This window comes from Hirschia sp. (genome assembly GCF_058892565.1).
Genome location: NZ_JBZXVU010000001.1, coordinates 1 through 87225, shown reverse-complemented (window position 1 = coordinate 87225; position 87225 = coordinate 1). Strand labels below are relative to the sequence as shown.

Here is an 87225-nt window from a genome sequence, read left to right as displayed (position 1 = left end):
CGACCCTCGGTTTTGGAGACCGATGCTCTACCAACTGAGCTATACCCCTATATTGGAAAGGTGCTGATACGCTATCAGAAATAAAAACACAAGCAAAAGCTAGAGTGGTTCAACGCTAATTTTCATTTTTTCTGCGATTGCTTCTACCTACGCATCATGTCGCATAAAAAAACACACCTCAGCACAGAATGGCCCGTTTCTTGATACATTGTTATTCAGAAACGCTAAAACACGCTTTAAAAAGCCTTCATACCGCTTTGCTTGTACCGTTTGGTGACGGTTGATGGTATTTTTAAGAGTGTTTTTTAAAGATTATTCGCTTATATGGCGAATAGATTGGGAACTTTAAAAGTTTTAAAAGTCGGGAAGCAAAAAAATGAATGTTATAACTAGCCTTAAACTCGCGTTTGCAGCAGGAGCCCTTTTGGCTGTAACTGCATGCTCGACAGCAGCAACCACAAGGGATGTCGATGCTGGCAGCGCTAGCATCCAACCACCGGTCACGATGTCAACTCCGACACCTACGCCAACACCGACAGCCACACCCGCTTCTGAATCACAAACATCGTCATTCAGCAGAGCGAAACCGACAGATTCATTGGGGTACAAACTTGGCAATGGTGATACAGTTCGTATTACTGTTTTTGGTGAGCCCGACCTATCTGGTGAATTCCAAGTAGACGGAACAGGCATGATTTCAATGCCTTTGATTGGCGAAATAGAAGCAACTGGCCAGTCTGTACGTCAGGTGCAACGTGCACTTGAAGAGCAATTTCGCAACGGATACTTAAACAACCCGCGCATCTCTGCCGAAGTCATCAATTTCCGCCCATATTATATCCTTGGCGAAGTTAGCCGCCCTGGTGAATATCCATATTCTGACGGTCTAACCATCCTAAACGCGATTGCGACTGCCGAAGGCTATACATACCGAGCAAACAAAAAAGTGATTTTTGTACGCGGCGCAGGTCAAAAGGAAGAGCGTGAAGTCAAACTGACATCCACAACACCTGTTCACCCAGGTGACACACTCCGCGTTGGTGAACGTCTCTTCTAACATTCCCTAAGGTAATCTAATCCATATCAACGGCACATGTATCAACGATCATGTGCCGTTTTTTATGTTTCATTCGCCACAATGACATTCCAGCGTATAAACTTCCAAATTTTACAAAAAAACGACTAGACGAACGCTAGTTAAATGCGCTAACAGTTCGTTTCTCTGATGAGCGGGTATAGCATAATGGTAATGCACTAGCCTTCCAAGCTATGTACCTCGGTTCGATTCCGTGTACCCGCTCCATTCTCTTTCAACACCCTCCCCAAATACAACACCGCAATCAAGTGCATAAAACGACTTCTAGTTTGCGCAATTGGTGCAATTTTTGCTTATAGGTACATTAGATAAAGGCGAGAGTTCTTTATTGGGAAATGTCATTTTCTAACTGAAATAGTCTCGCATTGCCTAACGTCAACTAGCTATAGTATAAAGTTATTTGAGCAAACAATTGAAACGACAACAGTAAAAAAGGGTTCGGGGAATGAATGATACTGTTTTTCATACTTTAGACGATGCAAAAACAATTCTTAAATTCCCTGTTGCGCAGGTGTAATTCATGTCGCTTCACCAAGATACAATTGCTGTTATCATCGCGGCATACAACGCTGAAAATACAATTGCTCAAGCTGTTTCCTCTGCCTTAAAGCAAACAATTGTTTCTCAAGTCATTGTCGTCGACGATGCCTCCAATGACGCAACATCTTCCAACGCGCAGTTAGCTGATGACGGAACAGATCGCTTAATCGTTGTAACGCAAGCTATCAATCAAGGCCCCGCTGCTGCACGTAATGTCGCTTTAGAACACGTCACTGCAAATTGGTTTACCGTTCTTGACGCAGATGATTATATGCTGGAGGCACGCCTCGAAAAACTGCTTACACTGAACAATAACGAATATGATATTCTCGCAGACGACTTATGGCTCGTGCGAGAGGGTGAATCCATTGATACCAAGACGTCCATGTTGGGTATTGATACACAAAGCGGCATCTCTCCGCTTACACTTGAAAGTTTCATCTCTGGCAACATTCCCCAAAAAGACAAAACCAGACGCGAACTTGGCTTCTTAAAGCCTATCATTCGTATGCAAGCCCTCAGAGATATCAAAACTTTCTATGATGAGAGAATGCGTTTGGGCGAAGACTATGATCTATATGTACGCCTACTCGCAAACGGTGCCAAAGCTGGCCTCACACCAGCTTTGGGATATGTTGCCATACGTCGCACGGATTCATTGAGCGGAAAACATGGGCACACTGATTTACAATTTCTCTATGAAAGTACACGCGCACATCAGAAACTGCCCAATCTATCTTCAGAAGCAAAACACCTCATGCGCCAAGCCCGCTCAAGCGTCTCACTAAGATATCGCTGGGCCAAAATGATACATGACAAAAAAGCAAAAAACCTTCTAGGTTTCTTATCTTGTTTCTTGACGTCTCCTAAAAACATCGCGCTCTTGCTATCCAATCTAGTAACGTCAATTCTAGATAGAACCATGAAACCTGATAGCTCTAAATCACCGACGGTCTATACTGCCCAAACGAACAAAGTCGCAAAGTAAAACGACGCCCTCATCAAAGGCAGATTAGCAAAATACGCGTTTTTCTTGAAAAAAACCGCCCAAACCACCCATAATACATAAATTTTCTGGCTAGCTATTAAGATTATCTTGTCGATGATGGAATTAGAGTTTCATCAACAAAGTATTTTTGTCAGGTGGTCTCTTATGGATAGCTACATTTCAGCGACAAGTCAGGACGCACGTGTCATAGAGCTAGATGCATATAGACACGGCTCAAACTTTTCGTCTTACTCTGACGCAGAACCTAACGAAACAAAATGGGCTGCTTGGCAGACTCTATTATTTATCTTGGTCACATGTGGAAGCTTTTGGCTTTCCGTTGGATGGTCTCTAAAAGCAATATTTGGATAAGTAGTAATTCAAATTTTACAGCTCAAATATTTACCCAATAATCCAAAATCAAAAAAGCCTCCTGAAACTTAATTCAGGAGGCTTTTTTATTTATCGGGATATATCGGATGAAGATATATGAAGATGCTTTCTAGTAAGCACCCTTACCTAACAATACTGCTGGGATTGATATAAAGAGAATTTTGATATCGTTCCAAAGCGACCATTCACGGACATATTTAACATCAAGCTCGACGCGTTTTTCAAAACCAGTATCGCTACGTCCACTCAACTGCCACAAGCCAAGAACACCTGGACGCACACTACAATAGACAGCAAAGTCTGACATGCCACCATAATCAGGCGTTTCTGCACGAGTAATCGTACGAGGCCCAATAACCGACATCTCACCTTTGATGATGTTCAGAAGTTGCGGCAATTCATCCAAGCTGGATTTACGCAAGAAGTGTCCAATATTGGTAATACGTGGGTCTTTTTTCAGCTTCTTAAACTGACGCCATTCAGCAGCTGCTTTAGGGTCGTTTTCCAAGACTGATTTCAATTGTTCTTCTGCATTTAAAACCATTGTTCTAAATTTATAACAGTAGAATTCTTTGCCATCGACACCAATACGGCGCTGTTTAAACAGTGCAGGACCGCCATCATTCATCTTTATTAGCACTGCAATCAGTACATAAAGTGGGAATAGAAAAACAACTACTCCCAATGCGAGTGCAACATCTAAGAAGCGCTTTGCGCCACTAAGGCGCGCCTTCGACCAGTTACTTTGATTTTGATCAACTCCGCTTAATCCACTAACGAAGCCACCTTCAATAATTGTATTGTGTTTCACAGCCATTCATCCCATTCGCGTGCTCTACACAGGGGTCCTCGCAAGAACCGCGCCAGTTCCACAACAGACTCAAATTTGAATTGTCAAAAACTGAAAAAACACCCACCGACTCTACTCTAAAAGTTAATTCAATCGTCTAAATTTGGGAGGAAAATTTAACTCTTTTAAGTCTCCCATCCCATTTGTCAGACTTATTTTTACAAATAGAGCAACAGAAAAGAATTGCAATGCGTTAATGTAGTTTTTCTCCAAAGAAGAGAATTTATTTAGCAGTGCATTCTTATTAGGCATTATTGACTTAATTTGGACATGTGTTGCGTGATAAAGCAACCATTTAAATACTGCTTATTAAATACAGATACAATACTCTCAAGCACCCGCTCTAATAAATATTTTCATCAACCAAATAATAGAAACACACATACGTAATGAATACATGAGCACGAACAGCGAATACTATTCATTCTCACTACCAGGTGCCGCTGCAGATCCCGCTAACAATCCACCATCAACGTTAAGTTCTGAGCCTGTCATATACTTAACATCATCACTTGCAAGTAAAAGTGTTAACGCTGCAACTTCTTCAACAGTTCCAAACCTTTTTAAAGGTGTTGACGCCACCATAGCGGCTTCATTTGCATCTCTATCTGCACCATCGCCCAGCATAGCGTCCCATATTGGTGTCATTATCGCTGCGGGGTGCACAGAATTACACCGAATGTTCCAGCCTTTTTGGGCGCAATATAGCGCAACACTCTTAGTATGGTTGCGAATCGCTGCCTTAGACGAAGCATAAGCTGCGGCTCCGGGGATGCCCACAATCCCAGATCGGGAAGACATATTGATGATAGAGCCTTCGCCACGCTCTTTCATCGCGCGTATTGCGTAACGACATCCCAAGAATGTGCCATCAAGATTTACCTGATGGACCCAACGCCAGTCTTCAAATGAAACATTTTCCGGATCATGAGGTGAGACTTGCTCTTCAAAACCGGTAATTCCAGCATTATTAACCACCACATCTATCTGAGGAAACTTTTCCTCGACAGCATCCCAAGTTTTTTCTGATGAAACATCCAGATAAAAGAACTCGCCGCCAATTTCATTCGCGAGCTGCTTGCCTTTATCTTCATTGATGTCGGTCACAATAACATGTGCGCCCTGCTCCGAGAATAAACGGCAAATTCCTTCGCCAATTCCCATTGCTGCCCCAGTTACCAAACATTTTTTTCCGCTTAATTTTGTCATAGATCATCTCAAACAACCTCTTGGCCAAGCCAAGAGCACTTGAACGCATACGACTCAATTTAACACACAGTAATGACAGTATTGAATCAGATCGTATGGATACATTAGAAATAGGCTTAATAATTATGTGCAAATAAGGAGCACTCAACAAAAACCTAAATCATCAATCACGATCCTAAAAAATTGCTTTGGTTAAAAGCAGTAAATGGTGGAGGGGACTGGATTCGAACCAGTGTACGCTATGCGGGCGGATTTACAATCCGCTGGATTTAACCACTCTCCCACCCCTCCAAGGGTGTAACACTCTATAAGTGTTAGTAAGATCTATGCTTGACGACAGCTCAAAAACACTTCTAAGCCTGCAATCAATAACCTCACGAAGGGCGCTTTATAGACATGAAGAACAAACCGCGCAAGCAGTCGTTTGCGGACAACACCAAAAAAAATTACAAAAATCAAAAAAAACCAACTTATCAACAACTTCCAGAGGGTGAAGTGTGGATTTGGGGCGTTCACGCGGTCGCTTCAGCTCTTAAAAACAACTCCAGAAAGAAAATTCGGGCGTTTTTTACCCGCAATGGCGCACAGAAACTAGGACTCGATGCGGAGCACCTTCCCCACTACGCTCAACTAGCGGACCCAAAAGACATAGATAAATTAGTTCCACCCGATTCGGTTCACCAAGGTGTCGTTCTTCATGCGCGTGAATTGGACGGTGTGGACTTTGAAGATGTGCTTGCAAATGGCGAAGGCCCAATTGTCATTCTAGATCAGGTCACCGATCCTCAGAATGTCGGTGCCGTATTTAGATCCTGCGCTGCTTTTGGCGCAAAAGCCGTGATCATGCAGACACGAAACTCTCCACACCTAAGCGGCGCACTTGCCAAAGCGGCCGTTGGCGCAATCGACATCATTCCAGAAGTCGCCGTCGTAAACATCTCCCGTGCCGTCACAGCACTAAGTGATGCTGGATGGTGGGTTGTTGGAATGGATGGCAATACTGAAATTGATATTGCGCAGGCATTTGACACCCCCGCACCGCTAGCCATTGTAATGGGAGCTGAAGGTTCGGGAATTCGTCCCCTTATTGCCAAGGGTTGTAGTCAACTTGCTAAAATTTCGATCTCTCCACAAATGGAAAGCTTAAATGTGTCCAGCGCGGCCTCCATTGCCCTTTATGAAGCCAATCGACAAAACAAGAATATTTCGAACTGAAAAGTCAACAAAACATCAGCCACACCAGCCCGAACTTTTCGTTAAATAGAATTGCATAATATTTGCAGCAGAAAAGCAGAAAATCAGCAATAACTCGACATTAGCTTAGCAGCACTATGGGATTCTATGACGATAAACTCGCAAGTTGAAGCACAAAACAACGCAACCCTTATCGGAGTTGCCACGTTCAAACGCCCCAAACAGCTTCAAGAACTTTTAGAAAGCTTAGAAAAATTAAGCTGGAACAAGCTTGAAATGCCACGTGTTGAGATTGCTATAGTCGACAATGATGCAGACGAAAGTGCACGCGAACTTGTTGAAATGTTTGCGAAAAATAGTCACTACCCTATCACTTACCTTACAGAAAACAGACGCGGTGTTAGTCATGTCAGAAACACGGCGCTCGAGTTTGCTTTATCTCATGAATTTGATTTTCTTGCCTTTATTGATGATGACGAAACAGCCCACACCAATTGGCTTGAAGCGTTACTCATCAGGCAGAACGAAACAAAAGCCGGTGCCGTTTTCGGACAAGTAAATTCTCAATATAATGAGGATGCACCAGACTGGATCGCCGCATGGCGTCCACACGCCCATATCATCGAAACAGACGGCATACCAGACAAGCCAGGCGGTACTTGCAATGTCTTGATTGACCTTCAAGCCGTGCAAAATAGCGATATTAGGTTCGATCCTAAAATGTCCCTAACAGGCGGAGAAGACACGCTTTTTTTCTATGAAATGCAGGATGCAGGCTACACATTTGCAAGTGCAGCCGCCGCTATTGTGGACGAAGACATTCCCAGCAATCGCGCTCAACCAAACTGGATATTAAAGCGTTGGTATCGCACCGGTATGACGGATTTAATCATTATAAACCGTCATTCAATCGGCCCCGTAGTGAAGCTAAAAGCTGTATTAGGCGGCCTTGTTAGGCTTGCCGTTGGCAGTACCGCAGCGCTACTTTTTTGGATTGCAAATTTCGGCAAACTGAACAAAACAACAATGGAAAAACTCTACACCGCATATCGCGGTGCAGGCATGTTGTCTTTTGCTTTTGGCCGCACCTACGAAGAATACGGCTCAAAAAAATCCGATTAATTTTAATAACTTAGTAGCTGAATTACTTTCCGCCGCCAAATTTTTCTGTCCACTCCTCGACATGCGCATCCTCAATTTTTGAGAACAACACTTCAGGCGCTTTCACTGGCATTCCAATTGGCAATGCTGTTAAGACTGCGGCGACATCGTCAAATTTAAAACTACGATGTTCTTCAGGGATCCCAATAGCATCAAGAATTTTCTTTCCCGTTTCGGGAATAATTGGAAGTGCCAAAATTCCAAAAAGAGCAACCAAATTAAGACCATAGCGAACACCAACAGCAGCAGCATCTTTATCGGTTTTAAACTTGACCCAAGGCTCAGCCTTCGTCAGATATTCATTCCCCACCGCCCAAATAGCACGGGTTTCTGCAGCGGCTTTTCTAAACTCCATATTCTCATAATGAGACATCAATATTGGCAAACGTGTTTTGAGCTCGCCTTCAAGCCATGCTTCATCTTCGCCAGCTACGCCGCCATCTGGTAAAACACCGTCAAATTTAGACACGGTATATTTGGTAATCCGATTAACGAAATTACCCAAAACATTAGCAAGGTCAGAGTTGATCGCTGATTGAAACCCTTCCCATGTGAACGGCGCATCAGACCCTTCTGGCGCATTCGCGATTAAATACCATCTCCAATAATCAGACGGCAATATATCCAGTGCTTGGTCCATGAAAACACCGCGTTTCTGACTGGTTGAGAATTTACCACCATACCAAGTCACCCAATTGAATGCTTTCAATTTATCTACGGTTTTCCAAGGCTCTTGAGACCCAAAAATAGTGACTGGAAACGAGACAGTGTGAAATGCCACATTATCTTTTCCCATAAATTGCACATAGGAGACATCGTCTGCACCTTTATCTGTACGCCACCAACTTTCCCAATCGCGATTGTCTCCAACTTCCGCCCATTCTTGCGTTGCCGCTATGTATTCAACAGGCGCATCAAACCAAACATAAAAGACTTTATCTTCAAACCCAGGACGTGGCTTGCCATCTTTCAATACAGGCACACCCCACTTTAGGTCACGCGTGATCGCACGATCCTGCAAGCCTTCATCTAGCCATTTATAAGCGATGGACCGCGCAAGTTGAGGCCAAGTTTCGGCTTCATCAACCCATGCCCGAATCGTGTCCTGCATTTTTTCCTGCAACAAAAACAAATGGACAGTGTCGCGGATCTCAATGTTCTTAGAACCAGACACAGCAGAATATGGCTCAATAAGGTCCACAGGGTCTAATAGGCGCCCACAATTGTCGCATTGATCGCCTCGTGCTTTTTCAAACTCACAATGAGGACATGTACCTTCAACATAGCGATCAGGTAGAAAACGACCATCATCGACGGAATAAACCTGTTTAGAAGTGCGTTCCTCAATAAGTCCATTCGCTTCGAGTTTCTCAGCGAAGTGTTGAGTGAGCTTTGCGTTCTGCTCACGAGATGACCGACCAAACCAATCAAAGGAAAGCCCAAACCCTTCGCCTGCTGCACGCTGGATCTCGTGTTGTTCATCACAATATTCTTGAACACTGATGCCAGCCGCCGATGCTGCTAATTCAGCGGGCGTTCCATGCTCATCCGTCGCACATACATACAAAACATCATCGCCCTTCAATCTCTTGAAACGCGCATAGACATCCGCAGGCAACATGGAGCCAGCCAGATTTCCCAGATGTTTAACACCATTAATGTACGGAAGCGCGGATGTGATCAGGATACGTGACATATTACTTTTCTGTCATAATAGAGTAGAGTAACAAATCGGTTCCGCGTTTAAGCAGAAAAGCAAACCGATTTGAGCGACGTTGGAGGGATGTTTAACGCGCTCTTTAGGCAAATGAAAAGAGCAGGTTTCAAAGGAGGGGCAAAAGATGCTGAGAATTGGTGGAATAAACGTAATTGGTGTCGTATTGGCGACCATAGCTTTCTATATGATTGGATTTTTGTTTTACGGGCTTTTCTTTAAAGATGTTTGGACAGCACACACACTTGCTTCAACTGGCGTCGCAGAACTCGATTCGATTCGTCAAATGACACCCGAACGTCTCGAAGCCGCATGGTATAAAGCTTTTCCTGATGCCAACCCAACTTTATCAATGGGTCTAGGTTTTCTAAATACTCTCGTCACCACTATCGTTCTAGCAGTTGTGTTGAGGTTTCTTACAGCTGGTGCTGCGACCATCGCCTCTTATGCTGGCTTTGCGTTACTGCTCGCTATTGGGTTCTCTATCACATCCATTTCCTATGATCATATATATGCTGGAAAATCTCTCATACTGTTCTGGATTGACACAGCACATATATGCATTGGTTTCATTGTAAGCGCTGTCATTCTGTCCTTGTTTGAATAGCTGAAATACTTAGAGTTTTTGCGCGGTGATTTTTTTTGAAAAAACTTCAAAAAAAGGCTTGCATACTGCTTCGCAAAAGATTAGTTACATCACCTCTTCAGGGTGTGCCGGCTTAGCTCAGTTGGTAGAGCAGTTGATTTGTAATCATCAGGTCGCGAGTTCGACTCTTGCAGCCGGCACCATTCTGAAGATTGAAACCACAATGGTACACAAAGCAGCGAACTTGTTCGCTACCATTGTTTCCACAATAGTTTTTATAAAAAATATCAGCTCTTTCGAAGCATGACTTCGCGCGCGCTCAATTCGACAAAATCCTGCGCGCACTGATAATACAAAAAAACGCCCCTCCATGCTTATCACATAGAGGGGCGTTTCTATCTAAATAACAATTCTAGTTGTTAATGTAGTACTTAGAGTAAGCTTTATAATTGCTCAATGCAGCACCTGAGTGTTTTGATAGACGTTTCAAGTCCACAAATGTAAGTGCAACACCGGCCACATTCGCTTTAAACTCACGAAGTACACCCAATGTTTGGGCAAGAGCAGCACGACTTGTACGACGCCATCTAGCGGCCACCAACACTTGGTCGGATTTAGCTGCAATCACACGTGTTTCAGCCATCAACAAGATCGGCGCAGTATCAACGATGATCAAATCGTAATCCACTTTCAAACGCTCAATCATTGTATCAAATGTCTTAGATCCAAACACATCACGAGATGTCTTACGAGTCGAAGTCAATGGTAGAATATCTAGATCTGTTTCAGTGTCTTTCTGAATAACATCTTTTAATTCAACTTCACCCAGAAGATATTCGACTAACCCAAATTTCGGTTTCAAACCTGATGTTTCAGTCAATTGGTGACGTCTAAAGTCTCCATCAATCACAAGCGTACGAGACCCAGTCATCGCTGACATACGCGATAGAGATAGCGTCAAACTTGTTTTACCTTCAGCTGGGAATGACGATGTAACAGTCACAAGCTTGGCTGGGTTATCAATGTTTGCAAATTTAACGGAAGCCCTGAGGTTTCGCATAGATTCCGCAAAAGCGGACATTGGATGCTCAATCAGATACTTTGCAGGTTGAACCTTTGAACCAATACCAGACGGAAGCAACGGAACATTCCCAAGGAATGGGACACCATTGCGTTCTTCAATTTCTTCACCTGAAGACACGCGATTGTCCAATAACTCCATCACAAGGACGATACCACCAGCAGCAGCTAGCCCAAGGAATAGACCCAGAGCAAAATTCACTGACTTACGTGGCAAAGCCGCAGCTTGAGGTACATCGGCATATGCAAGCACACGCGCATCAACATCTTGAATAGATTCTTGTTGATTTGTTGTTTTGAACTGAGTCAGAATTTCTTCATACAATGTACGAGACGCTTCAGCATTACGTTCTAGCTCTCGAAGTTTAATCGTTGCACGGTTGTTCTGAGACAATTCACCGCGAAGGTTTCCTAAACTATCACGGAGACTATCGAGGCGGCGCCTTGAAATTGAAACTTCACTCTCAAGACTTGACACAATACGGCGCACCTCTGCATCGATTTGCGCTCTTAAATCGCGTTCTTCTCCCACAATCGAAATAACATCAGGGTGACGTGGTCCATATTTTGTTTCCAAATCAGCACGTTCCCGTGTGATCTGAGCCTGCTGCGTCCGCAAATTACGGATCACATCAGATTGCAATGCTTCCGCCATAGCTTCAGCACCCGCACCAGTGTTCAATGAATTACGAACAGCAGCCAAACGCGCACGACGCTCTGAATATTCCGCTTCCTGAGCGATCATTTGAGCCTGAATATCTGAAATTTGCTGCTCTGTTAGTGTCTTACCACTCGCGCTCAACAATCCCATTTGAGACCGATATGCTTCCACAGCGCTTTCGGCTGAGCTCAACTCCGCTCTAAGGTCAGTCAATTGTTGATCCAACCAATCATTGGTACGACGCGTCTCTTCAAAGCGAGTATCAAGTTGGTCAACCAAATATTGATCAGCTACCGCATTCGCAATTGCAGCCGAACGACCCGCATCAATACTACTGGCAGTGACGTAGAATACGAACTTACGGCCATCCCGCTCTGCCTTAACTTTTCCTGCAAGAATTTTAGCAGCCGTAACAATAACGCGTTCAGCTTTTTCTTCTTCTGTCAGGATGCGCTCTTCCACAGGCGTTTCTTCTTCTCCACTTGGGATCAATGAAGAAATGACATTCTTCACCTGAGCTTGAAAGACTTCCATCTGTGTCGGCACATATAGGCTTGGATTAAATTCAGCGAATTTCTGAAGCTCTAGTTTACGAACAACACGTTGTAGCAAAACTGGACTGGTTATAATTTCTAGTTCTGTTTCAAATACGCCTGGGTCTGCCGGCAAGCCAGATAAGACACCCACATCAAGAACAGCGTTTTCCCGCTGATCTACAATCACCTTTGCAGAAGATTGATAAATGGGCGTCATCTGGAGCGTTAGCAAAGCAACAATGCTAAAGATCGTAACAACCACAAACATCAGAAGTGTAAAATTACGTCTTATCGTGCGAACGATTTGGGAAAGACTAATCACCTGACTAGGGCCATTCTGGTTGCCCGGAAACGAACTCATTACATTCGATTCAATTGGATAAGGATATGCCTTGGTCAAAACTACGGTCCTTCAGCGCTATATAAGCTTATAATATACTAAAAAGTGTCGGCCGGAGCCCTTCCCTTATGGGAAGAGCTTCAAACCAACGCCCACTATTGTTTGGTCGTATGTACGTCCACGATTCTCTACACTTGATTCACGGCTATCAAATTGAAGATTGAAATCTAGGTGTACGTTCGGGTTCATTTTATAAACCGCACCAGCACCAATATTGTAGAAATCTTGATCATATCCAAGCGTGGTGGCTGAACCATCTAGCTCTTCTACACCATAACGAGCGTTTGCATTCAGCAAAAGATTTCTTTTCAACTCGTGAACAACACCTAGTTCACCCTGAGAAACCAAAGCGGACGGAAGATCAATCTGGCCCGTGTCAGCTGTATATCTGTTCACGCCCAAAGAAACTGTTGTTAAAGGTGTTGGAAGCCATTGAACATCTGTGTCGATCGCCAATCCTTCAATATCATTAAATTCTGCAGCATCTCGCTCTTCACGAAGGAATCCAACCGCAACTTCACCACGCAACAAACTAGATTGGAAGCTTGTACCAATTTGAGCATTAAAGCCTGATGCATCACGCTTAACACCGACAGTTGGAACTGTATCATACTCACGGTCTGAAACAGCTGTGCTTAAAAAGAACGAAATGTCGGGACTTAGTGCATATTCTGCACGAGCATTATAAGCTGTCAGCGTATAATCACGATATGAGCGATCATTCTGTATACCGTCATTTAATGCATCGTCTGAAAAACGAATATCATCATATGAGAGATCACGTACATTAGCACCTAAGCTGAAACGAAGCGAGTCACGTTGCCAGTTTCCTGCTATTCCACCAGTAACGACGCTGTACTCAGCTGGGTCACTCTGAAGCTCTTGGCTTATCGCAAAAATACCACGTCGCTCTGTAAGCTCTTGTGCGCCCACATTTGCAGTGAAGTTGAACTCTCTAGAAACGTCAATTCGGCCACGCAAAAAACCGTTTAGGTTAGTGTGGCTTTCATCACCATTGTCCGTATATTCTTTGTGCGCAGCGCTGGTTGTTAAACCAATTTCGTGACGTCCCCAGTCTGAAGTTAAATTAAGGGCTGGCGTAATAGATACTATAATATCTGAAGTTTCAGAAATCTGCTCTTCTACTCCATTTACCAATGTAGTGTCATTGCTTCCAACAGCATAAACGTTGGAATTAGACTGAAGCCCAAGCCCAAGTTCTGGAGTAAGCTTAAAGCTTCCTAAACGAACTTCACGCGGCTCAAATTCAGGTAGATAACGCTCACCCGCTCCTTGGATCCGGTCACGACGAAACATGTCGTCCTGAGCAACCGCTACTTGAGTACCGATTAGTGTCGTTAGCGCACCAACGCCAATTACTTTGATCATCTTGGACACGAGCATCCCCTTTAAATTTCCGCGCAAACACACGCACAACCTAGATTTCACCCTAAATTGAGCAATATCGAGGCCAATATTCACCACAGGTGACAATTATTCGAATTTAGCGACAGTTTATGCTATAAATCCCTACCGCAATGATGAGATTGACGTCACCTACCCGCCAAAAACACCCTCTGAAACCGTGATACACCACAGACATGTTAAATTCAGTTCAATTGCAATGTGCAATTGCTCTAATTGGATTCAGGTCCGATTGATGTTTCAAAATAAACCTTTAACGTATTTGGTAAATTCAAGCAAAGATGAAACTTTCCTAATGCATTTTTAAGTTTGAATTCAATCTATGCTAGGCTAGCTTCCTCAAAATCTAATTTTAGTGATATGTATTAACCATTCTGCACTTGTACAAATAAAATTATTTCGTGATCAGAACTTTTTCTTTTAAGATTTGCGAAAACTGCCCCAAAACAAACGGAAAAGCATCTATACGTGGAAGAAGTACACGCAGCACCCCAATAAAGTGTTTCATTTTCAAACATTCAACTATCTGTTGAAAAACGTGGGTGTGCTCCAACCTCAAACGATAGCGTTTTACTGCTTTTTCTTCTGCTTTGGAGAGTTTTCCAGCGTGCCTGACATCAAACCGCTGTGCAGCATCCACTAACTTCGCTGTTAATTCACTTGTTAAGCGATGAGAAATCGAACCTTCCTCAACTTGATAGGCATAGCCAACAAACGGATCGTAAACCATTTTTGCTCCCCCTACCAAAAGATCGGTAACGAGGTAATAGTCTTCAGAATTACGAAGCGTTTCATCATAAGATACATCTAGTTTTTCTAAGCTTGTTGCTCGAAACAAAGGTTTCAAATATCCAAGAGCCGCCGCACCTGACATCATGATGTTCGAACTAACATATTGCTCAAGCCCTATGATGTGACGTTGTTGATATTCCGCATTCTCCAAAAAATTCCCTGTATCGATCTTCTGCCCTGCCGCATTAACACGCATCATGTTATCAACAATTATGTCTGCATTTTCTTGGTCGCCAACCTGTACAAGTTTATCCAATCTATCTGGCAAGAAAGCATCATCAGAATCGAGAACAGCAATGAAACGCCCTTTGGCCATTTCAATTGCTTTATTTCGCGCTTTAGACGGACCACCATTCATATCTAATTTAAACACACGAATACGCTTATCGCTTAATGCAAGCTGTTGAACTGTTGCATATGTTTCATCAGGAGACGCATCATCTACAACAATAACCTCTAACGAAACATTCTGTTGAGACAACGCTGATTCAATTGCATCCTGAATATAATCTTGTGCATTCCAGGCAGCTATTATTACGCTCACATCAATTGGATGGGTCATGCCTTAAAGTCTCACCGAGTAAAAATGAATTCAATTTTTTGCGTACGGGCTAGACGTAGAAATTGGCACTAAAACAGTTTTTGAGGCCATCATACTCAAGCCTGCTATAAAAATAGTCGCCTTACTTATATCGAAAACATTATACAGCTCAGATTCTGTCAAAGAGCGCGCAATAGCGAGAACAACAACAATTGCAAAGAAAGCCGAGGAAATATCCTGATAGCGGAAAAAATTACTAAAAGCCCGCCAAACACAGAAAGTCAGTGGCATTAAAAATAAGACCAGCCCAACATATCCAAGGTGAACTATAATCTCGATGTATGAATTGTGGAAAGAGAAACGCGTTCCCTCTTCTTTATAAAAATACTCCAACCAATTCTCGGCATCTCCACGACCAATTTGCCAGAAACCTTCAGCACCCAATCCCATAACGGGATTTTTAGGGATAAGGTCTTTAGACGCGAACTCCCACAATTCGGTTCGACCGGTCAAAGTCGTGTCTTTACCCATCATGTCTAAGAATGCATTGATAGGACCATCAATAAAAACGGATAAGGCAATAATCAAAGCTGTTGTGAACAACAAAACGACAGCCAACATCAACAAGGTTGTTCCCGCCTGAACGCGCGTCAACGTCTTCCATATTGTTCCCACAAACGTCATAACCATGAACGCTAAAACTGCCAATACGATAGATGTCACAGATTCAACGAGGAAAATACTTACCAAACATAATGGGAGAAACATAGCGGCTGACACTTTTTCCCACACGTATGTTCTTGCTTCATATATCATAAATAAAGACGCAAGAAACATGAACAACATACGCGTCGCAAGGAAGTTTTTTTCAGCAAAACCAACCGGCATACTATGCGACCCTAAATTTGGGAGAAATGCGATCACAATCAAAGCGACGGGTATATACGCGTAGTAAATTGCTCTAATTATTTGTAGCGGCGATAGACGCATAGCAATGTATATAAGGAGTGTCACATCCAACACATGCATAATGCCGAACTTCATTGCCGTTCCACTATTAGGTGACCACAAAACGGAAAACAGCACCCAAGCAGGAAACAAAAAGAAGAACCACAAATGCCTGAGATAGGGAGTTAGAAACTCTCGATTAAGTCCAATGCTCACTATCATGCCAAGAAGACAGAGATATCGAAGCGCTCCCATACCCGGCAAATCAATAGATGTTGCAAAAAACCAGACAGCAGCAAGCGCGATCTCCCATCCAGCGCCCTCAAAAGGCACGCGTACAGGCATCATTTTGTAGTCTAGAGGTCCCTGTTCGGAATTTTTTTCGTTTGCCAATGGGCTCAATATCACGACTTAAATCCTCTATCGACTTTTTGGATTTCCATCCAGAACGCGGCAAACTGGTAGATATAACGTCTAAAGCCCATACCACAACAGACCTTAAGAAACGAATACTCTCAAATGACAACATTCATTTAAACACTCTACTTTTATCATGATTTCTCAAAGCAAAAACCAGACCAACGGTATTTGACCACTAATCTCAGTCGGAAACTTGGAAAACTTTGAATTCAACTGTACATTAGGTCTGAGAATTGCATCTAATTGTGTCTACGTTTAACTCTGCTCACATATTTCTCAGGGGACTAAGAATGGGATATTTTTCTCGACTCGCACTATCAGGATATCCTTCTTTAATCCGAACAGCCATTTTGGCAGCTGCAGGGGTCTCCATTGCTATGGGCTCCCACATCATAAAAGCCAATGCGGATTCATATTCGGAGCAAGAGCATTATTCCAATCCAAATAATCGGAAACTGTTAGACTCATTTGTGTCCACATTTGAGAATGGTCACAATTATAGACATTGGTATATTTCGGATTTTATCGTTCAGGATGAATTTTTTCAAAATGCTTGGTCCGCAGATAATGTATTATTTATGGACTCGGGTGATGTCGCATTAAGTTTGACTCACCAATCGAGAGGCAAGAAAAAATACACTGGTGCTGAATATCAGAAAACTGGTTGGTCACAATACGGTCGTTATGAAGCTGTGATGATGTCAGCCAAAGGGTCAGGGGTAATAACCGGATTTTTCACGCATACTGGTTCTTATTTCAAAGACCCTCATGATGAGATTGATTTTGAATTTTTGGGAAAAAACTCTGATGAAGTTCAATTCAATATTTACCGCGATGGAAAGCCTATGGGCGGCGAAACAATAAAACTAGGATATGATGCTAGCGAAGAATTTCATCTCTATGCTTTTGAATGGACACCTTCTCGCATCACATGGTTCATCGACAATGAAAAAGTGTTTGAAGCAACAGATAAAGATTTTGATATCCCTGATGCACCTCAACGCTTGATCGCCCAGATTTGGACAGGCAATATCTATGAATGGCACGGAAAACCCAAATTTGATGATGGTGTAAGTGCTGTCGTTCGCTGTATTTCGTACACCACCTTAGACGATAATGAATCGTCTAAATGCTCAGATTCTCCTGAATTGCTAGACATGTCAGCCAGTGATCTTGCCGCCAGAAAAGAAAACATAAAGCAGGCTTCTATATCAAACTGACAACAATTCTTTCAAATTAAAAAACAAAAGCCAGTAAATTCCCATTTACTGGCTTTTGTGCGTCTAGAGGTAGGCAAAACCAATATGTTTCCAAAAAAGTCTGCCATGCCTTTCTATTTGGAGGTTGGCACGAAAAAATAGCCCTTAATAAAACCTAACGCCCAGCTATTGTGCATTGCTCCCAGAGCAAAAGCGGCATTAAAGCCCGAAACTTTCTTCAAACTCTTGATCCCCATACACCCAACGATAAAAAGCGCACCAAGATACGCAAGCGGAGCAAGTGTAAATACAGCCAGAAACGGCATGGCTTTTAATAAGCCTGTAAGCGCAAGCAGAACGAACAAGGCCGCGCTACCAAACATCAAAGCTAAATTAATTATCGGGATAGCCTGGCGAAGTTTAGGTGCTGATCCATGCTTTTTCATGTTCATCGCGCGCCCACGACCATATTTGAAATACTGCTTCCATACACCTCTAAAAGTGGGTCGAGGCATATATTTTATACGAGATTCCGCATCCATATAAATTTTGTATCCCGCTTGCGTGACACGATAATCATATTCAGCATCCTCATTGTGAGAGAAGTTTTCATCATACCCCCCAATTTCTTTGAATATGGCCAAATCAAATGCTGCATGATGTCCGTGATCCACATAACCCGAACCGGTGCCGCCACGATGCGCCGAACCTCCACTACCAAAAGGCTTATCAACCACCCACGCATTCGCTTCTTGAAATCCTGTTGTTCCAACAGCATCCATAGGTACAACGACAGATGCCGCACCAATTTCCTTTAATTTAGCAGCTGTTTTCAACACGAAATTTTCTGGATAAATAGAATGCGCATCACAACGCACCATAATGGTGCATGAAACCGCCGCATTTTCTGCTGCTAAGTTCAATGCAGCTGATTGTAGTTTTTTCTCATTGTGTAGATATGAGAGATTTGGAAACTCTTGCATAAGCGTTTCTACAATCTGAACCGTGTTGTCAGTACTCCCCCCATCTACCACAATGAATTGCACTTCGCGCAACAAAGTATCACCAATCATTAGAGACTTTAGACACTCTTCAATATAATTTTCTTCATTCAAAGTCGGAATAACTGCAACAATTTGTTGAGCTAGATCTTGTGAATAGGTCAAAATATATCAATCTCCGTTGAACGACTGCATATACAGTGTCAGGCCGTACTCTGTCATGGAAAGCAATTTAAACACCAATTGCTTATAGAAAAATCAAACTAGCAAATGTCTACGTGTCTCTTATCTATTTGAAGTAAATAAAAACACATGAAATTTGAGCTTTGGACTGGAAACAAAGCAGTATATTGGTCATAATCACCTTGTCCGGCTAATAAGTTTTCCAATTCTGATAGCCCACCTAAAAGTGATAAACTGAGGAAGTTTTTACGACATGACAGCGACCATCGCAGCTATTGCAAATCTTAAAGGCGGCGTTGGTAAATCTACAACCACAGTGATGTTAGCTGATGGTCTATCCTATTTCTATGGACTCAATGTTTGTGTCGTTGATCTTGATGCACAGGCAAACTCAAGCCAAATGCTACTCACCGAACGCGGTGTTCAGATGGCCTATGAGCAAGGCAAAGGTGCCACACACCTATTAAGCAGCTTCATAAAAGGCGAACCTGCCAATGTCGCAGAATTTATCGCTCCCAACGCTGTTACCTTGGAAGAATTGCGAATTGCAGAAGAAAACGACGAACGACTAGGCTGGATTTCAGCACTTCCGTCTCATCCCCACCTTCGCCTTCAAGAAATGGGGTTAGAAGAAACTTGGTATTCCCAAGCTGGAACACCGACCTCGCTTGCAGTAAAGCTCGCTGAACATTTCAAAAGCGGCTTTGATGCCCTGCGCGAATATTATGATGTTATTCTGCTGGACTGCCCCCCTCATTTGTCTCCACTATCACGTGCCGGTTTATCTCTAGCTGATGTTTTCGTCATGCCAACAATTGCAGACGCTGTCTCCACATGGGGCACAAAACAGTTTTCAGACTGGGTTGGAGCCAATATAGCCCCAGATCTACCAAAGCGAAACTTTGTGCTGATCACACGCTTTAGAAACACAGCTTATGCAAAACAAGTTGCAAGCGAATTACAAGATATTTACCTTAAGGATAGATGGTTTGGGCCAAAAATCCCTGAATCAGTGCACGTCCTAAATGCAATGGAACGTGCAGCTCCAGATAGTTATGACACATTTCGTGGTAAATATGGTGGCGTAAAAGGTGACGTTAAGAGACTTTCAGAACGTTTCACCGACTTTCTAAGCCAACGAACAGGACACAAATGGCAGAAGATGAGAGACTAGACGCAGTTGCATATCTTGATCGGTTTTTTGACGAACTGAGAGATGAAGTGCGGACCAACCCCAAATTCGCTGACCGACTTGTCAAAGCTATGGGTGGCAAAGTCGTGTTTGAAGATGCGACAAAAACAGACATCGCTAATCCATACATTCTTGTGGCCGACAGCAGCAAATCTGAATTTTATTCAGTATTTTCATCACTCAAGCAGTCGCAACTCAAGAAGATATTAAAAGACAACAATCTGGCGACTTCAGTTGATGTACGTGGAAAATCTGCAAGCCAATTGGTCGACATGCTATATGACCGCGCTTCACTGAAAGTTACGGAACGCAAATCAAGTTATTTTTAGAGGTAACTAAAGTTCAATCTATATGAACAATTAGGCTCCAACCTTTAATCTCACTCCCCTCAGGAGGCGTGGGAAGATTGGAGATTTCTAAATCATTTGATTCAATATCAATCAATTCACCAGTTGATACTTTCAGGAAATGGTGATGCTCAGATGTATTCGTATCGAACACAACACTTGCTCCACCAGCATCTATCTGACGAAGCAACCCGATTTCAACAAAACTATTTAGCGTGTTGTAAACACTCGCTAATGAAACAGAATTATTTGAACTTACCAATTCCTTGGCAACCCATTCAGCAGACACATGCCGCTGGACCCCATCCATCAGCAACAACTCTGCAACGGCAAGCCTTGGCCGTGTCAGCCGCATGCCGTTTTCTTCAAATAATCGAGAGAGCTTTTCCTGAGTCATATTCAATACTTAGTCAAACAGACATAGAACTGCAAGATGCTTGTGAAATATACCTTTTAAAGGGCAAATATCTGCCGAAACAAATATCCGGCAGATACACGCATATTTATGAGCTGGAATTAATCCAAAATCTAACGTCTTGCATCCTGCGTTTTCTTGATTAAGCGCATAGTCGTTGGGTCACGCTCTTTTGACGTTTCACCGGAAATTGCATTATCGATTTCTTCCGCCATAACTTTACCCAGCTCTACACCCCATTGATCAAACGGGTTGATACCAAGCAACATACCGTATGCAAAAGTGCGATGTTCATACATTGCGATTAGCGCGCCAACAGAGCGCGGTGTGATGTCTTCAAGTAAAAACATAGAAGAAGCACGACCACCATCCATATGCATGTGCGGTGCACGCATTCTGATGGTTTCTTCGTCAACGCCTTTTTCTCTTAATTGGGCTTCAGCTTCAGCTTCAGAACGCCCTACAAGAAATGCTTCTGCTTGCGCATAGGCGTTCGCTAGCAAGGATTGTCCATTCTTCTTATCGCCCTCTTTTACACCCGCATTTAAAGACACGACAAATTCAGCAGCTGACCTATCTATTCCCTGATGCAACAACTGATGGAAGGAGTGCTGCCCCAATGTGCCAACAGATCCCCAAGTAATCGGTGCAGTAATATCGGTTTTAACTCCCCGCCCCGAAGCAGCAGATTTTCCGTTCGATTCCATCTCTAATTGCTGCAAAAAGTCTGGAAGCTTTCTCAAGCGATGCGCGTATGCCAACACGACGCGAGATGCAGTCCCTCTTTGAGAATGCACATGATAATCCATCATAGCTAACTTGGCAGGCAGATTATCTTTTAGCGGAGCATCTCTGAAGTGGGCATCCATCTCAGCAGCCCCACCAAGAAATTCAGACCATATTTCTGACCCTAAAGCGATCATCAATGACAAACCCACCGACGACCATACTGAGTACCGTCCACCAACTGCTGAATCCATTGGAAAAATACGATCAGCTGGCGCTCCCCATGCTTGTGCAAGGTCTGGCGCGGAAGATACCGCCGCCATGTGATCATTTAAATTGTCTTCACCAAGCTCAGAGATCAACCATTGGCGAGCCAGTTGCGCGTTTGCTTGCGTTTCAGGTGTCTTGAATGATTTTGAAACCACTATAACCAGCGTCGATTTAGCATCCAAGCCCTCTGTTGCTTCAGCAAAATCAGCAGGGTCTACATTTGCACAAAATCGAATATTTGGACCTTTATGCCCTAAGGGACGTAAAGCATCCCAGATCAAGCGAGGCCCTAAGTCTGATCCACCAATGCCGATATGCAAAATTGTCTTTACTTCAAACCCAAGCGCACCTGAACTGACTTTATCAGCAAATTCACGGCATGCTTTAGCTTGTTCAGCAAATTCGGATGCCTTTGCTAGATGATCATTATTTCCACGAAGCGCCCAATGCAAAGCGGGACGGTTTTCTGATCCGTTTATAACCTCTCCAGCAAACAGCATTTGAATAGATTGTGTTAGTTCCTGGCTGCCAGCAAACTCCATAATTTCTGCTAGCGCTGCGCCAGAAAATGGTTGGCGAGTTACATCAGCTTCAATGTGAGGTCCCACCCAAACAAATTCATTTAGTCGCCCTTCTTCGCGAGCGATATCCTTTAGCGGCTGCGAATGGCTAGCGCCTATTGTATCTGTCATGACATTTTCCTTGCTTGCCAAGCTCTTTTCAAATGAATGTATTATTTCATCAAAAAAAGCATGTTTATCCGTTGGGTAGCTTTAATAGGTTTGATACACTTCTTTATTAAGCTGGTCACGTACTCAAGGAGCAAGTTTGTATGTTTAAAATCCACTTTTTCGCATTAGCAATGTTAGCGCCATCATTTTTGTTGGGATGTGGGGAAGAAAACACGAATACAGCAGCTCCACTACCTTCACAAAATGCTCTTTCATCCGAATCAAATGAGGATGAAACATCCACCTCCAATGACGTTGTCGACAACTCCTTAGTCACGCCGCCTGCTCAAAATGTTAAACTGGCGCAACTCCCCGCCCCATATAACACTGCTGACTACGATAAAGGGCGTCGGCAATATTCAACCTGCAAATCCTGCCACAACCTTATCGAAGGTGCAGGACATCGTGTTGGACCCAATTTGCACGGTGTTTTCGACCGAAAAATTGGACAAGCCGAAGGTTTCAAATATTCAAAAGCAATAGAAGCCGCAGATTTTCAATGGACTCCTGAACGCCTAGATCAATGGCTTGCTAATCCACGTAAATTCCTACCTGGAAACCGTATGACTTTTGCTGGGATTTCTAATGCAACCCAACGTGAAAACTTGATTGCTTATCTTATGGTTGAAACAGCCAAATAAATTTAAGCCCCAACTGTTTCAAAGCTAAAATTTTCGCCAGATAGACATGAAGGCACTATTTTCTTCAAAAGCACCGCTGATTTCCTTTCGAACACCAGCCCCCACAAAGCTCTTACCCACTTGACGGCTCAAGCCGACTTCCAGTTTCGTAAATTCTCGTCCGGGAAATTTTTCACCAAAAGCCTTTACCTGCACATCCCATTTCTCTGCTGGCTGAACTCCTATAACAACATCCGTCGTCACATGCTCACACCCTTGGCGCGCACCGACGGCTGTTTCAACAAATGCATAGGCAGGTTTATTGGCTAGTTTACTAGAATACCCTAACGCAGCTCCAACTTCCGCACCGAATCCACCGCATGATTGATCGTCCAGTCTTTCTCCCACAAAAACACTGGAGACTGCTGAAATATGCAAAGCGTCTTTCACCCAGACTTCACGACGAACCCCAATTTCACCCGATGTTCTATCATTGTAATTGTCTAGGACACGCCAAACTGTTTCAACCTTGCTGACCACAGTCCAATCAGAGGTCAAGCCATACTCTATATAAGAATCTTGTCGCCAGTTTTTGCCAAAATCACCATTTTCATAGCTAACATTTAGCGACTGATATCCAGTATCCTTTTCTAATGTCCACGCACTTGCATGCGCCACTGGCACCAAAAGAAACGACTTAAAACACCCCGCCACAACAGAGAATGCGCATACCCTACTTGAACTTTGCACCCCAATTCCCCCATAACACCCCAAGTATTGGAAATGTTGAGTGCAAATATTTGGAAAAACAAATACATTCCCCTTTTTTAACAGTGACTTCGCCTAATACTTGCAAAATATTGTCGCTAATGAGCTTGACGAAAGCAGCCATATATTCACCAATCAATTCAAAACCTTTTGGGAATGATTGCGTTGACTTAAACCAATCAAAGAAAGCGTTTAAAATGAGAATAAAAATATGAATGCAACATCACCGCGGATACATTTTATTGCGAGTGCAAGACCAGAAGCCAAAACAGCATTCGCAACACTCACGCGCAGATACGGCCAAAATGATATAGACAAAGCAGATGTCGTGGTCGCTTTAGGTGGTGATGGAACCATGCTTGAAGCTCTACACACTCGTTTTCATGATGATCTACCCGTCTATGGAATGCATCGAGGCTCTGTCGGCTTTCTTATGAACGACTATTCTGATGACAATTTAATAGAAAGGTTAGATTCAGCGGTTCGAGCGATCATCCACCCTTTGATTATGAAAGCCACGCTTATGAGTGGTGAAGAAGTTGTCTACCGTGCGATCAACGAAGTGTCACTCATCAGACAAACAGCCCAAGCCGCCAAATTGCGAATATTTGTAGATAACAAAGAACAATTAGATGTTTTGGCTTGTGATGGTGTACTGGTCGCGACTCCAGCAGGTTCAACAGCCTATAACCTCTCAGCCCACGGTCCAATTCTTCCAATCAGATCAAACCTGCTCGCACTTACGCCAATATCACCATTTCGACCTCGTCGTTGGCGCGGAGCATTGTTACGGCATGATGCAATCGTGCGGTTTGAAACAATTGATGGCGAGCATCGCTCAGTAGCAGCCACAGCTGACACCCAAGAAGTTCGCAATGTGAAAGTTGTAGAAGTGCGGGAAGACAGACAAACTTCGCTCACCCTCCTTTTTGATGAAGGGCAAGCTCTGGAAGATCGTATCCTTCAAGAGCAATTCGCATATTAAAAGGATATCACTCCAAACGTCTTGTTAACCTCTCTTCGCCTATGATTAATTGGATATGAAGTAAATTAACGGCTACTTTTCGCAGCCAATACTACAAATAGTAAGAAATGGATTTCACCATGGGCAAAGCTAAACCGATTGAGATTTTTACGCCTCCAAACGCGCTAAAGGCTAAAGTCGGCGGTAGTCTTTCTCCTATGGATCGCGGTGCCGTTGCAAAAGCAGATGCCGCACTTTCTAACCTTTCGACAGAATTCCAAAGCTGGATAGAAGATGAGCTCAATCGGCTAGAAGAGGCATGGGCATTATTCACATCTCAATCAGACAAAATTGTTGCAGTCACAAATGTACACGCCGTCGCCCACGACCTTAAGGGGTTAGCGAAGACATATGAATACCCTCTCGTTGGTCGCATGGCAGCTTCACTGTGCCGATTAACAAATGATGAGGTAGACCGCTCTAAGTCCCCAGAAAATCTAATTCGCGCACACATTGATGGTGTTCGTGCAGCTATTAAAGGGCGAATCAAAACAGAAGAACACCCTGTTGGATCCATTCTAGTAACTGAAATGGAAACCCAAGTAACTGATTTTGAAGAAAAAAATTCTATAATCACTGATACAGACCCATCATAGAAAATTCTTCAAGATTTAAATTACTTACAAATCCTAACAATATTTGTTTGATGTTCTTGGAAATTCATCTTCGCGGCTTCGCGGAGTATAAAAGTTAATCTGATAGCTTGTGCCCATAAATATATTATAAAATGGACCGAGCCGCATGACACTTGCCACACCTTTCAAAGTTATTGCGAATGATAATGATATTGCGACCACTCGCGAGTCAAAAATTCGTTTCGCGAAAATTCAAGATCTCAAGACAGGCGAGACCATTGGCATAGATGCCCAGATAGAATCCTCATTTGAAGAAACCGCTTTATTTGGTTTCGCATCAGGAAACCCACACCAACATTGCTCGGCTCGTTGGTTGGGAGAACAAATTGAGCGCGCAGGAAGACTCGCAACCGAGCAAAACATTCCCGAAAGACCAATTTCCATTATCGCACCATTGGCTGCCCTATCGCACCCAGATGCGCCTATGGCCGCAGAAGCCGGCGCTCGCAGAGCCAATATTTGCGTGCAGGAAATACGCATAGAATTCCCAGATGCTTCAATTTACGAAGCTGAAGACATCGCCCCAGCATATATTGAGAGCTTTTTTTCTCGCGGATTTAGAGTTGGAATAGACGCACGCCAGTCTTGGCGCAGTCCGTTTGGCGCATACTTAAGCTCAGTCATAGAAGCAGTTCGCCTGAACGCGGTTGCATTAGATGATGACGCACCATTTACAGCCGACAGAATCGAAAACGCTTACGGATCAGGTGCAATGCTATTTGCTGAAAATGCAAATTGGACCGATGCAGAACGCCTATCAAATATGGGTGTACGATACGCTGTAAATCCCAAATTGAATGGATAGTGAACCCAACTAAGCTAAACGCTTAGTCTTATCGCTATTCATTTCATCTAGGGAATCCAGCTTCTCTAACAAATATTCCAGATCGGCGCGTGGAATAGCTTGAAACTGTGTAAGCACACGCTCCGTCATACGCTTGCGGAACCGAGCTAAATCCCCTTCGCCACCATCCATAGTGTTTTCATGAAACACTTCGATTGCCAATTTGAAAGCTGGAAACATTCCATTTGGCAATCCGGCACGTTCGAAGATTGTTTTAAGCCCCAGATTCCCCGCATCATGAATCATCAGCCATGCTTTAGAGTGCGGCACGCCTGCAAGCTCGGCAAAAGCCCATTCGACAAAATTCATGTGACCAAGACACATAGCACGCATGATCAATGATGGCGTCATGCGTCCACTCAAGTTCAAATGCTGCACAAACGTCCCTGGATCAGATGTCTTTCCTGCTTGCTCAACAAGATCAAGCGTCGCACGCTCTCGCGCTCCAGATGCAATCTCTATTGCAAGCTGTGGCGGCAATTCATGATCATTGACTAAACGATCAAACAATTCACCACTCACAAGTGAAACCATTTTTTCTGCGATGTGAATAGGAATACTCGACCGCGAAATTATGGCGCTTTTGATGTCATCGTCATTTTCAAAGCGATTAATGGTTGTTTCATACGCACGATCCGAAAATGAAGCGCCTTCATTCAATGCCGCCGCCTCAACGGCGTCTTTATTTCCATGCTCAGCAATAACTTCAACAACAGCTTCAGAAACCTGATCCCGCTCAGCAATCGCAACTTGCTTTTCTGGAGACGATGCTAGCAATAATTCAATTAAGTCATCTTCTGATAATTTAGGCGAGTGCTTAAGTATTGGCGCAGCAACGCTTTCAATATCTCTTGCCAATCTCACAGCTAGATCACGTGGAAGGTTGGGTGAAGAGCGCAATGTTACGGCAAGTGTGCGACGCACAAGAGCTGCAGCATCCTCCGCAAGAATACGCATAATCTGGTCAGCATTCTCTCTATCTTTAGGAGAGAGCTTTGCCGTATCTATCCGTCGACATATTTTATGAGCGGCATTCGCGCGCGCTTCAGGAGTTGCCCCTTTTACAAGGCGACGAATATCATCTTGTGTAAGATTTGAACGCATAGTGGCGACGGACATGATTACTGTTACCCATAGTAAAATCGCGCTTCCAAAATTCCAACAAGCGCTTTAATACTTTGACCTTTTATTATTAACGAAGCTTTTACGTTACTATTGTTTTCGTAGCTCTTTCTTCGTCATTCTTATCTTTTTCGGCGATTTCGAAGTGTTTTTGCTGCAGATCAAGCAAAGTCATCACCATCCCCGTACTCAGTTCAGCACCTATTTTTAAAGTGCTAACAGGAGGCAAAGGTGCAGAACGAACAATACTTTGCTGCACATTTCGTATTTCAGAAAACACCTCAGATGTAGTATTTGGTTCTGGAACGTGCTGGCCGGTCAAATTGGAATAAACAGCTGCGACACTGCGAGCTTGACCATTTCTTTCATTAAAAATTGCTGGATTTGCACGCGCAGCAGCCGGAAATAAATCAGCAGCTTTTTGAGAAGATCCATTCTCAGTTGCTTTGATTAAATCAACTGCCCCTTTAGGACCCATAAAGTGTGCAACGTATAATTCTTGGCTTGTTGGTTCGCGCCCAATACCACGTTTTAAAATGGTCGCATTCTCATTGGCCAACTCACCTGCCATTATCGAGGCCATCATAGGATCTTCGCGCATAGCAAGAATGTCCGCCTTCTCAGAAGCGTCTGCCACACGCGCTTTGCCGCCTGAAACAGCGACAGCATCAGCGGCATGGGTTAAGCCATGCTTTTCACCATAGCGGTCGACCATTCTTAGCCATGTATCATCCGTAAACTGAAATAATCCGGTTGCAGACGAGGTCGTTGCCTTTGCACTTGCGTCCAATCCTGACTCTCTTTTGGCTGTCTTTAGAAGATAACCAAAATCGGCTCCCGTCTCACGTGCGGCTTTGCGAATAGCTGTCTGTGCATCCATAGGGGACGCGAGCTGGGAATTTGCTATTGAAGCTTTGGAAGTCGCATCCATAATAAATCTTACCTTTTACTTATAGATAAAATTATATCCTCAATATCAATCTTTGGTTAACAAAACGGGCAATTTACCCATCTCTTTCAGCTCATCTCCCGTCTGCCCCCTTTTCAAAAGGAAGAAACTAATATCTATACACCAACTAAGAATTTTATAGAGGTAATCTCTAATGGGTGATCTTAAAGCCGTAACCGTTTTAGTTGTTGATGACCATCAGAACATGCGCCAGATCTGGCTCACTGTTTTAAAAGGCTTTGGAATAAGAAAAATTGTACAAGCTAGTGATGCTGCCACTGCACTCGAAATATTAAGAGATCAACCTATCGACATTGCAGTCATTGATGTGATTATGCCCGATATTCTGGGAACAGAATTAGTCACCCTCATTAGACGCGCTGATGATAGCAAAAACAAACTACTGCCGATCATCATATGTACGGCTGATACGCGGCGGTCTGCGATTTACCAGCTTATAAATGCTGGTGCGGACGAAATACTCACAAAACCTGTCAGACCTGACGCGATCTGGCAAAGATTAGTATCAGTAGTCAATCACCGTCGCCAATTTTTAAAAACAGACACTTATTTTGGCCCAGACAGACGACGTGTCGATGATCCATCCTATAAAGGCAGAGATCGCCGAGAATCTGCATTTCTATAAAACAAATTCAGTTCGTAGAAAGATAGTTTTCTGTTTGAGCTTGGCTCTCAAATCTAGATGGTGCGAAACGCTGCTCCAGAGAAGACACACCTTCTTCTAAAATCAGGCGTTTTACAATATCACCAGTTAATGGCGACAGTAATATACCATTTCGATAATGCCCTGACGCTATGGCAATGCCTTCAACATTGCTCCACCCTATAGCAGGCGCATGGTCCGAAGTCCCCGGCCGCACACCAGCCCAACTCATCTTAATTTCAGCGGACCCCAGAACGGGACAAATTTCAGCCGCTGATTGGCGCAAAGATTCTATATCATTTGGATTCACGTTCTTATCGGCAACGCCCCACTCCGATGTTGCTCCAATCACAATTCGTGTGGACTTAGGCGCTATATAACCAGCCCCAAAACGCAAAACTTTAGAAGGTGCTCCATGCATAGGATCAACAGACAGCATTTGACCTTTCACGGGCACAATAACATCATTAGGCAGTAAGCGCGTAGCCTCACCATCGATCACAACAGAATCTCCCGAACTTACGCCGGCAGTCCAGACCAAATTATCAAACTCCCCCAAATGAGGCACACACCAAAAGCCATTCGAACGAGTAAGGTGAGTAATGGGAATATTGGGTATAACTTGAACCCCCGCATCCGCCAGAGCCGACATCAAAGCCCCTATTACAGACCAATTGTCGACTTGCTGATCAGTTGGCAGCAATAAAGCGCTTATTAAATTTTCTGATAGTGACGGATCAAGCTTTCTAGCTTTTTTTGCTGACAATCTTCGCACAGGTACGTTTCGAGTCAGACAAGCCTTCTCTAAAACATTTAAGCGCTCTTCTTGAACATCATTTGCTGCACAAGCTAGGGTCCCCATTCCCAAAAAGTCGATAGAAGTATCAGAATAAGCCTGCAGCCAAGGCGCAAAATCTCGCCAAATATCCGCAGCAGCCATACACAATTCAAACAAATCTTGATGTGCATTTGGCTCATGTGCCGCTTCATATGCAGGTGCCAACATCCCCGCAGCAGCCCAACTCGCACCAGTTGCCGGTTTTGATTTATCGACCAACACGACCTTAACACCAGATTGTGCCAATCTGAGCGCCACACACATTCCGACCAGTCCAGCCCCGACGACCAAAACGCGTTTTTTCTTAAGCTGATGAGAATCATAAAAAGTCATTTATCGGATATAGCGACTTCCCGTTTGATTTTCACCCCAATTCCCCTAACAAATGTATTGGACATAACAAAGAAACAATACGCACAGACGTTAAAGTATCTTTTCTATAGAACTGGGCGAAGACACAGAGTGCCCAACCTAGCTTTACGATGCAACTTTATCGGGTATAGCGCGCTGCGTTCTCCAGAATGTCAGGAATTTCGCAGCGTGAGATCTATTGTGAAATGTTATTTTTCTGCGCACTGCTGCGCCAGTGTGCTCAGTCGTCATCATGAAGTCCAACGCCTGAGAGCTATCCGCGCAATCAATTGTTTCTTCACACCATTTAGCAAATGCATCCAAGGCCATTGCCAGACGCACACCGTCTCTAGCCGCTTCACCCTCTAACTTAACCACCACTTTGGTCATTTATATCCCCACACTCTACTTATATAATTTGCCACCCCAACAAACTTTCAAAGTAAGTAGCTAGGACAATACGGCTCAAATCATTCCGTATCCAGACAATAAGCCTGACAAATGCAACATCTAAGCCAAATTCCCCAAATAGCGTAAATTTTAAGCACGATAGTTTTAAATGCTCAAACCAAAACCGCCCAACACTATAGTATTGGGCGGCAACTCTTGGATTCAAACGTTGATAAAGGCTAGCTGTGCGCAGCCGCAATACGCGCTTTAGCCAACTCAAGTGCGATTTCACTTGAAGGCCGCGCTTCTGATGAAGCCGTATCTAAAATTTGTCCCAGCGTCTGTGTAAGTGTTTCAACTTTGGACTTCACCCAAGGCAGACTGTACAAACCTGAAATTTCTGACGCGACATTAATAATGCCGCCGCCATTTATAACAAAATCAGGTGCATATAAAATTCCAGCCTGTCTAAGTTTCTCACCCATCTCATCAGTAGCAAGCTGATTGTTTGCACCGCCGGCAATAGCTTTCACCTTCAACCGCGCCAAAGTATTGTCATTAATAATGGCCCCTAGTGCATTGGGTGAAAACACATCAGCATCCGCATCATATATATCATCCGGCGCAACAATCACTGCCCCGGTTTTTTGCGATACTTGTTTCAAACTCTCTTTGTTGATGTCTGTAATTATTAGCTTTGCACCAGCCTTTGCCAGAAAATCACACACATATCCACCGACATGCCCGACACCCTGTACAGCGATACGAACGCCTTCCAGATTATCAACTTTCAAAGCACGCTTCGCAGTAGCTTCAATCCCTTTAAATACACCCAATGCAGTGATTGGTGATGGATCCCCTGAAGCTGAATCTCCATCATCGAGACCAGCTACGAAACGCGTTTGCTCAGAAACGTATTTCATATCATCCGGAGAGACGCCGACATCTTCGGCGCTCCAATAGCGACCATTTAGACTATCAATGGCTTGCCCAAAAGCTCGAAATAATTCTGGTGATTTTTGAGTTTTGCTATCGCCCCAGATAACTGCTTTCCCGCCACCCAAGGGCAAGTCTGCTATTGCATTCTTATAACTCATACCTTCGGACAAACGCAGAGCATCCCGCATGGCCGCTTCACTACTAGCATAATTCCACATTCGGCACCCTCCAGCAGCTGGCCCCAGTGCTGTCGAATGAATTGCAATAATCGCTTTCAGTCCCGTGTCTTTATCATAAAATTGATGAACACTCTCATGATTAGCAAAAGCTGCAGTATCAAACATAAAGGACTCCGGTCGTTAAACAGCCTATCAATGGCCAACTAATGGAGAGTTGATAAGCCCAATCAACCAGCTAGTGCAATGCCTGATTTAACAAACCTCACAACAACAAAAAGGAAAATATGCTGAAAACTTCTTAGATCCAGCCAATTTTATGCGGAAATAGTTGATTCAATAAATCAATTAACCAAACAAGTCATCGACAGCACTTTGATCGAGTTCTTCTTCTGGTTCCCCAGCATCTTCATTGACTTCTACTTCCCAACTTTCATCTTCGCCTTCATCGGCAGAAATCTGGGGTTCATTCATCAAACCATCAATCGTTTCAGATTCGACTTCTTCAGCAGGTGCAATTTCAGCTTCTGATTTTGAAAACAATTCAGCCTCAAGAGAGCTATTTGCTACACTAGGTGCTTCATCCAATTGCTCATCCGATAACGCCCCTGGTTTTTCAACTATCCAGATATCGACACGCAATTTCCCCGCTTCCAGTGCTTTGAGGCGTTTCCGCCAAGCAACAGCTTCCCATGAAACTTCTTGTAGCATAAGCGCCGCATCACGTCCGCCTATGCCTTCAGCAACGACATCTTCAAGCGCAGGCCCCAACCGAGCAAATGCAGCCTTTACAGAATCGATCACCATGCGGGTCACATCCACACGCCGAACAAATTTAAACCCTGTTGTCTCAAGCGTTTGCTGCAATACCTCACCATGCATCAATTGAGGCTCAGCCCAAGCTGAAGCAAATGCTGTCTGAGGATTAAAATCTGGGTTTGCAGAATAATCTAGTACGGCCCAACGGCCACCATCTCTGAGGGCACGATACACGCGAGAACAAAGTCCAGCTTTATGATCTACATATGTCAGTGCATCCACAGACAGCATGGACTTTAGTGACCCGTCTTCAAATCGGTTCATTCGATCCAAATCAGTGCTGGATACACGTGCATTTTCAGTCAGTTCGGAAGAGCGCTTAACACAAGGCTCTCTCCATTCAACAAGCTCAAGAGCTTCGCCGACGGATTCAGCTATCACATCGGTAGAAATGGCATCAACACCCAGCAAACCGATCTTCCCGATTCGCCCTTTGACGCGCCCCATAGCCTCTATGAGTATCGCGTCCAGCTCACCATCGCCCGGAACATACCGCCCTCGCCCCCACATCGTTTCCAATGCAGCAACCCGTGGTGTAGGTTTTGAAACTTTCTTTCCATCTTCTAACGGTTTGATCTTAAGAGACGAAACTTCTTTGCTATCTTGCTGCTTTTCTACCTTTTGTAGATATGCTTCGCGATCAAAATCTTTTCCATTCCACCATGCGCCGATGCGAGCTTTTAGCTCTGCACGACCTTCTGGTTCAGCAATAGAATTAAGTTGCTCGACGAGTTCCAAGACAGTTCAACCGTTCAAAATTACAATTATTCACCGATGAACTTAAATGCGTGTGGTTAATATTCGGATAGTCAGTTTGCTTGAATTCATCCTTTCAGCCAAGAAACCGCGCAAAAAACCAAAAGATTACCTACCTCCAAGGTAATTCTGGTGATTGCGAAGGTAATTGCGTTTTAGGATTGTTTGCAAAAGCAAGGATGTCATCCAGCACAATTTTACGATCAATATCTCTTAAAAGCATGTGATAGCCATGTTTATAATAAGCCGTTCTTACATGTTCGGGTAATTTGGGAGTGGTACGTTTCACACCATTATCAGGAATAATCTGGTCCTTTGCGCCATAGAGCAAAAGCGTTGGAATCTCGGATGGTAGTTTATTAGCAACTTTATGTGCTGCCTCCATCAGAGAAACCACACCATATACACTGTCTATTCTATTGGTCTTTTGAAAATAAGGATCTTCCCAGTGAACACGCAAAACTTCATTATTGTCTGTTGGTGTGATGGATTTGGTTACGATCTTTGGCGGTTTAACAATCCATGATGGCCTTATATGTGAGCTAATCCATAAGCTGAACCGGTATATAAAAGGATTAGTGCCCCAGCCACGCAAACCAGGACCGGATAAAATCAACATATCAGCATCAGGTTTATGATACGATGCAAATGCAGTCATACTCAACGCACCACCCATACTGACACCTAAAACCGCTATTTTCGCATCTGGGTGTCTGCGCCTCACCTCTTTGGTTGCGGTGAATAAGTCCCCCCTCATCACTTCTTCTTCCGGCCAAATACCAGAGTTGGGAGAGCGCCCAAAGCCGCGTTGATCATAGGCATAAGTTGTGATTCCTTGCTCGGCCCAATAAGGAGCAGACCAACGAAAAGCACCGGCATAATCATTCATGCCATGCACACCCAAAAACACAATTTCAGGCTCACCCAACTTACTTTCCCAAACACTCAGCCCAAGCCCAGCTCCATCTGATGCCACGAACAAATCTCTTTCAGGAAAAAACCGACCAATCTGATTTTCATGACTTTCTTGATTAGGCATCGTGATTCTTCCTTGTTGAACCGGCATACAGTTGGAAACCAAAATCAAGCAGAGCACCGCTGATATGCATTTTATCACCTTCACGTGAAGCACCTCATCCTATGCAACAAAAACAAGCGAAACATACAAAACGCAAAATTGCCCCTTGCTTACGTTCATTTGCGTTCTAAGCTTGCTGAAAATTCCAATGGAGCAAAATAATATGATCCGAAACGCCCTTACCACAGTTATCTCCACCGTGCTGCTATCAGCTACATTTGCGTGTGCACCGCCTTCAGAAAACGAAAGCACACCTTCAAGTGAAGCAAAACCATCTACCGCAGCTGTAGAGACAACCGAATTTATTATGCCAGCACTGGCAAGTGGCACGATACCAGAAATTTCGGAAAGTGATCTTTCACAACGGCTGGAAATTATTGCCTCCGATACATTTAAAGGCAGGGCACCGGGCACATTAGAAGGTGAAGCATCTGCGCAATGGGTTGCAGATGAAATGGCCCGTATAGGTCTAGAGCCAGCTGTTGATGGTTCATACTCTCAAACAGTAAAAATGAATGCACAGACAATTGACCTAGAAAATTCAAATTTAACTTTATCCATAGCTGGTGAAAGCGACGTGCTGGAACCCGGAAGTGATGCGGTATTCTGGACCAAACGCCAAACCGAAGGTCCAATTGATTTTGCAGATTCAGACCTAGTATTCGTAGGCTATGGCGTAAATGCTCCAGAATACGGCTGGAATGATTATGACGGCATCGACATGACTGGTAAAACAGCCGTTATTTTGATCAATGACCCGGGTTTTGAAACCGCAGACCCTGAATTGTTCAATGGTAAATCTATGACTTATTATGGTCGATGGACTTACAAATACGAGGAAGCAGCTCGCCAAGGTGCAGATGCCGCCATTATCATCCATGAAACAGCTCCGGCCGCTTATGGCTGGAATGTCGTTTCAGGTTCATGGTCTGGTGAGCAAGCAGATCTCGTGCGCGCTGGTGACGGGATGGACCGCATTCCAATGGAAGCTTGGATATCAAATGCATATGGTGAAAAACTATTTGCCCACATGGGGACCACTTATGCTGATATGAAAAAGGCAGCTTATACCAAAGGCTTTAAAGCCATACCAATGGATGGCATCAAAGCTTCTGGCTCAATCACACAAACTGTCACACGCAAAGAAAGTCAAAACATTGCAGGTGTCGTCAAAGGAAAAACAGCTCCAGACGAATACATGCTGTATATGGCTCACTGGGATCATTTAGGGGAAAAGAAGAACTTCGCGACCGATGATTCAATCCATAATGGCGCAATTGATAACGCCAGCGGCGTTAGTCTAATGCTAGAAATAGCTGAAGCATTTGCTGCGGGCGAACAACCAGATCGTTCAATTATATTTTTGGCTGTTACGCTGGAAGAAAGCGGATTGCTTGGATCAGCTTATTTTGCTGAAAACCCATTTATTCCACTAAATAAAATTGTGGCCGGTATAAATACGGATGCGATTTTCCCGCGCGGGCTAAGTAAGAATATGGAGATCATCGGGTCTGGGTCTTCAGAACTAGAAGATAGACTTGAAGATATACTGAAAACTCAAGACAGATATGTTAGCCCCGATTCAACACCGCAAAATGGTTATTTCTATCGCTCAGACCACATAAGCCTCGCAAAAAAAGGCGTGCCGGTTATTTATGCTGATGGAGGCGCTGATCTGGTTGAAGGCGGCGTTGAAGCTGGATTGAAATTTGCTGCCGAGTATACGGCAAATGACTACCACAAACCTTCTGATGAATATAACCCAGATTGGGATTTTGCAGGCGTTGCTCAAGATGCTCAAGCATTCCATGCGCTAGGGCTTGGAATAGCAAATTCTACCGATTGGCCAAACTGGTATGAAGGAAATGAATTCCGCGCCATTAGGGATGAATCTCTATCAAAATAAATAGCGTGGCGTTCACGTTAATTTATGGTATACAGGCGATGAACGTGAATTAACGTTCATCGCTTTATTCTTAACTCAAGAATAAAGTGTTCGGATCGAACTGCCCGGGGAAGCATATGTTCACGTCCACAACCGTGTTCATAAAACGCCGATCCGGACTTGAAAGAGCTCTTCGCAAGTATCCAACCTTGCCCCGAGTGGAAGGACTAAAGACTTGGCTTACAAGGACAGCACCCGCCGTCCATCTTCTGTCCCAGCAGGCGACCGCACTCTCTTCACCTACAATTTGGAAGACTTGAAACGCCTTCCCTAGGAGACTGAATATGACAACTGGTACAGTGAAATGGTTTAACGCAACTAAAGGCTATGGCTTTATAGCGCCTGATGATGGCGGTGCTGACGTGTTTGTACACGTCACTGCAGTTCAGCAAGCTGGTCTTGCAGGACTGGACGAAGGCCAAAAAGTAGAATTTGAACTCGTGACAGATCCAAAGCGCGGCAAAACATCTGCTGGCGATTTGAAATCTCTCTAGAGAGAATATGGCTCAAAGTCGCTCTTAATATTAAAGCCGGTTCCAGTAAGTGAGCCGGCTTTTTTTATGAATGAATTTATGCTGTAAAAACACCCGCCATAATCGCAAACGCAAACACAGCGACAACCCCAAGAATAGACAACACTAAAACAATAGGCATTCCTTTAGTTTCTTCACCTTGGCGTACTTCTTCAGCTGTCAGTTCATCAAATTTTGCTGCATCAGAATCTACAACGGGCTTTTCTTCTGGCTTATATGCTTGATTACTCATTTGCTTTCTCCTTACCTTAAATTAACGTGGCAAGGAGAAATTCGTTCCAATGCAAATTAAGTCAGCACAATTTACAGGCCTATAGGCCCGCTCCTTTTGCAACCCAATATGTGATACCGGAAACGGCATAGGCCAACCCAAACAAGTAAGCTGTCATCATTAACGTCCATTTCCATGAATTGGTTTCACGGCGCACAGTCGCAAGTGTTGCAAAACATTGCGGTGCATACACAAACCAAGCAAGAAATGCCAAAGCAGTTGGAAGAGACCAAGCATTCTGCAAGGCTGCTGATAGCCCCTCTGTATTCTCTTCTCCCCCTTCAATGGCATAGACTGTTCCCAGAACCGATACAGCCACTTCCCGTGCTGCCATTCCTGGGATCAGGGAAATCACCATTTCCAAGTTAAATCCTATTGGCGCAAAAATAGGCTCTATAACCGACCCAATCTTACCAGCAATAGATGTTCGCAATTCCGGCTCATCTCTCAATGGGAATGTTACTAATGCCCATAGAATAACTGATGTCGCAAAAATAATCGTTCCAGCACGCTTCAAGAAGGCCCAAACACGCGACCACAGCCCTAAGAAGAAGTCTCTCGGTTGCGGGACTTTATAAGTCGGCAATTCCATAATAAGTGGTTGAGATGGCCCTTTTGTAGCGGTCTTCTTAAGAACAAACGCAACAAGAATAGCACTCACAATGCCAGCCAAATAGAGGCCAAACATAACAAGGCCCTGCAATCGAATTGGTCCCCAAACTTGATCATTCGAGAAAAAAGCCCCAATAATCAATACATACACAGGAATACGCGCCGAACATGTCATCAATGGCGCAACCATTATCGTTGTAAGGCGATCCTTCTCATTCTCAATTGTCCTTGCCGCCATCACGCCAGGAATCGCACATGCAAATGATGATAAAAGCGGAATAAACGCGCGCCCATTCAGCCCGACCCGCATCATAGCCTCATCCATGACAAAGGCTGCACGCGCCATATATCCTGAAGCATCAAGAAGCAAGATGAAACAGAACAGAATGATAATTTGCGGAAGGAACACGACGACCGATCCCACACCCGCTATCACACCCTCAACGATAAGATCTTGAAATAACCCATCGGGGATAACCGCAGCAACACCACTCCCCAGCGCTTCAGCGCTGACTTCTATTAAGTCCATAAACGGGGTGGCCCAGCTAAACACGGCCTGAAACATAAAGAACAAGATAACAAAGAGCGTAACAATACCGCCGACAGGATGCAGCACGACCTTGTCTATATTCCGTGTCACTTTGTTCATAACTGGTTCAAACAAAACGACTTTATTTGCAATTGCACGCGCTTCTGACTGAAGTTGTTTTATATCTACCTTCTGTTGTGGTATTTGACTTTGTTGACTTTTTAAATTCTGAATCTGGTCATCGATGACTTTAAGCAGAGACTGACGACCAGCTGAACGCGTTGCTCTTGTTGTCACAACAGGAACACCCACTTCTTTCTCAAGTGCATCAATATCCAGCTTTACGCCGTCACGTTCAGCAAGATCAATCATGTTGAGCGCTAGAATGATTGGCTTTCCTAGCGTTTTCATCTGCAAAACAGTGTGAAGGTGTGTGCGAAGATGTGCGGCATCCACCACAACAACAAGTGCATCTGGTGGTGTTTTACCTTCAATATTGCCGGCAATTGCATCAACAGCCACGCGTTCATCCACTGAATGCGCCTCAAGACCATAAATCCCGGGCAAATCCATGACTTCGACATCAACACCAATAGGTGTTTTAAAATGCCCAGAACGCGTCTCAACAGTAACGCCGGAATAATTCGCTGTTTTGGCCAGACCACCGGTTAAACCGTTAAACAGGGTTGTTTTCCCTGAATTGGGAGCACCAACCAATGCAAGTTTTAATGAAGTCACGCAGCTGCCTTATTTTCTGGGATAATTTTAATAAGTGAAGCTTCACCTTTACGCAAAGCAATCATTGTACGATTCAGCCGAAAGGATAAAGGCGTGCCACCAAACAATCCTGTATACAGAAGTTCGACTTCATCGCCCTCTGCAAACCCAATTTCACGCAATTTCGAGACTGTAGACTGACCTGATTCATTTTCAGAAAAGCCAGCAACTCTTGCAACAGCACCTTTTTTCAACTCGTTCAGCGTCATATACACCACTCCAGAATAGGAGTTCAGGTATATTGAGAATGGTTTGCAGACGCAAGCCCTGAACACAGAATAGTGATCACCTAATTTCAGATAATAAGCAAAACAATTCAGAACAATACGTTGAGGAGCATGTAAAGCATATAAATCTGCTTTACATGCTCCTCAAATTTCATCTTGCTTTAAGTCTTTCTAACAAATTCCAGCTTGATAAGCTTCAATTTGCTGCATTGAAAATGCCTTCATATCTTTGCCTTCAGAATGCGCTTTATACCATTCAACTGTTTTAGCTATGCCTTCATCTGTTGACCAAGCTGGGCCCCATTTCAAAAAGTGGCGTGCTTTGGTCGAATCAAGTGCCAGTAATTGCGCTTCATGTAGTGGAGATCCTTGAATATCGACTGGAGGTTTCTTCCAGTGCTCACCAAAAGCATCAACAATCTGCAAGGTTGTAATGGCCATGTCTTCAATTGGACCAAAATTCCAACTGCCTGACATTGTTTTATCACCATTGTACAATTTCTCTCCTAGCGAGAGGTAACCATGACATAAAGCCAGTACATGTTGCCAAGGCCGCGTTGCTGCTGGGTTTCGGATTTCCAGCGGTTTATCTGTTTCAAGCGCGCGGACAATGTCTGGAATAAGTCGATCCGTTGACCAATCGCCTCCCCCAATAATGTTGCCGCCGCGTGCGCTTGCACAAAGAACTTTTTCCTTATCAAGAATAGTATCAAGGTAGGAATGTATGACCAATTCACAGGCTGCTTTAGATGCACTGTACGGATCTTTCCCGCCCAGACGATCAGATTCGCGATATGGATGAATCCACTCATTATTGTGGTACACTTTATCTGTCGTGACCAGCACGACAGCTTTGACAGTGTCGCTATGGCGCACTGCTTCAAGCAATTCAGCTGTTCCAATAACATTTGAGCGGTATGTTTCTAATGGATCATGATAAGACTGACGCACTAGAGGTTGAGCAGCAAGATGATAAATAATCTCTGCTCCGCTCGCATCAAGTGCGGCCTTAACGACACCAGGTGATGAAATATCACCTATGTGCGAATTTTTGTCAGTCCAGAAATCAACAAGAGAATGCATATTAGGTGTTGTATATGGTGCAAGTGACAAACCATGCACATCCGCTCCCAATTTGTTCAACCAAAGAGACAACCAAGAACCACAAAAACCGGTGTGTCCAGTCACCAATACTTTGTTGCCACGAACATAATCAAACATCTAAATTCTTCTTCCCAACAAAATCAAATAAAGCAGTCTATAGCAGGTATATGCCAGTTGAATTAACCTTCAAACAACGGCCAATTCCGATCTTTATCGGACATAACAGTTATAGGTAAAGGCCATTCTATACCAAAAGCAGGATCGTCATGACGCACACCGCTTTCCGCGTCGGGTGTATAATAGTTCGATACAAGGTAAGTGACTTCAACATTGTCTTCTAAAGTCTGAAATCCGTGTCCAAACCCGCGTGGAACGAGCAGTTCTTTTCTGTTCGTTTCTGAAAGCTCAAAGGCTTCCCATTTTTTAAAAGTTGAACTTTCTGGTCTTAAATCGACAATGATATCGACGATCGACCCTTTAATGCATCGTACAAGTTTATCTTCAGCATGGGGTGCATTCTGTTTGTGCATTCCCCGTAATGTTCCCTTTTCAGCTGAAAAAGACGAGTTTTGCTGCACAAAAGAAATCTCTATGCCCTGTTCACGAAACTCTTCCGCACAAAATGTTCTCGTAAAAAAACCACGATCATCACCGCGCTTTTCAACTTCAAGCAAATAAGCGTCTTGAAGTGTCGTTTTGTGAAAAATCATATTGATCCAATCCAGTATTCACATAATTACGCAAAATGTCGGTGTTATATTCAATGAATGTCCGAAACCGATACACTTTTAAACCTATGTCGCAGAAATTTGCGATTAATGTACCAACTAAATATCTAAGATTTCATACGAACAGCATATATTTGATTCCGTGAATATTAAGAAGAAAAGTGTAGAGTGCACGCAATACGTACCGGAAGGTTAGAATTAAGACTGGAATGTCGCGTTGTTGACTTCATTCGAGATTAGTTTGCCCATATTTGTCCGGCAATATGGTTCAATGCATCAGGATTTATCTAAATGATTATCGTCGACACCGCACTTGCTAAACGTGCTGAAGAAAAGCGTCCGATTAAAGTTGCAATGATTGGAGCTGGGTTTCAGGCGAGAGGCATCTTGCTTCAGGTCGCACAATCAGTTCCAGGCGTCCAGATTGTTGGTATCGCAGCTCGAAACGTCGACCAAGGATTATTCGCATACTCACAAGCAGGCCTAGAAGCCACAACCGCCGAATCCGAAAATGACATCAACGACGCAATTCGAGATGGCAAATTTGTGGTGACCCCCAATGCGATCGCGCTCGCACAAGCTGACGATATTGAATGTGTCTTGGAAGTTACCGGCTCAACCGATTATGCAGCTCGCGTTATACTTGCAACAATAGAAGCCGGTAAACACGCTCTACATATGAATGCAGAAGTAGATGGAACAGTTGGCCCTATATTAAAAGTCAAAGCCGATAAAGCCGGCGTGATTTACTCATTCTCTGATGGTGATCAGCCCGGTGTTGAAGCCAATCTTTTGCGCGTTGTGAAAGCTATGGGTGTTAAACCTGTCTTAGCTGGAAATATTAAAGGGCTTCACGATCCATACCGGAACCCGACCACACAAGCTGGATTTGCCAAACAGTATAAACAAAAACCCGCAATGGTTGCGTCATTTGCTGACGGTACGAAAGTCGCATTTGAACAAGCCCTCGTCGCAAATGCTTTTGATATGCGCGTTGCCAAGCGTGGAATGATCGGCCCCGACTTTTCTGGTGGGGACCCCTACGCTCCTAAAGTACCGCTTGAAGAATGCCTTGATGTCTACAAACCATATCTTGGACCAGACAAGCCTGCACTTGTTGAATATGTCGTAGGTGCGACTCCTCCCGCTGGTGTGTTTGTATTGGGCTGGCAGGAAGACCCAATCCAGCAGCATTATTACAATTATTACAAGCTAGGTAAGGGTCCACTTTATGTTTTCTACGATCCTTATCACTTGTGCCACATGCAAGTGCCAATTTCGATCGGACGTGTCGTCTTGTTTAATGACGCTGTTATTTCTCCTGACGGCGCACCCAAAGTCGGTGTAGTTGCAATTGCCAAAAAAGATCTTTCTGAAGGTGACACAATTATCGATATGGGTGGGTATGAAGTCTATGGTGAGACTGAAAACCAAACGACCATAAACGAGGAAAACTTGCTACCGATCGGGATTGCTATGGATTGCAAACTCAAGCGCGCAGTCGCCAAAGATCAAGCCATAACATTTGACGATGTGGAACTGCCTGAAGGGCGCATTATCGACGCGCTCTATCAAGAACAAATCGCATATTTTTCAAACTAGAATAAAAATTCCATCTCAATTGAAAGTCGGCAACATTCTTGCAATTGGGGAAATATCTTAGCTATTCGTCCTAAAAGGGGTCAAAGTGATGAAAGTAGTAATTCTTGCAGGTGGATACGGAACGCGTATATCCGAAGAAACATCTGTACGTCCAAAACCAATGGTTGAAATTGGCGGTCGTCCAATTCTATGGCACATCATGCGCACGTATGCGATGCACGGTCACACAGATTTTGTTATCCTTGCTGGATACAAAGCTGAGTTTATCAAAAACTACTTTATGAATTACGCTCGCATTAATTCAGACTTCACAATCAACACAAAGACAGGTGAAGTGCTCTGGAGCAATAACGACCTTGAGGACTGGAACGTCACAGTCCTTGATACTGGCGTTGAAACAATGACAGGTGGACGCATTAAACGTGCGCGCGAAGTGATTGGTAATGAACGTTTCCTTCTCACATACGGAGATGGAGTCACAGACCTCGATATCAACGCTCTCATCGAACACCACGATAAAGCCGGAAACATGGCAACTCTGACTGCTGTAACGCAACCGGGTCGTTTTGGTGCATTGGGCCTTGAGAACAACAATACGCATGTACGTGCATTCCGTGAGAAAGGTGCCACTGATGGCGGTCTTATCAACGGTGGGTATTTTGTGTGTGAACCAGGCGTTTATGACCTTATCGAAGGTGACGACACCGTTTGGGAAGATGCACCAATCGAACAAATGGTAGAACTTGGTAAATTAGGTTCATTCCACCACAAAGGTTATTGGCAGAACATGGACACGCTTCGTGATAAAAATGTTCTGGAAAAACTATGGGCCAGCGGCAACGCACCTTGGAAAGCCTAAGCCTTTAAACAACTCAATTTACAGCTGCTCATCTGCTAGACCTCAAATGAGCAGCTGTCGCCAAACTGTTTCTCGAAACAGTCAATATCTGTTTGTGCAGGAATCTAAAGGTACCTCTGATGTCTAAATCTCATATTCTTTCAGAGTCTGAAGAAAAGCCTTCCTCTCCTGAAAATGATATTAGCAAATCCATGGGCTCCACTGTTGTCAAAGGCGCAGCGTGGGGAACATTAGCAACTATTGCACGGATATCATCCGCATTATTGGTACTCCCCGTACTAGCAAGATATCTACTGCCTGAAGAATTTGGAATTGTACAAATCGGAATGCCGGTTGTTCTTTTCCTCATGTTGTTTAATGACTTTGGTTTTGGACCTGCTCTCGTTAGAGCAAAAAGCGTGACAAATAACGCATGGTCGAGTGTCTTCTGGGTGAACATCTCTATCGGGATATTGATGACTATCACAATGTACGCATTGTCCGGTCCTATAGCCAATTGGTATAAAGTTCCCGAAGCCAAACCAATTCTTGAAGCACTTTCACTTATTCTGGTGTTGAGCTGCGTCACGATTACGCCCGCCGCCATGCTTCAACGAAAAATGCGCTTTGATATCCTATCCATGACAGAAGTGATTTCGATCGGAGCTGGGATCTGCGTTGCTTTTTATGGGGCAATCAATGGATATGGCGCATGGGCATTAGTTGGCCAGCAAGTCACAATGTTTGCGCTCAAAGCAATCTTTATGCTTGCCCTATCCTTCCCACCTGTTTCCTTTGTGATTGATCGCGGCGAACTAAAAAGCCTTCTGGGTTTTTCTTCGCACATGATGGCTTCCCGAGTTCTAAATTTCTTCTCCCGCAATATTGATAACATCGTCATTGGGCGCGTCCTTGGTGCTGCTGCACTAGGATATTACTCTATCGCCTACCGCATTTTGCTGTTGCCTGTGGAAGTTTTCGCTTGGGGACTTAGCCAAGTTCTCATGCCGGCCATGTCCAAGTTTCAAGATGATAAAGGTAGAATGCGCGCCGCGACTTTACGAACATATCGTCTTATTTCCGTTTTCACTTTTCCGCTTATGGCTGGAATATCAATTCTCGCTGAACCGATCATTGTGTTTTTCCTCGGGGAGCGCATGGCCAATGCTGCGATTGTTCTGCAAATCATTGCGCCTGTCGGTGCGATCCAGAGTATCACAAGTACGCAAGGTGCAATGTATATGGCACTTGGAAGAGCCGATATTTTATCAAAATTGTCTCTGCTCGGTCTAATCGCGATGACAATTTCCACGCTTATTGGTGCACAATGGGGACTTGTCGGAATCTCTTGGGCTTATTTGATATTAGTCGTCGTGATGACGCCCCTAACCTTCTTGCCTTTGTTTAAATTGCTAGAAATGCCGATTTTAACAGCGTTCAACGCGATAAAAACACCACTGATTTCAACACTGATTATGACTGCAATTCTTGTTGCCATTCATCTTCAAACACCTGTTGGAGACGTCAGTAACTTTGTAAAATTGCTTATTCTCGTCCCAATTGGCGGCATTATCTATATTGCTAGCGCCGCCATTATAGATCGACCTATCGTCAAAGAAGTTTTCGGACTTATCGACGAGATTCGAAAAAAATAGTCTTTCACCTCAGCGTAGGCGCTGGTTTAAATTTGGAATACAGTCATGACAGTCAATTCAGAAACACCGTCAGATCTACCACGCGTTGCTATCGTAACACCGATTTACAATGGCGGTAAATTTCTTGCTGAAACAATGGATTGCGTTCAGGCACAAACTTACCCAAATTTAGTACACATTGTTCTTGATAATAATTCCAGCGACAATACTGCCGAAGTCATTGCACAATACCAAGACGCCAAAGTTCCAGTCATCAAACACACAAATAAAGAAACACTTCCGATTACGGAAAACTGGAACACATGCGTAAATCTTACGCCCAAAGACGCTAAATATTTTCGACTTCTTTGTGCCGATGATTTGATGACACCCGATTTCATAGAAAAAACCGTCGCAATTGCCGAAACAGACGATGAAATCACAACAGTGTGTACCAAAGTCACAAAAAATGATGTTCCCGTTGATTTCAATTGGCCTGATCAGAGCGTCATTGATGGTGACGAGATTATTCGTCGTTTCTTCAAAGCCGATATTGGTTTTTTTGCAGTCCACTCTCTCATGCGCACTAGCATTTTGGAAAACCACACCCCCCTCTTTGATGCCACACTTATCGGCATGGATTTTGAGGCACTTCTGGCCATTATTAAAGGTAAGAAAATGGGCATGGTGCATGAAGAACTTGGCTGGGTTCGCATCCATGAAGGCTCTCAAACATCAACCGTTATGCTTAAGAAGAACACCCATTTTGCAGACTGGCACACAGCATTGTACAGACATGGAAAAGAAGTTTTCACAGCAGAAGAATTTGCAAAAGTCGCAAAACGTTATGAACGTTACTATTTAGGCCAATGTCGTGGATGGCTACGTGCAGGTGGTACTGATATTGTTCAATTTCACATGGACAGAATTGCACAAAACCGATCGCCCATCACCCAAATGGATAAATTGGACTCAATGCTCAACGGTGTTTTGACACGTATTGGCTTACGTCAACCTTGGACTGGTTGGCCGAACTAATCATGCAAGTAACAAAAACTTCTAAACCTTTGAAAATTCTCTTCCGGCTCGGACCGTTTCCAATGCTGTCGGAGACATTTGTCATGAGCCAGATCGAGGGCCTCATTGCTCAGGGGCACGAGGTTTCCGTGCTGGCTGAAAATTTAAGTTCTGACATTGAACTCATAACCTCACCAGAAATTCTTCAAGTTGCACAACGGGCTGTTTTTCTTCAGCCTAAAAGTGCTTGGTTCAGCGCTTTCCTCCAAAAGCTCCCCTACCGCGTTCGACAAAAAAGGCGCCAACTAGCAGAACGCAAAGCCTACAAAAATAATGACGTCGTGGTTTGTAATTTTGGCTGGATGGGGATTGAAGCCGCAAACCAAATGAAAGACATGCTGCAACGCGCCAAGCTTGTCACAATCTTTCACGGCGCAGATATGTCCAGTTTTTTAAAGGGACGTGACGATTCTCCCTATGCCGACCTATTCGCATTTGGCGATAGTTTTCTTCCCATCAGCCAGTTCTGGAAATCCAAACTTTTGGAGCTCGGTGCGCCTGAAGAAAAAACAAGCATTCACCGTATGGGTGTGTTCACAGACGAATTTAGCTTTTCCTCTCGCGAGAAGAGTTCTGACAATCCATTCAACTTCATTACCGTTGGACGTTTGACAGAAAAAAAAGGAGTGGAATATACAATCCGCGCCGCAGCAGCGCTGAAACAAATGCTTGATAAACCCAATTTTCAAGTCACGATAATCGGCGACGGCCCGTTAAAAACTGAGCTTAAAATCCTGTGCCATGATTTAGGGATGGATGCTGAAATATCGTTTAAAGGTGCCTTGCCTCACGAACAGGTCGCCAAACATCTTCAAAAAGCCGATGCTTTCCTCCTGCCTAGTGTCACAGCTCAAAATGGTGATATGGAAGGCATTCCTGTAGCTCTAATGGAAGCCATGGCATCAGGCCTACCTGTTATCTCAACGCGACATTCGGGTATTCCCGAACTTGTCATTCATGACAATACTGGACTTCTAGCAGACGAACGTGATCCCCAAGGCCTTGCAAAAGCAATGCACCAAACTCTGACGGATCACACCAATAGAGAAACTCTAGCGAGCTCTGCAAGAAAACACGTTGAAACAGAATTCAACAATGCTTTATGGAACCAAAAGCTCGGTGACCTTTGCCTACAAATAGCTAATCAATCTCCAGTGACTGGAGACAAGCAATGACTGAAATATCCGTTCTTTTAGCAAGCTTTAACGGCGGCGACCTTTTACGGCGAACACTAGAGGGTTATGTCGCCTTGGGAGATCCTGGATTTGACTGGCAAATTATCGTCGTCGACAATGCCAGTACAGATGACACCCAAGCCGTGCTGGACACCTTTAAAGACAAACTTCCTTTGCTCGCCTTGTATGAACCCCAAGCGGGTAAAAATCGTGCGCTCAACAAAGGTATCCCTGCTCTAACGTCTGATTACGTCATTTTATCAGACAATGATTCTATCCCGCATTCTGGTTTTCTAAATCATTGGGTGGACGCATTTAAAACCCAACCAGAAACAGATGTTTTCGGCGGTTCAATAACGCCTCTGTTTGACATTGAAATGCCGGACTGGATGCTAAAACATAAACCACGTTTTATAGAGCTATATGCACTACGAGAAAACATTCCCGATGGGCCAATCGGAGCAGACTACATTTTTGGCCCTAATATGGCCGTGCGTAGAAGCGTTTTTACCAAAGGCGTCATCTTTGACGAGGGAGTCGGCCCCAATGGCACAATAAGTAACTACGCAATGGGCAGTGAAACAGCATTTTGTCGACACGCAGCTGACAAAAACATGACATTGGGTTTTGCAAAAATGCCCACTGTTTCGCACATAGTTCGTCCAAATCAGATAACTCAAGAGTTCAGAAACAAACGCGCTTTCAGACTTGGACTAGGAACAGCACGCAAACACGCTATCGAAGGAGAGATTGGACCAGTATCCAAAAACCCTTTGATAAAAGGCCTCAAAGCAGTTGGAGAGCCTATCCTAAGATACTTTAAAGACTTAAAAATGCAGTCCAAAACTTGGGTTTCAGATCCTCTCTCCAAATCCGAAGCAATCTGGAATTTGCATTTTTTTCGAGGTTATCAACAGGGAAAGAAACTATCCCGACAGTCTTTAGAAACACAAGATTAAGACCAATTTGCTACAGTACAGATAGGTAAACCTTTGTATTAATAGGTTTCATCCCCCAAAGCATCGGCCTTCATAGAGTATAAAGTGAGATTTTAAGTGGAACGTACAAGCGTCATTATACCGACTTATAATCGTGCTGACTTTCTCGTTGAAGCCCTCGAAAGCGTGCTCAATCAAACCTTGCCGCCAGCAGAAATTCTCGTCATGGATGATGGGTCACCTGACGACACCGCCGCCCGCATGCAGGCCTATGGCGATCGTATCCGCTATATACAAAAAGAGAATTCGGGCAAAGCAGACACGCTAAATCAAGCCTTAAAGCTAACTCAAAATCCTTTAATCTGGATTATGGATGATGATGACATCGCCCACCCTGACGCATTGGAAAATTTGACTAAACTGCTAGATGGCCAACCAGAAATCGGCATAGCCTACGGTAAATACAATCGTTTTTCTATAAATGAGCAAAATGGCGAGAGAGTTTTTCAAGACGTAGGTCACTGGACAGACTGTGAAGCCAACATTTTCTTCACAACAACATTGCAGGACTTTTTCGTCCATCACCCAGGGATGCTTGTTCGCAAATCAGCCTATGATGCAGCAGGACCATTTTCACTAGATTATCCACGCCTTGAAGATTATGAAATGCTGGTCCGCCTCGCCCAAGTCACGCGCACCGCGAACACAAATTCAAGCATATTTCTACAAAGACAACACGAAGGTGATCGCGTTGGTGGCCTTGTAGCTGCAGAACGAACACAACGTTGGATAGATGAAGAAAAACAGTTTTTCACTAAACTTTACAATGAATTAGATCTCAATACATATCTAAATATTTTCAAAAAATATGATTTATCTCCATTGGAAAAACGTCAAGCTCTCATCCAACGCGCGGTGATAATGGCGCGAAAAAAACTTTGGCATTTTGCTTTAAGCGACTTAGAGCAAGCTTCATCAATCGAAGTCGAATCCAATCCCAGCTTATCTTCCGACGAAGCTGCGATTCTAAGATTCATTCTGTTTTCGAAATACGGTTCAACTGAACTGATCGAAGACAATTATATCGTCGAAAACCTAAAAAAAATCGCCAAAATCAGCTCAATTGGCAGTTTGATCGCTAAATCTATTGCACGTAGTCAAATTTGGTTCATACGAAATTCAGCTAAAACCTACCAGTTTGCGGCACTTCGCAAACATGCCGCCATAATGGTGTCTCTTTATTTGGCTGGATAGAATATTTTTGAATGACGCAAACCAAATACTCCGAAGAACAAAACGAAACGCCTCATGTCGCAAAAGCCATGCGCTCAGGCCTAGCATGGAATTTACTCAATACATTCGCATCTCAGGGTGCTGGATTTGTAATATTTCTAATCCTTGCCGTAAAACTAGAGCCTGAGGTTTTTGGTTTAATTGCATTGGCTACGATTATGGCAGACATGGTCGCAATTGATGCTCGAAATGCAGGTATGGATGCCATCGTTCAGGCCAAGCGTTATGATTCTGAATATTTAAATTCGTCATTCCTTGGATTTATGGGCATTGCAATCACAAGCATGCTTATCCTTATCATCAGCGCCCCTGTGTTAGCGCATATTTATGACGCTCCAATGCTTATGCAATTCATACCTGTATTTGGTGTCATGCTTCTTCCTATCCCCTGGCTTGCGGTGATGGATGCGATAATCATGCGAAATCTAGGTTTTAAGGAGCTAACGCAGCGCAATATTTTAGGCACCGTTATTGGCGGGGCAGCAGGTATTGCCACTGCTTTTTCTCCTTGGATGATTTGGGCGCTTGTTGTCCAAAGAGTCGTATCTCTCATTGTCGCTATTGTGTTTGAATACCTTCACACAAAATGGGCACCCAATTTCCGGCTCAGCTTGTTGGAAGGGCGAGATTTTCTGAAACGATTTGCTCCCTTATGGGCCGTAGCTACTCTAAACATCGCCATGCCAAGAATTGCCACTATGGTATTTGGAATACGCTATGGTGCTGGTGAAGTCGGCCTATTAAGAGCAGCGCTTCGCATTGATGAGTCTCTGCGCGGCCCTTTGATATCTCCACTTCAAGGTCTCTGGTTTCCGTTAATGGCAAAAGTGCGAGGTCATCTTGAAAAGGAACAAGAAGTCTATCTCACCATTCTGCGTACAGCTGCATTCGTGTCTTTGCCCGCATTTGTTGGCATTGCATTGGTCGCCGATGATGTTGTGTCAGTTATACTTCCTGAAACTTATTCAAAAGTCGGCCCCTTAATGCAAGCTGTTGCATTGGTTGCCCTTCTCATTCCCATATCTTGGTTCAATTCGCTGTCGATGAACGCTTTAGAAATGAATAAGGAAGCGCTGGTTTACACTATAGTCAACGTTATAGCCGCGACGCTTGCCTTATTGGCTTTCTCCAACGCAGCCCCCAACCATGCTTTATTAATAATGGCAGCACCGGGTGTTTTAATTGGTGTAGGAGGGAATATTGTTGTTATGAAACGGCTACAATTATCGCTTATCAAACACTATTTAGGCCTTTTCCCTGCTGTTTTTGCAGCCTTTATCATGGGCTTATGTGTTTGGGTTGTTAGAGAGTTTATCCATGATTGGCCACCCATTGCGCGGTTGGTCATCAGCGCAATCGTAGGAATTGCAATTTATGGCGGCTGGATCGCTGCATTTTTCCCAAACTGGATGAAGGAACGCATAAATCTTCTGCGTGGTAGAGGAAATGTCGAGATCTAAATTTGCAGATTCAAATCTCGACATTCCTAAAAATTTTTAGATCGAAGAACGAATGTGCTCACGTACGTTTTCAATGTAAAACGTCTTTAAGCGTTCATTTAACTCTTCCCCGAGAGCAGGCAGTTCAGACACACGTGCATTACGTTCAACTTGCTCAGGTCTAGAACATCCAGCTATAATCGTGGTCACCGCATCTTGGTCCAGAATCCATCTCAAACTCATATCAGCCAAACTCATCCCTTCAGGAACAAACTGCTTCAATTCATTTGCAAGTGTAACAGCCTTACTAAATTCAATTCCTGAAAAGGTCTCTCCAACCGAGAAAAACTGCCCATCTTTATTGAAATTACGGTGATCAGTTTCGGCAAATTCATGGTCGGCTGAATATTTTCCCGACAACACACCACTAGCAAGCGGAAGACGGACGATAATACCTACATTCGAAGCTTTTGCTTTTGGCAGAAGCGATTCTATTGCGTCCTGACGAAACAGATTGAATATGATCTGGAGGCTGGCAAGAGCTTCCTGTTCCAAACATATTTCTGCTTCCTCGATTGTTTCAACACTCGCCCCCCAATTATCAAACAATCCCTCAGATTGGAGAATATTCATGTCTTCAAATATCTGACCATCTTCAAGAACTGGCTTGGGAACACAATGAAGTTGGACTAAATCAAAAGCTTCTCCACCAACACGTGCGATAGAACCTTCAATGTTTTTCCTCAAAGCATCCAAATTATACTTGTCAGGATACAACCCGCCATCTCGTCCCACTTTTGTGGTAATAAACGGTTTTGTTGATTGCGATTGCAAATGTTTGCCAATCAGTCCTTCACTCCGCCCAGCTCCATAAACATCAGCTGTATCTAAAAAAGTGATGTTTTCTTTTGTTGCAGCCTCTAGCACTTGTAAACTTTGTGCGTCCTCAATAGGACCAAATTCACCCCCTAATTGCCAGCAACCTAATCCGATTTCTGAGACACGTTTTCCGGTTTTTCCTAGTATTCTTGAACGCATAAGTTTCTCTTCTCTTTAACTCAAATCCATCGGTTTGAGATACCCCATCAAAATGTTTAGCGCTATCATTTTCTCAATTCAAAACTATTTTGGTCTTTGTTCCAGCCATATAAATCAGAATATGGAATTGCATTTTACCCATTTAAGGGCCGCAAACCAAAAGCTAAAAAGTAGCTATATGTGTTATAAAATAAGCCATATTATAACTTTCACCAGTGCATTCCAAATCAGAATTCACATGCTGAATGAAGTACTCAATGACTTCCAATATAGAGGAGTATGCGCCGAAAGTATTCAAAACGAAAGTGTTGACAGTTTTCATTTCTATAAGGCAACACCAACTTGAATTGATCACAACTGACCACTCCTCTTGCCTAGACGATGGTAACAACATGCCCAAATCTCAATCAGATGACCTCAGTTTTAACGCTCTGATTAATTTGAAAATAGACAATAAAACCAAACCAGTAAACTCACTTGGACGTATTGAATCCCTCGCAAAGCAGATTGCTGATATTCAGGAAAATCTGAGTCCGGTTATGGATACATGCCGATTAACTATCTTTGCTGCTGATCACGGAATGGCGGCCGCAGGCGTGTCGGCCTTCCCTCAAATTGTCACGCAACAAATGGTATTAAACTTCTTAAATGGCGGAGCAGCAGCAAATGTTTTTGCCCGCTCTGCACAAGTGGATTTGCAGGTTGTCGATGCTGGAGTTGCCGGAGAAGCTATTGAACATCCCAACCTAATCTCTCGCCGGATAGCGCCGGGAACCCATAATGCAATAATTGTTTCGGCAATGACTGAAGCGCAATTATCCAACGCAATTGAACATGGCAAAGAAATTGGTGAAGCTGGCGATTGGGATGCTGTTTGTTATGGAGAAATGGGAATTGGCAACACATCATCAGCAACGTTATTGGCCCATAAGACGCTTGGTCTATCACTTGATATCCTAACTGGTCGCGGGACAGGTTTGGATGATGATGGTCTTGCAAAAAAACGTAATCTGCTAGAGCAAGCATCCAACAGGACACCTCAAGCCTTGTCACCAAAACAAGCGCTTATGGAATATGGTGGTTTTGAAATTGCCATGATGACAGGGGCTATGCTCGGTGCCGCTTCAACAAACAAACTCATCATCGTTGATGGTTTTATTGCGAGCGCTGCTGCACTCATGGCGATAAAGTTAGATGCTACAGTTCAGAAAAACATGGTGTTTGCTCATCTATCTGATGAATTAGGACATGCAGCCATGCTCAAGGCCATGCGGGCTTCCCCTATCCTCGACCTAAAACTGCGTCTTGGCGAAGGAACAGGTGCCCTCTTGGCTTGGCCAATAATAAAAGCTGCCGCTGCTATGCTCAATGAGATGGCCAGTTTCGAGAGTGCAAATGTGAGCGAAGGAACATGATCTCATTCCTCCGTAATGAAATATCGGTTTTTCTCATTGCTGTTCAATTCCTGACGCGCATTCCGTTACCTAGAAATATTGGGTTCACCCAAGAACGTCTCGCTTCATCGCCAAGATATTTCCCACTCGTGGGCTTAGCAATCGGCTCGATTGGAGCTATTGCATATTTCCTATCATCTCACCTATTCCCGCCAGTCATCGCGATTGTCATTTCAACGATTATCACTTGTTTATTGACCGGCGGATTTCATGAAGACGGTTTAGCTGACACTTTTGATGGTATTGGCGGCGGGCATACCAAAGAGCGCGCGCTCGAAATAATGAAGGATAGCCGCATTGGCACATATGGCGGCCTAGCGCTCGGCTTAATGCTCGCCTTGAAAATCATGGCCTTATCAGCACTGCCACATCTAACAATCATCATAGCTATTATTGCAGCACATGGATTATCCCGCCTCTCCAGCGTGATGGTAATCGCCACAAGTTCATACGTTCGTGATCATGGAACTGGCAAACACACATCTGACGGCATCCATATAGCGGGGCTAATTTTTGCCCTTCTCACTGGAACTTTTGGTCTCTCACTTCTCGTTCTCTTTCTCCCGCTAGCATCTGCTTTATCAGCCCTTGTCGGTTGCTTGGCTGGGCACATTCTAATGCGAGCATTTTTCGAAAAGAAACTCAGTGGTTACACAGGGGACACTTTAGGTGCTGTTCAACAGACCAGTGAAGTCGGCATATATCTGGCACTCCTCTCATGCCTATAACGCTCATCCGTCATACCCAACCAGATATCAAAAAAGGCATTTGTTATGGACGCAGCAACATTGATGTCGCCTCCAACTTCAAAGAGATGGCTGACGCAGTCGCAGATCAATTGCAGCCCCAATTCAAATTGATTTCAAGCAATCTAATACGCTGCCAAAAGCTCGCCCATCACATTGGCAATATCTTCAATACTGACGTCACAATTGATGACCGTTTTCAGGAAATGGATTTTGGCAATTGGGAAAACACACCTTGGTCTGAAATTTCGCGTACGGAAATTGATGCTTGGGCAAATGATTTTCTTCATGCACGCCCACATGGCGGCGAAAGCGTTTATCAACTACGCAACCGTATCAGAACTGCACTTGCTGACTACACCTCATCCCCAGAACCGATAGTCATCATCACTCATGCCGGCGTTATAAAAGCAGCCCTTTCCACGGGTGACACTGCCGAACACTTCCAATCAAATATTGGGTTCGGAGAGATCATTGCTTTTGAGCCTTAATCAAAAATCAGGAAACAAAAAAATGACTGACAATGACAATCACAAGAAACAAATGAAAGCGCTCCAGACAGAGCAAAACAAAAAAATATCAGAAGCTCAGGATCCCGGTCGCGGACTAATTCTAGTTCACACAGGTGATGGCAAGGGCAAATCCAGTTCGGCATTTGGTGTAATCGCACGTGCACTAGGATGGGGACATAAAGTCGGCGTTGTTCAATTCATAAAAGGTAAGTGGGTGACAGGTGAACGCCAGTTTTTTGCAAAATTCCCTGATCAATTAGATTGGCATACTATGGGCGATGGCTTCACTTGGAATACCCAAGACAAGGAGCGTGACATAGAAGCAGCACAAGCTGCTTTTGCGCGAGCAATCGAAATGATGCAAAGCGATAAATATGAGCTTATTGTGCTGGATGAAATCAATATTGCGCTTCGCTATGAATATTTGAACATTGAAAATGTCATTGATGGGCTTAAGTCGCGCTCGAATAAAACCAGCGTCATTTTAACTGGACGGGATGCCAAACCAGACTTGTGTGAATACGCAGATCTCGTCAGCGAAATGCGAGAGATTAAGCATCCATTCAAGGCGGGAATTAAAGCTCAGCGAGGAATTGATTTTTAAACCACTCTCAAAAAACGGAATTGACACCTATTCGCACTTGCAGCATACCAGCCGTTAGATGGTGCTTCTCAAAAGAAGCTAAGAGGGAAGCTGGTGTAAATCCAGCACTATACCCGTAACTGTTAGCTAGGAGCTAATGGCCAATATGTCACTGAGGTCCAAACCTTGGGAAGACGGTCAGAAGCGTTGATTAGTAAGTCAGGAAACCTGCCGTCGCGTCGTTCGTCCGAAACCCGGGAAAAGGTTTATAGGGCGGAAGAGCACGCCTCTTCTCTGTAACGATAATGAATTGCTTGGCCGCCTGCACCCTACAAGGTGGGGCCAGATACATATCGTTATATAAAGCGCAGCAACAGGCGGCGGTGTGCTTTTGGATTTAGTTATGAATTATAAAACCGCCCTCCTTAGTGCCGTTGCTCTGTCTTGCTCGACGACAGCTTTTGCAGAAGAAAACGCAGCTGAGACGGATAAAAAGCTCGATACAATTGTCGTAAACAGCTCCCGCATTGGTCAAACCTTGACTGAAATTGGAACAAGCGTTGATATCATCACATCCGCTGATATCGAAGAATTAGGGTTTAGATTTGCACTCGATGCAATAGCCAACTCTCCTTCTGTCACAGTTAATCAAAATGGTAGCTTTGGCGGAAATGCTAGCGTGCGTATTCGCGGCGCAAGCTCGGGTCAAACACTTGTTTTGATAGACGGTGTCCCTGTTGGAGACGTCAGCACAACGGATGGAAGTTTCAACTTTGCCAACATAGATAATTCTAATATTGACCGAATCGAAATCCTAAAAGGTGCGCAATCAACACTCTGGGGGTCAGATGCTATCGGCGGCGTCATCGCCATTACAACAAAAACACCAGATGACGGCTTTGGCGGCGATGCATTTGCCGAAATTGGTTCTTTCAGTACAAAACGCGGCGGCGCTGCAATTGAATATGGCAGTGACAAAGGCGATTTCCGCTTGTCAGCCTCGACAATTGATACGGATGGTATTTCCAAAGCAGATCAAGCCAATGGCAATGATGAAAGAGACGGCTTTAACAGTAACAATATCACAGCCAAAGGCGGTCTAAACTTTGGTTCCAACGCACGTCTTTCCGCCACTGTGAATTACACGGATTCCGAGTCCGAATATGATGGGTATGCATTTGGTGCTCAAGGTAATGTCGCAGATGGCGGACAACTTGGTCTCTCAGAAGTCTTGTCAGGAAATGTCGCTCTCTCACTACCCTTGTTTTCTGATCGCTTGGAAAATGATTTTCTTATTGGATATTCAGAGACAGACCGCCAAAACCTAACGAATGGCATTGAATCCTTTAAAGCCAATGGTGATCGCCTTATCGGACGCTATCAAGGTGTCTTAACGATAAACGACCTTAACAAAGTTGCATTCGGACTGGAACACGAAGAAGGTAATTTCGACAGCGGTTCTACATTTGGCTCCGATGACGGAAACCAAACGAGTGACAGCCTATTTGCAATGTACGAATTGCAACCTGTTGATGCCCTAACATTCACAGCAGGTGTTCGTGTAGATGACCACAGCGAATATGGCACCCAAACAACGGGCCGCCTCGCTGCCGCTTTCAATCCAACAGACCTTCTCACCCTTCGCGCAAGTTGGGGACTAGGTTTCAAAGCTCCAACACTATACCAATTGTTTAGCGCATATGGTGACCCTGATTTAGTGCCTGAAGAGTCAGAAGGCTATGACATTGGTGTAGACCTGCGCACACCAGATCAAAAAGGCCTGTTCAGCCTGACATTCTTTGATCAAGAAATAACCAACCAAATCGACTATTCCTATGCTAATTATCGCTATGACAATATTGCAAAAGTAAACTCTCAAGGCGTTGAATTTGCTGGAAGCTATGATTTGCTGAACTGGTTATCTGTAGACGTGAATTATGCGTATATTGATGCAGAGGATGACGCTGGACAACTTGTTCGTATTCCCGAACATTCAGGAGATGTCAGCTTGGCATTTCGCCCAGACGGCCCATTCGCAAGCTCAATTCTACTTCGCTATAATGGATCTGAAGAAGATGCCAATGGCACAGTTGATGAATGGACACGCGTTGACTTGAACGCCAGTTATGATGTCTCTGAAAACGTGCAATTATATACACGCATCGAGAACCTATTTGATGAAGAATATCAACAAATTCTTGGATATGGGACACCCGGACTATCGGGTTCATTTGGGCTAAGGTTAAACTACTAAATCCATGATAAGGCTGGCAATCATATTTGGTTTATTGGTGCTGTGTGCGTGTACTCCACAGGAGACACAAACACCGCCGCCAACAAAGCCAATGCGCATTGTCAGCCTTGATTATTGCGCCGATCAATATGTTCTAAAATTTGTTGATCGGTCGCGTATTCTCGGTGTTTCACCAGACGCCGCAAAACAATTTTCCTATATGAGAGACGCCGCTATAGGCGTTCCAACCATACGTTCACTTGCTGAAGATGTGATCATTCAAAAACCTGACCTCGTCGTCAGGTCCTATGGCGGCGGCCCTAACGCTGCAGCTTTTTTTAAACAGGCAGGTATCCCCGTTTTAAATGTCGGATGGGCAAGTGATATCGAAGGCGTAAAAAGCGTCATTGCTCAAATGGCACAAGGCTTAGGCGAAGCTGAAAAAGGTCAGCAAGTCATTGATGAAATGACCGCCCGTTTAGCAGCAATTCCTGCCCCAACCAAACTCCTTACAGCTCTATATATGACACCATCAGGCGTCACGACCGGATCAGGGTCACTTGTCCATGAAATGCTGCTTGCTGCTGGCCTCACTAATTTTCAGACTAAAGCCGGTTGGAGAACTCTTCCGCTTGAACGCCTCGCATATGAACAGCCAGATATCATCGCCGCCGCCTTTTTTGAGAGCAAAACAAATCATAAAGATGCATGGAGCGCGATGCGAAATCCTATTGCCCGCAAACAAATGAAGAATACGCCAACCGTTTCAATCGAAGGGTCTTGGACTTCATGCGGTGCATGGTTTCTAGTCGACGCTATAGAAGCAATTGCCAGTTTGCGCATTAAACAAGAAGGCCGCGATACCAGTGTCCAGTATGACAATGCTAAGTAAGACAATGCTAATTCCAGTACTTATCGTACTCTCTATTCTCAGTGTTATTGCCGCCTGTTTATTAGGGTCAACGGCGATGGGAATAGACCGTGTCTTAGCTGCTCTCATAGGACAAGGAAGCACAGGCGACACGCTCGTAATCTGGCAAATACGCTTGCCGCGCGCGCTTGCTGCCTACACAGTCGGCATGGCTTTGGGCATGAGCGGAGCCGCACTACAGGGGCTATTGAGAAACCCACTCGCTGAACCCGGCGTTTTGGGTGTATCCGCCACCGCATCTCTGGCTGCAACTTTCACCATATATTACGGGTTATCGGTTTTAAGCCCGCTCTTATTGCCCATTTCAGCAATATTAGGCGCATTAGCAGCCACAAGCATTTTGGCGCTTGCCGCAACGCGCTCGCAATCGGTTGTCACACTCATCCTGATTGGTGTCGGAATTTCGAGTTTTTCAGGCGCCGCCATGAGCTTCATGCTGAACATGGCCCCCAATCCTTTTTCAATTGCCGACATGATAAACTGGATGCTTGGCTCTGTTGCTAATCGCAGTTTTGATGACCTCGCCTTATCTCTACCCTTCATGCTTATCGGGATGCTCATTCTACTCCTCAAACGACGTGGATTATCTGCCCTCACGCTTGGAGACGAAGCCGCCAGCGGACTGGGGTTAAATTTGAAACATCAACGCATATACACCGTGCTCGGCGCAGGGTTGGCAACGGGTGCCGCAGTATCCATTGCTGGCGCTATCGGCTTTGTCGGTATTGTCGCGCCGCACATTATTCGTCCCTTTGTCAATTATGATCCGGCGCGATCCCTCATTCCTTCTGCCCTTTTGGCTGGATTATTCTTAACAATTGCCGATATCCTTATCCGCATACTCCCCACCCATAATGAATTGAAGCTTGGTGTCGTTGCGGCCCTTATTGGTGCACCTGCCTTCATCTGGATCGCGACGCAAAGGCAGGCTGAAAATGGCTAAGCTACAAGTTTCAAATCTGTGCGTTCAAGCAGGCTCGACTTGCCTTGTGCAAGACGCTTCATTTTCGCTAGAGCGTGGAGAGTTAATTGCCCTATTGGGTCCAAATGGAGCAGGTAAAAGCAGCCTTTTGCGCGCATGTTTAGGGCTAAGAAAAGCATCTTCTGGCAGCTCCACGATAGATGGACAAGATCTGACGCGTTTACCGCCGATCGAACGTGCAAAACACATTGCCTACCTTCCCCAAATGACACCCCTTGCATGGCCAAACACAGTCAAAGACGTAATCGCCTTAGGCCGTTTTTCTCATGGTGCAAACCTAAGCAAACTTACAGGGAAAGATGCAGACGCAGTCTCTTCAGCTATAATAAAGAGCGATATAGAGCATCTCACACAACGCAGAATGGACACATTATCTGGCGGTGAATTGGCGCGCGTGCATTGTGCCCGTGTATTTGCGTCTGAAACACCATTGCTCATCGCGGATGAACCAGTCGCCGCACTTGACCCACGCCATCAATTTCGGGTCATGGACCTGATTAAAAACTATGTCGATCAAGACAATGGCGCCCTTATCGTGTTGCATGACATTGCACTTGCCGCCAAATATGCCACGCGCTTGATCTGGATGAAGGACACTAAAATTATTGCCGATGGTCCCCCTTCCCAAACATTGACTGAGCAACGCCTGATGGATGTTTATGGCGTCCGTTCCAAAATCAACGGGTCCGACATTCAAATTCTTGGTGCAACATGACGTGTCGTGCAATTATGCTCCAGGGCACTGGTTCTGATGTTGGCAAATCCAGCATTGTCGCTGGTCTTTGTAGACTAGCAAAACATCGCGGAATTTCTGTAGCGCCTTTTAAGCCTCAAAACATGTCCAACAATGCTGCCGCTTGTCCATCTGGTGGAGAAATTGGACGCGCCCAAGCCCTACAGGCTCAAGCCGCTGGATTAGACCTACACACAGATTTCAATCCCGTCTTGCTCAAACCCCAATCAGATCGCACAGCACAAGTGATTGTCCACGGTCATCCCATAAACACATTCGAAGCAGCAGATTACATGAATTCTCGTGATAATTTGATGGGCGCAGTCATGGAAAGTTTTGACCGTCTCACTGCTAAACATGATCTTATTATTGTCGAAGGTGCTGGCAGCCCGGCAGAGATTAATCTACGCGCGCGCGATATTGCCAATATGGGTTTTGCTCGCAAAGCTGGTATCCCTGTCAGCCTCATTGGAGACATCGACAAAGGCGGCGTGATCGCCAGCTTAGTTGGCACAAAGAATGTCATCTCTCCAACAGATGCGGAAATGATCACCAGCTTTATCATCAATAAATTTCGCGGTGATCCCGCATTATTTGATGATGGAATATCAGCTATAGAAAAAATGACAGGATGGCCCTGCTTCGGCGTCATTCCTTGGCTACCAACTTTATCTCGCCTCCCGGCAGAAGATGCGGTTTCCCTCATTCAGCCTTCTAAAACACCATCAGACAAACTCCGCATAGCAGCCCCCATGTTATCGCGTATGGCCAATTTTGATGATGCTGATCCTTTGCGCCTTGATCCCAATATAGATTTTCAATGGGTCGCTCCGGGCAAAAATATACCGCGCAATGTCGATGTCATCATGCTATTTGGAACCAAATCCACTATTTCCGATATGGAATTCATTCTCGAGCAAGGATGGGATATTGATATTCTCGCACATGCTCGCGCTGGCGGACATATATTCGGCATTTGTGGTGGCTATCAAATTTTGGGACAATCCATTTCGGATTTGAATGGATATGAAGGACCAAAGAAAAAAATAAATGGTCTCGGTTTACTCAATATCGACACACACATGTATAACACCAAAACGGTTTCTCCTGTGTCCGCCTATTGTGCATCAACGGATATTCAAACCTCAGGCTACAGAATCCATGCCGGTCGCTCCTTCGGTGCAGACTGCAACCGTCCTCTGCTTAAAATAGATGGAAGCAATGAAGGCGCTACAAGCTCCAACAACCTCACATCTGGGTGTTATGTGCATGGGCTATTTGCATCAGATGAATATCGTCAAACATGGATTGAGCGCTGGGGTCAGCCAACAGACCATGCCTATAATTACAATCAGACAGTTGAAGACACGCTCGACCAATTGGCGTCAGATTTGGATACTGTCTTGGATGTTGATGCCCTGTTTGCGAGTGCAAAACCTGTAGGTTGGTCACCAAATCAGCAATGACCGCAATAAACATTGTTCTGCTAGCTTGGGCAATTGAAGCCCTCTTTGGTTGGCCCGATTGGCTATATCAAAAAATCAAACACCCTGTTGTGTGGATTGGCGCTTGTATTTCCAAATTTGACCGGATGTGGAACCGATCAAATGTCTCTCATCAAGCACGCTATATGGCGGGAGCAACCACATCTATTATAGTCATCACTTCAACAACCGGACTAGCATGTATGATATCTTTTCTATTATCATACATCCCATTTGGTTGGAGCATTGAAGCTGTCTTAATCTCCAGCTTAATCGCGTCCCGCAGCCTCTATACGCATATCCACAAAGTGCTGCTTCCGCTAAAAAATGACGACATTCCAGCGGCACGAATTGCAGTGAGTCAAATTGTTGGACGAGAGACCTCTCAACTAAATGCATCAGAAATTTCTCGAGCAAGCTTAGAAAGCCTTGCCGAAAACACATCAGATGGAGTGGTTGCACCACTTTTCTGGGCAGTATTGTTTGGCCTACCCGGTATCGCTGCATATAAAGCGATAAACACGCTCGACTCCATGATCGGGCATAAGAGTGAAAAATATCACGCATTTGGTGGTTTCGCTGCTCGACTGGATGATATCGTCAATCTATTGCCCGCAAGAATTACCGGCCTTGTTTTCGCACTTACAAGCTTGAAGTTCCAAGCATTGAAAATAATGCTTCAAGATGCATCCAAACATCGCTCACCCAATGCAGGTTGGCCAGAAGCAGCCATGGCCGGCGCACTCAATATCAATTTGTCCGGCCCCCGCATTTACAACAATAAACAAGTCGTTGAACCCGTATTAAATGCTGAGGGTCACTCCCCATCTCCAGATGACATTCAGCAAGGTCTGATACTTTATATAAAATCCATGCTGGTGATAGCGACCATTTTAGCAGCAATTCACTTTTGGAGCTTGTGGCAATGAATGAAGATTTCCTTCATGGCGGCGCATTGGATACCATCGCACAGCGCTATCCTGATGCGCCCATGCCGTGGATTGATTTATCAACCGGCATCAATCCTTGGTCATGGCCTGTTGAAAAATGCCAACCAGTCTCACTCGCGCATTTGCCAACAAAGTCGGAATATCAAAATTGCGTGCAGGCATTGTCATCTTACCTCAACGCTCCATCTCAGCACATTCTATTAGCACCCGGCAGTGAATTATTGATCCGATTGCTACCAACGATACTCAATCCACAAAAAGTCGTCATTCATTCACCAATGTATGGCGACCACATCAACACTTGGACAACAGCCAAGTGTGAAATTATCGAGACTAAATCACCACTCACATACGCTGATAGCGCTGATTGCATCGTCATTTGCAACCCAAATAATCCCGATGGACACGCTTACAGCCGCGAAGAATTAGAAGAAGCGCTAAACAAATTATCAGCTCACAATGGATATCTCATTATTGATGAAGCTTATGCAGATTTATATCCAGACCTAAGCCTAGCAGATTGTGCAGGCCGTAGAGGTCTCATTATCCTACGCTCTATTGGCAAGTTTTTCGGCCTAGCAGGGCTGCGTTTAGGGGCAATATTGGCAGAGCCGGAAATACTCAAAGCCATGCAAGCAAGGCTAGGTGTATGGAGCGTCTCCACACAAGCACTACACATAGGCACAGCAGCTTATCGGGATTTCAAATGGCATGAAGAAACACGTTCTCGTCTAAAATCCGAGATACAAAAACTAGATCAAATTCTCAACTCAAATTCCATCACCCAAATCACCGGCACATATTTATATCGCTTCATAAACATTGATAATGCGCATAAAGCTTGGGACATATTGATTTCAAAAGGAATTTACACAAGGCGATTTGATTGGACCAACAATCATCTTCGCATTGGATTGCCCACAAATGCGGATGCATCCAATCGCTTGGCGCAGGCTCTTAGCCTTTTAAGGTAAGCGGCAAGCCCGCCGCCACAAACTCAACCTTATCAGCACAAGCGGCAATAGTTTGGTTTAATCGCCCCTGTGCATCGCGAAACTCTCGCCCAAGAGGGGTTTCAGGAACTAGTCCCATACCAACCTCGTTGGAGACTAAAACAATCGTTCCATGCACTTGCGATAAAGCTTCCAGAAGTTTTTGAGTTTCCATTTCAATATCACGTTTATCCAACATGATATTGCTCAGCCATAAGGTCAGACAGTCCACTAAAATAGCAAGATGTCCACCCTGCTCACATCTCAGTATAATCTGAGCAAGCTCAATTGGTTCCTCAAATGTCACCCAAGATGTATCTCGGTCTAATTTATGATGTGAAATGCGTTGCGTCATCTCCTCATCAAACGCTTGTGCCGTCGCGATATAACAACGTTTATCCGACACTGATTCTACAATTTGTTGCGCCCGACGGCTTTTACCTGATCGCGCACCACCAAGTATGAAAACAACACTCATTTTGTATTCCGCCAGAACCGAGATGACCTAATAATAGCTTAGCTTCTCAGCTTATAAAAATATATCAACCCATTAAAACTAAAAGAATTTTATTTAAACAGACCTGACATAAAAATGCTCAATTCAGATTAATAACAGCCCGTACAATATTCCCACAACCAAGATATTCAATCTCTGGAAAAGCGAGCTGACGCGCTAACGCAATTCCACGTCCACGATAAGTTGTTCCAGTAGGTTGTTCCTTATCCAATGCCTCAAAATCAAAACCACTCCCCTCATCCTCAATAAGAAAGGTGATTTGTTCAGCTGTCCTAGAATACCTAATCACAACTTCGCGTTCACTATATCTTGGATCTTGCAGTCGAGTTTCTATCTCATTTCGCCAGTTACCTGACATGATCAAATCTTGTTTTTGTTGAGATGAAATTTCAAGGTTTCCATGCTCTACTGCGTTCACCATCAATTCACGCAAACCAATTGCAACCATGTCCGCATTTGGGCATGCAATTGCTAACATTGTTGATAAATTTCTAGCCTCAGTCAAAGTCGAAAACGAGAATTCACCATTATTAATCGTCCCGATAGCCGACTTACGAAGTGAAACCTCTTCTCGCAATGAATGGGATTGTAACCTTAACTCGCGGCAAGCCTTACTTACTGATTTTAGGGTTTCAAAATCCGTATCCATCGGCAACACAAAGTCCGCAATTTCATCATGGCATCTATCCGAACTGATTAAGATAGAGCTGAAAAATTCGGTTGAGTGATCACGTGCAAGTTTTAGCCTATCAATATGGGTTTCTGCCACAATAACAAAGTCTACTTCACTTCCCGCTGGAAGTTTATCACCAACATGCAGCGAACTTCCATACTCTCCATATAAGTATTCAATCAGCTCTTCAGTAACAACATGGCTGCTTGGGGAAGCGATCCAAACGCAATTCTTCACTGCGCTAGTTCTGTAATAGCTCCTCATGTCTTTAGGAGGCAAAACTTTCATTGATAGAATGGTTAAATCATCATCGAATTTTTTATTGTTCGTTCGTTGAACCATCTTTTCAAATACAGCCTCGATAAAGGCTGGCCCCGTGTGTTGGTTCTCCGATATCTTTAGGAGCAATTCTCCCAACTCATCGGTTCCCAATGTGTTTTCGGGATGTTCAAAATCTTCATAAAGCGCATCACTATAGAGGAATAACCTGTCATTTGGAGCAAGCACCTCTATTTTAGATTCGTAGTTTATTTCTGATGCGCATCCCAAAATAGGTCCAGTCGTTTGCAACTTATCAAACCCGCTTTTTCTATCTCTAAAGACAAACGGTGTTGGACTTCCAGCATTTACATATTCTAGTTCATGCTTTCGCCTGTGGTAGACACCATAAAACCCTGAGGCAAATTGCTCTGGTGGTAGAATTTTATATAATTCTTTATTTAACAATGACATCCATATTGCAGGCCTTCGTCTTTCCTCCTTCAAAGAAAGAATGATCAATTGCAACCTAAAAGCGTTTATTGCCGCTGTAACGCCATGACCAGAAATATCAAAGGTTAGCAATCCGACCCGATCATTATCGATAGGCATGACATGCCACCAATCGCCACCCAGCATATTTGATGCTTCATAAAATGTGTCTATTTCTACATTTCTGGTTTCAGATATTGCGTCAATGGTCTCTTTAGACTGAAGCAAATCACATTGCATATTCTGTGCTGCAACAAGGTCTTTTTGAAACCGCACCTTATCCCTTCTCAATTGTTTCAGAAGGTTTCGTCTTTCCAACGCTCTTCTTATGCGAAGAATAAATTCTCCATCTGAAGATGGTTGGATAATAATTTCTGTTACGCCTGACTTAAAAGCTTCCAAACGTGCATCCTGATCATGCCTAGGAAGATAACATACGACCGGTATGTTATCATCTAAGATAGATTTTAATTGCTGACAAAGCTCTATAATTACATCAACGGTAAAATCATTATTTAGAATGACCAAGTCGGGCATTTCTTCATCAATTGCCGTGGAAGCTGTCTCAAAAGAATCAACAAATTTGAGGCATTCTAATCCACCAGCGCTTAAAGTTTTGCCAACTCTAGCCTGTGCGTAAATATCTTCAGATACTATCAAAATATTTGAAACATCTAATACAGAAGACAAATTCCGAAATACGCTCTCAGGCATGGCGTTTTCCTAATTTATAACATCAACCAATTGATCAAATTTGAACAGTTCAGCAACTACCGCCACATGACCTTGCAGATTTGAAATTTTGAAGCTCTTGCCTTTCTTCTTTGCCCTATCATTTGCAAGCAGCAATAACCCTATGCCGGCGGAATCAACTGTTTTCAATTCCTGCAAATCAACAACTACATTTGCAGCGGGACCATCTTCAATTTCTTGAATGACTGGATTGAAAACCTCATGATCTTCAAATGTTAAGACATCTGATACATTCACATAAAGAGTGTCACCTCTTTCGTCGAAACGGTATTTCATCGATCACTCCTATTAAAATAACTCAATGCCATCATCAATTTCTTCCACTTCTTCGGACTCTCCAAAAAAAGTGCGCTGAAATTGTGTGCGCACCTCTGTGAGCGTAATGCCGTCAATAATTGTTTGGGCGAGATCATTACATTCAGCTTCACTGTTCATTCCATCAGGATTGTTTTCAACAAAGCGGGATAAATGTTCCATCACATCCACAATAGCGTCTGTGCGCTGTTTCATGCGATCTTGGAACTGCATGGTCATCACAACCTGTCGAATATCATTTGCTATAGCTTGTGCCTCTTCTGTTGAGTCTCCAAGCACACTTTGAATATCGGAATTGCGATTAACCAAAGCATCCATCAATATTTCCAAGCTCTTCTTGGCGTCAATCTGGACAGAAAAATCCAGTGCACCAATACGGCTAAGTTCCTGATATTCGTCTTTGATAGAAGATATCACTTCTTGAATACTTGAAGTCACCGATTGAGTGCTTGTCAGCATACGTGTGGCTAACCTATCAATCCCCTCAGAGACCTTCAACATCTCCATAGATACAACTTGAAAACCACTTGCTACATCACCCGCTCTTGCGGCTTCTATTTGCGCATTCAGGGATAAGAGGCGCGTTTGCCTATTAATTCCTTCAATATCACGGATACATCCATTTAGCTCACTCATTTCTTTGAGGATTTGATCAAGCGAATAAATCAAACCAACGCCTTGTTTGGAAAGCACAAGCACGCGGTTGGATACTTCTTCGAGGGATTGTTTTAGAAAAACAGGAATGGTTGCAAGGTCGACTTCTTGACCCTCATGCTCCACTTTAGAGACTTGAGATACGAGGCTAGAAAGTCGCTCAGCCTGACCTTCAGTCGCCAAGGTCAATTTATTGAACAAATCACTTAATTGACCCGCCTGATGTTCTACATCAACGGATGTCTCTCTCAGAATCTTGTTAGAGCTTTCAACTGTCCCGAGCAATATACGAGAAAAAGCAGAGGTGCTTACACCTTCTCTGCCTTCTAAACTATTTCCCATTTCCATCTCTAACAACATAAGCATCTCAATTCTTTAAAATATTTTATATTTCAGGACTTAGATTCGTATTGCATTCGACTTAGCAGCCGCTGCATCCAACACTTCCTCAATTATTGCATCTTCACGAAGCTGCTGATCCACAGCGCCTATTTCAAAAGCTGCTCGGGGCATGCCATAAACGATGCTCGTCGCTTCATCTTGTCCAAAGGTTTTAGCACCGGCCTGTTTCATGTTCAGCAGCCCTTTGGCACCATCCTTACCCATTCCCGTCAAAATAACGCCTATTGCCTTTGAACCACAGTGTTCTGCGACAGAGTCAAAAAGCACATCAACAGATGGTCTATGACCATTGACCGCAGGCGCATCACTCAACTTACAGATATAATCAGCTCCCGAACGTTTAAGTGTCAGATGCTGGCTTCCAGGAGAAATCCAAACTTCACCGGGACGAACCCTTTGATTATTTTCGGCCTCACGTACTGTAACCGCACACGTTTTATTTAATCTTTCGGCAAATTGTCGCGTAAAATTGGGTGGCATGTGTTGGGTAATCAGTATTGCGGGAGAATTACGCGGCAATTTAGGAAGTAGTCTTCCCAACGTCTCAACACCACCAGTCGATGCGCCTATTGCGACTAAATTTTCAGTGGTTTCGAATGACGTGAACGTCTTATTCGTGACCTGAACAGGCGCAGTTCGACGACGTTGAATATTGGAGGTTGCAGCCGTTTTTACCTTTTCTATAAGCTCTTGCGACATGGTTTCCATATTAGCAGCAAGATCGAGAGCAGGCTTCGTCACAAAATCAACTGCTCCTAGTTCTAAAGCACGCAGAGTGACATCAGCACTTTTTGTCGTCAGTGAAGAAATCATCACAACAGGCATTGGTCTTAGGGACATGATTTTTTCAAGAAAAGAGATACCATCCATTTTAGGCATCTCTACATCGAGAGTTATAACATCAGGATTAGTCAATTTTATTTTTTGACGAGCGATAATCGGGTCCGGTGCAGTTGCAACAACTTCTATCTCCCCTGTCTTTTCAAGTAAGGAAGGGATTATGCGACGCATCAAGGCACTATCATCGACCACTACAACTTTGATTTTACTCATTTTGTATGTTCCTTAAAATAACTCTATAGAAGTCGGTGCAACCTCAATCTTGGGCTGTAGCAATGCTTCTTGATGCACGACTGAAAGCCCAGCACTGGCATCCAAAAACTTCCTCCAAGCGCGTCCCGTCACTGGCTCAAACAAAATACGTCGTCCACTTTCCCCACCGAGATCCATTTTTGTCACATTCAGCTGTTCAACAGCTGAGTATTCTTTTGCAAACAAGGCATTTTTGGAACCAACACGCCCGAGGCCTTTGACAACATTGCCTCCACCAAAAAATTTACAATTTAGACGCTTTTTCTCTGCCCCCTGCTGCAGAAGTTCATTTATCAACGCATCCATTGCGTGATTGCCGTAACGAAGCGCAAGGCTAGCGCCACTCCATAAACCGGCATCATCATGAGGAAGCATGAAATGATTGACACCTCCGACTTTGGACAGCGGATCCCAAATACAGGCAGCAACACAAGAACCTAATACGGTTGCAATGACCTCATCTTCATCTCTGGAGACGTATTGCGTTCCTGGTAATACCGTAACTACCCAGCGTTTTTTTTCGCTGTCAAAATAACGAGATACTCCATCATCTGAACATTTTTTCGATGAAAACGTGCTCATAATCTACGCACCACATTTGACGGCTCATAAATCGTGCGACCTACGAGTTTGAAAGGCGAATTTTCAACGAGAATCGATTCTGAATGCCCTAAGAAGAACCAGCCTTCCTCGGAAAGCACCTCCGAAAAACGATCAACAAGCAATTGTTTTGATGGTAGATCAAAATAGATAAAAACATTGCGACAAAAAATCATGTCAAAACTAGTTTTTATCGGCCAAGCACCATGTAAATTCAACCGGTTAAAAGTGACATGTCTTTTTAACTCAGGCTTTATTTCAAACTGACCATCACCGAGTTTATTGATATATGAGCGACGGTAGTCTTTTGGTATTTCTTCTAAAGCCTTGTTTTCATATATTCCTTTTTTAGCTGCAGCTAAAACACTCGTATCAATGTCAGTCGCGAGTATCTTCCAATCCCATTGCACAGAACCTTTAAGTCCATTGGCGATCACCATTGCCAAAGTATATGGCTCTTCGCCGGTAGAGCTCGCCGCACACCAAATTCGCAGGCGTTTATTTCCAGTCTTTTCTGCCCGCTTTTTCCAATAAGGAATTATCGTTTCTTGCATATATTGGAAATGATGAGGCTCTCGAAAAAAACGCGTATGATTGGTCGTCAATGTATTGATCAAGTGCTTGATTTCACTTTTACCCTGCGCACCTTCTAATATGCTTAAATAAGAAGAAAAATCAGACAAAGATAACGCCCGCAAACGCCTACTCATTCGAGAATAAACTAATTCACGCTTTGAACTATCAATCACAATACCAGCGTGTTTATAGATTGCCTTAGCAATCGCTTGAAACTCGCCATTGCCCATTTTGAACTCGCGTTCTGGGTCTGCTGCAGTATTTTTGGCTAAAGCGTTCATAGTATTACTCAGCTATTAAAACTCGCTCCAATCATCGTCTTCTTGAATGCTCTCCGCCAAAGCAGACTGAAGAACACGCGCTCCTCCTCTGTTTGAAGACTGAACTGGAGTTGGTTTGCCTGTAAAACTTCCGCCGACAATTTTGGGCTTGATTGTATTTTCGCCAACATTAAAGAACCCCATCCGCTCACGCATATCGAGGGCTTGATCTGTCATCGTTTTAGCCGCTGCTGCATTTTCTTCTACAAGAGCAGAGTTCTGCTGTGTCATCTCATCCATCTGAGTAATGGCTTTATTGATTTCTTCAGCTCCAGTCGCTTGCTCGCCAGAAGCAGCACTTATTTCCGCGACTATGTCAGCAACTTTCTTGATAGCATCCACAATTCCATTAAGAGCTTCCCCGGTCTGGTTCACTAAATCAACGCCGCCTTTTACCTGCGAACTCGATTCAACTATTAGATCCTTAATATCCTTAGCAGCCTGAGCAGACCGTTGTGCCAATGAACGCACTTCAGACGCAACAACTGCGAACCCACGTCCGGCATCCCCTGCACGCGCAGCTTCAACGGCGGCATTCAAAGCCAGAAGATTGGTTTGGAAAGCTATCTCGTCTATCACTCCAATAATATCTGAAATGCTGCGAGATGACTGCTCAATCTTACTCATGGATTCAACTGCATTGTGCACGATTTCGCCACCGGACACAGCTGACTCTCTCGCTGTTACAGCCAGTTGGCTTGCATGTTGTGAGTTATCTGCGTTCTGTTTAATCGTTGCAGCCATTTGCTGCATTGATGAGGCTGTTTCTTCAAGGTTTGCCGCCTGCTGCTCTGTTCGCTGGGACAGATCCGTTGCACCCATAGAAATTTCTTCAGCACCAGAAGACACTTCCGTTGCAGAGTTAGAGATAGCTAAAACAGTCTCTTGCAAACGAGCAGATGTGGCATTGGCATCTTCTTTAAGTTTTCCATAAACGCCCTCAAAGTCATCCTCAATTCGCTTGGTCAAATCACCTTGAGACATCGCATCAAGCATCATTCCAAGGGAATCCAAAACAATTGAAACGCGCCCAGACAGAACATTAATACTCTCAGCGAGGAGAAGCATAAATCCATCCTTGCCTTCTATACTGATCGACTTGGAGAAATCACCACGGGAAACTGCCTCAACAACGTCCTGAACTTCGCGCTCGATTGCTTTTTCTATAGTATCGTCACGCCATTCAACAACAGTTCCTACACGCTCTTTATCTTCACCGAAGACAGGTGTCGCAATAAGATGGAAATACCTTGGCCCGACTCGAATATCTGTTTCATATGTAGATGTCAGACGCGCCAACATTGTACGTTGATGCGTTGGGTTTTTATGGAAAATATCGATATTTGCGCCAAGAAGTTTCTGGCTATCAAACTGGCTTAGTTCTGCTTTTAGGTCATCTTCAGCTACACGCATCATTTCGTGCTGTGCGTCGTTAAGATACACGATGTTGAAATCTGTATCCGCGATCATAACATTCGTTGTTGCAACATCCAATGCCGAGCGGATTCGTGCATTTTCTTTCATGCGTTCACTCTGGGTCAGATCAGAAGCATATTTTACAACCTTAGCCAATTTACCATTTAAATCGAAAACCGGATTGTAAGATGCTTGAAGCAAAACCTTACGCCCACCAGCGGCGACGCGTTCATACTCACCACTATCAAACTCTCCACGGCCTAATTTTTCCCAAAATTGTTTGTATTCATGAGACCGAGCAAATTCTGGATCAGCAAACATAGAATGGTGCTTGCCCTTTATTTCAGACAGTGAATACCCCATAGTATTGCAGAAATTTTCATTAGCATTCAGTATCTTACCGGTAATATCAAATTCGATAACAGCTTGAGATTGGTTGATTGCATTAATTTGCGCTGTCATATCAGCAGATTTCAATTTCTCTGCTGTTATATCTGTCGCATATTTGATGACTTTGTATGCGCGGCCATTCTCGTCAAAAATTGGGTTGTATGATGCAACAATCCATATCTCTTTTCCGTTTTTACCAACCCGCCGAAATTCATCTGCAATGAATTCACCTTGCTTCAACTTTTGCCAGAAATTTTTATATTCAGACCCGTCAGCTACTTCGCGTTCCACAAATATGGAGTGGTGTTGTCCGATAATTTCTTCTTTTCGATATCCAACCGTGTCGCAAAAATTCTGGTTTGCATCCAAGATTGTGCCATCTAGCTCAAACTCGATTACCGCTTGCACTTTATCAATTGCATTTTGCTTAGCTGACAATTCTCTCAATTGAGAATGTGTGTTCAACTGACTGCCTTTTCTCATAAAGCCAAGCCCCGCTGCAACAGCAGCAACAGGAACACAAAGTATGAGTGCGGGCATCAATCCAAATTGTTGTGAAACCAAGGATATACCAGCCAACCCCGCCGCTCCGCCTACAAACATAGCAGCGGATGACATCAATTGGGATTTAGTATCTTTGGGAGCAGTCTTCATCGTAATTGGAGAATTCGAGTTCATCTGGGCATTCCTTCAGAGCAAACTATTGATTTGTGGGGATATCGGATCCATCAAATTCGCGGATCTGGGAAACGAGTAAATTTTCAAGGTCTAGCATCGCGACCATTTGATCTTTTTCAGTCAAGAACCCCGTAAAAACGTCCGCATCTTTTTTTACGTTCGTTTCAGGAACAGGCTTTATCTGATCATCTTCAACAATCAGAATATCTGACACTGCATCAACCAATAAACCAATTTGTCGTTCATTAATTGAAACAATAACAATGACATGTCGTTGTGTTGGATCTGTCATTGTTTCACCAAGCCGACATTTCAAATCAATAATCGGCAAAACAGCACCACGCAGGTTTAATACACCACGCACATAATCGGGTTGATTGGGTAGACTTGTAATATCGGCCCAACCTTTAATTTCACGCACCGACATTATATCGACGGCATAACAGGCATCACCAACGGTAAAACTAACATATTGCCTCGGCGGAGAAGGCGCTTCTGTCGCCCTATCAGCATCTTGAGAGAAATCAGACTCCATTTGAGATTGGTTCATCTGCTCTGTCCTCTTGTTGCATTTGCTTGGAATTGATTTTCAGCTTCTATGGCTTGACCCTTGTCAAAATTGGAAAGAGATGGCTTAGGCGTCATGGTAACAAGGCCATCGACATCAAGTATCAGCCGCACTCTACCGTCTCCGAGAATTGCCGACCCAGCCACACCTGGAATATTGTAGTAGTTTGTCTCAAGGCTTTTTATGACGACTTGTTGCTGCCCCAGCAGCTCATCCACAACAATCCCGACCTGACGACCAAACTCTGTTTCAACAATCACTGCGAGTTTTCGCAATGGTTCAGTCAATCCCTTTCGGGAAAGCCCCATACATCCACAAAGATCGACCAACCGAATGGTGTTTCCTCTCAAAGAAAGGACTTGCCCACCATCAGGCATTTGCTTAATTTGACTCGGTGCAGGGCAAACTGTTTCTACAATAGAAGATAACGGTATGACATAACGCTCCCCTGCAGTGGCGACTAACATTCCATCCAAAACAGCCAATGTTAGTGGCAGTGCTAAAGTGAAGCAGGAACCATGTCCCTTCTTTGAATCAAGCGTAATTCGACCACCTAATTTTTGAATATTTCGGCGCACAACATCCATACCAACACCGCGCCCGGAAACATCGCTAACGGCACTAGCCGTTGAAAAACCTGGGCGGAAGATCATCATTTCGATATCTTCTTTTGTCAGCTCATCGCCTTCAGCAATCAAGCCTTGCTGGATAGCTCTGGCAACAACCTTATCAGGGTCTAAGCCACGACCATCATCACTCACCCGTATCAGAATTCGGCCATTGCGTTGTTCAGCACTTAAACGAACAGTTCCTTGCGCTTTTTTACCCGCTTGCACGCGATCCTCAGGCATTTCGATACCATGGTCCATACAATTGCGGATCATGTGAGTAAGCGGATCAGAGAGTTCTTCAATAATCGTTTTATCTACTTCAGTTGCCTCACCTTCCAATATAAGTGTGACATCCTTTTCGAGTTTTGTAGAAAGATCACGTACCAATCGAGGAAACCGAGAAAACAGTGCTTTAATCGGCTGCATACGAATTGCCATAACGCCTTCTTGCAACTGCCGTGTCCGCATTGTCAGATCTTCTAACGCCTGCAATTGATTAACTTGCGCAATACCGATTTCAGAGGAAATGCTCTCAAGCGCCATGGCTTGAGCAATCACCAATTCCCCAACCATATTTACAAGCTGATCCACCTTTTCCAGATCAACCCGAATGGACCCCAATTGAGGCTTTGCACGTTCTGTTTCAGGTTTTGCGGACTTTCCGACAATAACCTGCGCGCCATCAGGTGATTTATCGTCAACAGAACTAGATTTTACAATCTCTTCTGCATCCGCTTCAGATATGGTTTTTGCTTTAATCGTGAGTTCGCAATCATCTTCTACGAACTCGAATACCGCTGTAATATCTTCAACACTACAATCACTACACAATTCAATGTTCCAAGAGAAATAGCTCTCCATTGGATCAAGTTTAGACAATTCAACAACTTTTGAAGTGTCTATGTGTATGTTTATGTCACCTAAATCAGATAAAGCTTCAAAAAGTAATTGCGGTTCATTTGCTGTTTCATACATAGACCGGAATGGTCGAAAATAAATTTCATAACTAGTTCTAGTCGCTTCAGCATTTTCAACGACCGCAACAGGCATCACCTCAATAGCTTTTTTAGGATTCAATTGACGGAGTTTTTCAAGTGTCACAGACTCCAAACCATCAGGAGCTTCCTGCCCTGATTGAGCATTCTCAACTAATTCTCGAAGAACATCACCAGACTGGATAATGAGTGCAGGCCCATCAGCTTGCAAACCAATCAAATCGCCACGAACTTGATCTAGAAAGTCTTCAAGCTCATGCGCATAGACGACCAATCTATCGAGTTTGAACGCTCCAGCACCAGCTTTTATAGAATGAACAGCACGGAAAAGCTCGTTTAAAGTTTCGCTATCATTTCCCTCCGGCTGAAGTGTCGTAGCGACATCCTCAAACCGTTGAAGAAGTTCATCGCACTCTTCAAAAAACGTTTGCCGAAACTGTTCAAAATCATTCATCCCCCAGCCCCCTAGCGACAGACGCGCTTTACAACGCTAAGCAACTGATCTGGGTCAAAGGGTTTTACAATCCACCCTGTAGCACCGGCAGCCTTACCAGCTGCTTTTTTTGTTGCATCAGCTTCCGTGGTTAGGATTAAAATCGGCGTTGAGCGAAATTGCGGTTTCATTCGCAATTCTTTGGTCAGCGTTATGCCATCTTTGCGCGGCATATTCACATCTGTTATAACCAGATCAAAAATGCCGACACCGCTAACTTCAGTCGCTCTTATCCCATCCTCAGCTTCTACGACTTCATAACCTTCGCGTTTAAGCGTAAAGGAAACCATGTCTCTCATTGTTTTGGAATCATCGACAACCATAACACGTTTAGACATTTCCATCTCTCCATCGATCAACAACATTGGCCAATCCCAGCGTCGTCATTGCTCCTATAAAATCGGAGCTCATATTGTTATTTTGAAATTGCTTTTCTCGACTGATGCATTCTTTCTCTGCACTCAGCAGAACTTGAATTGCTGTGGTATCAATCAACGTCACCTCAGAAGCATCTATGAGGATAGGATCATCTGTTCCGCTTTTTTCCAATAAGAACAGATGCAAACTGTCAACGGCTCTTCCCGTGAGACGGCTTTCCAATTGAATGATTTTTTCCAATTGCGGCGTTGCCAATTCCTCAACCATAGCGATCCATAAACCTTTAAAATTGACGCTAACACAAAACGACACAATCTTAAGTTTTGCGCTCTCAAGCACTGCCACATTTCTTCAAAAGAGAAATTGACATTTTAAGAAACAATTGCACAAAAAGTAACTAAAATAGCTACTTTCATAAACTATCAGGTAACGCGAAAGTCATAATAACTACTTAACGATGAAATTCTCTTCTTAAATTTTTTAGAAATTACATCAATATATTGCAACTTGTAGGCAATCTAATTCTGCCGAAAGCCATTTGTTATAGAATTTAAAATAGCAAATTTGGTATATCGAGTGTATAAACTATAAAGATCTAGCGTTGAATTACATTCAACCCAGTACTCGAAATCGCCCAACACAATATTCACCAATGACATATTGATTTTGTATTGGTGAACTATTTATATCAAATCTTTTCGATAAGTTATGATGCAATATTCACTCACTGCCGTTATTAAGAGACTATTATTGTAGACATCAATTACATGCGCCCCAGCAGTTAGCCCTCACCCCAGCAACTCTTCTACTTTGCTTGCACCAGCAAAACAGCAAAGCAATTTCTTCTCTATTGCGCTAACCCCAGCCAAGAACGAACAGGCGCAATTCTAGACAATAAAAGCCGCTCTACCACAAACAAAATGAGTGCTGTAATGCCAAGTGTTGGAAATATTACCCCAAGCGCCAAGAGTAAAAACGCAACACTCCATATCATCTGATTTGATCCCAATGGCTTCGGTGCACCCAAACCTGTTTTGCGCCGCTTCATCCACATAATCGGTCCAGATAGCGACAACATCGCCGCCCCCAAAGCAGCAAAAAGCATAAGAAGCTGATTGGGAATTCCAAAGTAATTTCCCATATGTATCGCCACGCCCAACTCGACTGTTTTGGCCCCAATACCATAGTCTGCAAAACCGACATTATTGATCACCTCACCAGAATATTGGTCTAAATGTATTGTGCGTTGGCCTTCTGGTTGGTCAGGATATGTGTATGCCGTAAAGACATCATGGGCATCTTTAGGCAGAGATAGGCGATATGCTGTTGTCAGTCCTACCCCTTCCAAAATAGCGCTAACCTCTTTTACTGAAATAGGCATCTTGTGAGTGTGATCAGAATGCGGTGCCGGTGCCGGTTCCATTGCCCAAGAAATGCCCGGCGTCGTCTCGGCAAGCGTTTGTACAGGGTCAGTTTCTATCGCATCATGGTTCATATGCGTACGATAGGATGCTGGATAACCAACACCCATGCTTGTCATTATGCCTTGAAGATACCCTCCCCAATTGGAAGCCCAAGGCAATCCGCTTAAAATTAGGAATAACAGAAGTCCAGATGTCCAAATTCCTGTTGCAGCATGTATATCTCGCCAAAATGGGCGACCTTTACCCAATCGCGGCAAAAATACACCCCAAACTTTTTTTGGCGTACGCGGCCACCATAAATATAGCCCTGTAAGAATAAGCACAATTGTCCAACAGGATGCCAATTCAACAATAAGATCGCCTGTCTCTCCTAAAAGGAGTGAACCATGCATACGATCTGCGAAACCAACCAGCGTCTGTCCGTATATGAATGAACCATTCGCAATACCCGACACAGGATCGACATATACACGAAAAGGCTCTCCTATTTCAGGCGTTAGAAAAACGACCGCCGTTCGTTTGGGAGCTGTAGGAAGATCAACTCTCGTCGCTACCGTATCGGGAAACGCAGCTTGCGCGCCTTCAATCAGCTTATGCGGCGAAAGATGCGGCCCTGCTTCTTTTACAAAACGCCAATCAGGATGAGCTATATCCTCAATTTCAGTTACATAAAGATAAATAGCACCCGTAATAGCAAGTATAAGAACAAATGGTGCCACTAAAATACCAGCATAAAAATGCAGCCGAAATATCACACGATGCAATACGGCTCTGCTTGCCGCCTTAGTCTGAATAAGCTTTGAATCACTCATTGTCATTTCTTTCCAGAAAATCGAACGGCTCCCCAATGAAGAGCCGTTCTTCTCAATTTTATTATCAAAATGAACGTGAGTAAGAGAGTTCAAAACTTCTTGGCTCACCGACAAAAACTAGTCCTGAAGAATAGCCGGACCAATTTGCATAAAATTCGTCGGCAAGATTACGCCCCCGCAATGTGAATTTTCCAAATTTAGCATTCCACGACACTGCTGCATCTAAAAGCGTATAGCTTTCCAATTTCACATCATTAGCATTAGAGGTGAAAGCATCACCATTGTAGCGCACAGCACCTGTAATCGAGATTGGCAGCGCCTCTGGCGTATACTTAACCACAAAATCAGCTAACTGCTCTGGTGTATTGGATGGACGATTTCCAGAACGATCAACGCCGCCGCCCTCGATTAGTTCATCAAACTCCGCATTCAATAGGCTTGCACTCAAACTGGCAGACCATTCATCAGTCGGCGTCCAATTTAGCGATAGCTCTCCCCCTTCAGAGATCTGACTACCACCTTGAACCGTGATATTTGGATTATTGGGGTCACGCGTGAGAATATCATCTTGAGTGATGTGGAAAACTGACGCTGTGACATTCAGGCTTTCTCTAAAGAGCGAAGATTTAATTCCAACCTCATAGGAATCACCTGTCGACACATCAAAATCTGCACGACTTGAACTCATAAAAAACAATCCCGTCACCGGCGTAGCCGCACGTGTGTATTGGGCAAACAACTGTGTTTGGGGTTTTAAATTATAAACTGTTCCTAGACGCCAAGTGACAGGATCATACTCTTGCCCATAATTGATGACGTCATCAGAAATCACATCTATGACCTGACGGTCCAGTTCGAATTTATCCAACCGAACACCCCCAACAATCAGCCAATCATTTGTGATATTAAACGCATCCTCCATAAAATATGCGAGCGCTTTTACATCTGCTGTTACATCCTGCTGATAAGTAAAATTTGGAGGATCTTCAGGAGGGAAAACGCCGCGTTCTGGATTAAACGGATCAACACTCGTCGCTGACCCAAAACGACGCAATGTGAAAAAATCAGTATCGCTGACCTCTAACCCCGCTGTGAAACGATTTCGGTGCCCAACTAAATTTCCATCATAGGCCATATGGAGGCGCTGGTTCCAATATTGATGGTCATGCGTAATATGTGTCGCATAACGATCAACAAAGCCCGTTGCACCATTGAAAGTGTATTCGTCGGCATCGATCCAATGGCGATCAGACGTGTACCAACTTGTATCACTGACAAGCGTCCAATCTTCAAAAATTTGATATTCAGCCTTCGCGCGTAGCCACGTATTTTCTGACGCCATATCTCCATCAAGAACGTTGAAATTTACATCACGCATCGCTTCATCAAGGACAAGGCCGGCACTTCCAGACACCACATTGGAGGGGTTGCGCGCAAATTCAGACGAGACAATTGGTGTGCCATAATAGGCTGTGTTGAATTCATCTTCAAAATAATCTGCTGACAATGTGATAGAAAGCTTATCAGTTGGCTGCGCCAGAAATGCTAATCGCCCTGCAATTTTTTGGGAATCTGTGCCATCAATCCAGCCGCCAGATTTGGCAAATGAAAGATCTGAACGCAAAGCCATGTTGTCACCTATAGGTGTATTCAAATCACCAGCAAAACGCGCCGTATCGTGATCACCATAACTTGCAAAAACTTCACCGCCCATTTCGCCCAATTTGGGCTGACGCGGCACAAAATTGATGGCCCCCGCCAGCGCGCCCTCTCCAGATGTTACCGACGCTGGTCCTTTTATGACTTCAATGCGTTCAAACATCCAACTGTCATAGTCTCGCATTCCAGCGTCTGAATTGGCCTGACGCACACCATCAAAAAGATAATTCACAGCACGGTGAAAACCGCGCATAGAAACAGAAGCTGTAGAGCCCGGAAGATTGCCCGATGTAATGCCTGGCGCTGCATTCAATGCTTCTATTGCTGTTCTTGCTCCCTGCTGTTGCAAGTCTGTTTGGGTCACAACATCAACAATAGCTGGAGTCTCGCGATTACTAAGGCCTAGACGCCCAGCAATGCTTGTTTCTAGATCTAGATTACTTTGGCCGGTTACAATGATTGTATCTTGAACATCTTGCGCCTGTGCTAAAACCGGCACCAGACAAGTGGCGGCCATGCTTAGAAGAATAAAGCGTTTCATTATATTAAAAATTCCCATGGGAACCTGCCTTGCATGAAATCAGCAGGTATTAGAATATTGATTTAGAGGGATTTTTGGAAAGGCAGATCTTAATCTCTTTCCATTTGCCATCAGGCACCGTCATAAAAACGAATGCAAACAGCACACAAAGCATTGAAGTTTGCGTGATGGACAGCTTTTTAAATCAATATCGGTGGACCACGTGCTGGAGGCGGTGGAGCAGCAAGACCTTGGCCCGGCACGACAAATGCTGGTTTGGGAGAAACAAGCATTTCCTTTGTTCTAGGTGCGATGAGCACAGATACCAAATCAGGCTCTGTCCCGTGACCTGACATAGCCAACAAAGTACAGGCTGACGTCCCACTATCATCCTTTTCAGGAGACGGGATCGGAGTGTCACTACTTAGAAGATTCCCAGTCTGAAAATCCAGAAAAACAGTATCTGAGGTCGTCCCATCACCATGACAAACAGTGATAGGGAAAAGATTGCCAAGAGAAGCTTTCTCCATCGAAAGCATATAGCCAGTAGGTATCACCGCACGTGCAAACACCGCCATTAACGCCAATGCGCTAAAGACCAATCTTATAGATTTCCGTGTTGTACTTATTCCCATCATGACGAGATTGCATGCATGAATGATCTTATTTTCGCAAGTGCGACAAATGAGTATTCAGATGCAATATATCAAAATTCCCTTTTAAAGGATTCTACAATTATTCTATAGATAACAAAGAGTAATCTGACCGTAACCAGACGTCACAGCCAAGCTTTATATCAACCAAGATTGTAAAATAATTGTGGCCATTAGCCCCCTATTTTAGGGGGCTAATAATACATTTAAAGCATCAAACTAGAAGCGAGCGCCGACGCTGATCCAGAAACTACGTGCCTTATCTTTATTGTTGTAGTCATCTTCATAGCTGGCTTCCCATGTGCCATCGCCATTGTCTGTGAAGTCCGTTTGGTAACTAGTAAAATCTTCATCGAGCAAGTTGTTGATACGCGCACTGAATGTCACAAATTCATTCAATCGATACTGACCACCAAGATTCACAACACTATAGTCTTTATAGTAGAGGTGCTTGCCTGTTACAGTATTTACACCGCGATAACGTTTAGACCGAGTTTCATAAGATAGCTGCGCGCTAATCTCATCAGTTATACTCCAATCCAGAGTCGCATTCCCCATATGCTTAGCTGTGTTGGTAAGCGGCAAACCTTCATTTGAACCACTCAATTGCTCACTATCTGTGTAAGTGTAGTTCGCGCGTACACTGAGACTATCTAAGATCTCATATTTACCCGCAACTTCAGCTCCTTTAACCTTGGCTTTGTCAATATTGATTGGCTGACGCAAGCTACCAACACCAAGAATTGTTGCATAAGTTCCAAGATTAGCACATGGACGCACACCACCTGTTTCCTCACAAGTTTGCGTCACAGTTGTAGAGGAAATCTTATCTTCAAAATCATTTTGGAAATATGTGATATTGAAGTTGTGCCCTTTGGACTGAGAATTCCAATATACAGCGATCTCGCTATTCACACTTGTTTCAGGCTCTAACTCTGGGTTTCCTGTCCATGGACTTGTCCCCTGACCACCAAAGCCAGTAATACCATCGTAAAGGTCTGTTGTTTTGGGTGTTTTATAGCCTGTGCTCACACCACCTTTTAGTGTCCATTCATTAGATATGTTATAAACACCATAAAGCCTCGGACTTGTGTGCTCACCAAACACATCATGGTTATCAAAACGAATACCACCCGTAATGGTCAATTTCTCAATCGGTGACCAGTTGTCTTCAGCAAATAAAGACCATTGTTTTTGCTCTTGTACCGCTTGCAAACCATCAACCGTATCTTCCAATCCGAAAACACCATCTTCTAGTTCACCGTCAATAACCTGACCACCCACCACAAAGTGATGATCGCCTACCACGTTCGCAACTGGAATGTCGAACTTAACATCAAGTGTATATTGACTGCTTTCAAGTGTTCGCTTGTCACGAGGAAGAAAAGTATCAGCCGCTATCTGGCGACGCTCATCTTCTGATAGTCCAGCGTAATCACCTGTTCCATCATAGATTTCTTACAATAATAGGCGCTCGCCCACTGCAAACGGAAGCGTACGGCCATTATTATTGGTATCTACATATGCAAGAGAGACAAAACTTGTACCAAAGCCCCATTCCCCTTGATGGGTAAGAGACCAATTGTCTCTGTCAAATGATTGTTCTTGGGCGTAGCCTACTCGAGGCGCTACGATTCCGCCTGAAGTTCGCCAAATAGTATCAATGCCGTCCAACGTCCCCAAAGGATAGGCTATATCACCTGTTTCCGGATTATAAATCGGTGTATTATCATAAACTTGGCGGGATATATCATAATCAAGCACCAAACTTTGATTGTCTGTCGGTGTCCAACTTAATGAAAATCCTGCTGTCTTATTTGTGCTATCAACGGTGCTTCCGCCACCACCAAAACCAAAACTTCTAACGTGGGTTTCTCCAGACGGATCTACAGCGGGAACAAAGTCAGGCTGAGACGCCAAGCGCTCATATATCGAGCCGCGTAAGCTAAGGCCCAGCTTGTCGGCAACCAAAGGTCCGTTCAAACCGAAGTCAAATGTTATGTCATCCCCAAAGCTATCGTTTTCTTGCAAGCTACGCCCGAAAGTCGCTGAACCACTCCACTTGTCTGATACTTTTTTTGTGATGATGTTGATCACACCACCCAATGCATCCGCCCCATACAATGTAGATGCCGGCCCCCGGATCACCTCAATACGTTTAATCGTATCCAGAGGAGGAATATGATTAAACTGGTTACCACCAAAATTGTTGGGATAAATATCGCCGTGATTATTCTGGCGTTTTCCGTCTATCAACACCAATGTGTAATCTGACCCCATACCCCGTATGCTGATCGTGCGCTGCCCTGTTTTATCTGCCGTTTCTCCGACATCTACCCCCTCAAGATTACGAACAGCGTCTATAAGTGTTAAGTAAGGGCGCACTTTCAGTTCTTGTTCACTTACAACACTAATACTAGCTGGTGCATCTACTATCTTTTGTTCAAACCCCGCAGCAGTCACAACGACTTCGCTCATCCGCATTTCGCGTTCAGCCGATGTATCACTTACCTCGCCTTGAGATCCATCCTGAGCAAAAGCAGTTTGCCCCACCATAAAGCTCGCCATTACAGCGCTACTAAGTGCCGTATATCCCCAAAAACTTTTTTTCATTTTACCCTACATTTATTGCAATTGATTCTCAAAATTACTAGAAGTACTGGTTATCAAACACAACAGCTAATAAGAATTATTCTCATAAAATAAATGTTAGGATTTTAATTAGTTTACAAAGTGTCTTTTTAGCATCTCAGAATAAGATGTTTCACCAGATGGGAACTGGAAAATAACAGCTAATTCATGAGAATTAGCCCTTTCTACAGCGGTCTCTGAAGATGCATATAATGCAGTTGCCCATGCGTCTGCATACATACAGTGGGGATGCAAAACCGATACGGATTTAAATGCATCAACGCTGTGTTCCTGTAAAAGGATATGACCCAAATTGATATCATTCCTTCTCAAATTTTGTTTATGCGTATTACCACTCGTCGCGACCGAAAACCCCGACAAAGCAACACGATGCAATATTCCTGCAGGTATAGGAGTTTCAATATCAACCCACCAAGGTTGACCATCCTCTTTAAGGCCCTGAGCAGAAAACTCACCGCCAATTTCAACGAGAAAAGATACACACCCCAACCGACGCAATTCATTGCTCATGGCATCCACAGCAGCGCCTTTTGCAATCGCATTGAGATCAATCTGGGGACAATCAGTCTTGGCAATCACACTTTGACCAAGCGGAAATGGATTACCACCATATTTCGTCGCGGTATCAAGTTGCATCTCAACCGAAGGATTGAACCCTCGATTGGAAATTTCATCGAAGCAAAAGGGATTAAAAGCGCCGCCTGTTTGTTGCTTTATGTCTATAGCTGCCTGCCATATAGACTGAAACAGATCAGGCACTTCCAACACAACACCCACTGGAGCAGCATTAAAACGACTGATAAATGCGCGAGGCTCCCAGAGGCTGAACACATTTATATAATCAGTAAACACCAGATTGAGACATTGGACGATTTCTGTCTCACTGATATTTGCCGGCAAGTATATCTTTGCTGACCAGTTTGTTCCCATAGTCTCTCCCTGAAGGTCCAGTCGCGACTGTCCTTCAGGAAGAATTACATGTTCTTTTTTTAACTGATTAAAAATCAGAGGCTGAATATCTATCAGGGAATTAACGCCTCAAAAGTTGCGGAATAGCCGCTTCTCAACATCATTTCCTGTCCCATCTTTTCACCAGGCTTACGAGAGCTAGCTGACATCCAGTAACGGCCAGCAACTTCTGGGGTAAATTTGATTACTCCATCTTTATCCGTCTTGACCTTCACTTCGTTGATCACATCGCGGTAACGGTCATTTCCCTTCACAATCGTCACTTCCAAGTCAGCGACAGCTTTACCATCGACGAGAAATGTAAAGGAAGCTTCTTCGCCTTGATACACATCATTGGGGTGTGTGATGGGAGTCATTTCTATTCCTACACCCGTCACTTTAAATGCGGTTTCAGTAGGTGCGCCCAATGTCACGAAAGTTTCCGAACGGCGCGCAGAACTAGACAACTCCACACCTTCTTTAGCCAGAATACCTTCTTTTTCGAACATTTCCCAACTGCCACGTTTACGTTTTTTTTCGTCACCCTCACTCCAAGAAGCGAAGAAAAAATCGCCCAGCTCTGCCACTTTGTAAGTGCCCTGTTGGTCCAGCTTCAGGTCAAATGTAGACCGGATTTCACCCTTCCACCCATTTTCTGGCTTACTTTGCGAACCGTCTGGAGCTGTAATCACAACATTGTCCAAATTCATAGCAACGTGGTTTGGGAAGAACAGATCGTTTGAGATAGCGCCATCAAGTGTTACAATTTGCTCGTCACCTGAAAGTGTAAACGTCGATGGCAATATCCACATTCTGTGCGCCTGAGCTGCTGGAGAAACAGCTAGACCGATTGCTGCGGCCATGAGTAGAGGTTTCAATCTAAGTTTCATAACTTTATTCCTTTGACCTAATTTTACGGTTCGATATTAAGTGAAATATTTCCAAGCTCTGTTTCACCTGAAACAGACACACTTTGGCTAGCGTCTGACTTCCAAGTAAAAGGTAGTTTTACAACTTCGCGACCACCCACTTCTCGCGCAGCTTCGACGCAAAGCACATAATCACCTGCTTCCAAGTCAGCCAGCTGAGTGGATTCATTTGTAAAGTGTAGCGTGTGCTGGCCAGGTGCACGTGTTGGGCTAGACACACCATCAATTGGCAAATCCAAAGAACGCCCAGAGCGTCGCCACCACTGACGCATATCCTTTAGCCATGTTTCACCTTCACCCTCAGGTCCGTCTTCTTGCTGATACCAGACAGAGAGATTCGCCGCGACTGAGTGATCTGCGTTCGCAATCCAGATAGCAACGTAAGGCTTATGATATTCTGCCACATTAAAGCGAGGCAGTTCTACATTCACCTCTAGCCCTTCAGCGTGTGCAGAACCTGCACTAAGTGCTAGGCCCATTCCTGAAAGTGTAAGTTTCATTTTCATGTTATTATCCATGTACAAAAAAGAAAAGAATGACGACTGGCACAGCCAACCCGCCTATTGTAAGCGGCCATGTGATGGCACGTTTTTTAGAGTGGATCTGAAGCAGCCACAGGCCCGTCAAACAAAAGAAAATTGTCGCAATTGAGAACACATCCAGAAACAGTGCCCAAACTGTTCCTGTATTGCGGCCTTTGTGCAAATCATTGAGATAGGAGATCGCACCACGAGATGTTGACTCATATTCGACCAATCCCGTTTCTCGATCGATAGCCAGCCATGCATCGCCGCCCGCACGCGGCAAACCAACATAGATATCAATATCGGTTAATTCTGCGCTGCGTCCCGCTGTATTGACGTTTAATTCCCGTCGTAGATATCGAACTAAGTCTTTTGGAAGCACGCTCTCACCTTCAAGAGGTAATGCGCGCACACTTCCCATCATTGCTTCGTCTAAAGTAATGGCAGCATTCGAAATTTTTGGAGTCGTTTTAATATCAGCTGCGTGATTTAGCGTGATACCTGTTACCGCAAATAACAGCATTCCGATCAGGCAAATCGCGCCTGAAATCCAGTGCCAAATACGCGCCTGCTTTTTCCAGAAATTGGAAGCCTTTTTCCGTGCCGATTTCTTGGCTTTCAGATCTTGAGTTAAGATAGGAACATTCATGTATACAAGTCAGCAATTCATAATAAAGAGGACGTTTAAATCTGTTTATCACTTCTGACTAATTCTGCAACTTGTTCTCATGTGCAGGCTGTAAAAAAAGATAGCTTTGTCCTTAAATTGAATATTGCATAAACCACCCTAATTCGTCTTATTTTGTTTTTAATTTACGTCCTATCTTTGTCCTCACTAAGGGCCTTTTGACTATAGTTTATCGATTCCATTTTCAGCTTATAGACTGGTGATAAAACTCATTTATGTTGGACACTGGAAAGTATACCTTTCAATGCGCATCACTCCCACCTATGTCCATTCTATGGTTAAGGACAAACGCAAACACCACCCG

The 87225-nt window shown here is 44.0% G+C and carries 78 protein-coding genes, 3 tRNA genes, 1 pseudogene and 1 riboswitch; of the genes and pseudogenes, 37 read left to right on the top strand and 45 right to left on the bottom strand.

Features of this window, described 5'->3' with window-relative positions; all coding sequences use genetic code 11:
• Positions 1–376 precede the first annotated feature (376 nt).
• The 4 genes from AC5EF3_RS00410 to AC5EF3_RS00395 all read left to right on the top strand — a co-directional run bounded on the left by AC5EF3_RS00410 (position 377) and on the right by AC5EF3_RS00395 (position 2996).
• Positions 377–1057, top strand: a complete 681-nt coding sequence (locus AC5EF3_RS00410; RefSeq protein ID WP_493546598.1) for a polysaccharide biosynthesis/export family protein — start codon at positions 377–379, stop codon at positions 1055–1057.
• 172 nt (positions 1058–1229) lie between these two features.
• Positions 1230–1303, top strand: a tRNA-Gly gene (locus AC5EF3_RS00405).
• A 313-nt stretch (positions 1304–1616) separates the two neighbouring features.
• The gene (locus AC5EF3_RS00400; protein ID WP_493546597.1) at positions 1617–2624 is read left to right on the top strand and encodes a glycosyltransferase family 2 protein; all 1008 of its coding nucleotides are present in this window, start codon (positions 1617–1619) and stop codon (positions 2622–2624) included.
• Between the two features lie 165 nt (positions 2625–2789).
• Entirely contained in the window at positions 2790–2996 is a 207-nt protein-coding gene (locus AC5EF3_RS00395) for a hypothetical protein (protein ID WP_015827938.1), read from the top strand.
• Positions 2997–3126: 130 nt separating this feature from the next.
• Here the strand turns inward: AC5EF3_RS00395 and AC5EF3_RS00390 are convergent, their stop codons facing one another.
• The 3 genes from AC5EF3_RS00390 to AC5EF3_RS00380 form a co-directional block, all read right to left on the bottom strand.
• Positions 3127–3834: a sugar transferase gene (locus tag AC5EF3_RS00390; protein ID WP_493546596.1), complete on the bottom strand. Its 708-nt coding sequence runs from the start codon at positions 3832–3834 to the stop codon at positions 3127–3129.
• Between the two features lie 450 nt (positions 3835–4284).
• Complete coding sequence (locus AC5EF3_RS00385; RefSeq protein WP_493546595.1) at positions 4285–5076, bottom strand: SDR family NAD(P)-dependent oxidoreductase; 792 nt, start codon at positions 5074–5076, stop codon at positions 4285–4287.
• A 206-nt stretch (positions 5077–5282) separates the two neighbouring features.
• A tRNA-Tyr gene (locus tag AC5EF3_RS00380) sits at positions 5283–5367 on the bottom strand.
• A 105-nt stretch (positions 5368–5472) separates the two neighbouring features.
• On the opposite strand from AC5EF3_RS00380, the gene AC5EF3_RS00375 reads away from it, so the two are divergent.
• Positions 5473–6291, top strand: coding sequence for a TrmH family RNA methyltransferase (locus AC5EF3_RS00375; protein ID WP_493546594.1), 819 nt, complete (start codon positions 5473–5475; stop codon positions 6289–6291).
• A gap of 126 nt (positions 6292–6417) precedes the next feature.
• Complete coding sequence (locus AC5EF3_RS00370; protein ID WP_493546593.1) at positions 6418–7392, top strand: glycosyltransferase family 2 protein; 975 nt, start codon at positions 6418–6420, stop codon at positions 7390–7392.
• Positions 7393–7414: 22 nt separating this feature from the next.
• Here the strand turns inward: AC5EF3_RS00370 and metG are convergent, their stop codons facing one another.
• Positions 7415–9127, bottom strand: coding sequence for a methionine--tRNA ligase (metG, locus tag AC5EF3_RS00365; RefSeq protein WP_493546592.1), 1713 nt, complete (start codon positions 9125–9127; stop codon positions 7415–7417).
• 145 nt (positions 9128–9272) lie between these two features.
• Between metG and AC5EF3_RS00360 the strand changes: the two genes are divergently transcribed.
• Positions 9273–9752 (top strand): DUF1761 domain-containing protein, encoded by a 480-nt coding sequence (locus tag AC5EF3_RS00360; RefSeq protein ID WP_493546591.1) that lies wholly within the window; start codon positions 9273–9275, stop codon positions 9750–9752.
• Positions 9753–9858: 106 nt separating this feature from the next.
• Positions 9859–9934, top strand: a tRNA-Thr gene (locus AC5EF3_RS00355).
• Between the two features lie 209 nt (positions 9935–10143).
• On the opposite strand, the gene AC5EF3_RS00350 is transcribed toward AC5EF3_RS00355, so the two are convergent.
• The 4 genes from AC5EF3_RS00350 to AC5EF3_RS00335 form a co-directional block, all read right to left on the bottom strand.
• A complete protein-coding gene (locus AC5EF3_RS00350) occupies positions 10144–12369 on the bottom strand; it encodes a GumC family protein (RefSeq protein ID WP_199285688.1) in 2226 nt (741 codons plus the stop codon).
• 105 nt (positions 12370–12474) lie between these two features.
• Positions 12475–13812: an outer membrane beta-barrel protein gene (locus AC5EF3_RS00345; RefSeq protein WP_015827945.1), complete on the bottom strand. Its 1338-nt coding sequence runs from the start codon at positions 13810–13812 to the stop codon at positions 12475–12477.
• A gap of 415 nt (positions 13813–14227) precedes the next feature.
• The gene (locus AC5EF3_RS00340; protein ID WP_493546590.1) at positions 14228–15187 is read right to left on the bottom strand and encodes a glycosyltransferase family 2 protein; all 960 of its coding nucleotides are present in this window, start codon (positions 15185–15187) and stop codon (positions 14228–14230) included.
• 30 nt (positions 15188–15217) lie between these two features.
• Complete coding sequence (locus AC5EF3_RS00335; protein ID WP_493546589.1) at positions 15218–16462, bottom strand: O-antigen ligase family protein; 1245 nt, start codon at positions 16460–16462, stop codon at positions 15218–15220.
• A gap of 362 nt (positions 16463–16824) precedes the next feature.
• Here AC5EF3_RS00335 and AC5EF3_RS00330 point away from each other — a divergent pair, with 362 nt between their 5' ends.
• A complete protein-coding gene (locus AC5EF3_RS00330) occupies positions 16825–17754 on the top strand; it encodes a glycoside hydrolase family 16 protein (RefSeq protein ID WP_015827948.1) in 930 nt (309 codons plus the stop codon).
• A 113-nt stretch (positions 17755–17867) separates the two neighbouring features.
• Here the strand turns inward: AC5EF3_RS00330 and AC5EF3_RS00325 are convergent, their stop codons facing one another.
• Positions 17868–18899: a glycosyltransferase family 2 protein gene (locus AC5EF3_RS00325; protein ID WP_015827949.1), complete on the bottom strand. Its 1032-nt coding sequence runs from the start codon at positions 18897–18899 to the stop codon at positions 17868–17870.
• Between the two features lie 271 nt (positions 18900–19170).
• Here AC5EF3_RS00325 and AC5EF3_RS00320 point away from each other — a divergent pair, with 271 nt between their 5' ends.
• Together AC5EF3_RS00320 and AC5EF3_RS00315 are read left to right on the top strand one after the other, a co-directional pair.
• On the top strand, positions 19171–20091 hold the full coding sequence (locus AC5EF3_RS00320; RefSeq protein WP_493546588.1) for a ParA family protein: 921 nt from the start codon (positions 19171–19173) through the stop codon (positions 20089–20091).
• A complete protein-coding gene (locus AC5EF3_RS00315) occupies positions 20070–20438 on the top strand; it encodes a hypothetical protein (protein ID WP_041301538.1) in 369 nt (122 codons plus the stop codon). The genes AC5EF3_RS00320 and AC5EF3_RS00315 overlap by 22 nt, the downstream gene beginning before the upstream one ends.
• A 13-nt stretch (positions 20439–20451) precedes the next feature.
• On the opposite strand, the gene AC5EF3_RS00310 is transcribed toward AC5EF3_RS00315, so the two are convergent.
• Together AC5EF3_RS00310 and pgi are read right to left on the bottom strand one after the other, a co-directional pair.
• The gene (locus AC5EF3_RS00310; protein ID WP_015827951.1) at positions 20452–20853 is read right to left on the bottom strand and encodes a Fur family transcriptional regulator; all 402 of its coding nucleotides are present in this window, start codon (positions 20851–20853) and stop codon (positions 20452–20454) included.
• Between the two features lie 131 nt (positions 20854–20984).
• On the bottom strand, positions 20985–22559 hold the full coding sequence (gene pgi, locus AC5EF3_RS00305; protein ID WP_493546587.1) for a glucose-6-phosphate isomerase: 1575 nt from the start codon (positions 22557–22559) through the stop codon (positions 20985–20987).
• A 140-nt stretch (positions 22560–22699) separates the two neighbouring features.
• Here pgi and AC5EF3_RS00300 point away from each other — a divergent pair, with 140 nt between their 5' ends.
• Positions 22700–23239, top strand: a complete 540-nt coding sequence (locus AC5EF3_RS00300) for a c-type cytochrome (protein WP_493546586.1) — start codon at positions 22700–22702, stop codon at positions 23237–23239.
• Positions 23240–23263: 24 nt separating this feature from the next.
• Here AC5EF3_RS00300 and AC5EF3_RS00295 read toward each other — a convergent pair whose 3' ends face one another.
• Positions 23264–23968, bottom strand: a complete 705-nt coding sequence (locus AC5EF3_RS00295) for a hypothetical protein (RefSeq protein ID WP_493546585.1) — start codon at positions 23966–23968, stop codon at positions 23264–23266.
• 229 nt (positions 23969–24197) lie between these two features.
• On the opposite strand from AC5EF3_RS00295, the gene AC5EF3_RS00290 reads away from it, so the two are divergent.
• The 3 genes from AC5EF3_RS00290 (at position 24198) to AC5EF3_RS00280 (ending at position 26450) form a co-directional block, all read left to right on the top strand.
• Positions 24198–24971 carry an NAD kinase gene (locus AC5EF3_RS00290; RefSeq protein ID WP_015827955.1) on the top strand — a complete coding sequence of 258 codons (774 nt, stop codon included), beginning with the start codon at positions 24198–24200 and terminating at the stop codon, positions 24969–24971.
• A gap of 119 nt (positions 24972–25090) precedes the next feature.
• A complete protein-coding gene (locus AC5EF3_RS00285) occupies positions 25091–25606 on the top strand; it encodes an Hpt domain-containing protein (RefSeq protein ID WP_015827956.1) in 516 nt (171 codons plus the stop codon).
• Between the two features lie 145 nt (positions 25607–25751).
• The gene (locus AC5EF3_RS00280) at positions 25752–26450 is read left to right on the top strand and encodes a hypothetical protein (protein WP_015827957.1); all 699 of its coding nucleotides are present in this window, start codon (positions 25752–25754) and stop codon (positions 26448–26450) included.
• A gap of 9 nt (positions 26451–26459) precedes the next feature.
• Here AC5EF3_RS00280 and spbR read toward each other — a convergent pair whose 3' ends face one another.
• On the bottom strand, positions 26460–27608 hold the full coding sequence (gene spbR, locus AC5EF3_RS00275) for a SpbR family protein (RefSeq protein ID WP_015827958.1): 1149 nt from the start codon (positions 27606–27608) through the stop codon (positions 26460–26462).
• Between the two features lie 85 nt (positions 27609–27693).
• A complete protein-coding gene (locus tag AC5EF3_RS00270; RefSeq protein WP_493546584.1) occupies positions 27694–28542 on the bottom strand; it encodes a lysozyme family protein in 849 nt (282 codons plus the stop codon).
• Between the two features lie 172 nt (positions 28543–28714).
• On the opposite strand from AC5EF3_RS00270, the gene AC5EF3_RS00265 reads away from it, so the two are divergent.
• Positions 28715–29206 (top strand): response regulator, encoded by a 492-nt coding sequence (locus tag AC5EF3_RS00265; protein ID WP_015827960.1) that lies wholly within the window; start codon positions 28715–28717, stop codon positions 29204–29206.
• Positions 29207–29213: 7 nt separating this feature from the next.
• On the opposite strand, the gene AC5EF3_RS00260 is transcribed toward AC5EF3_RS00265, so the two are convergent.
• From AC5EF3_RS00260 to AC5EF3_RS00240, 5 genes are all read right to left on the bottom strand, one after another.
• Positions 29214–30395, bottom strand: coding sequence for an NAD(P)/FAD-dependent oxidoreductase (locus tag AC5EF3_RS00260; protein ID WP_015827961.1), 1182 nt, complete (start codon positions 30393–30395; stop codon positions 29214–29216).
• A gap of 144 nt (positions 30396–30539) precedes the next feature.
• Positions 30540–30803 carry a hypothetical protein gene (locus AC5EF3_RS00255; protein ID WP_015827962.1) on the bottom strand — a complete coding sequence of 88 codons (264 nt, stop codon included), beginning with the start codon at positions 30801–30803 and terminating at the stop codon, positions 30540–30542.
• A gap of 239 nt (positions 30804–31042) precedes the next feature.
• Entirely contained in the window at positions 31043–32086 is a 1044-nt protein-coding gene (locus AC5EF3_RS00250; RefSeq protein WP_493546583.1) for a Leu/Phe/Val dehydrogenase, read from the bottom strand.
• Between the two features lie 180 nt (positions 32087–32266).
• On the bottom strand, positions 32267–33475 hold the full coding sequence (locus AC5EF3_RS00245; RefSeq protein ID WP_493546582.1) for a hypothetical protein: 1209 nt from the start codon (positions 33473–33475) through the stop codon (positions 32267–32269).
• A gap of 130 nt (positions 33476–33605) precedes the next feature.
• Positions 33606–34532 (bottom strand): alpha/beta fold hydrolase, encoded by a 927-nt coding sequence (locus AC5EF3_RS00240; RefSeq protein ID WP_493546581.1) that lies wholly within the window; start codon positions 34530–34532, stop codon positions 33606–33608.
• A 202-nt stretch (positions 34533–34734) separates the two neighbouring features.
• On the opposite strand from AC5EF3_RS00240, the gene AC5EF3_RS00235 reads away from it, so the two are divergent.
• Positions 34735–36477 carry a M28 family metallopeptidase gene (locus tag AC5EF3_RS00235; protein ID WP_493546580.1) on the top strand — a complete coding sequence of 581 codons (1743 nt, stop codon included), beginning with the start codon at positions 34735–34737 and terminating at the stop codon, positions 36475–36477.
• 323 nt (positions 36478–36800) lie between these two features.
• Positions 36801–37010: a cold-shock protein gene (locus AC5EF3_RS00230; protein WP_015827967.1), complete on the top strand. Its 210-nt coding sequence runs from the start codon at positions 36801–36803 to the stop codon at positions 37008–37010.
• Positions 37011–37086: 76 nt separating this feature from the next.
• On the opposite strand, the gene AC5EF3_RS00225 is transcribed toward AC5EF3_RS00230, so the two are convergent.
• The 5 genes from AC5EF3_RS00225 to rfbC all read right to left on the bottom strand — a co-directional run bounded on the left by AC5EF3_RS00225 (position 37087) and on the right by rfbC (position 41279).
• Entirely contained in the window at positions 37087–37281 is a 195-nt protein-coding gene (locus tag AC5EF3_RS00225) for a hypothetical protein (RefSeq protein WP_493546579.1), read from the bottom strand.
• Between the two features lie 79 nt (positions 37282–37360).
• Complete coding sequence (gene feoB, locus AC5EF3_RS00220; protein ID WP_493546578.1) at positions 37361–39199, bottom strand: ferrous iron transporter B; 1839 nt, start codon at positions 39197–39199, stop codon at positions 37361–37363.
• Positions 39196–39447 carry a FeoA family protein gene (locus AC5EF3_RS00215; RefSeq protein ID WP_015827970.1) on the bottom strand — a complete coding sequence of 84 codons (252 nt, stop codon included), beginning with the start codon at positions 39445–39447 and terminating at the stop codon, positions 39196–39198. Before AC5EF3_RS00215 ends, feoB begins: the two co-directional genes overlap by 4 nt.
• A gap of 189 nt (positions 39448–39636) precedes the next feature.
• A complete protein-coding gene (gene rfbG / locus AC5EF3_RS00210) occupies positions 39637–40686 on the bottom strand; it encodes a CDP-glucose 4,6-dehydratase (protein ID WP_493546577.1) in 1050 nt (349 codons plus the stop codon).
• A gap of 62 nt (positions 40687–40748) precedes the next feature.
• Positions 40749–41279, bottom strand: a complete 531-nt coding sequence (gene rfbC / locus AC5EF3_RS00205; RefSeq protein WP_493546576.1) for a dTDP-4-dehydrorhamnose 3,5-epimerase — start codon at positions 41277–41279, stop codon at positions 40749–40751.
• 309 nt (positions 41280–41588) lie between these two features.
• Here rfbC and AC5EF3_RS00200 point away from each other — a divergent pair, with 309 nt between their 5' ends.
• The 8 genes from AC5EF3_RS00200 (at position 41589) to AC5EF3_RS00165 (ending at position 51314) form a co-directional block, all read left to right on the top strand.
• The gene (locus tag AC5EF3_RS00200; RefSeq protein ID WP_493546575.1) at positions 41589–42899 is read left to right on the top strand and encodes an NAD(P)H-dependent oxidoreductase; all 1311 of its coding nucleotides are present in this window, start codon (positions 41589–41591) and stop codon (positions 42897–42899) included.
• Positions 42900–42987: 88 nt separating this feature from the next.
• Positions 42988–43758 carry a glucose-1-phosphate cytidylyltransferase gene (gene rfbF, locus AC5EF3_RS00195; RefSeq protein ID WP_015827974.1) on the top strand — a complete coding sequence of 257 codons (771 nt, stop codon included), beginning with the start codon at positions 42988–42990 and terminating at the stop codon, positions 43756–43758.
• 119 nt (positions 43759–43877) lie between these two features.
• Entirely contained in the window at positions 43878–45392 is a 1515-nt protein-coding gene (locus AC5EF3_RS00190; protein WP_493546574.1) for a lipopolysaccharide biosynthesis protein, read from the top strand.
• A 45-nt stretch (positions 45393–45437) separates the two neighbouring features.
• Complete coding sequence (locus AC5EF3_RS00185) at positions 45438–46409, top strand: glycosyltransferase family A protein (RefSeq protein ID WP_493546573.1); 972 nt, start codon at positions 45438–45440, stop codon at positions 46407–46409.
• Positions 46410–46492: 83 nt separating this feature from the next.
• On the top strand, positions 46493–47623 hold the full coding sequence (locus tag AC5EF3_RS00180) for a glycosyltransferase (RefSeq protein ID WP_493546572.1): 1131 nt from the start codon (positions 46493–46495) through the stop codon (positions 47621–47623).
• On the top strand, positions 47620–48582 hold the full coding sequence (locus AC5EF3_RS00175) for a glycosyltransferase family 2 protein (protein WP_493546571.1): 963 nt from the start codon (positions 47620–47622) through the stop codon (positions 48580–48582). Before AC5EF3_RS00180 ends, AC5EF3_RS00175 begins: the two co-directional genes overlap by 4 nt.
• 96 nt (positions 48583–48678) lie before the next feature.
• Positions 48679–49815, top strand: a complete 1137-nt coding sequence (locus tag AC5EF3_RS00170) for a glycosyltransferase family 2 protein (RefSeq protein WP_493546570.1) — start codon at positions 48679–48681, stop codon at positions 49813–49815.
• Between the two features lie 11 nt (positions 49816–49826).
• Positions 49827–51314, top strand: a complete 1488-nt coding sequence (locus tag AC5EF3_RS00165) for an oligosaccharide flippase family protein (RefSeq protein ID WP_493546569.1) — start codon at positions 49827–49829, stop codon at positions 51312–51314.
• Between the two features lie 36 nt (positions 51315–51350).
• Here the strand turns inward: AC5EF3_RS00165 and AC5EF3_RS00160 are convergent, their stop codons facing one another.
• Complete coding sequence (locus AC5EF3_RS00160; RefSeq protein ID WP_493546568.1) at positions 51351–52331, bottom strand: aldo/keto reductase; 981 nt, start codon at positions 52329–52331, stop codon at positions 51351–51353.
• Between the two features lie 257 nt (positions 52332–52588).
• On the opposite strand from AC5EF3_RS00160, the gene cobT reads away from it, so the two are divergent.
• The 11 genes from cobT (at position 52589) to cobD (ending at position 63913) form a co-directional block, all read left to right on the top strand.
• A complete protein-coding gene (gene cobT, locus AC5EF3_RS00155) occupies positions 52589–53746 on the top strand; it encodes a nicotinate-nucleotide--dimethylbenzimidazole phosphoribosyltransferase (protein ID WP_493546567.1) in 1158 nt (385 codons plus the stop codon).
• Positions 53743–54513: an adenosylcobinamide-GDP ribazoletransferase gene (gene cobS / locus AC5EF3_RS00150; RefSeq protein WP_493546566.1), complete on the top strand. Its 771-nt coding sequence runs from the start codon at positions 53743–53745 to the stop codon at positions 54511–54513. The genes cobT and cobS overlap by 4 nt, the downstream gene beginning before the upstream one ends.
• The gene (cobC, locus tag AC5EF3_RS00145) at positions 54504–55022 is read left to right on the top strand and encodes an alpha-ribazole phosphatase family protein (protein WP_493546565.1); all 519 of its coding nucleotides are present in this window, start codon (positions 54504–54506) and stop codon (positions 55020–55022) included. The genes cobS and cobC overlap by 10 nt, the downstream gene beginning before the upstream one ends.
• Before the next feature lie 22 nt (positions 55023–55044).
• Positions 55045–55647 carry a cob(I)yrinic acid a,c-diamide adenosyltransferase gene (gene cobO / locus AC5EF3_RS00140; protein WP_015827985.1) on the top strand — a complete coding sequence of 201 codons (603 nt, stop codon included), beginning with the start codon at positions 55045–55047 and terminating at the stop codon, positions 55645–55647.
• A gap of 42 nt (positions 55648–55689) precedes the next feature.
• Positions 55690–55876: riboswitch (cobalamin riboswitch) on the top strand.
• A gap of 153 nt (positions 55877–56029) precedes the next feature.
• Positions 56030–57880 carry a TonB-dependent receptor plug domain-containing protein gene (locus AC5EF3_RS00135; RefSeq protein ID WP_493546564.1) on the top strand — a complete coding sequence of 617 codons (1851 nt, stop codon included), beginning with the start codon at positions 56030–56032 and terminating at the stop codon, positions 57878–57880.
• A 4-nt stretch (positions 57881–57884) separates the two neighbouring features.
• Positions 57885–58751, top strand: a complete 867-nt coding sequence (locus AC5EF3_RS00130) for an ABC transporter substrate-binding protein (RefSeq protein ID WP_493546563.1) — start codon at positions 57885–57887, stop codon at positions 58749–58751.
• 4 nt (positions 58752–58755) lie between these two features.
• On the top strand, positions 58756–59733 hold the full coding sequence (locus tag AC5EF3_RS00125; protein ID WP_493546562.1) for a FecCD family ABC transporter permease: 978 nt from the start codon (positions 58756–58758) through the stop codon (positions 59731–59733).
• Positions 59726–60487, top strand: coding sequence for an ABC transporter ATP-binding protein (locus tag AC5EF3_RS00120; RefSeq protein WP_493546561.1), 762 nt, complete (start codon positions 59726–59728; stop codon positions 60485–60487). Before AC5EF3_RS00125 ends, AC5EF3_RS00120 begins: the two co-directional genes overlap by 8 nt.
• Positions 60484–61971, top strand: a complete 1488-nt coding sequence (locus AC5EF3_RS00115) for a cobyric acid synthase (protein WP_493546560.1) — start codon at positions 60484–60486, stop codon at positions 61969–61971. Before AC5EF3_RS00120 ends, AC5EF3_RS00115 begins: the two co-directional genes overlap by 4 nt.
• Positions 61968–62918 (top strand): adenosylcobinamide-phosphate synthase CbiB, encoded by a 951-nt coding sequence (gene cbiB / locus AC5EF3_RS00110; protein ID WP_493546559.1) that lies wholly within the window; start codon positions 61968–61970, stop codon positions 62916–62918. The genes AC5EF3_RS00115 and cbiB overlap by 4 nt, the downstream gene beginning before the upstream one ends.
• Entirely contained in the window at positions 62915–63913 is a 999-nt protein-coding gene (gene cobD / locus AC5EF3_RS00105; RefSeq protein WP_493546558.1) for a threonine-phosphate decarboxylase CobD, read from the top strand. The genes cbiB and cobD overlap by 4 nt, the downstream gene beginning before the upstream one ends.
• On the opposite strand, the gene cobU is transcribed toward cobD, so the two are convergent.
• The 20 genes and pseudogenes from cobU to AC5EF3_RS00005 all read right to left on the bottom strand — a co-directional run bounded on the left by cobU (position 63897) and on the right by AC5EF3_RS00005 (position 86882).
• Positions 63897–64409: a bifunctional adenosylcobinamide kinase/adenosylcobinamide-phosphate guanylyltransferase gene (gene cobU, locus AC5EF3_RS00100; RefSeq protein ID WP_493546557.1), complete on the bottom strand. Its 513-nt coding sequence runs from the start codon at positions 64407–64409 to the stop codon at positions 63897–63899. The genes cobD and cobU overlap by 17 nt on opposite strands.
• Positions 64410–64527: 118 nt before the next feature.
• Positions 64528–66585 (bottom strand): ATP-binding SpoIIE family protein phosphatase, encoded by a 2058-nt coding sequence (locus AC5EF3_RS00095; protein WP_493546556.1) that lies wholly within the window; start codon positions 66583–66585, stop codon positions 64528–64530.
• Positions 66586–66594: 9 nt separating this feature from the next.
• A complete protein-coding gene (locus tag AC5EF3_RS00090; protein ID WP_015827995.1) occupies positions 66595–66900 on the bottom strand; it encodes an STAS domain-containing protein in 306 nt (101 codons plus the stop codon).
• Between the two features lie 12 nt (positions 66901–66912).
• Entirely contained in the window at positions 66913–67935 is a 1023-nt protein-coding gene (locus AC5EF3_RS00085) for a methyl-accepting chemotaxis protein (protein ID WP_493546555.1), read from the bottom strand.
• Positions 67936–67992: 57 nt separating this feature from the next.
• Positions 67993–69048: a protein-glutamate methylesterase/protein-glutamine glutaminase gene (locus tag AC5EF3_RS00080; protein ID WP_015827997.1), complete on the bottom strand. Its 1056-nt coding sequence runs from the start codon at positions 69046–69048 to the stop codon at positions 67993–67995.
• Between the two features lie 12 nt (positions 69049–69060).
• Positions 69061–69669, bottom strand: coding sequence for a CheD, stimulates methylation of MCP protein (locus AC5EF3_RS00075; RefSeq protein WP_015827998.1), 609 nt, complete (start codon positions 69667–69669; stop codon positions 69061–69063).
• A complete protein-coding gene (locus AC5EF3_RS00070) occupies positions 69666–70544 on the bottom strand; it encodes a CheR family methyltransferase (protein ID WP_493546554.1) in 879 nt (292 codons plus the stop codon). The genes AC5EF3_RS00075 and AC5EF3_RS00070 overlap by 4 nt, the downstream gene beginning before the upstream one ends.
• Before the next feature lie 15 nt (positions 70545–70559).
• The gene (locus tag AC5EF3_RS00065) at positions 70560–73067 is read right to left on the bottom strand and encodes a methyl-accepting chemotaxis protein (protein WP_493546553.1); all 2508 of its coding nucleotides are present in this window, start codon (positions 73065–73067) and stop codon (positions 70560–70562) included.
• Positions 73068–73089: 22 nt separating this feature from the next.
• The gene (locus AC5EF3_RS00060; RefSeq protein WP_015828001.1) at positions 73090–73617 is read right to left on the bottom strand and encodes a chemotaxis protein CheW; all 528 of its coding nucleotides are present in this window, start codon (positions 73615–73617) and stop codon (positions 73090–73092) included.
• Positions 73614–75695, bottom strand: a complete 2082-nt coding sequence (locus tag AC5EF3_RS00055) for a chemotaxis protein CheA (RefSeq protein ID WP_493546552.1) — start codon at positions 75693–75695, stop codon at positions 73614–73616. Before AC5EF3_RS00055 ends, AC5EF3_RS00060 begins: the two co-directional genes overlap by 4 nt.
• A gap of 11 nt (positions 75696–75706) precedes the next feature.
• The gene (locus tag AC5EF3_RS00050; protein WP_041301545.1) at positions 75707–76072 is read right to left on the bottom strand and encodes a response regulator; all 366 of its coding nucleotides are present in this window, start codon (positions 76070–76072) and stop codon (positions 75707–75709) included.
• Positions 76065–76451: an STAS domain-containing protein gene (locus AC5EF3_RS00045; protein ID WP_149037408.1), complete on the bottom strand. Its 387-nt coding sequence runs from the start codon at positions 76449–76451 to the stop codon at positions 76065–76067. The genes AC5EF3_RS00050 and AC5EF3_RS00045 overlap by 8 nt, the downstream gene beginning before the upstream one ends.
• A gap of 508 nt (positions 76452–76959) precedes the next feature.
• Positions 76960–78348: a PepSY-associated TM helix domain-containing protein gene (locus AC5EF3_RS00040; RefSeq protein WP_493546551.1), complete on the bottom strand. Its 1389-nt coding sequence runs from the start codon at positions 78346–78348 to the stop codon at positions 76960–76962.
• Between the two features lie 64 nt (positions 78349–78412).
• Complete coding sequence (locus tag AC5EF3_RS00035; RefSeq protein ID WP_493546550.1) at positions 78413–80548, bottom strand: TonB-dependent receptor; 2136 nt, start codon at positions 80546–80548, stop codon at positions 78413–78415.
• A gap of 179 nt (positions 80549–80727) precedes the next feature.
• Positions 80728–81129 carry a hypothetical protein gene (locus AC5EF3_RS00030; protein WP_493546549.1) on the bottom strand — a complete coding sequence of 134 codons (402 nt, stop codon included), beginning with the start codon at positions 81127–81129 and terminating at the stop codon, positions 80728–80730.
• Between the two features lie 270 nt (positions 81130–81399).
• Positions 81400–83736: pseudogene (locus tag AC5EF3_RS00025) on the bottom strand (TonB-dependent receptor domain-containing protein).
• 165 nt (positions 83737–83901) lie between these two features.
• Entirely contained in the window at positions 83902–84762 is an 861-nt protein-coding gene (locus AC5EF3_RS00020; RefSeq protein ID WP_493546548.1) for an FAD:protein FMN transferase, read from the bottom strand.
• Positions 84763–84854: 92 nt separating this feature from the next.
• Positions 84855–85670: a DUF4198 domain-containing protein gene (locus AC5EF3_RS00015; RefSeq protein WP_493546547.1), complete on the bottom strand. Its 816-nt coding sequence runs from the start codon at positions 85668–85670 to the stop codon at positions 84855–84857.
• 23 nt (positions 85671–85693) lie between these two features.
• Entirely contained in the window at positions 85694–86209 is a 516-nt protein-coding gene (locus AC5EF3_RS00010; RefSeq protein WP_493546599.1) for a DUF2271 domain-containing protein, read from the bottom strand.
• Positions 86210–86219: 10 nt separating this feature from the next.
• Positions 86220–86882, bottom strand: coding sequence for a PepSY-associated TM helix domain-containing protein (locus AC5EF3_RS00005; RefSeq protein ID WP_493546546.1), 663 nt, complete (start codon positions 86880–86882; stop codon positions 86220–86222).
• Positions 86883–87225 lie beyond the last annotated feature (343 nt).

Bases quoted from the DNA above. Each gene is read 5' to 3' on its own strand.
- AC5EF3_RS00410 (WP_493546598.1), top strand. From the start codon at position 377: ATGAATGTTATAACTAGCCTTAAACTCGCGTTTGCAGCAGGAGCCCTT.
- AC5EF3_RS00400 (WP_493546597.1), top strand. From the start codon at position 1,617: ATGTCGCTTCACCAAGATACAATTGCTGTTATCATCGCGGCATACAAC.
- AC5EF3_RS00395 (WP_015827938.1), top strand. From the start codon at position 2,790: ATGGATAGCTACATTTCAGCGACAAGTCAGGACGCACGTGTCATAGAG.
- AC5EF3_RS00390 (WP_493546596.1), bottom strand. From the start codon at position 3,834: ATGGCTGTGAAACACAATACAATTATTGAAGGTGGCTTCGTTAGTGGA.
- AC5EF3_RS00385 (WP_493546595.1), bottom strand. From the start codon at position 5,076: ATGACAAAATTAAGCGGAAAAAAATGTTTGGTAACTGGGGCAGCAATG.
- AC5EF3_RS00375 (WP_493546594.1), top strand. From the start codon at position 5,473: ATGAAGAACAAACCGCGCAAGCAGTCGTTTGCGGACAACACCAAAAAA.
- AC5EF3_RS00370 (WP_493546593.1), top strand. From the start codon at position 6,418: ATGACGATAAACTCGCAAGTTGAAGCACAAAACAACGCAACCCTTATC.
- metG (WP_493546592.1), bottom strand. From the start codon at position 9,127: ATGTCACGTATCCTGATCACATCCGCGCTTCCGTACATTAATGGTGTT.
- AC5EF3_RS00360 (WP_493546591.1), top strand. From the start codon at position 9,273: ATGCTGAGAATTGGTGGAATAAACGTAATTGGTGTCGTATTGGCGACC.
- AC5EF3_RS00350 (WP_199285688.1), bottom strand. From the start codon at position 12,369: ATGAGTTCGTTTCCGGGCAACCAGAATGGCCCTAGTCAGGTGATTAGT.
- AC5EF3_RS00345 (WP_015827945.1), bottom strand. From the start codon at position 13,812: ATGCTCGTGTCCAAGATGATCAAAGTAATTGGCGTTGGTGCGCTAACG.
- AC5EF3_RS00340 (WP_493546590.1), bottom strand. From the start codon at position 15,187: ATGACCCATCCAATTGATGTGAGCGTAATAATAGCTGCCTGGAATGCA.
- AC5EF3_RS00335 (WP_493546589.1), bottom strand. From the start codon at position 16,462: ATGATGCCTGTACGCGTGCCTTTTGAGGGCGCTGGATGGGAGATCGCG.
- AC5EF3_RS00330 (WP_015827948.1), top strand. From the start codon at position 16,825: ATGGGATATTTTTCTCGACTCGCACTATCAGGATATCCTTCTTTAATC.
- AC5EF3_RS00320 (WP_493546588.1), top strand. From the start codon at position 19,171: ATGACAGCGACCATCGCAGCTATTGCAAATCTTAAAGGCGGCGTTGGT.
- AC5EF3_RS00315 (WP_041301538.1), top strand. From the start codon at position 20,070: ATGGCAGAAGATGAGAGACTAGACGCAGTTGCATATCTTGATCGGTTT.
- AC5EF3_RS00310 (WP_015827951.1), bottom strand. From the start codon at position 20,853: ATGACTCAGGAAAAGCTCTCTCGATTATTTGAAGAAAACGGCATGCGG.
- pgi (WP_493546587.1), bottom strand. From the start codon at position 22,559: ATGACAGATACAATAGGCGCTAGCCATTCGCAGCCGCTAAAGGATATC.
- AC5EF3_RS00300 (WP_493546586.1), top strand. From the start codon at position 22,700: ATGTTTAAAATCCACTTTTTCGCATTAGCAATGTTAGCGCCATCATTT.
- AC5EF3_RS00290 (WP_015827955.1), top strand. From the start codon at position 24,198: ATGAATGCAACATCACCGCGGATACATTTTATTGCGAGTGCAAGACCA.
- AC5EF3_RS00285 (WP_015827956.1), top strand. From the start codon at position 25,091: ATGGGCAAAGCTAAACCGATTGAGATTTTTACGCCTCCAAACGCGCTA.
- AC5EF3_RS00280 (WP_015827957.1), top strand. From the start codon at position 25,752: ATGACACTTGCCACACCTTTCAAAGTTATTGCGAATGATAATGATATT.
- spbR (WP_015827958.1), bottom strand. From the start codon at position 27,608: ATGTCCGTCGCCACTATGCGTTCAAATCTTACACAAGATGATATTCGT.
- AC5EF3_RS00270 (WP_493546584.1), bottom strand. From the start codon at position 28,542: ATGGATGCGACTTCCAAAGCTTCAATAGCAAATTCCCAGCTCGCGTCC.
- AC5EF3_RS00265 (WP_015827960.1), top strand. From the start codon at position 28,715: ATGGGTGATCTTAAAGCCGTAACCGTTTTAGTTGTTGATGACCATCAG.
- AC5EF3_RS00260 (WP_015827961.1), bottom strand. From the start codon at position 30,395: ATGACTTTTTATGATTCTCATCAGCTTAAGAAAAAACGCGTTTTGGTC.
- AC5EF3_RS00255 (WP_015827962.1), bottom strand. From the start codon at position 30,803: ATGACCAAAGTGGTGGTTAAGTTAGAGGGTGAAGCGGCTAGAGACGGT.
- AC5EF3_RS00250 (WP_493546583.1), bottom strand. From the start codon at position 32,086: ATGTTTGATACTGCAGCTTTTGCTAATCATGAGAGTGTTCATCAATTT.
- AC5EF3_RS00240 (WP_493546581.1), bottom strand. From the start codon at position 34,532: ATGCCTAATCAAGAAAGTCATGAAAATCAGATTGGTCGGTTTTTTCCT.
- AC5EF3_RS00235 (WP_493546580.1), top strand. From the start codon at position 34,735: ATGATCCGAAACGCCCTTACCACAGTTATCTCCACCGTGCTGCTATCA.
- AC5EF3_RS00230 (WP_015827967.1), top strand. From the start codon at position 36,801: ATGACAACTGGTACAGTGAAATGGTTTAACGCAACTAAAGGCTATGGC.
- AC5EF3_RS00225 (WP_493546579.1), bottom strand. From the start codon at position 37,281: ATGAGTAATCAAGCATATAAGCCAGAAGAAAAGCCCGTTGTAGATTCT.
- AC5EF3_RS00215 (WP_015827970.1), bottom strand. From the start codon at position 39,447: ATGACGCTGAACGAGTTGAAAAAAGGTGCTGTTGCAAGAGTTGCTGGC.
- rfbG (WP_493546577.1), bottom strand. From the start codon at position 40,686: ATGTTTGATTATGTTCGTGGCAACAAAGTATTGGTGACTGGACACACC.
- rfbC (WP_493546576.1), bottom strand. From the start codon at position 41,279: ATGATTTTTCACAAAACGACACTTCAAGACGCTTATTTGCTTGAAGTT.
- AC5EF3_RS00200 (WP_493546575.1), top strand. From the start codon at position 41,589: ATGATTATCGTCGACACCGCACTTGCTAAACGTGCTGAAGAAAAGCGT.
- rfbF (WP_015827974.1), top strand. From the start codon at position 42,988: ATGAAAGTAGTAATTCTTGCAGGTGGATACGGAACGCGTATATCCGAA.
- AC5EF3_RS00190 (WP_493546574.1), top strand. From the start codon at position 43,878: ATGTCTAAATCTCATATTCTTTCAGAGTCTGAAGAAAAGCCTTCCTCT.
- AC5EF3_RS00185 (WP_493546573.1), top strand. From the start codon at position 45,438: ATGACAGTCAATTCAGAAACACCGTCAGATCTACCACGCGTTGCTATC.
- AC5EF3_RS00180 (WP_493546572.1), top strand. From the start codon at position 46,493: ATGAGCCAGATCGAGGGCCTCATTGCTCAGGGGCACGAGGTTTCCGTG.
- AC5EF3_RS00175 (WP_493546571.1), top strand. From the start codon at position 47,620: ATGACTGAAATATCCGTTCTTTTAGCAAGCTTTAACGGCGGCGACCTT.
- AC5EF3_RS00165 (WP_493546569.1), top strand. From the start codon at position 49,827: ATGACGCAAACCAAATACTCCGAAGAACAAAACGAAACGCCTCATGTC.
- AC5EF3_RS00160 (WP_493546568.1), bottom strand. From the start codon at position 52,331: ATGCGTTCAAGAATACTAGGAAAAACCGGAAAACGTGTCTCAGAAATC.
- cobT (WP_493546567.1), top strand. From the start codon at position 52,589: ATGACTTCCAATATAGAGGAGTATGCGCCGAAAGTATTCAAAACGAAA.
- cobS (WP_493546566.1), top strand. From the start codon at position 53,743: ATGATCTCATTCCTCCGTAATGAAATATCGGTTTTTCTCATTGCTGTT.
- cobC (WP_493546565.1), top strand. From the start codon at position 54,504: ATGCCTATAACGCTCATCCGTCATACCCAACCAGATATCAAAAAAGGC.
- cobO (WP_015827985.1), top strand. From the start codon at position 55,045: ATGACTGACAATGACAATCACAAGAAACAAATGAAAGCGCTCCAGACA.
- AC5EF3_RS00135 (WP_493546564.1), top strand. From the start codon at position 56,030: ATGAATTATAAAACCGCCCTCCTTAGTGCCGTTGCTCTGTCTTGCTCG.
- AC5EF3_RS00130 (WP_493546563.1), top strand. From the start codon at position 57,885: ATGATAAGGCTGGCAATCATATTTGGTTTATTGGTGCTGTGTGCGTGT.
- AC5EF3_RS00125 (WP_493546562.1), top strand. From the start codon at position 58,756: ATGCTAATTCCAGTACTTATCGTACTCTCTATTCTCAGTGTTATTGCC.
- AC5EF3_RS00120 (WP_493546561.1), top strand. From the start codon at position 59,726: ATGGCTAAGCTACAAGTTTCAAATCTGTGCGTTCAAGCAGGCTCGACT.
- AC5EF3_RS00115 (WP_493546560.1), top strand. From the start codon at position 60,484: ATGACGTGTCGTGCAATTATGCTCCAGGGCACTGGTTCTGATGTTGGC.
- cbiB (WP_493546559.1), top strand. From the start codon at position 61,968: ATGACCGCAATAAACATTGTTCTGCTAGCTTGGGCAATTGAAGCCCTC.
- cobD (WP_493546558.1), top strand. From the start codon at position 62,915: ATGAATGAAGATTTCCTTCATGGCGGCGCATTGGATACCATCGCACAG.
- cobU (WP_493546557.1), bottom strand. From the start codon at position 64,409: ATGAGTGTTGTTTTCATACTTGGTGGTGCGCGATCAGGTAAAAGCCGT.
- AC5EF3_RS00095 (WP_493546556.1), bottom strand. From the start codon at position 66,585: ATGCCTGAGAGCGTATTTCGGAATTTGTCTTCTGTATTAGATGTTTCA.
- AC5EF3_RS00090 (WP_015827995.1), bottom strand. From the start codon at position 66,900: ATGAAATACCGTTTCGACGAAAGAGGTGACACTCTTTATGTGAATGTA.
- AC5EF3_RS00085 (WP_493546555.1), bottom strand. From the start codon at position 67,935: ATGGGAAATAGTTTAGAAGGCAGAGAAGGTGTAAGCACCTCTGCTTTT.
- AC5EF3_RS00080 (WP_015827997.1), bottom strand. From the start codon at position 69,048: ATGAGTAAAATCAAAGTTGTAGTGGTCGATGATAGTGCCTTGATGCGT.
- AC5EF3_RS00075 (WP_015827998.1), bottom strand. From the start codon at position 69,669: ATGAGCACGTTTTCATCGAAAAAATGTTCAGATGATGGAGTATCTCGT.
- AC5EF3_RS00070 (WP_493546554.1), bottom strand. From the start codon at position 70,544: ATGAACGCTTTAGCCAAAAATACTGCAGCAGACCCAGAACGCGAGTTC.
- AC5EF3_RS00065 (WP_493546553.1), bottom strand. From the start codon at position 73,067: ATGAACTCGAATTCTCCAATTACGATGAAGACTGCTCCCAAAGATACT.
- AC5EF3_RS00060 (WP_015828001.1), bottom strand. From the start codon at position 73,617: ATGAACCAATCTCAAATGGAGTCTGATTTCTCTCAAGATGCTGATAGG.
- AC5EF3_RS00055 (WP_493546552.1), bottom strand. From the start codon at position 75,695: ATGAATGATTTTGAACAGTTTCGGCAAACGTTTTTTGAAGAGTGCGAT.
- AC5EF3_RS00050 (WP_041301545.1), bottom strand. From the start codon at position 76,072: ATGTCTAAACGTGTTATGGTTGTCGATGATTCCAAAACAATGAGAGAC.
- AC5EF3_RS00040 (WP_493546551.1), bottom strand. From the start codon at position 78,348: ATGAGTGATTCAAAGCTTATTCAGACTAAGGCGGCAAGCAGAGCCGTA.
- AC5EF3_RS00035 (WP_493546550.1), bottom strand. From the start codon at position 80,548: ATGAAACGCTTTATTCTTCTAAGCATGGCCGCCACTTGTCTGGTGCCG.
- AC5EF3_RS00020 (WP_493546548.1), bottom strand. From the start codon at position 84,762: ATGGGAACAAACTGGTCAGCAAAGATATACTTGCCGGCAAATATCAGT.
- AC5EF3_RS00015 (WP_493546547.1), bottom strand. From the start codon at position 85,670: ATGAAACTTAGATTGAAACCTCTACTCATGGCCGCAGCAATCGGTCTA.
- AC5EF3_RS00010 (WP_493546599.1), bottom strand. From the start codon at position 86,209: ATGAAACTTACACTTTCAGGAATGGGCCTAGCACTTAGTGCAGGTTCT.
- AC5EF3_RS00005 (WP_493546546.1), bottom strand. From the start codon at position 86,882: ATGAATGTTCCTATCTTAACTCAAGATCTGAAAGCCAAGAAATCGGCA.